This window comes from Deinococcus radiotolerans (assembly GCF_014647435.1).
Lineage (GTDB): Bacteria > Deinococcota > Deinococci > Deinococcales > Deinococcaceae > Deinococcus > Deinococcus radiotolerans.
Genome location: NZ_BMPE01000002.1, coordinates 336,459 through 447,712, shown reverse-complemented (window position 1 = coordinate 447,712; position 111,254 = coordinate 336,459). Strand labels below are relative to the sequence as shown.

General features: G+C 70.6%; 109 protein-coding genes and 1 riboswitch (2 of these 110 cut by a window edge). Of the genes, 40 read left to right on the top strand and 69 right to left on the bottom strand.

Going from position 1 to position 111,254, the window contains the following annotated elements:
- Positions 1–1,557, top strand: partial view of a hypothetical protein gene (locus IEY63_RS08095; protein ID WP_189068460.1) — the 3' portion only. The gene continues 201 nt to the left of window position 1, outside the view; only the last 1,557 of its 1,758 coding nucleotides appear in the window; its start codon lies beyond the left edge, outside the window; its stop codon occupies positions 1,555–1,557.
- Positions 1,558–1,590: 33 nt separating this feature from the next.
- On the opposite strand, the gene IEY63_RS08090 is transcribed toward IEY63_RS08095, so the two are convergent.
- Both IEY63_RS08090 and IEY63_RS08085 read right to left on the bottom strand, forming a co-directional pair.
- A complete protein-coding gene (locus tag IEY63_RS08090) occupies positions 1,591–3,183 on the bottom strand; it encodes a solute symporter family protein (RefSeq protein WP_189068459.1) in 1,593 nt (530 codons plus the stop codon).
- Positions 3,180–3,470 carry a DUF485 domain-containing protein gene (locus IEY63_RS08085; RefSeq protein WP_189068458.1) on the bottom strand — a complete coding sequence of 97 codons (291 nt, stop codon included), beginning with the start codon at positions 3,468–3,470 and terminating at the stop codon, positions 3,180–3,182. Before IEY63_RS08085 ends, IEY63_RS08090 begins: the two co-directional genes overlap by 4 nt.
- Before the next feature lie 219 nt (positions 3,471–3,689).
- Here IEY63_RS08085 and moaA point away from each other — a divergent pair, with 219 nt between their 5' ends.
- On the top strand, positions 3,690–4,694 hold the full coding sequence (moaA, locus tag IEY63_RS08080) for a GTP 3',8-cyclase MoaA (RefSeq protein WP_229784566.1): 1,005 nt from the start codon (positions 3,690–3,692) through the stop codon (positions 4,692–4,694).
- A gap of 151 nt (positions 4,695–4,845) precedes the next feature.
- On the top strand, positions 4,846–5,538 hold the full coding sequence (locus IEY63_RS08075) for a GntR family transcriptional regulator (RefSeq protein WP_189068456.1): 693 nt from the start codon (positions 4,846–4,848) through the stop codon (positions 5,536–5,538).
- A 105-nt stretch (positions 5,539–5,643) separates the two neighbouring features.
- Here the strand turns inward: IEY63_RS08075 and rplT are convergent, their stop codons facing one another.
- From rplT to IEY63_RS08055, 4 genes are all read right to left on the bottom strand, one after another.
- Positions 5,644–5,997, bottom strand: a complete 354-nt coding sequence (rplT, locus tag IEY63_RS08070; RefSeq protein ID WP_189068455.1) for a 50S ribosomal protein L20 — start codon at positions 5,995–5,997, stop codon at positions 5,644–5,646.
- 5 nt (positions 5,998–6,002) lie between these two features.
- Positions 6,003–6,203, bottom strand: coding sequence for a 50S ribosomal protein L35 (gene rpmI, locus IEY63_RS08065; RefSeq protein ID WP_046843284.1), 201 nt, complete (start codon positions 6,201–6,203; stop codon positions 6,003–6,005).
- A gap of 405 nt (positions 6,204–6,608) precedes the next feature.
- Positions 6,609–6,872, bottom strand: coding sequence for a hypothetical protein (locus IEY63_RS08060; protein WP_189068454.1), 264 nt, complete (start codon positions 6,870–6,872; stop codon positions 6,609–6,611).
- Between the two features lie 8 nt (positions 6,873–6,880).
- Entirely contained in the window at positions 6,881–7,333 is a 453-nt protein-coding gene (locus tag IEY63_RS08055; protein WP_229784565.1) for a DinB family protein, read from the bottom strand.
- A gap of 118 nt (positions 7,334–7,451) precedes the next feature.
- On the opposite strand from IEY63_RS08055, the gene IEY63_RS08050 reads away from it, so the two are divergent.
- Positions 7,452–8,042: a FlgD immunoglobulin-like domain containing protein gene (locus IEY63_RS08050; protein WP_189068453.1), complete on the top strand. Its 591-nt coding sequence runs from the start codon at positions 7,452–7,454 to the stop codon at positions 8,040–8,042.
- A gap of 53 nt (positions 8,043–8,095) precedes the next feature.
- On the opposite strand, the gene IEY63_RS08045 is transcribed toward IEY63_RS08050, so the two are convergent.
- Positions 8,096–8,626, bottom strand: coding sequence for a GNAT family N-acetyltransferase (locus IEY63_RS08045; RefSeq protein ID WP_189068452.1), 531 nt, complete (start codon positions 8,624–8,626; stop codon positions 8,096–8,098).
- A 246-nt stretch (positions 8,627–8,872) separates the two neighbouring features.
- Here IEY63_RS08045 and IEY63_RS08040 point away from each other — a divergent pair, with 246 nt between their 5' ends.
- The 4 genes from IEY63_RS08040 (at position 8,873) to IEY63_RS08025 (ending at position 13,038) form a co-directional block, all read left to right on the top strand.
- Complete coding sequence (locus IEY63_RS08040; protein ID WP_229784564.1) at positions 8,873–10,057, top strand: erythromycin esterase family protein; 1,185 nt, start codon at positions 8,873–8,875, stop codon at positions 10,055–10,057.
- 78 nt (positions 10,058–10,135) lie between these two features.
- The gene (locus IEY63_RS08035; RefSeq protein WP_189068451.1) at positions 10,136–11,356 is read left to right on the top strand and encodes a toxic anion resistance protein; all 1,221 of its coding nucleotides are present in this window, start codon (positions 10,136–10,138) and stop codon (positions 11,354–11,356) included.
- A gap of 151 nt (positions 11,357–11,507) precedes the next feature.
- Positions 11,508–12,191, top strand: a complete 684-nt coding sequence (locus IEY63_RS08030) for a nucleoside/nucleotide kinase family protein (RefSeq protein ID WP_229784563.1) — start codon at positions 11,508–11,510, stop codon at positions 12,189–12,191.
- Complete coding sequence (locus IEY63_RS08025) at positions 12,181–13,038, top strand: phosphotransferase (RefSeq protein ID WP_189068450.1); 858 nt, start codon at positions 12,181–12,183, stop codon at positions 13,036–13,038. Before IEY63_RS08030 ends, IEY63_RS08025 begins: the two co-directional genes overlap by 11 nt.
- Before the next feature lie 113 nt (positions 13,039–13,151).
- Here IEY63_RS08025 and IEY63_RS08020 read toward each other — a convergent pair whose 3' ends face one another.
- The 3 genes from IEY63_RS08020 to IEY63_RS08010 all read right to left on the bottom strand — a co-directional run bounded on the left by IEY63_RS08020 (position 13,152) and on the right by IEY63_RS08010 (position 16,038).
- Complete coding sequence (locus tag IEY63_RS08020; protein WP_189068449.1) at positions 13,152–13,337, bottom strand: DUF1540 domain-containing protein; 186 nt, start codon at positions 13,335–13,337, stop codon at positions 13,152–13,154.
- A 198-nt stretch (positions 13,338–13,535) separates the two neighbouring features.
- Positions 13,536–14,045 (bottom strand): hypothetical protein, encoded by a 510-nt coding sequence (locus tag IEY63_RS08015; RefSeq protein ID WP_189068448.1) that lies wholly within the window; start codon positions 14,043–14,045, stop codon positions 13,536–13,538.
- A gap of 100 nt (positions 14,046–14,145) precedes the next feature.
- Complete coding sequence (locus IEY63_RS08010) at positions 14,146–16,038, bottom strand: ABC-F family ATP-binding cassette domain-containing protein (RefSeq protein WP_189068447.1); 1,893 nt, start codon at positions 16,036–16,038, stop codon at positions 14,146–14,148.
- A 179-nt stretch (positions 16,039–16,217) separates the two neighbouring features.
- On the opposite strand from IEY63_RS08010, the gene IEY63_RS08005 reads away from it, so the two are divergent.
- Positions 16,218–17,681, top strand: coding sequence for a sensor domain-containing diguanylate cyclase (locus IEY63_RS08005; RefSeq protein WP_189068446.1), 1,464 nt, complete (start codon positions 16,218–16,220; stop codon positions 17,679–17,681).
- 87 nt (positions 17,682–17,768) lie between these two features.
- On the opposite strand, the gene IEY63_RS08000 is transcribed toward IEY63_RS08005, so the two are convergent.
- From IEY63_RS08000 to IEY63_RS07935, 14 genes are all read right to left on the bottom strand, one after another.
- Positions 17,769–19,217: an NADH-quinone oxidoreductase subunit N gene (locus IEY63_RS08000; protein WP_189068445.1), complete on the bottom strand. Its 1,449-nt coding sequence runs from the start codon at positions 19,215–19,217 to the stop codon at positions 17,769–17,771.
- A 1-nt stretch (position 19,218) separates the two neighbouring features.
- A complete protein-coding gene (locus IEY63_RS07995) occupies positions 19,219–20,664 on the bottom strand; it encodes an NADH-quinone oxidoreductase subunit M (protein WP_189068444.1) in 1,446 nt (481 codons plus the stop codon).
- On the bottom strand, positions 20,661–22,583 hold the full coding sequence (gene nuoL / locus IEY63_RS07990) for an NADH-quinone oxidoreductase subunit L (RefSeq protein WP_268239648.1): 1,923 nt from the start codon (positions 22,581–22,583) through the stop codon (positions 20,661–20,663). The genes IEY63_RS07995 and nuoL overlap by 4 nt, the downstream gene beginning before the upstream one ends.
- 10 nt (positions 22,584–22,593) lie before the next feature.
- A complete protein-coding gene (gene nuoK, locus IEY63_RS07985) occupies positions 22,594–22,896 on the bottom strand; it encodes an NADH-quinone oxidoreductase subunit NuoK (protein WP_062159180.1) in 303 nt (100 codons plus the stop codon).
- Entirely contained in the window at positions 22,896–23,531 is a 636-nt protein-coding gene (locus IEY63_RS07980) for an NADH-quinone oxidoreductase subunit J (protein ID WP_189068443.1), read from the bottom strand. Before IEY63_RS07980 ends, nuoK begins: the two co-directional genes overlap by 1 nt.
- A 115-nt stretch (positions 23,532–23,646) precedes the next feature.
- Positions 23,647–24,186: an NADH-quinone oxidoreductase subunit NuoI gene (nuoI, locus tag IEY63_RS07975; RefSeq protein WP_189068442.1), complete on the bottom strand. Its 540-nt coding sequence runs from the start codon at positions 24,184–24,186 to the stop codon at positions 23,647–23,649.
- 36 nt (positions 24,187–24,222) lie between these two features.
- Positions 24,223–25,380, bottom strand: a complete 1,158-nt coding sequence (gene nuoH / locus IEY63_RS07970; protein ID WP_189068441.1) for an NADH-quinone oxidoreductase subunit NuoH — start codon at positions 25,378–25,380, stop codon at positions 24,223–24,225.
- A complete protein-coding gene (nuoG, locus tag IEY63_RS07965; RefSeq protein ID WP_189068440.1) occupies positions 25,380–27,551 on the bottom strand; it encodes an NADH-quinone oxidoreductase subunit NuoG in 2,172 nt (723 codons plus the stop codon). The genes nuoH and nuoG overlap by 1 nt, the downstream gene beginning before the upstream one ends.
- Before the next feature lie 37 nt (positions 27,552–27,588).
- Positions 27,589–28,932, bottom strand: coding sequence for an NADH-quinone oxidoreductase subunit NuoF (gene nuoF / locus IEY63_RS07960; protein ID WP_189068439.1), 1,344 nt, complete (start codon positions 28,930–28,932; stop codon positions 27,589–27,591).
- A complete protein-coding gene (nuoE, locus tag IEY63_RS07955) occupies positions 28,929–29,552 on the bottom strand; it encodes an NADH-quinone oxidoreductase subunit NuoE (protein WP_189068438.1) in 624 nt (207 codons plus the stop codon). Before nuoE ends, nuoF begins: the two co-directional genes overlap by 4 nt.
- Positions 29,553–29,599: 47 nt before the next feature.
- Positions 29,600–30,769 carry an NADH dehydrogenase (quinone) subunit D gene (nuoD, locus tag IEY63_RS07950; RefSeq protein ID WP_229784575.1) on the bottom strand — a complete coding sequence of 390 codons (1,170 nt, stop codon included), beginning with the start codon at positions 30,767–30,769 and terminating at the stop codon, positions 29,600–29,602.
- A gap of 170 nt (positions 30,770–30,939) precedes the next feature.
- Positions 30,940–31,647, bottom strand: a complete 708-nt coding sequence (locus IEY63_RS07945; RefSeq protein WP_308425222.1) for an NADH-quinone oxidoreductase subunit C — start codon at positions 31,645–31,647, stop codon at positions 30,940–30,942.
- Positions 31,635–32,171, bottom strand: a complete 537-nt coding sequence (locus IEY63_RS07940) for a NuoB/complex I 20 kDa subunit family protein (RefSeq protein WP_046843307.1) — start codon at positions 32,169–32,171, stop codon at positions 31,635–31,637. The genes IEY63_RS07945 and IEY63_RS07940 overlap by 13 nt, the downstream gene beginning before the upstream one ends.
- 100 nt (positions 32,172–32,271) lie before the next feature.
- Entirely contained in the window at positions 32,272–32,607 is a 336-nt protein-coding gene (locus IEY63_RS07935) for an NADH-quinone oxidoreductase subunit A (RefSeq protein WP_062159186.1), read from the bottom strand.
- Between the two features lie 312 nt (positions 32,608–32,919).
- On the opposite strand from IEY63_RS07935, the gene IEY63_RS07930 reads away from it, so the two are divergent.
- Positions 32,920–33,354 carry a hypothetical protein gene (locus tag IEY63_RS07930; RefSeq protein WP_189068437.1) on the top strand — a complete coding sequence of 145 codons (435 nt, stop codon included), beginning with the start codon at positions 32,920–32,922 and terminating at the stop codon, positions 33,352–33,354.
- A gap of 2 nt (positions 33,355–33,356) precedes the next feature.
- Here IEY63_RS07930 and IEY63_RS07925 read toward each other — a convergent pair whose 3' ends face one another.
- The 6 genes from IEY63_RS07925 to IEY63_RS07900 all read right to left on the bottom strand — a co-directional run bounded on the left by IEY63_RS07925 (position 33,357) and on the right by IEY63_RS07900 (position 40,206).
- On the bottom strand, positions 33,357–36,200 hold the full coding sequence (locus IEY63_RS07925) for an ATP-binding protein (protein WP_189068436.1): 2,844 nt from the start codon (positions 36,198–36,200) through the stop codon (positions 33,357–33,359).
- The gene (locus tag IEY63_RS07920) at positions 36,193–36,807 is read right to left on the bottom strand and encodes an IMPACT family protein (RefSeq protein WP_189068435.1); all 615 of its coding nucleotides are present in this window, start codon (positions 36,805–36,807) and stop codon (positions 36,193–36,195) included. The genes IEY63_RS07925 and IEY63_RS07920 overlap by 8 nt, the downstream gene beginning before the upstream one ends.
- Before the next feature lie 2 nt (positions 36,808–36,809).
- Complete coding sequence (locus IEY63_RS07915) at positions 36,810–37,394, bottom strand: NUDIX domain-containing protein (RefSeq protein WP_189068434.1); 585 nt, start codon at positions 37,392–37,394, stop codon at positions 36,810–36,812.
- Between the two features lie 22 nt (positions 37,395–37,416).
- Positions 37,417–38,277 carry a hypothetical protein gene (locus tag IEY63_RS07910; protein WP_229784562.1) on the bottom strand — a complete coding sequence of 287 codons (861 nt, stop codon included), beginning with the start codon at positions 38,275–38,277 and terminating at the stop codon, positions 37,417–37,419.
- Positions 38,262–38,777, bottom strand: a complete 516-nt coding sequence (locus IEY63_RS07905; RefSeq protein WP_189068433.1) for a DinB family protein — start codon at positions 38,775–38,777, stop codon at positions 38,262–38,264. Before IEY63_RS07905 ends, IEY63_RS07910 begins: the two co-directional genes overlap by 16 nt.
- A gap of 73 nt (positions 38,778–38,850) precedes the next feature.
- Positions 38,851–40,206, bottom strand: coding sequence for an FAD-binding domain-containing protein (locus IEY63_RS07900; protein ID WP_189068432.1), 1,356 nt, complete (start codon positions 40,204–40,206; stop codon positions 38,851–38,853).
- 264 nt (positions 40,207–40,470) lie between these two features.
- On the opposite strand from IEY63_RS07900, the gene IEY63_RS07895 reads away from it, so the two are divergent.
- Genes IEY63_RS07895 through lepB form a run of 3 tightly spaced genes read left to right on the top strand, consistent with a single transcriptional unit; the run spans position 40,471 to position 41,836 of the window.
- A complete protein-coding gene (locus IEY63_RS07895; RefSeq protein WP_189068431.1) occupies positions 40,471–40,788 on the top strand; it encodes a PadR family transcriptional regulator in 318 nt (105 codons plus the stop codon).
- Entirely contained in the window at positions 40,785–41,126 is a 342-nt protein-coding gene (locus IEY63_RS07890) for a hypothetical protein (RefSeq protein ID WP_189068430.1), read from the top strand. Before IEY63_RS07895 ends, IEY63_RS07890 begins: the two co-directional genes overlap by 4 nt.
- A complete protein-coding gene (gene lepB, locus IEY63_RS07885; RefSeq protein ID WP_189068429.1) occupies positions 41,123–41,836 on the top strand; it encodes a signal peptidase I in 714 nt (237 codons plus the stop codon). Before IEY63_RS07890 ends, lepB begins: the two co-directional genes overlap by 4 nt.
- Here lepB and IEY63_RS07880 read toward each other — a convergent pair.
- The 5 genes from IEY63_RS07880 to IEY63_RS07860 form a co-directional block, all read right to left on the bottom strand.
- Positions 41,819–42,670 (bottom strand): isocitrate lyase/PEP mutase family protein, encoded by an 852-nt coding sequence (locus IEY63_RS07880; RefSeq protein WP_189068428.1) that lies wholly within the window; start codon positions 42,668–42,670, stop codon positions 41,819–41,821. The two genes, lepB and IEY63_RS07880, sit on opposite strands and share 18 nt — an antisense overlap.
- Before the next feature lie 71 nt (positions 42,671–42,741).
- Positions 42,742–44,199: a DNA-3-methyladenine glycosylase 2 gene (locus tag IEY63_RS07875; RefSeq protein ID WP_189068427.1), complete on the bottom strand. Its 1,458-nt coding sequence runs from the start codon at positions 44,197–44,199 to the stop codon at positions 42,742–42,744.
- 69 nt (positions 44,200–44,268) lie between these two features.
- On the bottom strand, positions 44,269–44,691 hold the full coding sequence (locus IEY63_RS07870) for a hypothetical protein (protein ID WP_189068426.1): 423 nt from the start codon (positions 44,689–44,691) through the stop codon (positions 44,269–44,271).
- Between the two features lie 127 nt (positions 44,692–44,818).
- Complete coding sequence (locus tag IEY63_RS07865) at positions 44,819–46,084, bottom strand: alpha/beta hydrolase family protein (protein ID WP_229784561.1); 1,266 nt, start codon at positions 46,082–46,084, stop codon at positions 44,819–44,821.
- 399 nt (positions 46,085–46,483) lie between these two features.
- Complete coding sequence (locus IEY63_RS07860; protein WP_189068424.1) at positions 46,484–47,347, bottom strand: sulfurtransferase; 864 nt, start codon at positions 47,345–47,347, stop codon at positions 46,484–46,486.
- Between the two features lie 132 nt (positions 47,348–47,479).
- Between IEY63_RS07860 and IEY63_RS07855 the strand changes: the two genes are divergently transcribed.
- Entirely contained in the window at positions 47,480–47,926 is a 447-nt protein-coding gene (locus IEY63_RS07855; RefSeq protein ID WP_189068423.1) for a SufE family protein, read from the top strand.
- A gap of 65 nt (positions 47,927–47,991) precedes the next feature.
- Here IEY63_RS07855 and IEY63_RS07850 read toward each other — a convergent pair whose 3' ends face one another.
- From IEY63_RS07850 to IEY63_RS07815, 8 genes are all read right to left on the bottom strand, one after another.
- Entirely contained in the window at positions 47,992–48,534 is a 543-nt protein-coding gene (locus IEY63_RS07850; protein WP_189068422.1) for a hypothetical protein, read from the bottom strand.
- Between the two features lie 137 nt (positions 48,535–48,671).
- Positions 48,672–49,271: an RdgB/HAM1 family non-canonical purine NTP pyrophosphatase gene (gene rdgB, locus IEY63_RS07845; protein WP_189068502.1), complete on the bottom strand. Its 600-nt coding sequence runs from the start codon at positions 49,269–49,271 to the stop codon at positions 48,672–48,674.
- Between the two features lie 121 nt (positions 49,272–49,392).
- On the bottom strand, positions 49,393–50,778 hold the full coding sequence (locus IEY63_RS07840; protein ID WP_189068421.1) for a D-alanyl-D-alanine carboxypeptidase/D-alanyl-D-alanine-endopeptidase: 1,386 nt from the start codon (positions 50,776–50,778) through the stop codon (positions 49,393–49,395).
- 67 nt (positions 50,779–50,845) lie between these two features.
- Positions 50,846–51,796 (bottom strand): DUF5984 family protein, encoded by a 951-nt coding sequence (locus IEY63_RS07835; RefSeq protein WP_189068420.1) that lies wholly within the window; start codon positions 51,794–51,796, stop codon positions 50,846–50,848.
- A gap of 4 nt (positions 51,797–51,800) precedes the next feature.
- On the bottom strand, positions 51,801–52,535 hold the full coding sequence (locus tag IEY63_RS07830; protein WP_189068419.1) for a metallophosphoesterase family protein: 735 nt from the start codon (positions 52,533–52,535) through the stop codon (positions 51,801–51,803).
- Between the two features lie 73 nt (positions 52,536–52,608).
- Positions 52,609–52,878 carry a hypothetical protein gene (locus IEY63_RS07825; RefSeq protein WP_189068418.1) on the bottom strand — a complete coding sequence of 90 codons (270 nt, stop codon included), beginning with the start codon at positions 52,876–52,878 and terminating at the stop codon, positions 52,609–52,611.
- A 49-nt stretch (positions 52,879–52,927) separates the two neighbouring features.
- Positions 52,928–53,407: a flavin reductase family protein gene (locus IEY63_RS07820; protein ID WP_189068417.1), complete on the bottom strand. Its 480-nt coding sequence runs from the start codon at positions 53,405–53,407 to the stop codon at positions 52,928–52,930.
- 86 nt (positions 53,408–53,493) lie between these two features.
- On the bottom strand, positions 53,494–55,116 hold the full coding sequence (locus IEY63_RS07815; protein ID WP_229784560.1) for a glycoside hydrolase family 10-like protein: 1,623 nt from the start codon (positions 55,114–55,116) through the stop codon (positions 53,494–53,496).
- Between the two features lie 105 nt (positions 55,117–55,221).
- On the opposite strand from IEY63_RS07815, the gene gnd reads away from it, so the two are divergent.
- The 3 genes from gnd (at position 55,222) to IEY63_RS07800 (ending at position 58,425) form a co-directional block, all read left to right on the top strand.
- Positions 55,222–56,688 carry a decarboxylating NADP(+)-dependent phosphogluconate dehydrogenase gene (gene gnd / locus IEY63_RS07810; RefSeq protein ID WP_189068416.1) on the top strand — a complete coding sequence of 489 codons (1,467 nt, stop codon included), beginning with the start codon at positions 55,222–55,224 and terminating at the stop codon, positions 56,686–56,688.
- 118 nt (positions 56,689–56,806) lie between these two features.
- Positions 56,807–57,106: a DNA-directed RNA polymerase subunit omega gene (gene rpoZ, locus IEY63_RS07805; protein WP_062157325.1), complete on the top strand. Its 300-nt coding sequence runs from the start codon at positions 56,807–56,809 to the stop codon at positions 57,104–57,106.
- A gap of 65 nt (positions 57,107–57,171) precedes the next feature.
- Entirely contained in the window at positions 57,172–58,425 is a 1,254-nt protein-coding gene (locus tag IEY63_RS07800; RefSeq protein ID WP_189068415.1) for a cation:proton antiporter, read from the top strand.
- A 75-nt stretch (positions 58,426–58,500) separates the two neighbouring features.
- Here the strand turns inward: IEY63_RS07800 and IEY63_RS07795 are convergent, their stop codons facing one another.
- Both IEY63_RS07795 and xpt read right to left on the bottom strand, forming a co-directional pair.
- Positions 58,501–59,067: a peptidylprolyl isomerase gene (locus IEY63_RS07795; RefSeq protein WP_373290900.1), complete on the bottom strand. Its 567-nt coding sequence runs from the start codon at positions 59,065–59,067 to the stop codon at positions 58,501–58,503.
- Between the two features lie 48 nt (positions 59,068–59,115).
- The gene (gene xpt / locus IEY63_RS07790; RefSeq protein ID WP_189068413.1) at positions 59,116–59,697 is read right to left on the bottom strand and encodes a xanthine phosphoribosyltransferase; all 582 of its coding nucleotides are present in this window, start codon (positions 59,695–59,697) and stop codon (positions 59,116–59,118) included.
- A 65-nt stretch (positions 59,698–59,762) separates the two neighbouring features.
- On the opposite strand from xpt, the gene IEY63_RS07785 reads away from it, so the two are divergent.
- A complete protein-coding gene (locus tag IEY63_RS07785) occupies positions 59,763–60,698 on the top strand; it encodes a phosphotransferase family protein (protein ID WP_189068412.1) in 936 nt (311 codons plus the stop codon).
- 12 nt (positions 60,699–60,710) lie between these two features.
- On the opposite strand, the gene IEY63_RS07780 is transcribed toward IEY63_RS07785, so the two are convergent.
- From IEY63_RS07780 to IEY63_RS07770, 3 genes are all read right to left on the bottom strand, one after another.
- Complete coding sequence (locus tag IEY63_RS07780) at positions 60,711–61,646, bottom strand: DUF8754 domain-containing protein (RefSeq protein ID WP_189068411.1); 936 nt, start codon at positions 61,644–61,646, stop codon at positions 60,711–60,713.
- A 38-nt stretch (positions 61,647–61,684) separates the two neighbouring features.
- Positions 61,685–62,677, bottom strand: coding sequence for a Gfo/Idh/MocA family protein (locus IEY63_RS07775; protein ID WP_189068410.1), 993 nt, complete (start codon positions 62,675–62,677; stop codon positions 61,685–61,687).
- Between the two features lie 87 nt (positions 62,678–62,764).
- Positions 62,765–63,838, bottom strand: coding sequence for a methyltransferase domain-containing protein (locus IEY63_RS07770; RefSeq protein WP_189068409.1), 1,074 nt, complete (start codon positions 63,836–63,838; stop codon positions 62,765–62,767).
- A gap of 61 nt (positions 63,839–63,899) precedes the next feature.
- Here IEY63_RS07770 and IEY63_RS07765 point away from each other — a divergent pair, with 61 nt between their 5' ends.
- Positions 63,900–65,309, top strand: a complete 1,410-nt coding sequence (locus tag IEY63_RS07765) for a TrkH family potassium uptake protein (protein ID WP_229784559.1) — start codon at positions 63,900–63,902, stop codon at positions 65,307–65,309.
- On the top strand, positions 65,306–66,652 hold the full coding sequence (locus IEY63_RS07760; protein ID WP_189068407.1) for a TrkH family potassium uptake protein: 1,347 nt from the start codon (positions 65,306–65,308) through the stop codon (positions 66,650–66,652). Before IEY63_RS07765 ends, IEY63_RS07760 begins: the two co-directional genes overlap by 4 nt.
- A 24-nt stretch (positions 66,653–66,676) precedes the next feature.
- Here the strand turns inward: IEY63_RS07760 and IEY63_RS07755 are convergent, their stop codons facing one another.
- Complete coding sequence (locus IEY63_RS07755) at positions 66,677–66,961, bottom strand: DUF427 domain-containing protein (protein ID WP_155298309.1); 285 nt, start codon at positions 66,959–66,961, stop codon at positions 66,677–66,679.
- A 111-nt stretch (positions 66,962–67,072) separates the two neighbouring features.
- On the opposite strand from IEY63_RS07755, the gene IEY63_RS07750 reads away from it, so the two are divergent.
- The 3 genes from IEY63_RS07750 to IEY63_RS07740 all read left to right on the top strand — a co-directional run bounded on the left by IEY63_RS07750 (position 67,073) and on the right by IEY63_RS07740 (position 71,895).
- Complete coding sequence (locus IEY63_RS07750) at positions 67,073–70,135, top strand: alpha-amylase family glycosyl hydrolase (RefSeq protein ID WP_189068406.1); 3,063 nt, start codon at positions 67,073–67,075, stop codon at positions 70,133–70,135.
- Between the two features lie 116 nt (positions 70,136–70,251).
- The gene (locus IEY63_RS07745; protein WP_189068405.1) at positions 70,252–70,890 is read left to right on the top strand and encodes a DUF47 domain-containing protein; all 639 of its coding nucleotides are present in this window, start codon (positions 70,252–70,254) and stop codon (positions 70,888–70,890) included.
- Between the two features lie 9 nt (positions 70,891–70,899).
- A complete protein-coding gene (locus IEY63_RS07740) occupies positions 70,900–71,895 on the top strand; it encodes an inorganic phosphate transporter (protein ID WP_189068404.1) in 996 nt (331 codons plus the stop codon).
- Between the two features lie 59 nt (positions 71,896–71,954).
- On the opposite strand, the gene IEY63_RS07735 is transcribed toward IEY63_RS07740, so the two are convergent.
- Entirely contained in the window at positions 71,955–72,143 is a 189-nt protein-coding gene (locus IEY63_RS07735) for a hypothetical protein (RefSeq protein ID WP_189068403.1), read from the bottom strand.
- A gap of 22 nt (positions 72,144–72,165) precedes the next feature.
- Complete coding sequence (locus tag IEY63_RS07730; protein ID WP_189068402.1) at positions 72,166–72,603, bottom strand: response regulator; 438 nt, start codon at positions 72,601–72,603, stop codon at positions 72,166–72,168.
- Between the two features lie 83 nt (positions 72,604–72,686).
- On the opposite strand from IEY63_RS07730, the gene IEY63_RS07725 reads away from it, so the two are divergent.
- On the top strand, positions 72,687–73,964 hold the full coding sequence (locus tag IEY63_RS07725; protein ID WP_229784558.1) for a sensor histidine kinase: 1,278 nt from the start codon (positions 72,687–72,689) through the stop codon (positions 73,962–73,964).
- Here the strand turns inward: IEY63_RS07725 and IEY63_RS07720 are convergent.
- From IEY63_RS07720 to IEY63_RS07710, 3 genes are all read right to left on the bottom strand, one after another.
- Positions 73,951–75,882: an alpha-amylase family protein gene (locus IEY63_RS07720; RefSeq protein WP_229784557.1), complete on the bottom strand. Its 1,932-nt coding sequence runs from the start codon at positions 75,880–75,882 to the stop codon at positions 73,951–73,953. The two genes, IEY63_RS07725 and IEY63_RS07720, sit on opposite strands and share 14 nt — an antisense overlap.
- A 115-nt stretch (positions 75,883–75,997) precedes the next feature.
- Positions 75,998–76,834, bottom strand: coding sequence for an alpha/beta fold hydrolase (locus IEY63_RS07715; protein ID WP_189068401.1), 837 nt, complete (start codon positions 76,832–76,834; stop codon positions 75,998–76,000).
- A 203-nt stretch (positions 76,835–77,037) separates the two neighbouring features.
- Complete coding sequence (locus tag IEY63_RS07710; RefSeq protein WP_189068400.1) at positions 77,038–77,301, bottom strand: DUF2171 domain-containing protein; 264 nt, start codon at positions 77,299–77,301, stop codon at positions 77,038–77,040.
- Between the two features lie 150 nt (positions 77,302–77,451).
- On the opposite strand from IEY63_RS07710, the gene IEY63_RS07705 reads away from it, so the two are divergent.
- From IEY63_RS07705 to IEY63_RS07695, 3 genes are all read left to right on the top strand, one after another.
- Positions 77,452–77,907, top strand: coding sequence for a hypothetical protein (locus IEY63_RS07705; RefSeq protein ID WP_189068399.1), 456 nt, complete (start codon positions 77,452–77,454; stop codon positions 77,905–77,907).
- Positions 77,908–77,953: 46 nt separating this feature from the next.
- Entirely contained in the window at positions 77,954–79,438 is a 1,485-nt protein-coding gene (gene proS / locus IEY63_RS07700) for a proline--tRNA ligase (RefSeq protein ID WP_189068398.1), read from the top strand.
- Between the two features lie 72 nt (positions 79,439–79,510).
- The gene (locus IEY63_RS07695; RefSeq protein WP_189068397.1) at positions 79,511–80,005 is read left to right on the top strand and encodes a DinB family protein; all 495 of its coding nucleotides are present in this window, start codon (positions 79,511–79,513) and stop codon (positions 80,003–80,005) included.
- 154 nt (positions 80,006–80,159) lie between these two features.
- Here the strand turns inward: IEY63_RS07695 and IEY63_RS07690 are convergent, their stop codons facing one another.
- From IEY63_RS07690 to IEY63_RS07670, 5 genes are all read right to left on the bottom strand, one after another.
- Positions 80,160–80,885: an ABC transporter ATP-binding protein gene (locus tag IEY63_RS07690; protein ID WP_229784556.1), complete on the bottom strand. Its 726-nt coding sequence runs from the start codon at positions 80,883–80,885 to the stop codon at positions 80,160–80,162.
- Positions 80,882–81,709 (bottom strand): ABC transporter permease subunit, encoded by an 828-nt coding sequence (locus IEY63_RS07685; protein ID WP_189068396.1) that lies wholly within the window; start codon positions 81,707–81,709, stop codon positions 80,882–80,884. The genes IEY63_RS07690 and IEY63_RS07685 overlap by 4 nt, the downstream gene beginning before the upstream one ends.
- Positions 81,706–82,692: an aliphatic sulfonate ABC transporter substrate-binding protein gene (locus tag IEY63_RS07680; RefSeq protein ID WP_189068395.1), complete on the bottom strand. Its 987-nt coding sequence runs from the start codon at positions 82,690–82,692 to the stop codon at positions 81,706–81,708. The genes IEY63_RS07685 and IEY63_RS07680 overlap by 4 nt, the downstream gene beginning before the upstream one ends.
- Before the next feature lie 82 nt (positions 82,693–82,774).
- Complete coding sequence (locus IEY63_RS07675; protein WP_189068394.1) at positions 82,775–84,010, bottom strand: LLM class flavin-dependent oxidoreductase; 1,236 nt, start codon at positions 84,008–84,010, stop codon at positions 82,775–82,777.
- 69 nt (positions 84,011–84,079) lie between these two features.
- Entirely contained in the window at positions 84,080–84,280 is a 201-nt protein-coding gene (locus tag IEY63_RS07670) for a hypothetical protein (RefSeq protein ID WP_189068393.1), read from the bottom strand.
- 208 nt (positions 84,281–84,488) lie between these two features.
- A riboswitch (SAM riboswitch) is annotated at positions 84,489–84,665 on the bottom strand.
- A gap of 226 nt (positions 84,666–84,891) precedes the next feature.
- Here IEY63_RS07670 and IEY63_RS07665 point away from each other — a divergent pair.
- The 3 genes from IEY63_RS07665 (at position 84,892) to glgX (ending at position 89,115) form a co-directional block, all read left to right on the top strand.
- A complete protein-coding gene (locus IEY63_RS07665; protein ID WP_189068392.1) occupies positions 84,892–85,863 on the top strand; it encodes an ABC transporter substrate-binding protein in 972 nt (323 codons plus the stop codon).
- 82 nt (positions 85,864–85,945) lie between these two features.
- A complete protein-coding gene (locus tag IEY63_RS07660; protein WP_189068391.1) occupies positions 85,946–86,746 on the top strand; it encodes a hypothetical protein in 801 nt (266 codons plus the stop codon).
- A gap of 251 nt (positions 86,747–86,997) precedes the next feature.
- Complete coding sequence (gene glgX / locus IEY63_RS07655) at positions 86,998–89,115, top strand: glycogen debranching protein GlgX (RefSeq protein WP_189068390.1); 2,118 nt, start codon at positions 86,998–87,000, stop codon at positions 89,113–89,115.
- 85 nt (positions 89,116–89,200) lie between these two features.
- On the opposite strand, the gene IEY63_RS07650 is transcribed toward glgX, so the two are convergent.
- The 3 genes from IEY63_RS07650 to IEY63_RS07640 form a co-directional block, all read right to left on the bottom strand.
- Positions 89,201–90,289: an App1 family protein phosphatidate phosphatase gene (locus IEY63_RS07650; protein WP_229784555.1), complete on the bottom strand. Its 1,089-nt coding sequence runs from the start codon at positions 90,287–90,289 to the stop codon at positions 89,201–89,203.
- Between the two features lie 69 nt (positions 90,290–90,358).
- Positions 90,359–91,309, bottom strand: a complete 951-nt coding sequence (locus IEY63_RS07645) for an SDR family oxidoreductase (RefSeq protein WP_229784554.1) — start codon at positions 91,307–91,309, stop codon at positions 90,359–90,361.
- A 92-nt stretch (positions 91,310–91,401) separates the two neighbouring features.
- A complete protein-coding gene (locus IEY63_RS07640) occupies positions 91,402–92,238 on the bottom strand; it encodes a MerR family transcriptional regulator (protein WP_189068389.1) in 837 nt (278 codons plus the stop codon).
- A 112-nt stretch (positions 92,239–92,350) separates the two neighbouring features.
- Between IEY63_RS07640 and IEY63_RS07635 the strand changes: the two genes are divergently transcribed.
- Positions 92,351–93,022, top strand: coding sequence for a glycerophosphodiester phosphodiesterase (locus tag IEY63_RS07635; protein ID WP_189068388.1), 672 nt, complete (start codon positions 92,351–92,353; stop codon positions 93,020–93,022).
- A gap of 30 nt (positions 93,023–93,052) precedes the next feature.
- Here IEY63_RS07635 and IEY63_RS07630 read toward each other — a convergent pair whose 3' ends face one another.
- From IEY63_RS07630 to lptB, 3 genes are all read right to left on the bottom strand, one after another.
- Positions 93,053–94,249 (bottom strand): ABC transporter substrate-binding protein, encoded by a 1,197-nt coding sequence (locus tag IEY63_RS07630; protein ID WP_189068387.1) that lies wholly within the window; start codon positions 94,247–94,249, stop codon positions 93,053–93,055.
- A 61-nt stretch (positions 94,250–94,310) separates the two neighbouring features.
- Positions 94,311–95,969, bottom strand: coding sequence for a DUF3084 domain-containing protein (locus tag IEY63_RS07625; RefSeq protein ID WP_189068386.1), 1,659 nt, complete (start codon positions 95,967–95,969; stop codon positions 94,311–94,313).
- Between the two features lie 18 nt (positions 95,970–95,987).
- Entirely contained in the window at positions 95,988–96,761 is a 774-nt protein-coding gene (lptB, locus tag IEY63_RS07620; protein WP_189068385.1) for an LPS export ABC transporter ATP-binding protein, read from the bottom strand.
- Between the two features lie 314 nt (positions 96,762–97,075).
- On the opposite strand from lptB, the gene IEY63_RS07615 reads away from it, so the two are divergent.
- The 6 genes from IEY63_RS07615 to IEY63_RS07590 all read left to right on the top strand — a co-directional run bounded on the left by IEY63_RS07615 (position 97,076) and on the right by IEY63_RS07590 (position 104,174).
- Complete coding sequence (locus IEY63_RS07615) at positions 97,076–99,406, top strand: DUF11 domain-containing protein (protein WP_189068384.1); 2,331 nt, start codon at positions 97,076–97,078, stop codon at positions 99,404–99,406.
- Positions 99,407–99,454: 48 nt separating this feature from the next.
- On the top strand, positions 99,455–100,630 hold the full coding sequence (locus tag IEY63_RS07610; protein WP_189068383.1) for a phosphopentomutase: 1,176 nt from the start codon (positions 99,455–99,457) through the stop codon (positions 100,628–100,630).
- Between the two features lie 17 nt (positions 100,631–100,647).
- Entirely contained in the window at positions 100,648–101,247 is a 600-nt protein-coding gene (locus IEY63_RS07605) for a hypothetical protein (protein ID WP_229784573.1), read from the top strand.
- 139 nt (positions 101,248–101,386) lie between these two features.
- Entirely contained in the window at positions 101,387–102,694 is a 1,308-nt protein-coding gene (hisD, locus tag IEY63_RS07600) for a histidinol dehydrogenase (protein ID WP_189068382.1), read from the top strand.
- 2 nt (positions 102,695–102,696) lie between these two features.
- Positions 102,697–103,590 (top strand): drug/metabolite exporter YedA, encoded by an 894-nt coding sequence (yedA, locus tag IEY63_RS07595; RefSeq protein WP_229784553.1) that lies wholly within the window; start codon positions 102,697–102,699, stop codon positions 103,588–103,590.
- Positions 103,587–104,174, top strand: a complete 588-nt coding sequence (locus IEY63_RS07590) for an antibiotic biosynthesis monooxygenase (protein ID WP_229784552.1) — start codon at positions 103,587–103,589, stop codon at positions 104,172–104,174. Before yedA ends, IEY63_RS07590 begins: the two co-directional genes overlap by 4 nt.
- Before the next feature lie 71 nt (positions 104,175–104,245).
- Here IEY63_RS07590 and IEY63_RS07585 read toward each other — a convergent pair whose 3' ends face one another.
- From IEY63_RS07585 to IEY63_RS07570, 4 genes are all read right to left on the bottom strand, one after another.
- Complete coding sequence (locus IEY63_RS07585) at positions 104,246–105,394, bottom strand: VanW family protein (RefSeq protein ID WP_189068380.1); 1,149 nt, start codon at positions 105,392–105,394, stop codon at positions 104,246–104,248.
- A 78-nt stretch (positions 105,395–105,472) separates the two neighbouring features.
- Positions 105,473–106,621: a 5-(carboxyamino)imidazole ribonucleotide synthase gene (purK, locus tag IEY63_RS07580; RefSeq protein WP_189068379.1), complete on the bottom strand. Its 1,149-nt coding sequence runs from the start codon at positions 106,619–106,621 to the stop codon at positions 105,473–105,475.
- Positions 106,618–107,115 (bottom strand): 5-(carboxyamino)imidazole ribonucleotide mutase, encoded by a 498-nt coding sequence (gene purE, locus IEY63_RS07575; RefSeq protein ID WP_268239650.1) that lies wholly within the window; start codon positions 107,113–107,115, stop codon positions 106,618–106,620. Before purE ends, purK begins: the two co-directional genes overlap by 4 nt.
- Positions 107,116–107,263: 148 nt before the next feature.
- Positions 107,264–107,521: a hypothetical protein gene (locus tag IEY63_RS07570; RefSeq protein ID WP_189068378.1), complete on the bottom strand. Its 258-nt coding sequence runs from the start codon at positions 107,519–107,521 to the stop codon at positions 107,264–107,266.
- Between the two features lie 163 nt (positions 107,522–107,684).
- Here IEY63_RS07570 and IEY63_RS07565 point away from each other — a divergent pair, with 163 nt between their 5' ends.
- The 3 genes from IEY63_RS07565 to IEY63_RS07555 all read left to right on the top strand — a co-directional run.
- Positions 107,685–108,701, top strand: coding sequence for a hypothetical protein (locus IEY63_RS07565; protein WP_189068377.1), 1,017 nt, complete (start codon positions 107,685–107,687; stop codon positions 108,699–108,701).
- Positions 108,694–109,794, top strand: a complete 1,101-nt coding sequence (locus IEY63_RS07560) for a [LysW]-lysine hydrolase (RefSeq protein ID WP_229784551.1) — start codon at positions 108,694–108,696, stop codon at positions 109,792–109,794. Before IEY63_RS07565 ends, IEY63_RS07560 begins: the two co-directional genes overlap by 8 nt.
- Before the next feature lie 100 nt (positions 109,795–109,894).
- A protein-coding gene (locus tag IEY63_RS07555; protein ID WP_189068376.1) for an SLC13 family permease crosses the window boundary here: on the top strand, positions 109,895–111,254 show its 5' portion. Its footprint extends 377 nt past the window's final position; only the first 1,360 of its 1,737 coding nucleotides appear in the window; its start codon is at positions 109,895–109,897; its stop codon lies off the right edge, out of view.

The window sequence follows — 111,254 nt, the reverse complement described above, 5'->3', positions numbered from 1 at the left end:
CTCCTGCAGGAGGGTCCGGAGGCGCTGGCGCTGGTGCGGGCCGCCGCGGCGCGCTTCGAGCAGCTGGGGGACGTCCCGCAGGAACTCGCGTGCGCCGCCCGGGAGGCCGAGCTGCTGAGCGACCCGCTGGAGCAGCTCGTGGCGGTGCTGCGCGCCGCTGCCCTGGCCGAGGAGACCGGCCAGCCGGCGCAGGAGCAGGCGCTGCGCACCCGGGCGGGGCTGCTCCTGCGTGGGCTGCACAGTCCGGGCCGGGCGCATGAAGCCTTCACGCGGGCCCTGGACCTCGCGGACCGGCATGACGGGCGCGCGCAGGTCGCGCCGGCGCTGCTGGCCCTGGGAGAACTGGCGCTGGAGGCCGGGCAGCCCGCCGCGGCGCTGGAACACCTGCGGGCCGCGGGACACCTCACGCACGGTGAGGGCAGCGCCGAGCAGGCCCGCTCGCTGGGGGGCCTGGGCCGCGCCTACGCCGCCAGCGGCGATCCGGGGCGCGCCGCCCGCTTCCTGGACGCCGCGCTGACCCTGACCGAGCGGCTGGACCGGCCGGACCTGCACGCGGCGCTGCTGGACGCCCGCGCTGCCGTGCACGACGCGCAGGGGGACGCGCCCGCGGCGCACGCCCTGCTGCGCCGCAGCCTGCCCCTAACGGAGGACGACTGGCCCGACCAGCACGGCGAGACGCTCCTGCGGCTGGCCGCGCACGCCGCCGCGCAGGGCCGGGCGCAGGAGGCCCGGGAGCACCTGACGTGGGCGCTGCGGTCCGGTCTGGACCGGCAGCGGCCCGCGCTGGTCGCCCGCGCCCACCTGGCCCTGGCCGACCTGGCCGAAGCGCAGCGCGACCCGGAGGAGACGGCCGCGCAGCTGCGTGCCTGGGCGGACGCCGCGCAGCGTCAGCAGGACGCGCAGGCACGCCAGGACCGGCTCGTGGAGGGCGCCCTGCGGGACGCGCAGGAGGCGCTGGCCAGTCGCCGCGCGCGGCGGGACACGCAGCGCCTGCTGGAGCACGCCGTGCAGGACGCCACCACGCGGCTGGCCGCCACGCAGCTCCTGGCGGAGCGCTGGCGGAACAGCGGCATGCGGGACGCCGAGAGTGGCGCGCACTCCCGTGAGTTCGGGCTGGAGATCCTGAACCTGCACTACACCCGCTGCGCGCGCCTGAAGACGCCGCTGTCGGTGGCCATGGTGGGGGTGGAGGTCAGCGCCCCGCCCCGCGAGGGCGCGGCCGACCTGTTCCTGAACAACGTGATGAGTGCCGTGGCGCGCGTGCTGGAGGGCCAGGTGCGCAGCATGGACACGGTGGCCCGCTTCGACCGGTTCAAGTTCCTGGTGGTCTTCCCGGATACGCCGCCGCAGGAAGCCCGGCATCCGCTGGACCGACTGATCGAGCAGATCGGCGCGTATGACTGGGGCGTGGCAGAGTTACGGGGAGCGGTGACAGTCGCGGCGGGCCTGGTGGGCCGCGGGTTCATTCAGGGACCCAATCTGCTGGTGGACGCCGCGGACGCCGAGCAGTACCGGGCGCGGCGGCAGGGGCCGAACACACTGACCGTCACGCTGTAGCTCGCGTGACGGTCAGTGTGGTGGCGTGCGGGTTCAATCGTGCGCGGCGACGGTGCCGTCCACGCCGGCGCCGGTGTACGCGCGGAACTGCATGTCCTCGAAGATGCGGTCGTCTTCGGGGGTGTGGCGGCGGGCGCCGATCAGGGTGCCCAGGTACGCGAACAGGAATCCGGCGGGAATGCTGATGATGCCGGGGTTTTCCAGCGGGAAGATCGCGTTGGCCTGGATCAGGTGGCGGCCGGTGGTCAGCGTGTCGGGGTCGATCTTCATGATGTTGGGGCTGATGGCGATGAGCAGCAGCGTGAACAGGATGCCGCCCACGATGCCCCACATGGCGCCGGTGGCGTTGAAGCGGCGCCAGAACAGCGTGAACAGGATGACCGGCAGGTTGGCACTGGCGGCCAGCGCGAAGGCCAGCGCGACCAGGAAGGCGACGTTCTGGGTTTTCGCGGCGAGGCCCAGCAGGATCGCGGCGATGCCCACGGCGACGGTGGCGAGGCGGGCGACGCGGAACTGGTCCTTCTCGCTGGCCTGTCCGCCTTTCAGGACACCGTTGTAGATGTCGTGCGTGAAGCTTGTGGACGCGCTGATGGTGAGGCCCGCGACGACCGCGAGGATGGTGGCGAAGGCCACGGCGGTCACGAAGGCCAGGCCGAACTCGCCGCCCAGGGTGCCCGCCCCACCGAAGAGGTTCTCGGCGAGCAGGGGGGCGGCCATGTTTCCGGCGGCGTTGGCGGCCACGATGGCGTCCTTGCCGAGCAGGGCGTTGGCGGCGTTGCCCATGAAGGCGGTCATGACGTAGAACGCGCCGATGAGCACCATGGCCCACACGACGCTCTTGCGGGCGTCCTGCGCGGTGGGCACGGTGAAAAAGCGCACCAGGATGTGCGGCAGCCCGGCGGTGCCGAGCACCAGGGCCAGGCACAGGCTGATCAGGTCGATGGGGTTTTTGTACTTCACGCCCGCGCCCAGGAATTCCGCGCCGTTCTTGGCTTCCACCTGCCCCAGCAGGGTGCTGAAGCTGAAGCCGAACCGGCTGAGGATCAGGATGGTCATGACGATGGTGGCGAACATCAGCAGCATGGCCTTGATGATCTGCACCCAGGTCGTGGCGAGCATGCCGCCCACCACGACGTAGATGATCATCAGCACGCCGACGAGCGGAATGGCGAGGTCGGCGCTGATGGCGCCCTTGGAGAGCAGGCTGATCAGGGAACCGGCACCGACGACCTGCGCGATCATGTAGAAGGTGCTGATCACGATGGTGCTCACGGCGGCGTAGGTGCGCACGCGGGGGTCTTTCAGGCGGTACACGAGCATGTCGGCCAGGGTGTACTTGCCGAGGTTGCGCAGCGGTTCAGCCACGATGAACAGCACGGTCAGGTACGCGATGAACCACCCGACGGAGTACATGAACCCGTCGTAGCCGTTCAGGGCGATGAGTCCGGTAATACCCAGGAATGACGCGGCGCTCATGTAGTCCCCGGCGATGGCGATGCCGTTCTGGGTGGCGCTGATGCGGCCGCCCGCGACGTAGAAGTCCCCGGCGCTGGTGTTGCGCTTGCTGGCCCAGAAGGTCACGGCCAGCGTGATGGCCACGATGATCGCGGCGAGCAGGAAGGTCACGCGCGGGCCTCCTGCGCCAGCCGGTCGAAGGTGCGGGCCTTGACCACGTAGATGTACGCCATGACCCAGCCCATCACGAATTCCGCGAAGGCCAGGACGTACCCGAAGGTGACGTTCCCGAAGACCTTCTGCGCCATCAGGGGCTTGTTGTACCCGGCCAGGACGGGCAGCAGGAAGTACAGCACCAGGAACGTCAGCGTCATGGTGAGGGTAAAGGCGTTGCGCTGCGCGACCAGTTGCTGGTACGCGGCGTTGCGCGGGGCGGGTGGAGCGCTGGATACCGTCATAACGACCTCCGGGGGAAGGGTGTGAAGCGGTGGGCAAACGAGCGGTTCGTTTGAGGCGCGAAAAAATTGTGGCTGTTGCGTTCAGCGTATCCGCAGGACGGCCCCAGCTCAATGCACCCGGTGCACGTTTCGCGTTCCCGCGCGCGGTACAGGGCGGCGGCCCATGAATTGCGAAGCGTCCCGCCAAGTTCCCACCCGGCGCCCGCTATCCTGCGGGGAATGCTCGACCTGCTGGGAAGGCCCCTGCGCGACCTGCGCATCAGCGTCACGGACCGCTGCAACCTACGCTGCACGTACTGCATGCCGGCGGACGTGTTCGGGCCGGATTACGCCTTCCTACCGCGCGCTGAGCTGCTGAGTTTCGAGGAGATCGAGCGGCTGGCCCGCGCGTTCGTGACGCTGGGCGTGCGCAAGCTGCGGGTCACAGGCGGCGAGCCGACCCTGCGGCGTGACCTGCCGACCCTGATTGCGGCGCTGGCGGCCATTCCGGACGTGGAGGACTTGGCGATGACCACGAACGGCCTGCTGCTGCCGCGGGTGGCGGCAGACCTGAAGGCGGCGGGCCTGCGGCGCGTGACGGTCAGCATCGACAGCCTCGACCCGGAGGTGTTCGGGCGCATGAACGGCCTGGGCACGCACCCGCAGAAGGTCATGGACGGAATCGAGGCGGCCCTGACGGCGGGGCTGGGCGTGAAGGTGAACACGGTGGTGCAGCGCGGCGTGAACGACGCGGGGCTGCGTGAGCTGTGGCTGGCGCTGCGCGACCTGGCCCCGGTGCGCTTCATCGAGTTCATGGATGTCGGGAACCACAACGGCTGGAATCTGGACAGCGTGGTGCCCAGCCGGGAGGTCCTGGCGCGGTTGGGCGGCGAGGCGGGGGCCGGTCACTTCCAGCCGGTGCGCGCGGAGTGCCGGGGCGAGGTGGCGTCCCGCTACGCCGATCCCGAGGGCCGCGAGGTGGGATTGATCAGTTCGGTCACAGCCCCCTTCTGCGGGGACTGTTCGCGGGCGCGGATCTCGGCGGTGGGGGTGCTGTACACCTGTCTGTTCGCGTCGGGCGGGACGGACCTGCGCGCGGCGCTGCGGGGCGGCGCCTCGGACGCGGCGCTGCGGGAGCTGATTGCGGGCGTGTGGGGCGGCCGCCAGGACCGCTACAGTGAGGAGCGTGGGGAGGCCACGGCGGCCCTGCGGCCGAAGGTCGAAATGTCGCATATTGGGGGCTGATTACCTGCAATTTGATAGGTTGGGTGGCCCCTCAGCGTGCCTAACGCTCGTTGTCCCGACCCGTGTGACAGCTAGACAAGCTTGTGTACTCTGGACACTAACCTTAAGATGAACAAGGCACCGCCCGCCAGCGGAACGCCCGGAGGGATGCATGGCGAAGTACCCGCTCATCAAGACGACCCTGAAAGACCGCCTGCTCGGCGGCCATTACGCCGAGGGGCTCCCCCTCCCCAGCGAACCGCAACTCGCCCGGGAATTTGAAGTCTCGCGCATGACCGCCCGCCGCGCCATTGACGAACTTGAACGCGAAGGCTACGTGTACCGCGTGCAGGGCGCCGGCACCTTCCCCACCGGCAAACGCTTCCGCCAGGGCATGTTCCGCGTGCGCCCCTTCAAGGAATGGGCCCGCCACCCCGACCACCGCACCACCGTGCTGCGCGCCATGCAGATCGAGGCCACCCCGGAGATCGCCATCGTCCTCCAGATCCAGCCCGGTGACCCCGTCATCTTCGTGCATCGCCTGCGCACCGCCGGGGATGAAGCGCTCGTCATCGAGAAACGCTACATCAACGGCAACCTCGTGCCGAACCTGCTCGATCACAACCTCGGTGCCGAGAGCATCCACGAGATCATGATCAGCCTGGGCGTGCCGCTGCAACGCGTCGAGCAGAACCTTGAGGCCGTCAATCTCCGCCAGGAGGAAGCGGACCTGCTGCGCGTGCCGCTGGGCACCGCCGCGTTCCTGCTGCGCCGCACCACCTACAGCGGCCAGAAACGCGCCAGCTACGTGAACTACTGGGTGCGCGGCGACCGCTACGCCTTCCAGGACACCTTCGAACCCTGAACCGACGGGGCAACGGTTACGGGCCAGGATCTGACTCCTGGCCCGTAACCGTTTCAGACCTAAAGAACGCCGCGCTCACGGGGAGCGCGGGCGTTCAGGTCCTTCTTACTTGCCGTTCTTGGCGGCGTCCACGAGGGCCTTGAAGGCCTCGGGTTCGCGCGCGGCGATGTCGGCCAGCACCTTACGGTTCAGGTCGATGTTCGCCTTTTTCAGGCCACCGATGAAGGTGCTGTAGTTCATGCCGTGCAGGCGGGCGCCGGCGTTGATACGCTGGATCCACAGGCGGCGGAAGTCACGCTTCTTGTTGCGGCGGTCGCGGTACTCGTAGGTCGCGGCGTTCAGCAGGGTCTGGAACGCGTTACGGTACTGCTTGCTGCGGGAGCCCCAGAAGCCCTTGGCGCGCTTCAGGACCTTCTTGTGACGGCGGCGACGGATGATACCGGTTTTGGCGCGAGGCATCTACTTCACTTCCCCTTCGGCAGCATGAGTTTCATGCGGGCCCATTCACTCTTGGCGAGGACGAAGCCCTTGCCTTTACCGCGGATCTCGTTGCCGCTCTTGCCGGTGTTCTGGTGACGCTTGCCACTCTTGAACGCCATGACCTTGCCGGTCCCGGTGATCTTCACCCGGCGGCTGGCCGCTTTCAGTGTCTTCATCTTGGGCATGTGCATGCCTCCTTCGTAGTCCGGTCGCTCGTCTGAGACGGCTTCCGTCTGGGGTTCGGGCCGCCTGGGCGGGCACTCACGCGCCGCTTGTGGCTGTTGGTCGCCCTGCCCCGCTTGACCAAGAGAGCATTCTACGCGGGCGTGCCGGGGGTGGTCAAGGCGCCGGCCGCGCTGAAGTCCAGGGTCGTGGACACCCGACCCGCAGGTCCGGGAACGCGCCGCGGGTGACGCTGCCGCCCGGACTGCCCTGGATCAGCGCCGGTCACGTCTCCTTGCGGGAATCCTGTTCTTCGGACCCACGGGCGCCCACAGGGGCAGGCGCTGGGCCTGAAAGTAAGGAATGAAGGGCCGCAGCGGGCGGCCTGTAGCAGACGCCTCCTGCCAGCTGCACCCTCGGCAGGAGGGTCAGCGGCTGCGGTCGCGGACGTACTCGTCGCGTACCCGGCGCAGCAATTCGGCGCGGCTGGCCTGCGGGTGCTGACGGCGCTGCGCGGTCACGCCCCGCTCGATGGCACCCCGGTTGCCCCGCGTCAGGCGCAGCAGTTCCTCCTCCAGCGCCCGCTCGGCCCGCCGCCCTTCCCCCTGGTCCGGTCGGCGCAGGTTCCGCGTGAAGTGCAGCAGCGCCCAGACGAAGCCGCACATCAGCAGGGTCAGCAGTAGCGCGTCCACGCGCCGCCTCAGCCCATCTTGATGAACATGGGGGGCTTCACGCCGATCATGCGGGCCATCAGCCACACCTGCCCCTTGTGGTGCGCCTCGTGCGTGATGATCGTGTCGATCAGCGCCGCGACCGGCATCTCGCGGCCCCCGAAGGCCGGAACGCGGCGCGACAGGTCCTCATCCGACAGGGCGCTGATGGATGCCAGGGCCCGCTCCTGCGAGTCCCACAGGCGGCCGCGCGCCTCGGTCAGCGTGGCGCTGGGTGCGGGCGCTGCCCCGGGCGCCTGGCCCTGCAGCATGTTCAGGAAGCGGTCCGCGCTGGCTGACAGGTGGTCGGACAGTCCGATGAAGCTCATGCCGCCGTCCCACGCGGCGAACGTGCCCTGCTCCTCGGGCAGCTGCTCGAGCAGGTCAAGCAGGGCGGAGCGGTGGGCCTGGAAGGTGCGGGCAAGGACGGCGCTGCGGTTCATGCCCGGCAGCATACCCAGTTGGGCCTGGGACCGGTCCATGCGGCGTGGGCGGGTGAATCCTCACGTTTCCTTCAGCGGGCCTCACGCAGCGTCAGGTGCCGTGACGAACAGTAGGAGCATGACCCTGCGTACTCTGCTGACTGCCGCTGTCCTGTCGTCCTCGCTGGCCCAGGCGCAGACGACGATCTTCAACATTCCGGCCCTGCCGCCCAAGAGCAGCGCGCCCAGCACCCCGGCCCCCATCACGCCTGCGCCGACCACCCCGGCGCCCACCACACCCGCCGCCCCGGCCGCGGGCGCCAGCACGCTGCCAATGACGAATCCCGTCCTGAGCGCCCCTCACAGCGCCAACCTGAGCGGCCCGGGCAGCCTGCGGGTGGGTCAGGCGACCACCTGGACGTTCACGCTGACGAACCAGGGTGAGCAGGCGATCAAGTTGCAGCACGGGGCGTGCGACGTGCGCTTCGAGGTGCTGGACACGAGCGGCAAGGTCGTGCGGGCCAACCCCACGGACACCGTGTGCACCATGCAGCTGGTGATCACGGACGTAGCGCCGGGCGAGACGATGGACGTGCAGGACATCCGCTGGGACGGCCGAGACAGCGCTGGGAAGGCCCTGCCCGCCGGGGAATACACCATCCGCGCGGTGTTCAGCGGCGCGGGCGTGCGCGTCATGGCGGAGGACTTCCCAGTCACCATCGAGAACTGATTCCAGTTCAGCAGGGGGGCGCGGCAGACCAACGCCGCGCCCCCCTGCCCGGTTCACTCCCCGCGCAGCTGGGCGAGTTTCACGCTGTCCCAGCGCCGGCCTGCCCACGCGCGCGCCTGCGGGATGCGCGCGCATTCCCGGAAGCCTACCCGGGCCGCCGCGCGGATCAGGCGTTCGTTGCCACTCCAGGTGGTCAGGGTCAGTACGTGCGCGTCTGTCTGGGCGAAGGTCGCCTCGGCCCACAGCCGCAGCGCCTGCGTGCCCAGCCCGCCGCCCCAGTGTCCGGGATCGAAGATCAGGACCCCCAGATCCCACCAGCCGCCGCCCGCCGGGGCCTCCTCGGCGCGGCTGACCTGCCCGATAGCAGCGCCGTCCAGCGCCACCACGCGCAGGTGCGGGCTGTCCGGGCGGCTGAGCATCTGCTCACGGTAGGCCTCGAAGGGCAGGGGCTCCTTCTGCGGCCGCCCGGCGTGGAAGTAAGGAGCGTCCCAGCGCTGCCACTCGGGGTCGCGCTCTGCGTGCAGCCAGCGGTGGAAGGTCGGCAGGTCGTCCGGCTGGAGGGCCCGCAGGGTCAGGGTCGGCATGCCGGTCAGCGTAGCGGGCGGGTGGCCCCGGGTGGGCCGCAGCTGACCACGCGGCCCGGGGGATGGACTGGGCCTTGAGCCGGCCGTCATGCGCGGCCCACCCGGGCAGGGTGAACTGAAAAGCATAACCGGTTCCTTCCCCCCAGTCACGCCCAGGGGCCTGCCGGCGCGGCCCTGTCGCCGGTTGACCTGAACGAGCCGGGCAGTCTGGACGCGCTGCTGGAGCGGATCGGATCTGCGCGGTTCGTGCTGATCGGCGAGGCGTCCCACGGCACGGAGGAGTTCTACCGGTGGCGCGCGCAGCTGACGCAGCGGTTGATCGAGCAGGGCGGCGTCGCCGCAGTGGCCGTGGAGGCCGACTGGCCCGACGCGTACCGCGTGAACCGCTTCGTACGCGGGCAGGGCGATGACCGCAGCGCACGTGAGGCGCTGGGGGACTTTCAGCGGTTTCCCCGCTGGATGTGGCGCAACACGGCGGTCGAGGCGTTCGTGACGTGGCTGCGGGCGCACAACGCCCGGCACCCGCAGGCGCAGACGGGCCTGTACGGGCTGGACCTGTACAGCCTGCACCGCAGCATGCACGCCGTGGTGGCGTACCTGGAGGAGACCGATCCGGCGGCGGCGGCGCGTGCGCGGGACCGCTACGGGTGCTTTGAGCTGTTCGGCCCGGACCCGCAGGCGTGCGGGTACGTGACGGGCCTGGGCGCGGCGGAACCGTGCGAGCAGCAGGCGGCGCAGCAGCTGGTGGAATTGCAGGGCCGCGGCCTGGACGGTGACCTGCTGGCCGAGGATGAGCACTTCTACGCCGAGCAGAACGCGCGGCTGGCGCGGAACGCCGAGCGGTACTACCGGGCGATGTTCCGGGGGCGGGAGTCGTGGAACATCCGTGATCAGCACATGGCCGAGACGCTGGAGGCGCTGGACGGGCATCTGGGGGGCGCGCGCACGGTGGTGTGGGCGCACAACTCGCACCTGGGGGACGCGCGGGGCAGCGCGATGGGCATCCAGCACGGCGAACTGAACCTGGGCCAGCTGACGCGGGAGCGCTGGCCGCGCGAGACGTTCATCGTGGGCCAGACGACGTACGCAGGGACGGTGTTTGCCGCGCACGACTGGGATCAGCCGGGGCAGGTCCGGGTGGTGCGTCCGGCCCTGCCGGGCAGCCTGGAAGCGCAGGTGCAGGCCGCCGGGCTGCCTGCCTGCTGGCTGGACCTGCGCGGCGCCGCGTGGCCGGAACAGTTGCAGCGGTTCATCGGGGTGGTGTACCGGCCGGACACCGAGCGGCACAGTCATTACCTGACCACGCGCCCGGCCGAGATGTACGACGCGCTGGTGCACTTCGCGCAGACCCGCGCCCTGACGCCACTGGATGACGGGGCCGGCGCCGTGCCGGACGGCGAGCTGCCGGACACGGCGCCCAGCGGCCTGTAGGGCAGTACTGGGGCGCCCCGGGCCGGATGCGCCTTTTGCCGGATGCAACCTCACGCGCCGGGGGCGCGTAATGGGGGCATGAGTGATGGAACTCCCGGCCCGCTGACGCCGCCCGATTCAATGCTGAAAGCGCCGGAGGCGGTGCCCAGCGTGCAGGCCCAGCAGGCACCCGAGATGGTGCCCCTCTCGCCCGAGGACCGCGCGCGGCTGGAGGCGATGGCGCAGGCCTTCGCGCAGGACGTGCTGAGTGCAGGCGCGCACAGCCCGGAATTCAAACGCAAGCTGGACGCCGTGCACGAGCTGGGCCTGCCCGAACAGCGCGCCGCGGCGCAGAGCAGCAACCGCATGCTGGACCGCCCGCTGCGGGCCACGCGGGCCGGGGCGCTCGCGGAGGGCAGTGACATCCTGCGCGGCCTGACGGACCTGCGCCGCACCGTGGAGGACCTAGACCCCAGCCGCGCGCCCACGCCGCGGCGCCTGTTCGGGAAACTCCCCGGCGGGAAGAAGGTGCAGAACCACCTCGACCGCTACCAGAGTGCGCAGTCGCACCTGAACGGCATTCTGGAGGCCCTGTACCGCGGGCAGGATGAGCTGCGCCGCGACAACGCCACCATCGAGACGGAGAAGGTGCACCTGTGGGACACCATGCAGAAGCTCCGGCAGTACGCGCACGTCGGCAAGGCCGTGGACGAGGCCCTGACCCGCCGCCTGACCGAGTTGCAGGGCACCGATCCGGAGAAGGCCCGGATGGTCAGCGAGGAGCTGCTGTTCGCGGTGCGCCAGCGCGTCACGGACCTCCTGACGCAGCTGGCGGTCAGCATCCAGGGGTACCTGGCACTGGACCTCGTGCGGCGCAACAACATGGAACTCATCAAGGGCGTGGACCGCGCCACGACCACCACCGTCAGCGCCCTGAAAACCGCGCTGATGGTCTCGCAGGCGCTCGGCACGCAGCAGGCGGTGCTGGGGCAGGTCACGGCGCTGAACGACACGACCGGGCGCATGATCAGCTCGACCGCGCAGCTGCTGAAGCAGCAGAGCACCGAGATCCAGCGGCAGGCGGGCAGCGCCACCGTGGACCCGCAGATCATCCAGGCGGCTTTCCGGGACGTGTACGGCGCGCTGGACGCCATCAGCGCGTACCGCACGCAGGCCCTGGACCGCTTCCGCGAGACCATGACCGTGCTGGACAAGGAGGTCGCGCAGGCGCAGACGTACCTGGACCGCGAACGCCAGAACGCCGCGCGCGAGGTCGCGCAGGGCCTGAACGTCACCGAGAAAGGCGACCTGAAACTCTGACCGGGATCAGAGCCGTCGCGGGCGGCCGTTCCGGCACCGGCCTGAACCGGGCCCGCCCGCATAGGTGCCCCGCCGGGAGATCCCATGACGGGCAGCGGCCATGAGTGAACTGGACCGGGACAGTGCGCGCCGGCCGGCGGAGCTGGACCCCGTGAGCCCGCCGGATCCACAGGACCGGGACGCTGTTCTGGGGTGGCTCGCGGCCCGCTGGGCGGCCCTCCCAGCCCACCCGGTCGTGCGGGTGGCGGTGGACGGTGTGGACGGGGCGGGCAAGACCACCCTGGCGGACGAACTGGCCCGCCGGGTGCAGGCGCTGGGCCGGCCGGTGATCCGGGTCAGCGTGGACGGCTTCCATCAGCCCCGCGCGGCCCGGTACGCGCGGGGGCGCACGTCGCCAGAGGGTTTCTACCGCGATTCGTACGATCTGGCGGCGCTGGAGCGCGAGGTGCTCGCTCCCCTCTCGCCGGGCGGGCACAAGCGGTACCGCGCGCAGGTGTTCGACGTGACCCGCGATGAACCCGTGACGGCGCCCGCACAGGAGGCCACGCCGGGCAGCGTCCTGATCGTGGACGGCCTATTCCTGCACCGCCCCGAACTGCGCGGTTGGTGGCATGACTCGGTGTTCCTGCGGGTGCCGTTCGGGGTGTCGGTGCCGAGGGGCGCGGCGCGCGGTCCGGGCTTCGGGTCCCCTGACCCCGCAGCGGACAGCAACCACCGGTACGTGGAAGGGAACCGCCTGTACTTCCGCGAGGCGACCCCGGAGGCCCAGGCGGGCGTGGTATTGGACTATGCGGACCTCCTGGCCCCCCGGGTGGTGGCGGCCCGTGAGCGCTGACCTGAACGTGGCGCGGGAGGTGCTGGGGCCGGGGGCGCGGTTCCTGGCGCGCGGCGCGACCTGCGTGGTCTTCACGGACGGGCTGCGGGTGCTGCGCGCCGCGCTCAGCGGTGAGGCGCGGCTGATCATGCAGGCCGAGGTACAGCGGGCCCTGGGGAGTCCGGCCGCGCCGGTGCGGGGTCAGGGCGTCACGCCGGATGGCCGGACCTGGGTGCTGGAGCCTCACCTGCGCGGGGATGACATCCCACCGGCCCCAGCCGGGTGGGCCGACCTGGGCCGCGCGCTGGCCGCGCTGCACGCCCTGCCCGGTGCAGGCTGGGGGCGCCTGATGGACCGGCCTGGACCTCTGCGGGGTGAGGCCGCCACGCCGGAGGACGGGGTGCGTTCACGGCTGCCGGACGTGTGGCCGCTGGGGCCGACGGCTCTGGCTGATCAGGCGCTGATCCGGGCCGCCCCGGGACTTCTCGGGCCTGTTCAGGGGCAGCGGGACGCGGTCCGGGCGGCGGTACGCGGTCCAGTCGGGGCGCTGCACACGGACCTGCATGGTGGGCAGCTGCTGTGGCGTGGGGGGCGGCTGCTGGCGCTGCTGGACTTCGGGGACGCGGCGCGCGGTCCGCTCGCGTGGGATCTGGCCAGCGCCGCGTTCTTCCACGGCTGGGCCGCAGCGGCGCACGTCACCGCCGCGGCAGGCGAAGTCCGGAGCGAAGACGTGGCGGCCTTCGGGCTGCTGCTGGCCCAGCACCGGGCAGCCCGCGTCCGGCACGCTCAGGCGCTGGAGCGGGCCGTGACCTTCGCGCGCGACTGCCTGCGCCGCCTGCCACCGGGCGATCTGGTGCCCCTGGCGTGACCGGTGCGGGACCTCCGGGCGGGCAGGACCGAGAGGCGCGGGCTCCGGTTCAAGTTCACAGAGGTGCAGAGGCGGACTGTTCGGCGTGAACAGGCCGCCCCTGCGCGTGCGGTTCAGTGGTTGTCAGCGCTGACGCTCTGGGTGTCGCTCATGGACTCAGTGGGCGCGAAGGTGAGGCAGTGCGCGGTCTGGCCACTCAGGCTGACCTCAATCTGCCCGGCGGTGCAGTTCATGTCGTCATTGAAGCGGCAGGTGGTGGCGTCGCAGCGGCTGACCATGCTCTGGCTGTCATTGTCCATGTGAACCTCCGTGAAGCTCAGCCTGCGCCGACCGGGCGGCCTGGACCGTGAGGCACGCTGCAAGGTGAAGAGAGGCTTCAAAACCGGAGTGTGCCACTCCACTTAGGGGAGAACACACGCCGCAGCCGGTGCCACTGGGCTTTCAGTGAGCGGCCGCCGCGGCTGAACCGGACACACGCTTCAGGTGGCGCTCACGGTTTAGTTCAGCAGTGTGGCGCGGATGCCCTGGGCGCAGGCGACGCGCCACGCGACCTGCGCGGCGTCCAGTTCACCGTGTTCGCGCAGGCCAGCAGCGACAACCTGCACCTCACTCCAGGCGCGGCGCAGCCGCGCGCGGGCGCGGCCCCGCAGGACGCTCAGGTACGCGTCGAGGGTCTCGCGCTCGTCCGGGTCGGTCAGGGCGCTGTCGAGCAGCAGGCGGGCGTCGCGGCCGGCGGTGGGGGCGGGCGTGCCGGTCAGTGCGGCGGCCTCCCCGGCGGCCAGGGCGACCATGACGACCTCCTCGGCCAGCGCGCGGTTCAGGCGCAGCGCGGCGGGGTCGGGCGCGCAGGCGTACGTGACGCCGCCCAGCGTGACCCGGTCCAGGCGCAGCGGGGCGCGGGGGTGGGCGTGGGCCAGGACTGCCTCGGCGGCCCAGGTCAGGGCGGCGGCCGCGGGATCGGGCGTGAGGGCGTCGGGCGCGTGGGGGGTGGGGTGGGGGCTGGTCATAATCCTGACTTCCGGACTCAGGATAGGGCTGGACGCGTGAGACGCATGACCCTCTGTCCAGAGAAGCGAGACCGTGCCCCCGCCAGTACAGCCGCCAGGGTCAGCCGCCTTTTGCTTCCACCTCGGCCTGCTTGGCGCCCCAGGCCTCCATCTTCGCCTCCAGCTGCACTTCCAGGTCGTGCGCGGCCTGACCCAGCGCCACGAAATCCGCGTCGGCGGGTGCAGCGCTCAGCGCGGCCTGCGCGGCCTCCAGTTCTCCCTCCAGGCGGGCGATGTCGGCCTCGATGGCCTCCACCTCGCGCTTGAGGTGCCACAGGCCCTTGCCCTTTGGTGCCGCGGGTTTCGCGCTGACTTTCGGCGCAGCGGCCAGCGCCTCAGCCTCCAGTTCGGCGGCGGTGCGGTGCTTGGCCTTGTAGTCCTCCCAGCCGGGGTACTCGTAGAACTGCCCGTCCTCGATCAGCCAGATGCGGTCGGCGAGACCCTCGATGAACGCGCGGTCGTGACTGACCATCACCAGCGTGCCCGAGAAGTCGTCCAGCGCGGCTTCCAGCGCCTCGACCATCTCCATGTCGAGGTGGTTGGTCGGCTCGTCCATGATCAGGAGGTTGTGGTCCTCCTGCGCGAGTTTCAGCAGCGCCAGCCGCGCCCGCTCGCCGCCGGAGAGGATGCGCGCCTGCTTGTCGTGCTGGTCGTACGGGAACATGAAGGTGCCCAGCAGATCGTGCGCCTCCGGGTCCTTCTGGGTGTAGGCGCGGGCCACGTCGTACAGCGTCTCGCTGGGTTCCACGCCGCGCAGCGCCTGATCGTAGTACCCCACCGTGACGCGCGCCCCGGTCAGGATGCGGGTGCGCGGGTCGTCACCCGGTTCCAGGCCCAGCAGGGTGCGCAGGAAGGTGGTCTTGCCCGCGCCGTTGCGGCCGATGATCGCCACGCGCTCGCCCTGGCGGATCTGCACGTTCACGTCCCGGAACAGCTGCCGCCCGCCGGGCAGCACCCGCGTGACGTGCCGGGCGTCCAGCACGACCTCGCCACTCTCGGGCGCGTGGAAGGTGATGCGGGTGGTGCGCTGCTCGGGCGGCGGGGCGCTCGTCGCGCGGGCCTGCATGCGGTCCACGCGAGCCTGCATGGCCTTGGCCCGCCGGGCGAGCTTGCTCATGCCCAGGCCCCAGATCTTCATGCGGTCGGCGCTGGCCTGCAGGGAGGCGATCTGGCGGCTTTCCACCGCGAAGCGCGCTGCCTGCTGTTCCAGTTCGGCGGCCAGCGTCTCACGGAAGGTCGTGTAGTTCCCGGCGTAGACCTTCATGGTGCCGCCGCGCAGGTACGCGGTCTCGCGGGTGACGGTATCCAGGAACGCGCGGTCGTGGCTGATCACCAGCACCGCGCCCGGGTAGCGGCCCAGGAAGCCCTCCAGCCACTCGACCATCACGATGTCCAGGTGGTTGGTCGGCTCGTCCAGCAGCAGCACGTCCGGGTTCTCGACGAGCAGCGCCGCTAGGCCCAGCCGGGTGCGCTCACCGCCGCTGAGGCTGGCGGCCAGGTCGGTCTCGCGGCCCCGGAAACCGAACGCGAGGGTCACGGCGTCCTTGCGGCTGCGCCGCTCAAAGCCACCGCGCCGCTGGTAGTGCTCCAGCACTTCCTCATGGTGCAGGATGCTCTCGGGCGTGCCGCTGCTCATGGCCTCGGCCGCCGCGTTCAGTTCCGCCTCCAGCTGATCCAGGTCATGGAAGGCCGCGTCCAGCACGCTGTCCACCGTCGCGCCCGGCGGGAACACCGGATCCTGCTGCAGGGAGCGCACCCGCACGCCCGGCGCGCGCTTCACGGCGCCCCCGTCGGGGTGAAGCTGCCCGGTCAGGAGTTTCAGCAGCGTGCTCTTCCCCGCCCCGTTGCGCCCGACGAGGCCCACCCGGTCGCCGGGCTGCACGGCGAAGGTCACGTCCTGCAGGACGGTCAGCGGTCCATATTCCTTACTGGCGTCCACGGCGGCAACAAGCACGCCCCGCAGTATAGGGCGGTCCACATGCGCCGCGGCGGCGCGCCCGGGCACGACAGAGGAAAACTGTCAGATTTCCCTTTTACACTGTGAAGCGATGACGCGGCGCGCAGCTTCACCCCACTCCGGACTCACGGTGAGCCCGGACCGCCCGGGCGCCGCGAGGAACGGACGCGGCCCGCATGGCACGCTCCGCTGAACGCTCGCTGGCCCTGATCACCGCGCCGGTCGCGGCCAGCCTCGCCGCGCTGCTCGCGCTCGCCGCGCCGCAGAACCCCAGGTTGCAGGACGCTCTGAACCGCGCCCTGCCCGCCGCGACGGACCGGCGGGTCGTGCTGGTCGGCATTGATGACGCGTCCCTGCGGGACTACGGAAACGTGAGCAGCTGGCCTCCGGACCTGTACCGTCAGGCGCTCGGCACGCTGGAGCAGGCGGGCGCGGCGGCCATCGGCGTGGACCTGCTCCCCCCATCCACGCCGGACCGCGCGCCGCTGAACGGCACGGCGCAGGCCTCCAACGTCGTGCTGGCCACCCAGCCGGGCGAGGCAGCCCCGCCGCAGACACCTGGGCGGCGCGCCACGACCGGAATCAGCGCCCTGAACGTCAGCCCGGACGGCGTCGTGCGCAGTTACCAGACGGCGTACCCCGGCCCGGACGGCACGCTCACGCCCAGCTTCGCGTGGCAGCTGGCCGCCGCCGCGGGCCGCCGGGTGGACCTGAGCACGCAGCCGCGCCCGCTGCGGTACGCCGCGCCCGACCCGGACCGCCTGCCGGTCATTCCCTTCCGGGACGTCGTGAACGGCAACGTCCGCTACGGCGACATTCAGGGCCGGGTGGTGCTGATCGGTCTGACCGCCAGCGGCGCGGGCGGTCAGACCGTGCGGGACGTGAGCGGCCAGCCCGTGATGGGCGCCGAGGTGCAGGTGCGCGCCGTCTCCAGCCTCCTGAGCACGCCCATCACGGTCCTGCCCACCTGGCTGACCGCGCTGCTAAGCATCCTGATGGCGGTCGGAGCGGTCTTCGCGCGGGGCCTGTGGGGGTTCGCGCTGGCCACCGTGGCCCTGCTGGCCGCCGCGCCGCTGTGGCTGCTGAGTGTCCTGCTGCCCGGCGTGACCCTGTCCCTGGCCGCGATCATCGGGACGGCCCTGGTCGCCCTGGAACGCTGGTGGAACCTGCGCAGCCTCGCGCTGCGTGATCCCCTCACGGGGTTCGGGAACCGCCTGGCGTTCACACGCGCCCTGGAGCAGCGCTGGGCGACCCGGCACGCCCGGCCGCTGGGGCTGCTGCTGGTCGACCTGAGCGGCTTCCGGAAGGTGAATGAACTGTACGGCGCGCACGCCGGTGACGAGCTGCTGCGTGACCTGTCCGGGCGCGTCCTGAGGCAGAAGCGCCGCGGGGACCTGTTCTTCCGCTGGGGCCCGGACGAGTTCGCGGTGCTGCTGGATCAGGCGAGCGCGCAGGAGATTGCGGAACTCGCGCAGCGCGTCCAGGACTCCCTGGATCAGCTGCAGTACCGTGACCTGCCCCTGCGCGCCAGCGTCGGGGCGGCCCGCACGGGCGACGACGTTCACACGCCCACGGATCTGGTCGAGGCGGCCAGCCGCAGCCGTTACCGCGTGAAGTACCAGCGCGAACAGCGGGGCTAGAGGGGTAGGCCACCCGGACCGGCCAGAAGAAGCCCGCCGCGCAGTCCTGCACGGCGGGCTTCTTCTGCTCAGAGGATATGGGCTGCCCTACCGCCCGGCGAGCATGCCCCAGATGTCCGGGTGGGCCACGAAGGCGTACCACAGGTTCGGCAGCAGGCCCAGCACGGTGACGCCCGCCACGCCCAGCGCGACGGCCAGGGTGGTGGGGACGCGCTGTCCGAGGCCGTACTCGCGGGCGGGGGTGCGGTCGGGCATGAACATGAGCATGCCGGGGCGCAGGTAGTACACGAGTGCGGCGACGCTGGTGAGCGCGGCGAGGATGCTCAGCCACGCGTAGCCGTTCTGGAAGGCCGCCTGGAACACCAGGTACTTCCCGAAGAAGCCCGCGAAGGGCGGCAGGCCCGCCAGGGACGCGAGGCAGACGGCCAGCGCGACGGCGTACCCGGGGTGGCGGTAGTACAGGCCGCGCATGTCGTTGACGCTGAAGCCGTCCTCACTGCGTTGCAGGGCGGCCACGATGGCCAGCGCAGCGGCGGTCATCAGGGTGTACACGAGGAGGTAGTACGCCAGGGCCGCGCCGCCCGCCGCCGGGGTACCCAGCAGCGCCATACCCAGGAAGCCGGTGTGCGCGACCGCGGAGTACGCCAGCATGCGTTTGAAGTTGGTCTGGCGCAGCGCGGCGAGGTTCCCAATGATCAGGGTCGCGGCGATCAGGACGGCCAGGACGGAGTGCCAGCCTGGGGCGTTCTCCAGCGCGCCGGAGAACACACGCAGCATCCCGGCGAACGCGGCGACCTTCACGACGGTGCTCAGGAACAGGCTGACGCTGGTGGGCGCGCCGCCGTACACGTCGGGCGTCCACTGGTGGAAGGGCGCCAGGGCGACCTTGAAGCCGAAGCCGCACAGCATCAGTAGCGCGCCGCCGACCAGAATGCCGGTGTTCTCGGGGTTCAGGGTGCTGGTCTTCTCGGCGATGGCGGCGTAGTTCAGGCTGCCGGTCGCGCCGTACACGAACGCCAGGCCGTAGATCAGCACGGCGCTCCCGGCGGCGCCGAGCAGGAAGTACTTCAGGCCGCTTTCCTCCGCGCGGCGTGAGCCCTGCAGGGTGGCGAGGACGTAGGAGCTGAGGCTCATGATTTCCAGGCCGATCAGCATGACGATCAGGTCGCCACTGAACGCGATCAGCAGGCAGCCGGTCACGGCGTACATGAGCATCGCGTCGAATTCGGGGAAGGACACGCGGGCGCGCCACGCGGTGTCCAGTGTGACGAGGAGCGTCATCAGGGTCCCGGCGAGGATCACGAAACCCAGCAGCAGCGCGGCGTGGTCAGCGCGCAGGCCGCCGCCGAAGGAGGACAGGTCGCGGTTCCACAGCCAGCCGACGCTCACGGCGGACGCGACCACAGCACCGATGTTGATGAGCGTCAGGGTGCGGCGGCTGAGCCAGAAGCCCAGCAGGGTGCTGCTGATCGCCCCAGCCAGGACGAGCAGGATGGGCAGCAGAGGCGTGAGGGACGCTTCGGGGACTTGCAGCATGTCAGTTGCCTCCCAGGGCGCTCAGGACGGCGCGCACGGCGGGCTGCATGAGGTTCAGGGCTGGGGTGGAGTACACGCCGAACAGCACCAGCAGGCCCAGCGGGACCGCCAGGATCAGCCATTCGGTGTGCACGAGGTCACGTACGCGCACAGCCCCGGCGGGGCGGGCCTGCCAGAACGTGTGCTGGAAGGCGGTCAGGGCGTACGCGGCGGCGGCGATGGTCGTGATGCCCGCGATGAAGGTCAGCCAGGGCGAGACCTGATACGCGCCGAGCAGGATGCTGAACTCGCCGATGAAGCCCGCCAGTCCGGGCACAGCGATGCTGGCGAACCACAGGGCCATGGTCAGGCCACTCAGAGCGCCCGCCTGGGTCATGACGCCGCCCACGCGGGTCTCCAGGCTGCCGATGCGTTCCTGAAGCATCCCCACCGAGAGGAACAGCGCACCGGTGTAGAGGTTCTGGAAGGCAAGCAGGTACATCGCGCCGATCACGGCTGTCTCGTTCAGGGAGAACACGCCCAGCGCCACGAAGCCCATGTGGCTGAGGCCCGCGTAGGCGAGCAGGCGTTTCCAGTTCGTCTGCCGGAACGCGATCCACGCGGCGTACAGCGCGGTGAACGCGGCCAGGCCCATCAGGAGGGGGCGCAGGTCCAGGCTGGCGTCCGGGAACAGCGGGATGGCGAAGGTGAAGATGCCGTACCCGCCGACCTTGTACAGGGTGCCCATGACGTCCGGCACGCCGCTGTCGTGGTTCTGCTCGTGGAAGTCCGGCAGCCACGCGTGCAGCGGCCACAGCGGCAGCTTGACGGCCATGGCGGTCAGGAAGCCCAGGTACAGCCACGTCTGCGCGCTGCCGGTCACGAGGTGCTGTTTCAGGTCGGTCATGGCGAAGCTGGGGCTGCCGCCCAGGTACCGCACGCCGATGATGCTGACCAGCATCAGCAGGCTGCCGAACAGCGTGTAGGCCGCGAATTTCACCAGGGCGGCCATGCGCCCATCCTTGCCGTACATCGCCAGCATCAGGAGGGCCGGGATCAGCGCGTCCTCGAAGAACACGTAGAACAGCATCAGGTCCTGCGCGGCGAAGATGCCGATCAGGCCGGTCTCCATCGCCAGGATCAGCGAGAGCATCGGCCCGGGGTTGGGGATGCGGCGCGCGGCGTACAGGATCGCGATGAACGACATCAGCGCCGTGACCAGCGCCAGGGCGAGGCTCACGCCGCCCAGCTGCACGGAGTACGTGATGCCCAGCGGGGGAATCCAGTCCCAGCGGAACAGCTCCGAGCCGCCGCTACGCCAGATGGCGAGGCCCGCGCCGAGCGTCAGGGCGGCCATGAAGCCCGCGACCTCGTCCCGGAAGGTTTTCGGCGTGACGAGCAGCAGCAGGCTGCCCGCAAGGGGCAGGAAGATCATGAGGGTGGGGAGCCAGTCGGTGAAGGAGTTCATGCGCCGCTCCCGATGGTCTTGAGGGCCCAGTAGCCGATGATGACGGCCGTGCCGAGCAGCATGCTGACCGCGTAGGCGCGCACGAAGCCGCTCTGCCACAGCGTGAACAGCCCGCCGGGGCCGCTGGCGTTGCGGGCGATGCCGTTCAGGGCGTCATCGGTGCCGCGGTCCACGGTGTCCAGTGCGCCCGCGATGGCGCGGCTGGGGGCGGACACGACGTTGTCGTACAGCGCGTCAAGGTACAGGCTGTTGCGGCTGAGTTCACCCAGCGGCCCGGTCGTCAGGGCGCTACGGCGGTGCCCCAGGAACGCCCAGCCCAGCCCGATCACGCCCGCGAGGACGGCGAAGACGGTCAGCAGCCACTCGGTCGCGACGGGAATCTCGTGTGCGTGCAGCGGGATCGCCCGGCCCAGGTACGTGTCGAAGGCGTGTCCGCCACCCAGGAAGGTGGGGATGTTCAGGAACCCGGCCAGGGTCGCCAGCGCGGCCAGCACGCCCAGCGGGATCTTCGTGAGGGCATCCGCCTCGTGCGGATGGCCGTGACCGCGGTACGCGCCGCGCCACACCAGGAAGTACCAGCGGCCCATGTAGAACGCGGTGAGCAGCGCCACGCCCAGCCCGATCAGGTACAGGGGCAGGCTCTGCTCGTACGCGGCGGCCAGGATCGCGTCCTTGCTGAAGAAGCCGCTCCAGATGGGAATTCCGGCGATCGCCAGCACGCCCGCCACGGACACGAGGTGCGTGAACGGCATGAATTTGTGCAGGCCGCCCATCTTCCGCACGTCCTGCTCCTCGTGCAGCGCGTGGATCACGGCGCCCGCCGCGAGGAAGAGCAGCGCCTTGAAGAACGCGTGCGTCAGCAGGTGGAACACGCCCGCCGAGTACGCGTGCAGGCCCACCGCGAGGAACATGTAGCCCAGCTGCGACACGGTGGAGTACGCCAGGATCTTCTTGATGTCCGACTGGTTCAGCGCGGACAGCGCGCCGTACAGCGCGGTCAGGCCGCCCACCCACGCGACCCACAGGCTGGCGTTCGGGGCGAGGTCGTACAGGAAGTGGCTGCGCGCCACGAGGTACACGCCGGCCGTGACCATGGTCGCCGCGTGGATCAGCGCGGAGACGGGCGTGGGGCCCGCCATGGCGTCCGGCAGCCAGGTCGTCAGGGGCAGCTGGCCGCTCTTGCCGACCGCGCCGACGAGCAGGAACAGACAGGCGAGTTCGATGCCCGCCTGCGCCACCTGCGCGCCCTCGACCCGCTCGGCCAGTTCGGGGATCGACAGGGTGCCGTACAGCTTGAACAGCAGGAACATGCCCAGCATAAAGCCCAGGTCCCCGATGCGGTTCATGATGAACGCCTTGCGCGCCGCGTTGGAGTTGCTGACGGCCTCGGCGTCGCTGGCGGCGCGGACCTGCGCGTCACTGGCTTCGCTGTTGCGGCCGTTGAACCAGAAGCCGATCAGCAGGTACGACGCCATGCCCACGCCCTCCCAGCCAACGAACATCAGTGGGTAGGAGTCGGCCAGCACCAGGATCAGCATCATCGCTACGAAGAAGTTCAGGAACGCGAAGAAGCGCGTGAACTTCGGGTCGTGCCCCATGTACGAGATCGAGTACAGGTGAATCAGGAAGCCCACGCCCGTGATGATCAGCGCCATCAGCGCAGAGAGCTGGTCGAGCCAGAAGCCCACCGACAGGTTGGCGTTCAGGGCCATGTTCGGCAGCCACGCCCACAGCACCTCATGGGCGGGCGCGCCCTGGTTCAGGTAGCGGATGACGGCCACGACGAACGCCGCGCCGACCATCCCGGTTGCCAGCCAGCCCCCCGTCTTGCCGGGGAACAGGCGCGGCAGCACCATCAGGGCCGTGAAGCCCAGCAGCGGCAACAGGGGCAGCAGGTACAGAGCAGGAAGACTATCCACAGGTTGCCACTCAGCCTTTCAACGCGGCGAGATCGTCCACGTTCGTGGTCTCGCGTTTACGGAAGATCGCGACGATGATCGCCAGCCCGATCGCCACCTCGGCGGCGGCCAGCGTCATCACGATGAACACGGCCGTCTGCCCGGTCGGGTCGCCCCACGACCGCGCGAACGCCACCAGCGCGAGGTTCGCGGCGTTCAGCATCAGCTCCACCGACAGGAACACCATGATGGCCGTGCGGCGGGTCAGCACGCCGATCATGCCCAGCGCGAACAGAATCCCGGACAGGGCCAGGTAGGAGGTGGTGGGCACCATCAGGCACGCACCTCCCCGTCCTGGGCGCCGCGGGTCTGCATCAGGGCCGGGGCGGCCCCGCGCGGCACCTGCCGCCGCTCCTGCTGGGGCGCGCCCACCGGTTCCTCCAGCTCGTCCGGCACGCCGTCCGGCTGCGCGGCCGGGCGCTGCACGAGCGCCACCGCGCCCACGATCGCCACGAGCAGCAGGATGCTCACCGCCTCGAAGGGCAGCAGGAAGCGGGTCAGGAGGGTCTCCCCCATCACCAGCGCGGACCCGCCACGCAGCGCCTCGGCCCCCTCGGCCAGCGGGCGTGGGTCCCTGTACGTGAAGGCCAGCACCACGAACGCCCCGGCCAGCAGCGTCCCGCCGATCCCGGCGAGTTCCCGCACGTACGGCACCGGGTCGCGTTCCGTGACCGGCTGGTTCGCGTTCAGGAGCATGATCACGAACAGGAACAGCACCATCACCGCGCCCGCGTACACGATCACCTGGGTCGCGGCCAGGAACGACGCGTTCAACGTGGCGAACAGGCCCGCCACGCACAGCAGCGTCCCCACCAGCCCCAGCGACGCATGCACCGCGTTCTTTGCGGCAATGGTGATCACGCCGCCCACGATCGCCAGCGCGCCCAGCAGGATGAACGCCAGCATCATGGGCGGTCTCCGGCCACGGGGAGTGGGGTGTGGGCAGTGGGCAGTGGGAGGGACGCCGTGCGCGGGGCGCGGGACGCAGGACAACCATCAACTTTCAACCATCGACCATCGACCCTCACTGGTACTTCACCCCTTCCAGTTCCGCGCGGGGCTGCCCGCCGTCGAGTTGGAAGCCCAGGCGGACGGGTTTGCCTCTGCGCTCGGCCTCGCGGCGCTGCGGGACGCTGCCGGTCACGCCGACGAGCATGTCCTCCTTGGCGTACACGAAGTCGCGGTAGCGGTAGTCGGCCATCTCGAACTCGTTGCCCAGTACGACCGCGCCGGTCGGGCAGGCTTCCTCGCACATGCCGCAGAAGATGCAGCGCAGCATGTTGATCTCGTATACCTTCGCGTACCGCTCGCCAGGCGACACGGGCGCGGCCGGGTCGTTCTCGGCGGCCTCCACGTAGATGGCGTAGGCGGGGCACGCGGCGGCGCACAGCGAGCAGCCGATGCACTTTTCCAGATTCGTGCCGGGGTGGCGGGTCAAGATGTGCCGCCCGCGGAAGCGGGGTTGCAGCGTGGCGCGCTGTTCGGGGTAACTGACGGTCACGGGTTTCTGGAACAGTTTCCCCAGCGTGACGCCCATGCCCTTGGCTATTTCAAGAACGCCCATGGTTGGCTCCTGTGGTGGGGTGAGGGGAGGCGCGCATCAGTCGCCTCCGGCGCGGACGATGTCCCCTTCGGGGCGGATGCTGGGCTGGTTCCACAGGGTGCGGACGCGGTCGCTCAGGACGAGCAGCGCGAGCACGCCCGCGAAGCTGAGGACGCCCAGGAACCACAGGCCGCCGGAGCCGCGGAAGGCGAGGAACGCGGCGGTCAGCATGGTGTTGGCCAGCGCCAGGGGCAGCACGAGTTTCCAGCCGAAGCGCATCAGCTGGTCGTAGCGCAGCCGCGGGAGGGTGGCGCGCACCCAGATGAACAGGAACAGGAAGAACGCAATCTTCACGATCAGCCAGATCAGCGGCCAGTCGGAAATCCCGGGGATCAGGCCGTTGAGGAACTGCGGGCCCTTCCAGCCGCCGAAGAAGAGGGTGCTCATGACGGCGGACGCGGTGATCATGTTCACGTACTCGGCCATCTGGAACAGCGCCCACTTGATCGCGCTGTACTCCGTGAGGTACCCGGCGACGATCTCCTGCTCGGCTTCCGGCAGGTCGAAGGGCGTGCGGTTCGTTTCCGCGAAGGACGAGATCAGGAACAGCACGAAGCCCAGCGACTGGAAGAGGATCATCGGGCCGTTCTGCGCCTGCCAGCCCACGATGCCGTGGAAGGAGGTGGTGCCCACGATCATCAGCAGGCCCAGCAGGCTCAGGCCCATGCCGAGTTCGTAGCTGATCATCTGCGCGCTTGACCGCAGGCCGCCCAGGATCGGGTATTTGCTGCCGGACGCCCAGCCGCCCAGGAAGATGCCATACACGCCCATGCTGGTCAGCGCGAGCAGCGCCAGGATGCCGGTGTCGAGGTTGTACACCCAGGGGTTCTCGCCGAACAGGCTCCCGGCGGGCCCGGCGGGCAGGCCCCCGAACGCGGTCAGGGCCATGCCGATGGCGACGATGGGCGCCAGGGTGTACACGAGCTTGTCGGCCAGGGTGACGGTGAGGTCCTCCTTGAAGATGCTCTTGATGGCGTCCGCGGCGGGTTGCAGCAGGCCCATGGGGCCCACGCGGTTCGGGCCGGGGCGCAGCTGCATGCGGCCCAGCAGGCGCCGCTCGATCAGGGTCATGTACGCGAAGGTGGTCAGCAGGCCCAGGACGACCAGCACGGCCTTGAGCAGCGAGATCAGGAGTGTGGCGAGCCAGTCGGGCATCAGTCGTCCCCTCCGGGTTGAGGTGCCGCGGGCGCGACCGGCAGCGTCCAGCCGCCCTCCACGAGGTCGTGGATGCGTTCGGCCCAGTCGCGGTCACGGGAGCGCATGCGCTCGGTCCAGAGTTTCGGCGTGTGCGGCGCGGCGGGCGCCACGTACGTGCGGGCGAAGCTGTGCAGCGCGCCGCCCGCCTGGATCCCGGCGGTGTTCACGCCGACCCGCTCGGTCAGCAGGGTCTGCGCGCCGCGCTGACCGCGGGCGGGGGCCTTCACACCCAGCGCCTCGGCCAGCGCGGTCAGGGTGCGGATCAGGTCGGCGGCCTCGCCGCTCTGGATGGCAGCGGGGTTCAGGGGCAGCAGACGCCCCTCGAGGTTCTGGACGGTGCCGCGCTTCTCGTAGTTCGTGACGGCGGGCAGGACCACGTCGGCCAGCTGGGCGGTGGCGGTCAGGTGCGTGTCGTGCACAACCGTGAAGCCCGCCGCGCGCATGCCAGGATCGAGGCGGCTGATGAACGCGGCGGGGACCTCGCCCAGGCGGTCGACACCCAGGCCGCCGGTGCGGGGCACGAGGTTCAGCGCGGCCAGCCCGTTGCTGTTCGGCCCGGCGGGAATCGCGATGACCTTCGCCCCGGTGCGCGAGGCGAGGTCGGCCAGCAGTGAGGCCGCGGAGCCGCTCGCGCCGCGCAGGGCGTCCGCGCCCAGGATCAGCACGGGCCGCTCGGCGCTGTCCAGCAGGGCCCGCACGGCCTTCAGGTCGTCGGTGTCCGGGTGGGCGAGGCGGGTCAGGGCATTCTCACCGTTCGCGCTGACGCGGTGCCCGGCGTGCCCCCACAGGCGCGACTCGCCGCCGATCACGGCCAGCCGCTCGGGGCGGCGGGCGGGGCGTTCCACGAGGCGCAGGTCGGCGATGGCGGTGCCGTGCGCGAACTCGGCGGGCAGCAGGCCGCCGCGCAGCATCTCCAGGATGCGCAGTTCCAGCACCGGCGCTTCCTCGCCCAGGTCGGCGCCCAGCACGACGACGGCGTCGGCGGTCGCCACGTCCGTCAGCGTGGCGGTCGGCGCGATGAACACCGAGTGACGCGGGAAGTGATCCACGTGCCGGGCGTTGAGCGCGTCCGCCAGGGCTGACAGCGCCGCGCCCTCCTCCAGCGTGGCGCCCGAGCCCACGAACAGGCCCAGGTCCGCCAGCGGCAGCCCCAGCAGGCCGCGGTTGATCGCGGTGATGGCCTCGTCCCAGGTGGCGGGGACCAGCGCCCCGTCCTCATCCCGGATGAGGGGGGTAGTCAGGCGCTCCTCGCTGGCGAAGGGGTGACCGAAGCGGCCCGCGTCGCAGATCCACGCCTCGTTCACGTCGCGGTTCTCGCCCGCCACGATGCGCTCGAGGCGGCCGTTACGGGCGTCCACCGTGATGGAGCACCCGACTGGGCACAGCGTGCAGGTGGTGGGCGTGTGGTCGTACTCCCAGTTGCGGCCCCGGAAGCGCGCCACGTTGTCCAGCAGCGCCCCCACCGGGCAGATGTCCGTGATGTTCCCCGAAAAGCCCGTGGGCAGCCCGCCCTCCTCGGTATCGATGAAGGTGTGCCCGCCGCGCTCGATGAAGTCCAGCACCTCCTGGCCCGGCACCTCCTCGAAGTACCGCACGCAGCGCTTGCAGTGAATGCAGCGCTCCTGATCCAGAATCACGAAGTCCGACAGCGGGTAGTGCTTCTCCGCGTGGCGGCGGTCGAAGCCGAAGCGGCTCGCGCCATACCCGTACTCGAACGCGCGGTCCTGCAACTCGCACGCGCCGCCCTTGTCGCAGGTGGGGCAGTCCAGCGGGTGGTTCAGCAGCGTGAACTCCATCATGCCCGCCTGCGCCTTCGCCACGACCTCGCTCGTTTTCGCAGTGCGGATGTGCATGCCCTCGGTGGCCTGCATGGTGCAGGACGCCATCGGCTTGGGGAACCAGAAGATCTTCGGCGTGGCCGCGTCCCCCTCTCCTTCCATCACGAACGATCCGTCCGGGTTCTTGCGGGGCGAGCCCGATTCCACGAGGCACATCCGGCACGCGCCCACCGGCGAGAGGTACTTGTGCGCGCAGAAGTACGGCACGTCCCCACCCGACTGGAACACCGCGTCAATGGCGCTGGTGCCGGCCGGGAGTTCCACTTCAATTCCGTCCACGTGAACTTTCATGTCCGCACCTCACGGCGGGTCCGGCCCGGCACGCGCCTCACGCGTCCCTCCAGCGTTTGCGCGCGGGGTACAGGGGCTGCTGGGTGGTGGCCAGGGCGTCGTATTCCTCGCGGAAGTGTTTGATGCTGCTCAGGACCGGGCCCAGGCAGGCGTCGGCCAGCGCGCAGAAGCTGCGGCCGCCGATGTTGTCACTCATGTCCAAGATGAGCTGCACGTCGCCGGGCTGGCCGCGGCCGGTCACGAGTTTCTGGTACATGCGGGTCATCCAGGAGCTGATGCCCTCGCGGCACGGCGTGCACTTCCCGCAGCTCTCGTGGCCGTAGAAGCGCACGAGGTTCCAGGTGGCGTTCACGATGCAGTCCGCCTTCGGGATCAGCGTGACGCCGCCGGTGCCCAGCATGCTGCCGGCGGCCGCGACGGCCTCGTAGTCCATGGGCGTGTCGAGAATCGCGTCCGTCCAGGGCAGCATGGGGCAGCTGCTTCCGCCGGGAATGATGGCCTTCATCTCCTCCAGGGGGCCGCCCGCCCAGTCGTAGATGAGTTCGCGGAAGGTGGTGCCCAGCGGCAGTTCGTACACGCCGGGCCGCGCGACCGGGCCACTGATCTGGAAGAGTTTCATGCCTTTGCTCTTCTCAGTGCCCATGCCCGCGTGCCAGTCCGCGCCGTAGCGCAGGATCTGCGTGGCGGCGCAGAAGGTCTCGACGTTGTTGATGGTGGTGGGCAGCCCGTACAGGCCCGCCGCGGCCGGGAAGGGGGGCTTCAGGCGCGGGTTGGCGCGCAGGCCCTCCAGCGAGTTCATGAGTGCGGTTTCCTCGCCGCAGATGTACGCTCCGGCGCCGCGGTGCACGAACAGCTGGAAGTCGAAGCCGCTGCCCAGGATGTTCTGGCCCAGCAGCCCCGCCGCGCGCGCCTCGTGAATGGCGGCCCAGATGCGCTCGGCGGCGTGCACGTACTCCCCTCGGATGTAGATGTACCCCACGCTGGCGCGCATGGCGTAGCCCGCGATGATCATCCCCTCGATCAGCTGGTGCGGGTCCTCCGAGAGCAGGTAGCGGTCCTTGAAGCTGCCGGGTTCGGACTCGTCCGCGTTGCAGATGATGTAGTGCGGCTTGCCGTCCTTCAGCGGCATGAACGACCACTTCAGGCCCGTCGCGAAGCCCGCCCCGCCGCGCCCGCGCAGGCCGGACTTTTTCACTTCCTCGATCACGGCGTCCGGGCCCATCGCGAACGCGCGCTTCACCGGCTCGTACCCACCGTTCCGGCGGTAGTAAGCAAGAGTCCAGCTCTCCGGCTGCCCCACGTGCGCGTACAGCGTCGGCGCGAAGCGCGGGTCCTTCGCGCTCGTGATCGGTTTCGGGGGGGTGGGGGCCGTGGCGGTCACGCCTCACCCCCGGCCTGTTCCGGCAGGCGGTGCAGGCCCGTCACGCTCGACCCGATCGCCTGCCCGGTCGCCAGCACCTGCCGCCCGTCGGCGCCCACCGTCACCGGCACCGGATTGTCCGGCAGCGGCTGCAGGTCGCTCCGCAGTGACTCCAGAATCCGCGCGCACTTGCTGGGGCCCACGTTCTCGTAGTACCCGTCATTGTTGATCTGCATCATGGGCGCGGTGCCGCACGAGCCCAGGCACTCGACCTTCTGCACGCTGAAGCGCCCGTCCGCGCTCACCTCGCCCGGCTGCACGTCCAGCGTCTCCACGAGGTGATCCCACAGTTCGTCCGACCCGGCCAGCGCGCACATCAGCGTGCTGCACACCTGCAGGTGATATTTGCCTGTGGGGAGCGTGTGGTACGTGGAGTAGAAGCTCATCACCGAGCGCACCTCGGTCGCCGTCGTGCCGCACAGCGCGGCGATCTCGGCCATGCGGGCCTCGGACACGAAGCCCTCGGCGTCCTGCACCTCACGCAGCAGCGGCATCAGTGCGCTGCGCCGCCCCTGCGGTGAATCCGGGTAACGGCTGAAGATATCCGCCACCAGTGGTTGTTTCTCAGCGAAGTAACTCAAATTGGCTGCACTCCTTGATTGAGAGAACGTCCGGGGTCCGCCGGTAATCAGCGGTCCACGTCGCCCAGCACGGGGTCGATGGTGGCGAGAATCGTGATGAGGTCCGCGAACTGCGCGCCGACGCAGGCGTACTCCAGCGCCTGGAGGTTCACGAAGCTGGGCGCGCGGATCTTCACGCGGTACGGCATGCTGCCGCCGTCACTGACGATGTAGTACCCGACCTCGCCGCGCGCACTCTCGACCGGGACGTACACCTCGCCGGTGGGCGGGTGGAAGCCCTCGGTGACGAGTTTGAAGTGGTGGATGACCGCTTCCATGCTCGTCTCGAGTTCGTGGCGGGGCGGGAGGCTGATCTTGCGGTTGGGGTCCTTGACCGGGCCGGGTTTCAGGCGCCTGAGGGCCTGCCGGACGATCTTGATGCTCTCGCCGAATTCGAGGAGGCGCATGTTGAAGCGCGCCAGGGAATCCCCGTCGGTGCTGGTGATGACGTTGAAGTCGTAGCTCTCGTAGCCGCAGTAGGGGTTGTCCTTGCGGTGGTCGAGGGGCACGCCGCTGGCGCGCAGGTTGGGTCCGGTGAGGCCCAGGTCGATGGCGACCTCGGGCGGGATGACGCCCACCCCTTTAGCGCGGTCGAGGAAGATGGGGTTCTGCGCGAACAGGGTGCTGTACTCGGTGACGCCGCGTTCCATCTGGTCGAGGAACTTCTCCACGCGGGGCGCCCAGTCGCCCGGGATGTCGCGGTACAGGCCGCCCACGCGGAAGTACCCCTGGTTCATGCGGTACCCGCACACCGCCTCGAACAGGTCCTGGAGGGCTTCTTTCTCGCGGAAGGCGTAGAAGAACGGGGTCAGGGCGCCCAGGTCGAGCAGGCCGGTGCCGACGAACACGAGGTGGCTGTGGATGCGTCCGAGTTCGTGCAGGATGACGCGCACGGTGGTGGCCCGTTCGGGCACGTCCGCCTGCAGGAGTTTCTCGACGCTCAGGACGTACGCGAGTTCATGGCCGAACGAGTGCAGGTAGTCGGTGCGGGGCGCGTAGGTCACGCCCTGCTGGTACGTGCGATTCTCGAAGGTCTTCTCGAAGCCGGTGTGCAGGTACCCCATGTGCGGGGTGACCTTCACGACGTACTCGCCGTCCATGTCCACCACGAGCCGCAGCACGCCGTGCGTACTGGGGTGCTGCGGCCCGACGTTCAGGCTCATGATCTGCGTGTGCATCTGCCCTTCGGTCTGCCCGTGCAGGCGCTCGGCGCTCGTGGATTCCTGATGGTCGGGCTGCATCTGCTCGGGGGCCAGCGTCCCGCCGGGGGCCTGCGCGCCGTGCGTGGGGGCCGGACGGCTGGGCTGAGCGGCGCCCTGCTGACCAGTGCCGGGCTTGTCGGTCGTGGTCACTTGGGCCCTCCTTCCGGCATGACGGGCGGCAGGCGGTCCTCGCCCCGGCCCCGGCGCAGTTCGCCGCGGTATCCGGTGAGTCCCGCGTCGCGCCCGGTGAGGCCCGCGCGGAACGCCGCTGGGTCGAGGTGACGGCCCTCGCGGAACAGGGTGGGCGTCTCGCCCAGCGGGAAGTCCTTGCGCAGCGGGTGACCTTCGAGGTCGTCGGGCGTGAGGACCTTGCGCAGGTCGGGGTGACCGGTGAAGGTGACGCCCATCAGGTCGTACACCTCGCGTTCCAGGTAGTTCGCGGCGCGCCAGATCGGGTACAGGCTGGGCAGGGTCTCGCCGTCGTCCAGCCACACGCGCAGGAAGAGGCGGCGGTGGTCGCGCGGGTGGTAGATGTTGTGCAGCACCGCGAAGCGCTTCGGGCGGGCCTCGGTGTAGGTGCTGTAGTCGATGCCGACGGTGTCCATGAGCATGAACCCGTGATCTTTGAGGGCCTGCGCGGCGCGGTGCAGATCGCCGGGCGTGACCAGGGCGGTGGGTTCGGCGGCGTGATCCTCGGTCAGGCCCAGTTCGGCGATCAGGCCGGTCACGTCGCGGCTGGGCGCAGCCGGAATCACCGGGACCGGGGACGGGACGACCGGCGCGGCGCTGGTGCTGGACTGCGCGACGCCCTCGCGGCCCATGGGTTTCGCGTCTGCGGGTTTCAGCGGGTCCATGCGTCCACCATGGGCAGCTGCTGCCCCAGCCCGTCGAACGCCTCGCCGCGCACCTTCTTCTGGAGCTGCATCACGGCGTAGATCAGCGCCTCGGGGCGGGGGGGGCAGCCGGGCACGAAGATGTCCACCGGCACGACGCTGTCCACGTTCTGCACAATCGCGTAGTTGTTGAACATGCCGCCGCTGCTGGCGCACGCGCCCATGCTGATCACCCACTTCGGGTCGGGCATCTGGTCGTACACGCGGCGCATGACCGGCGCCATCTTCTTGCTCAGGCGCCCCGCGACGATCATCACGTCCGCCTGCCGGGGCGACGCGCGAAACACCTCACTCCCGAAGCGCGCCAGGTCGTTGCGGCCGTCGGTGGAGCTCATCATCTCAATGGCGCAGCACGCCAGCCCGAACGTCGCGGGCCACAGGCTGTTACTCCGCCCCCACGCGACTAGCTTCTCCAGGCTGGAAAACAGGATCCCCTCGGACTCCAGTTCCTGCCAGTCCTTCTCGAACAGTTCCTTCAGTGGCATGGGCGCACCTCCACGGTGTGGCCTGCTGAGCGTCCGGTGGCCCCAGGCTCAGGGGCGGCCCTTCGCCTCTCTTGATTCGCCGACGCAGGAGTAAGCGCTCTTAGGCCCATTCCAGCACCTTCTTTTTCAGGATGTACACGTACCCGACGAGCAGCAGGAGCACGAAGGTGACGGCCTCGAAGAAGGCAAAGGGGATGAGTTTCTGGTACGCGACGGCCAGGGGGTAGAAGAAGGCGGTTTCGATGTCGAAGATGATGAACAGCATGGCCACGAGGTAGAAATGCACGGGGAAGCGCTGGCCGGTGCCGACACCGCCGCGTTCGGGGTCGTTCCCGCTCTCGTAGGCCATGAGTTTGGTTCGACTGGCCTTCTTGGGGCCGAGGAGGGCGCTAGCAAGCACAGCAATGATGCCGATGCCGAGCGCGACGAGCAGCATGATGACGAAGTTGGCGTATTCGATGGTCGGTCTCCTTTCTGCGTCTGCGCCGCCCCTCACCCCATACTGCTCGTGAAAAACGGCACTAGGATCTGGAAAAAAGAGAAGTCCTAAAAACGAACTGCACTTCCATAAAACTGTTGGTACACCCCAGTTTTATCACGGTTCACACGACACGCAGCGAAATGCAACCACCTCACAGCGCAAGGTCCGCACCAGCCCGACCACGCACCCACCCGCACACACTCATGACCCGGAACTCAACACCAATGACCTACAATGCAGCGCACACCACACTTCAACGGAGGTTCCATGACGCAAACCGAGACGTTCGACGGCATCACAGTCAAGGGCGGGCAGCTCTACGCCACCCGCAAGGGCAAGGACTACGCCCTGTTCATCTACACCCCACTGCACCAGGCTTACAGCGGCCGGTACGAAGTACCCTTCGGCGACACCTGGCCCCAGTACAACAGCAGCTTCGTCCGCCAGTACGTCCCCATGCCCGTCGTCACCAGCCTGCCCAGCGGCCCCACCTTCACCACCCAGGAGCGCACCGGGGACAACTGGTACGGCTACGCGCAGATGCTCTGCAACGGCTGGCCCCTGTACTACGTCGAAAACCTGAACCAGGGCAACAAGACTACCCAGCCCGCCATGTTCGAACCCGCTACGCCAAACATGCCCTCTCCAAGCGGCACCGATGAACCAGACGTAACGTGGCCGCCGCCTGTTCTCGGTCCCTGAGTTCAACTGCCATCTAAGTGTTCAGTTAGCCATAAACGGAGAGCTGGAAATGCTAGGTCAGCTCCCTGCTCTGCAGGTTGCTGGCCGTACATCTCATAGAGTGCCTGTTTCATATGGGCACGTTGTTGACTGTGGATGTTCGGAGCAGCAGCAGCTTGCTGCACCCAAACCAAGAGCCGTTCCGGGTCACAGGCATGCAAATCACGAGCAGTGAGTTTTAATAGCTCTAAAAGTATCCAGGGATTTCCAGTCCGCTCCGCACCACGGAGCGCCAATAAGGCACTGCGGCGACCTTGTCTTGCTCGCCCGCGGGCATAGTGCAATTCAGATTCAATCAGGAACAGACTGGGCTGGTCTATGACGTCCCCCGAAGCGATTAGGTGAGCTCGCCATGCCTTCAGCCAATCTTCTGCCTGGCGCCAGCGCCGTAAAAGAAGGGCAAGACGGGTTCTTCCTTCGTGCCCTTCAGACTCTAGCGCCTGAATGTGCAGAGTTCGACCCGCAATAACTAGCGCCTCAGCTTCCGCCAAGAGCCTCTCACGATCGTCATCTGTACCAGGCAGATGCAAGCGGACTCCCAGCGCAGCTTGCCGCACCTGCCACGCAGTCGCTTCTGGTAACTGCGGTAACTGCGCCTCCAAAGTAGTTAGCAGCTGCTGAAGTTCTGCCGCGTTACCCAGGAAGGTCAGGTAAGTCAGAAGGTTCAACCGGTAATACAATTCCCGCGTGCGATCACCCAGACGCTCAGACAGCGTCACAGCTTGTTCCAGCAAATCGACTGCGGACTGTATTTTGCCCTGCACGCCCCGAACTGCTGACAATGTGTTGAGAACTTTCATGCGGCTAGCAGGATTGGCGGCCAGTGGTCCTGCCAAGAAGTGCCCAGCGAGAGTTTGCGCATCCAATAGGCGGTTGGCCCGGAAGGCGAGCCACATGCTGGCGATCTGCGCGGCGGCCTGCACGCTTTCGGGGGCGCGGGCGTCCTCGGCGGCGTCGGCCAGGGCGGCGAAGGTGTCGGTGCCGCTGCTGTGCAGGCCGCGCCGGTCGTGGTGCGCCAGGAAGTGATCGATCTGAGCGGCGGTGGCTTCGCCGCGCTCCAGGGCGGCGTGCAGGGCGGCGGTGATGTTGTCGCGTTCGGCGTCCACCTGGGGCGCTTCGGGGGCCTGGGCGGTGAACCACGTCAGGTAGTGGCGGGCGTGGTCGGCGCGCGCCTGCGCGATCAGCCCCGGATGCGCGGCGGCCTGCTCAGTCAGCAGGCCGCGCAGCGCGGGGTACAGGCGCAGGCGTTCCGTGCCGGGCTGGTGCGCTTCCAGGAAGTTGTGCGTGAGCAGCTCGTCGATGAGGTGTGCGGGGACGCCCAGGTGGGGGGCATCGGCGGGGTCGAGGTCGGTGGGGACGGTCAGGCGCAGCGCCGCGTGTTGCTGGTCCGGGGTGAGGAGGTCCCAGGAGCGGCGGGCGACGGCGTTCAGGCCGCGCCGTCCGTCGCTGCCGCCGCCTTCCGGGGTGAGCTGGGCGGCTTCGGTCAGTACGCGGGTGTACACGGCGTCGAGGGTCTCGACGCGCAGCCATGAGGCGGCCAGGGCCAGGGCGAGGGGGTGGCCCTGGAGGCGGCGGGTGAGGCCGGCGATCAGGGCGGCGTTCCCGGCAGTGAGGGTGAGGTCGCGGCGGGTGCGGGCGGCTTCGCGCAGGAAGAGTTGCGTGGCGCTGCTCGCGGCGATCTGGGCGAGGTCCGCTTCCGGTGGGGCCTGCGGGAGGCCCGCGAGGGGCAGGAGGAGGTCGCCGGGCGTCAGGAGTCCAGGGGGGCTGCGGCGGCTGCTGATCACCCAGTGCACGCCGGGCAGGTCGCGGCGCAGGCTGCTGAGGAGGTCTGGTAGTTCCGGGAGGGCGTCCGCACCGTCGAGCAGGACCGTTGAGCGCGGGGGGATGCGGGCGGCGAGGGCGGCCAGGGTGGGCGGGGCGGCCTCCCCGGGCGTGAGGGCGGCGGCGATGCGGGCGCTGAGTTCAGCGGGGCTGGAGGCGCCCTCGGCGTCGACCAGGGTGACGGGGCGGTCCAGGCGCGTGAGTTCCCGCAGGAGTTCGCGGGTGAGGGTGGACTTGCCGATGCCGCCGGGCCCAGTGATGAGGGCCACGCCGCCCGGCTGTTCGGGGGTCGGGGTGAGGGTCCGGGCGAGCAGCGCGGCGAGTTCTGCCTCGCGGCCCAGCATGCGCGCACCTGAGCGGGGCGTGGAGGCTGGGGTGGGTGCGGCGGCTTCGACTTCGCTCAGTTCGGCGCGCACCTCGGCTTCCAGGGGCGAGCCGGGCAGCGTGAGGGGCAGCAGGCGGCGCAGCAGGTCCGGTTCGGGGGGTGGGGCGGCGGGGGTGCGGTAGGCGCGTTCGGCCCAGGTGGCGGCGCGGCCAGGTTCGGCCGTCTCGGCGGCCCGCAGCGCCTCTTCCTGCACGTGCCGCGCGAGGCGTTCGCGCTGCGACTCGACCCATTCCTCGAACTCGGCGGACACGCCACTCAGGGGCACGCCGTGCAGGAACGGGCCGGGGTAGGCGGCCCAGGCGGCCTCGCCGCGCAGGGTCAGGAGCTGGACCGCGTCGCTGGTCACAGGAGTGGTCAGGCGGTCCTCGCCGCCCAGCGCGTCCGGGTGCACCTCGCGCAGGGCGTGCAGGGCGACGCGCAGGCTCCCTTCCGGTCGGGCGGCGCCCGGCCACAGCAGGGTCGCCAGGGTGCGGCGCGGCGTGGGGCCTTCGAATGCGACGTACACGAGCAGCAGCAGGGATTTGACCTTGCGGAAGCCGCGCAGGTTCAGGCCGCCCAGCGTGGTCAGCGCGGGCGTGGGCCGGGGGGGCGCGTCAGTCAAGGTCGGTCACCGCCGCGCCACGCGTCGCGTCCCGCAGGGCCGCCGCGAAGGCGTCCGTGTCCTCGGGGTACAGGTGCACGTCGAGTTCCACGCCGCCCGCCGTGTACGCCTCCTCGCCGCGCGTGACGTCCCAGGTGCCCAGCAAGTGGTACAGCCCGCCGACCGCGTCGAACGGCACGGCGACGCGGACGGTGCGGCGCGGGCGGACCTGGAGACGCGCGGCGGTGCGCAGGCACTCGGCGGCGCTGCCCCCGTACGCGCGGACCAGCCCGCCGGTGCCCAGTTTCACGCCGCCGTAGAAGCGGACGACGATGACCATCACGTGATCCACACCCTGGCCCTCGATGGCCCGCAGGATCGGGGCGCCGGCCGTGCCGCCCGGCTCGCCGTCATCACCAAAGCGGTACGCCGCCCCAATGCGGTACGCCCAGCAGTGATGCGTGGCGACCGGGTAGCGCGCCCGGAGTGCCGCCAGCTGCGCCAGGGCATCGCCGGGCGTGTCGGCGCGGTCCGCGAAGGCCAAGAACTCGCTGTTCTCGATGACCGCGTCAAACCGGTGCGGTCCGGCCAGGGTCGTGAATGGCGCGGGCAGATCCGGGACAGCCACGGTCAGAGGAGGCCCCGCCCGGCCAGCACGGCGCGCGCGTGCCACAGGGTCAGGCTGCTGGGGCCATCCAGGATCTCCCCGGCATCCAGGCGGCGGTACGCCTCGGCCAGGGGCAAGGTCACGCGCTCGATGGTCTCGGTGTCCTCGTGGTGCATGTCACCCAGCGTGACGCCCAGCGCCAGGAACGGGTAGAAGATCACGCCGCTGATGCTCGGCTGCGGGTAGAACCCGGGCAGCGCCACCCACTCGGCGGCCGCGCCGCCCACCTCCTCCAGCAGTTCCCGCTGGGCCGCCCCGAGCAGCTCCTCGCCGCGTTCCACGCCGCCCGCGACAACCTCGGTGACGGTGGCGCGCAGCGGGTACCGGTACTGGCGGATCATCACCGCCTCACCCTGCGGGGTGACAGGCAGCACGAACACCGCGCGCGGCCCGCGCGGGCGGTACTGGTAGGTGGTCTCCACACCGCTGGGCAGGCGCACGCGGTCCTCGAACACGGTGCGGAACCCCGACACAAGCTGACGTGAATCCAGGGTCTCCCACGGCTGCGTGTCGTCCTCGGTCAGCGCCGCCCAGTTCGGGTGAGTCATGCCCGCAGGCTACCAGAGCCGCTCAGGCCAGCAGGTGACGGCGTGAGAGCCGCCAGCCCGCCGAGCGGCTCACGCGGATCAGGGTGGCGGTGGGCAGCACCACGCGCGGCGTCCACCACGTCTGCGCGGCCTTGTGCAGCGCCCAGCCGCCGCCCAGCGTCACAGCGGCATGCTGCGCCAGCCCATTGCTGGATCGCCACAGCAGCACCGTACCCGGCTGATCGTCCCGCCCGCCGGGCCGGGTGCGGGCGTGCAGGAAGGCCTCGAACGGCTCGCGCTGCATCCACTCGGCCGCCGCGCCCCTGGTCCCCGCCGCGCCCATCACGGTCCCAAAGCAGTTCCCCGCGCTGCCCTGCGGGAACGAACCTGCCAGCGCCCGCGCGCCCGGCAGCACCTCCTGCGCCGCGCGCCACACCTCCAGCGGGACCTCCAAGCGCTGGCAGGGCACGCCAGGCGCCGCGACGACCCGCGCCAGCACCCCGGCGGTCAGCTGCTCGGGCCGCCACAGAAACCGGCCCGGCGGCAGGCCCAGCTCCGGGAAGGCGCGGCCCAATGGGACGTTGCCCCGCCCGTGGCGCACCTGCGCGCGCAGCAGTGCCCGGCGGGACCCGGGCGGCAGGGCGTCCACGTCCGCCAGGGTCAGCCACGCCACCCGGTCCGCCAGCGCAGAGATGGTCCACTCGGTGATGGTGTCGCGTTCCTCGGGGGTCAGGGTCAGCCCGGCGCGCGGCACCGTGTCCAGCCCCAGCGCCTCCAGGCCCAGCGCGTCCGCTTCAGCCCCGGTCAGGTAGAACGGCTGCCGCGCCGGGGCCAGCCAGCCGCACCACGCCGCCAGCAGCGCGGGGTCCACCGGGATGTTCAGGACGTTCAAGAACTCAGCCACGCCGCCGCTTCCTCCGGCAGGCCCAGGTCCGTGTCCGGCCCCGCCGGGTACGGGAAGCCCAGCACGCGCCCCATCGTCAGGAGCTGGCCCTTGTGATGGAACTCGTGCGTCAGGGGATGCATGAAAAGCCAGCGGCCCGTGACCTCCAGCTCCCGGTCCCCGAAGGGCACGCGGCGCGGCTCGTCCGGCTGCGTGAAGGCGTTCAGCGCCCGGTCCACCAGGGCGTCCACGTCCGCGTAGACGGCACGCAGGGCCGCCACGTCCGGCAACGCGCCCGGGTCGAGCCGCACGACGGTCTCGCCCAGACCACGCGCCGCAAGCCACACGCGGTAGCAGTCCGCGACGTGCACCTGCACGTTCCGCAGGCTGCCGAACGCGAAGTCCGGACGTTCCAGGGTGTACACGCCCCCGGGCAGGGATTCCAGCCACGTCAGCAGGCGCTCGCGGCCCACGCGGGCCCAGGCGTACGTGGCGCGCAGATCGGCATTCGGTACGGTCATGCAGGCAGTCTCCCCCACCCCGGCGGGCGGGCGCATCCGCCAGATGAACACCCGGCCCCAGGACCGGGGTGGGTCAGCGGTGGCCGCGCTGGGGGGCGTCCGGGCTGGGGGCGCTCTGCAGGACCTCGCGTTCCACCTTCTTCCAGAAGCCGAAGAAGCGCCGCACCGGCCCGTCGTACGACGTCAGGCGTTCGGGATCGTGCACGACCAGCCGCAGGTCCGGGTGCGCGGCGCGCACGCCCGCGAGGATGCGCGTGAATTCCGGCGTGAAGTTCCGCGTGACGTGCAGTTCCCCCGCCCCGTAAGCGCGCGCGAACGCCGCGAGCTCCCCGGCGACCGCGCCCACCCGCGCGTGCGTGGGCGCCCGGCGCGCGGCGGCGAGGTCCCGCACGCCCTGGTACATGAACGCCAGCCGGGGAAACGCGATGGGCGTCCCGGACAGGAACGGCCGGTCGAACACGAACAGCGCCGGGGCGTCCGGGCAGGCGCTCAGGGCCGCGTCCGTCACGGACAGGCCGTCCCCGTGCACCCACACCACGCGCGGGGAGGTCGGCCCGGTCGGCTGGATCGGCGCGGCCGCCACCTCTGCTGCTGGCGCGGCACGGCGGGGGTCCCCGGCGTCATCGGGCGTCGGGGCCTCCTCGGTCAGGCGGCCGCTGAACAGGCGCGCCTCCAGCTCCTCGTAGCTACCCCGGAACGGGCAATCCGCGGTGCAGTCCCGGCACCAGCGGCCCCCGCTGAAGCGCTCGATGTTCTCCTGATTCATGACGTGCGGCTTGTTGCTGAAGGTGCTCGCCACCCACTGCCACGACAGGGCGTTGCTGGCAATGTCCCCGTCGAGCAGATGCTCGCGGAAGAAGGCGTACCCAGCCCGCCAGTGCACCCCGCGCCAGTGGATCAGGTACGCCGCGAACCACAGCCGCTCATGATTGTGCAGCCAGCCGTCCCGGATCAGATGCGTGACCCAGGCGTCCACGCAGGGCAGGTCCGTGCGCGCCACGCGGACGTCGTCCGGCAGCGCGTCCGTCCAGCGGGCGGGGTACTTGGGTTCTTCCAAGTTGTCCAGCACGCGCGCGCCCTCCTGCCGCAGCACCAGTCGGAAGAACTCCCCCCAGGTCAGCTGCCGCAGGAACTCGTCCCGCTCGCGGCCCCGCAGGACGTGGCGGGCGTGCGCGGCGACCTCGCGGATGCCGATCATGCCGTGCCGCAGGTACATGCTCAGGCGCGACACGTTCCCCGACAGGTGGTTGCGCTCGCGGTACCCGGCGCCGGTCCAGGCGTGCAGCGCCGCCAGTCCCGCCGCGCGCCCACCGGGCCGGGCGGGCAGGCGCGGCTCGCCGGTGTACAGGCCCGCCAGGGCGGCGCCGAGCACGCCGGGCAGCTGCGCGTCCGGGAGGTCCAGGGGCAGGTCGGCGGGCGGGGCGGTCATGCGGTCAGCATGGCAGGGGGCCGCCCGGTCAGACCGTACGGTCGCGTGCAGAGGCGACAGCAGCATTCAGGAGTATGGAAGGTACCTTCCATACTCCTGAACGAGCGGATTCGAAGAGCTGCGCCGCAGAGCGAGCGCCTGACAACACCAGCGGTTGGAAGTGGAATTGAAGGGCGTGGTGTTGGCCCTTCAATGGAACTGGAAACCGCTGTGAGAGGCCAGCGGCTCACCGGCATCACATGCTGATATCGGACTCTGATACCCGTGGATCCGAACCTCTTCAAGGGCAACCTCGACCTGATCCTCCTGAGCGTCCTCGAACGCGAGGGCGGCTACGGGCAGGACATCGCCGCGCGCGTCCAGAGCGGCACGGACGGGCACATCCGCCTGAACGCGGGAAGTCTGTACCCCGCGCTGCACCGCCTGGAACGCGCCGGGTTCCTGCGCGCCCAGGAGGCCAGCCCCGCGCGCGGCGGCCCCCCGGTGCGGACGTACACCCTGACGGACGCGGGCCGCGAGGAACTCGCCCGGCGCCGCGAGCGCTACCACGCGTTCGACCGGGCGCTGAGGGGCCTCTGGTGAGCGGCACCCCCCCGCGCGAGGTGCGCGCCTACCTGCGCCGCGTGACCTGCCTGATCCCCCCGCGCGCCGCGCGGGTCGTGCAGGCCGAATTGCTGGGGCACCTGCACCTGGACATGCTGAACGCCCGCCTGCGCGGCCTGGACGAGGCGCAGGCCTGGACACAGGCCGTGCGGGACGCGGGCCCCGCTCCCCTGACCGCGCTGCGCTTCGCGCGGACGTACACGCTGGGGCTGGCGCTGCGCTGGCTGCTCGCGGCGGGTCTGCTGGGCGGCGCGGCGTACGCGCTGGGCACCCACACCCCGCCCGCCCCTGCACCCGCCGCGCAGGTGGGCCGGTGACCCCGCCGCAGGGCCGCCCGGGCCGCTGGCGTACCCTCTGGCAGGAGTGGGGATCGCCCGTCCTGGTCGCGTTGCTCGTCACGCAGTTCGGCGCGACCGCCGTGCGCGTGGACGGCGCGAGCATGCTGCCTGGCCTGCGCCACGGCGAACAGCTGGTCGTCCCGAAGGTCGAGGGCTGGGCGCACCGCGCCGGGCTGGGCACGTACGCGCGCGGTGACGTGGTCGTGTTCAAACCGCCCCGCAGCGCCGCCGCCGAGTGGACGCGCGAGTACCGGGGCGTGGCCCTTCCCTGGGCGTACCGCCCGTACCTCGTCAAGCGCGTCGTGGGACTGCCCGGCGACACCGTTCAGGTGCGCGGCGGCACCGTCCTCGTGAACGGCCAGCCGCTCCCTGAGGCGCGCACGCAGGGGTACTGGGCCGCCAGCTGCCATGACACCGCCAGCCCTCTGGCGAACACGCCCGCCGTTACCGTGCCCGCCGGGGCGTACTTCGTGATGGGCGACAACCGCAGCGAGGGCGGCAGCCTCGACAGCCGCGTGTTCGGGCCAGTAGATACCGCCGACATCGCCGGGCGGGCCGTCGCCAGCGTGTGGCCCCTGACCGTCCCCGAGCACGCGCAGGCCCCCTGCGACGGGCAGGCGCACCCCGAGCGGCGCGTGCAGCTCAGCGGCCCGGCTCACTGGAATCCGCGCCTACTGCTGAGCGAGTGACGGACCCGCACTGAACCATTCCTGCACCTGCGCGTAGTCGGGGCCGGGCGTGGCAGGCGGCGTGCCGGGGCCCAGCAGGTCGTGGGTGAGGCTCAGGGTGTGCCCCAGTGCGGCGAGCATCAGGGCGGGGCCGGTGCTGACACGGCTGGCCCCGGCGCGCAGCAGGGTGTGGGCGTCCGGACCGCTGGGCAGGAGCATCACGCTGACCGGGCCGCCCAGCGCGGCGCGCAGGTCGCGCAGGGTGGCGGGGTCGGTCAGGCCGGGCACGAACACGCTGTCCGCCCCGGCGTGCAGGTACGCCCGGCCGCGCCGGACGGTCTCCGCGAAACGTTCGGCGGGGGTGGCCCCGAAGCCGGCGAGGTACGTGTCGGTGCGGGCATTCAGGTAGGCCAGCACGCCCAGCCGGTCAGCGGCGTGCCGGGCGGCACGCAGCCGCAGAACCTGCTCCTGCACAGGGCGCAGTGGGTCGGTGGGCGTGCCGGTGGCGTCCTCCAGATTCAGGCCCGCCACGCCCAGCCGCAGCGCGCGGGTCACAGTCGCCGCGACGCCCTCTGGGTCAGGGGCGTACCCGCCTTCCAGGTCAGCGGTGACGGGCCGGGCGGTGGCCCGCACGATGCGCGCCAGGGCGTCCAGCAGTAACCCGACGGGCGCGATCTGTCCGTCCGGGTAGCCCAGCGCGAAGGCGATTCCGGCGCTGGTCGTGCCGATGGCGGGGGCGCCTGCGTGCTCCAGCGTGCGGGCGCTGGCGGCGTCCCAGGCGTTCGGGAGGATCAGGCCGCCACCAGCGGGGGCGTGCAGGTCGTGGAGGGTGCGGGCGTGGTCGGGTCGGATCATCGTTGGGCTCCTTGCGGCATGGGGAAGGACGTCCGGTGCCTCTGCGGGCCGGACTGGAGGCGGGGCACGTCTTACGTGCGGTCGAGAGCGGCGTGCCAAGCGCGCAGCACGGCCTGGCTGCGGCGCGGCGCGTGCGGGAGGAGCAGGGCCTGCACCTGCGCGGGCGTGGGTTTCGTGGGCAGGGCGTGGGTGCGGCGCAGGCTGGCGGCCAGGGCAGCGTCACCGTCGGGCACGATGTCGGGGAAGCCCAGGACGCGCAGCAGCACGTACTCGGCCGTCCAGGGGCCGATGCCGGGCACGGCCAGCAGGGTGCGGCGGGCGGCGCTGACCGTGCCGCGGGCCAGGGCGTCCAAGTTCAGTTCATGCCGCGCGGCCCGGCCCGCGAGGCGGCGCATCAGGGCCGCTCGCGCGTCGGTCAGTCCGGCGGCGCGCAGGTCGGCGTCGTTCAGCGCGCTCAGCTGCGCGGCGGTGGGCGGCGCGATCAGGTCACCTGCGACGGGCGTGCCGTGCCGTTCCGTCAGTGTGCGGCGAACGCGGCAGGCCTGCGCGAAGGTCACCTGCTGCGCCGCAACTGCCCAGATCAGGCCATCGAAGGGCTGCGGGGCCAGCGGTACCGGCCACCCGCGGCCCGTCTGCGGGGTGTGCAGGCCCAGCGCGCGGACGGTCAGGGCGTGCAGCGCCTCCCAGTCAGGACTGCTCAGGCGGTCCGGTTCGTCCGGGTGAACCTCGACCTTCCCAGCGGTGACGTGCAGCGCGACCCGCTGCGGCCCGGTGGGGAGGGTCCAGGCGAAGGTCAGGCGCCCCGCGGGCGCGTCCACCCGCTGCGTGACACTGCGGGGGTCGCGGCTCAGGTCGCGCCACACGACCGCCAGCGGGACGCCCGCCGGGAGGGTCAGGGTCAGGCCGCCGTTGCGCCCGGCGACCCTCCACGCCTGTGGGGTCAGGTGCATCACCCGGCGGAACTGCGCGCCGAACGCGGACAGGCTGCCAAAACCCACCCCGAACGCGATGGCCGCGGCGCGCTCCCCGGTGTCCCGCAGGGCCCGCGCGGCGAGCCGCACGCGTTCGCGGGCCAGCCACTCGCCGGGCGTCACCTGGAACAGTGCGCGCCAGTGCGCGTGCAGGGCGCTCTCGCCGAGGTGCAGCGCGGCGGCCAGGGCGCGCACGTCCGGCACGTCGGGCACGTGCACGCTGCCCAGCGCGGCCATCAGGGCCGCCTCGTGCGGGGGCACGCCCCGGTAGGCGTCGGGGTGGCAGCGGCGGCAGGCGCGCAGGCCCGCCGCGCGCGCCTCAAGGGGCGTCGCGTGGAACTGCACGTGCTCCGCGCGGGGTTTGCGGGCCCGGCAGGACGGCAGGCAGTAGATGCCGGTGCTGGTCACGCCGGTGTAGAACAGTCCGTCGAAGGCGGCGTCGGCCGCGAACATGCGGCCCAGCATGAAGTCCCGGGCGTAGGGGAGGCTCACGGGCGCGTCTGCGGCGCCGGTCGGGGGGGGCCGACTGGCTGGGGCGTTCCGGTCGTTGCGGTTCATGGCGGCCATTGTGCGGCGCGGGTCGGGGCGGGCTCTACCGGATCCCTCCGGAGCAATTCGCGGGGCGGGTCAGGGGGTGGGGACGTCCTTGGGGTCGGGGGCGCTGCCCAGGTTCCAGAGGTCCAGGCTGTCGAGGGCGCCGCCCAGACCCTGGAGTTCCTGCCGCTGCTCCTCGGTGACGGGCGCGTGGCTGGTCAGGTCCTCCTGCCCGATGGCGCGCGCCATGACGTCACCTGGGACGGCCGCCATCAGGTGGCGCAGCTGTTCAGGGCTGATGTCAGCCAGCATCTCGGCCTGCGCGTCGTCCAGCAGCGCGGCGCTCTCTCCGGGCATAACCAGGGTAGGGGCCGTGGGCCGCACGTCCTGCGAGGGCAGCGGCGGGATGATCTCCGGGGTGGGGGCAGGGGTGGGCGGCGCGGCGCGGCGCGTGAACCGCCACGCGAGCGGCGCGGCGATCAGAAGTGCCAGCAGGAGGATCAGAAGGCCCAGCATCCCGCGCAGCGTAGCGCGGGGCGGGCGGGGTCCGGTATCCCCGCTTCGGGCGCGTCGCTGTGGCCTTCTTCACCCGCCACTCACGCAGCGGGTGTGGTGCGGGCCGCGCGCCCGGGCGGGTGCAGGGTCAGCGGGGGCGGAGGTGGTACAGCTCCAGGCCGAGCATGGTGCGGGGCGCGAAGCCCTTCCAGGCGTTCGTGCCGGTCGCGTTGGCGGCGACGGGCGTGGGGACGTTCAGGTACGCGGCGGCGCCCGCCTCGCCCTTGAGGGTCAGGTTCAGGAACGCGGTGACGAAGTGCTGGTTGAGGTTGTTCAGGCGGGCGCTGTCCCATACGGGGTCGGCGTAGTGCTCGTGGTCGGCGAAGCTCAGGCCCGGCAGGCTGGGCGCGGGGTTCGGGGCGATGTTGTGCCGGGCGTTCTGGTACACCAGCAGGTAGCGGTCGGCGTTCACGGCGTGCTCGAACAGGGGTTTGACGCCCTCCTCGAAGCCCGACACGTCGTCATGGTCGCCCACGACGAACAGCGTGGGGACCTTCAGGCCCTCCAGCCCCTTGGCGTCCCAGAAGCCGTACTCCCCGGTAGGCACACCCAGGCCGCGCGCGGCGCTGGGCCCGCCCCAGGGTGCGAAAGCAACGGCGGCGCGGATGCGCGGGTCGGGCGTGAACGCGCCGGTCTGGCGGGGCGTCAGGGTGCCGCCGGGCAGCAGCGCGGCGACCTTGGGGGCGTACCCGGCTCCGGCGGCGTTCAGCACGCCGTAGCCGCCCATGGAGTACCCGATCAGGGCGGTGCGGCTGGCGTTGACCACGCCGCTCAGCGGGGAGCCGCTGCCGGGCGCGCCGAGTTTCGCCAGCTGATCGAGCGTGAAGTTGATGTCCGGCGCGCGGTTCACCAGGGTGCTGTTGAACGGCCCGCGGTTGTCGTGGGTGCTGTCGGTGTGGTCGATGGCGGCCACGACGTACCCCTTGCTGGCGAGGTTCTCGGTGAGGTGCGTCAGGAGGTAGCGGCTGCCGGTGTACCCGTGCGACACGATGACCAGCGGGAACGCCTGCCCGCTCAGGGGTTTGGCGTCCCGGGCCGCGCGGCCGTCGAAGGTGAAGGCCTTGCCGCTCGTGAGGGTGTCGGTGTACGTGACGGCTTCTTTCGCGCCGGTGGCTGTGGGGTACCAGACTTCCACGGTCAGGCGGCGGTCGGCGCGGGGGACGGGGCCGCTCTGGGGCGCGCGGGCCAGGTCCGGCTGGCTCGGGTTGACCAGCGTGACGGTGCGCACGCCGACGGCGAACGTGCCGCGCGCGGCGAGTTCCGGGGCGTCCGGGCGGGCGTCGCCGGGCAGGAACGGCGCGCTGGTCTGCGGCGCGGCGGGGGTGGTCTGGGCGGTGGCGGCAGTGGCGGTCATCAGGGTCAAGCTAAGGCACAGGGCGAGGCGGCGCATCGGGTGTTCCTCCGGTGGTGGCGGTCTGAACGTCCGCGGTCAGACCGGGCATTCAGGGGGGAAGGGGTGCTGTGGAACCTGAATCAGTTGGTGAAACGAAGCGCAGCATAGCCCTGGAGTGGATGGGGTGCACGCCGATCTGACATGGGGTCCAGCGGCCTTCCCGCGCGCACCCAGCACTGGCCGGCGCGCGCGGGGACCGGGCCACCCGGTTGCGCCTGCCGCCGCAGGACCACAGCTGGCCGAGCGGACGGCGGACAGGCCGGCCCGGGCAGCAGCCTGCCGGACTGTCACGCCACCTGGGCTGAATACAGAAGTAAACCCCCGGCCTGTGGTGGACGGGGGCGCGGTGCAGGGGGGCGGTTACGCCTCGCTGTAGCTCTTCTCGATGGGGAGGCCCACGGCGTTGCCCCATTCGGTCCAGCTGCCGTCGTAGTTGCGGACCTTGGGGTAGCCCAGCAGTTCGCGCAGCACGAACCAGCTGTGGCTGCTGCGCTCGGCGATGCGGCAGTACGCGATGACGTCCTTGTCGGCGGTGACGCCTTCACCCTCGTACAGGGCTTTCAGTTCGTCGGCCGACTTGAAGGTGCCGTCCTCGTTCGTGGCCTTGGCCCAGGGGATGCTGCGCGCGCCGGGAATGTGGCCGCCGCGCAGCACGCCTTCCTGTGGGTAGTTGGGCATATGCGTGACCTTGCCGCTGAATTCGTCGGGGCTGCGAACGTCCACCAGCGCGCCGGTGCCGCCCTTGACGCTCTCCAGATGGGCCTTGACCTCGTCGCGGTAGGCGCGCAGGCTGTCATCGCGGGTCAGGGCGGGGTAGGTCGTGGCCTCGACGCTGGGGGCGTCGGTGGTGGTGGGGCGGCCCTCGGCAATCCACTTCTGGCGGCCACCGTTCATGAGTTTCAGGGGGTTCTTCACGCCGCTGTAGGACAGGAACCAGTAGGCGTACGCGGCCCACCAGTTGCTCTTGTCGCCGTACAGGACGATGGTGTCGTCTGCCTGGATGCCCAGGCGGCCCAGCAGTTCGCTGACCTGCTCGGGGGTGATGAAGTCACGCTCGACGGGGTGCCACAGGTCGACCTGCCAGTCGAGTTTCACGGCGCCGGGGGCGTGCCCGGTGTCGTAGAGGAGGATGTCTTCATCCACTTCGATCAGGCGAATGCCGGGCGTGTTCAGGTTCTGTTCGACCCAGTCAGTGCTGACGAGAACGTCTTTCGCGTAGTCCATGGTGGTGCCTCCTGAGGGGAAATAGGGCGCTGTTGCCCCAGGATTGTACCCTGATCGGGAACTTATTGACAAAAGAGGTCAACTGGACAGGCCCACCCAATCCCGCCCGGGGCCCGGCGGTACACTCCCCGCATGACCGACGCCGTGCCCGCCCTGCCGGAGAAACTCCAGACCATCGTCACGATGTTCCGCAGCGCCCCCAAACCCCTGCGCCTTCAGGCCCTGCTGGAGTACAGCAAGAAACTCCCCGGCCTGCCCGAGAAGTACCTCGAGCACCCCGAGTTCCTCCAGCCGGTGCCCGAATGCACCAGCCCCTTCTTCCTGGTCACCGAGCAGGACGAGCAGGGCGGCATGCACCTGTACTTCAAGGTCCCCGAGGAGGCCCCCACCGTGCGCGGCTACGCCGGCATCCTGCACGAGGCGCTCGACGGCGCGCAGCCCGAGGAGATCCTGAGCATCCCCGACCAGTTCTACATGGACATGGGCCTGACCGAACTGATCACCCCCATGCGCCTGCGCGGCATGGGCGCCATCCTGATGCGCCTGAAGAACGACGTGCGCGACCACGCCAAAGCGTAAGCACCCGCAGTGAAACGGGCCGCTCTCCCCTGTCCGGGAGGCGGCCCGCCTCAGTTCTTCCCGGTTCAGTCCTCAGGCAGCAGCGCGCCCAGCAGCAGGGCCGTCACGCCCAGCGCCAGCCCGTAGGACAGGTGCGCCCCCAGGCGGTTCGCGTGGCCCTTCGCGGGCGTTCCGGCCGGGCCGTCCTGAAGGCCCAGCAGCGGCACGATGCCCTCGTCCACCAGCGCCCAGAGGCCCACGCCGAACGCCGCGCCCTTGAGCGGATTGCCGCGCCCGGCCAGCGCACCGTACAGCGCGCCGCTGCCGACGCCCATACCCCAGTGGACAGCCTCACTGAGCGCCGCGCGGGTCTGCCGGCCAGGGGCGTGCCCCTCGGCCTTCTCGTACGCGACCCGGCCGATCGCGGCGGTGCTGCTCTCGCCCGGCTGGTGCTGCTGCCCGATCACCGAGATGGAATGCTTGTCCTCCTTCGGCTGCTCGCTGGCCCCACCACCGCTGCCACTGTCGCCCTCGAGAAGCGGCGCCACCCGCGTCCAGTACTGCCCCATCGCCAAGGTGCCCACGGCCCCCCCGATCAACCCTGCCAGCACGTTCCGGTACACACTCATGCCCTCACCGTACGGAGCGCGCGGGGGCCGCAACTGAAACGCAGCGCCCAGGGTGAAGGCCACCTGCACGGGCCGTCAGGGAAGCATGAATGCGGGGCCACCCCAGACGAGGTGACCCCACGCGGGTGCGCCGCGCTTCAGATGATCGGGGTAATCTCCCGCTCGGGCAGGCCGCTGCGGTGCGCGTCTTGCAGGGCGGCCAGCGCGCGCCCCCGGTGGCTGATGGCGCGCTTCTCCGCGACCGTCAGTTCCGCCAGCGTGCGGGTCTCGCCGTCCGGCACGAACAGCGGGTCGTACCCGAAGCCGTTCGCGCCGCGCGGTCCTTCCAGCAGCGTGCCGTGCAGTTCACCCCGGTACGTTTCCAGGTGGCCGTCCGGGTAGGCCAGAATCACGACGGAGACGAACTTGGCGCGGCGGTTTTTCTGCCCGCGCAGTTTTTCCAGCAGGTACACGTTGCGTTCCATGTCGCTGTCGCGGTTCCCGTACCGGGCGGAGTACACGCCCGGTTCCCCCTGCAGCGCCTCGACCTCCAGTCCACTGTCGTCCGCCAGGGCGGGCCGCTGGGACACGAGGGCCGCCGCGCAGGCCTTCAGGGCGGCGTTCTCCTCGTAGGTGGCGCCGGTCTCCTCCGGCAGCGGCACACCGCCGAGCGGGCTGAGGGTCCAGCCAGTGCCCTGCAGGGCCTCCTCGATCTCCCTGACTTTCCCGGCGTTGCTGGTCGCCACCACCACATTCATTCCCGCTTCAGTCGTCACGCCCCGCAGTTTATTGGATCGGGTTCATTCCCTGCATGAAACTGGGGCTCATCCGCCCTCCACCACCGTCAGGGGGGATCAGCGTCCACGCCCCCGGCCGCGGTCAGTGTGCGGCGGCCACCGCCTGCACCACCCGGTCCTGCGCGGCCCGCAGGTCCAGGATCGGCGTGGATTCCGGGCCGTTCATGATCACCGCGAACGCCAGCACGTGGCCGCTGCGGCCCGTGACGTACCCGGCCAGGGCGCTCACGCCGGGCAGGGTACCGGTCTTGGCGCGCACGTCCAGGCCCGCGCCGCGCAGCCGCAGCGCCATCGTCCCGCCGCGCCCGTCGTGTTCCGGGACGTTCTCGCCCGTTCCCGCCTCCGGGAGGGCCTCAGCAAATGCGTTGCCGCGCGCCCCGTACAGCGCTGCGGGCAGACCCGTCTTTCCCGGCAGGGGCGCAGGCAGGTCGAACTGCTCGCGCAGCACGGCCACCAGAACGCGCGGACTCAGGCGGTTCTCACGGCTCAGGCCGCTGCCGTCATGCAGTTCCACCTCGCTCAGGTCCGCACCAAGGCGGCGCAGGTACGCCCGCTCCCGCGCCAGCGCCCCGCGTAGCGTGCCGTTCGCGCCGTGCGCCAGGGTGCCCAGCAGTTCCTCGGCGCGCAGGTTGTCACTGGGCCGCAGCGTGGCCGCCAGCACCTGGAACGGCGAGGCGCTGCGCACGCTGGCGATGCCCTGCTCCGGCCGGGCCGCCACGGGCGTCACCGGATCGGGCGGCAGCGCCTGCCCCTGGTCATCCGTCCGGGCGGGCGGCACCCACGCCTGCCACGGCGCCGCGCGTGCAGGCGCGTCCCGCGCGACCCGCACGCCCGCCGCGCGCAGCTGCGCGGTCAGCGCGGCGCCCAGCCGCTCCCGCGCCGCCTGCGCGGACGCGGGCGGATCGTCGTGCCACTCCGCGAGGCGCAGCGCCGTCATGGGCGCGCCCAGCGGCACCGCCCACGCCGCCGCGTCGAACCCTAGGTCGTCCACGCGCACCTCACCCACCTCGCGCAGCCCGTGCGCGTACGCCTGCCGCGCCAGCGCCCGCAGGCTGTACGCGCCGTCGGCCACGCTCAACGTCAGGTCGCCACTGCCGCGTAGCGTCACCGCCTTCACCGATGCCTGGCCCACCTGCGCCGCCGGCACCGTCAGTTCCGCACTCCACCACCCTCCCGCTCCGCCCCGCTCGTCCAGCACGCTGGCCGCCGTCACCAGCTTCGTCGTACTCGCCGGAATCAGCGCCCGGTCCGGCTGCCGCGCCTCCAGCACCGCCCGCGTCCGCAGGTCCTGCACGAGCACCACCGTCTCCACATTCCCGGGCAGGCCCCGCAGGGCCGCGCGCACGCCCGCGCTGAGGCCCGGCTCGCGCGACAGGTGCAGCGTCACCGGCTCCCCCGCGGTGGGCGTGGCCACCTGCGCCGCCCCGGTCAGACCCAGCAGGACGGCAATCAGGAAGGCGCGGCGCATGCCGCCCAGGATAAGGGCAGAACGTGAGGGCATGACGACCACTCAGGGTGACCCGCCCTCTGTCCCGTCAGCAGTCCTCGACGCGCACCCCGAAGGTGGCTTCCATCCAGCGGACGCGGGCCAGCACGGCGGCCGGTTCCAGTGGTGCAGCCACCTCGACCGGCCCGAGGTCGCGGTTCAATATGTGCTTCCCGGGGGCCGCCTCGCTGAACGTCACGGCCCCCTGCCCGGCCAGGGTCAGCAGTCGCGCCTCCATCTCCAGCCGCACCGCGTCACGGAAGGCCCGCACCTGCGCGTGGAACTCGTCGGCGGGCAGGATCAGCTGCCCGGTCTGAGGCAACCAGGACCGCCACGAATCATCGTCCGGTTCATCCGGGGGATGCCACGAGACCTGTACGTCAGACCCTACTCGCCGGAAGCGCAGGAAGTAGGTGTTGCTCACGTTGTCACGCGCGTATCCGATCTCGACTCGGGCCGGTTCGACCCACCAGTCCAGTTCCTCGATCAGCCGCTTCCTGGCCTGCCGCTCCGCCGGACCGACTTCGTCAGTCGCCTCAACCCGTCGGCGCAGCTCCGCCATCCAGCGCGCCCAGCGCCCGGAGGCCATCCATTCCTCTAGCGGGGCGGGCAGGGCCCTCAGGAGCAGACCTGCCGCGCCGCACAGCTCCTCGGTGAAGTTCAGCACGCTGTCCTGCGCCATTCGCCGTTCACGGTCCTGTTTCCAATGAACCTCCAACACCGCCGGATGGGCTGGGGCATCGTGAGGTTGTCTTCCCAGTTGCGACAGCGCGGCGGCCTTCCCCCACGCCTCCCACTGCCGATGCACGAAGGCTGCCCGGAACGCGGGATCTTCTTCTGGGAAGATGCCGCCCGGCGTGTTCAGGTGGTACGTGCCCCAACCCAAGACGTGCAACAGCGTCTCGACGCGCACCTCAGGAAAATCTATCGGAATGCACGCCTCCCAGCCATCCCGCACGGCCCCAAGGTCCTGAAGTTGGAACTCGAACAGGGGCCGCACGCCGCTACTCGCCAGTGCGGGCGCGGCGTTTCTGGTACGCGCCAGTCAGGAGTTCCGCGATGTACTCGCGGGTAAACGGCATGCCGCTGGCCTCGGCGGCGCTGATCTCCTCGTCGCGGTCGTAGGTCAGTCGGACGTACGTGGCGCTGTGGGACGGGCCGTGCGGGTCGAATTCCAGTACCAGGTAGCACGGCAGCGTGGAGTCCAGTGGGTTGCCGACGCTGCCGCAGTTGATCAGGGGTCGGCCCTCGACGTCCAGCATGAGCGCCTCGTGCATGTCGGCGTACACCAGCGCGTCCGCGTGGGCTTTCAGGCCGAACTGCGCGTTGGGCGCGAACGCCTCCAGCTGGTCGTGCAGGCTGCTGTGCGGGTACAGGCGGTGAAAGAGGCCGCGGCTGCTGGCGTGCACGAAGCGCCACCACGCGCCGCCGAACTGTTCCTCGATGCCGTACGGGAGGGCGCCGAGGTACGCGAGCTGTTCCGGGCTGAGTTTGCTGCGCGGCCAGAGGTCCTGCGGGCGGTGCGTGGCGCCGGCGACGCGGGCGTCCCAGTTGCCCTGGATGACGCGGGTGGCGTGCGCCTGCGTCCAGTCCAGCACTTCACGCGGGCGTGGTCCCTTGCCGACCAGGTCGCCCAGCACCCAGATGTCCGTCAGGCCGCGCCGCTGAATGTCTGCGTGGACCGCGAGGGTGGCCGCCAGGTTGGCGTGCAGGTCCGCGAGAATGGCGAGGCGAATCATGCCCCGGAGTCTAGCCCAGCGCTGGGGCGCGCCCCGCACAAACCCGGCACGCGCGGCAGGTTTGTGCGGGGCGTCAGGAGCGGGGCGTGAGGGCCGCGACCATCGCGAAGGTGATCAGGCCCGCCATGACGAGGCCCGCAGCCACGAACCACGCCGGGGCGCGGCCGCCGCCCGAGGCATTCGCGCCCGTCCACGCGAGGCGCAGGTTCACGAGGGCCAGCATCATCAGCACGGCGTCCAGGGCGTCCACCACGCCGCCCCCCACGGTCAGGGGGTACGCGACGAGGCGGGTGACGCCGACGAGGACGAGCGCGATCAGCAGTTGCAGCGCGTAGGGGGGCACGGGGCCATTATGGGCGGCGGGCCAGGGCTGTCGGGGTGCACCCTGGCCCTTACCCCAGTTCGTGGTACTGGCCGCGGAAGTACACCAGCGGGTCGTCGTCGGTGTAGCGGCTGTACTCGACGAAGCCCAGGAACAGGGTGTGGTCCCCGGCCTCAATGACGCGGTCCTTGCGGCACACGAGTTGCGCGACGCTGCCGCCGATGAGGGGCAGGCCCTCGTGCTCGAACCACGACACCTGATCCTCGGGGCCGGGGCGGCCCGCGAAGTGGTCGCTGAGGTGGCGCTGCGTGGCGGACAGGACGTTCACGCCGAAGTGCGTCACGTCGTCCTGAAGGAGCAGGGCGTGCATGTGGGCGCGCGTGTCCACGCTGACGAGGATCAGGGGCGGCTGGAGGCTGACGGACACGAAGGCGCTGGCGGTCATGCCGCGCCGCTCGCCTGCGTGCCCGGCGGTGATGATGGTCACGCCGCTCGCGAAGCGGCCCAGCGTCTGACGGAATTCCTGCGGGGAGAGGCCGGTGTCGGTCATGCCGGGAGTGTACCCGGCGGGCCTGCTGGGCGGTCCGTCTGCCCCGGACATCAGGCCCGGTTGAAGCTCAGCAGACCCGCCTGCTTTCAGGGTTTGGCGGGCGGCAGGCTGGGGATGATCTGCACGGCCCGCACGAGCAGGTCCGGCAGGCGGACCACGCCGCGTTCGGGCACGCGGTCCAGCCAGCGCTGCCCGCTGACCCGCACCTCGACCGCGCCGGGCGTCAGGGTGGCGAAGCCGTAGTACCCCAGCGCGTCGGTCTGCGCCTGCGCGATCAGCCTGCCGTCGCGCAGGACCTGCACGGTCTGCCCGCCGGGCGTGCCCGCGCCGGTGATACGGCCCAGCAGGCCGCGCGTGGTGACGGGGGATTCCGTCCAGGGGCGCGGGGTGTTCAGGACGCCGCCGGGGGCGGTCAGGGCGGCCTGCACGGCGCCCAGTCCGGCGGGCGTGTCCTGCCGCTGGCCGTACACGTCGGCGGTGGGGGTGCGGTAGGAGTACCCGACCCAGCCGAGGCCCGCTCTGACGCTGCGGGCGGCCTGCGCGGCGGTGACCTTCGGGGCGTTGAGGTACATGGCGGTGCCCGACGCGAGCGCCACGCGCTGCCCATCACTGCGGGTCTGCACGAGCTGCGCGAAGGTGTTCCAGCGGTCGAACCACGCGCCCTGGGGTGGGGCGGCGTCGCGCTTGTAGTTCATCAGGACGTTCAGGTCGAGCAGGCCGGTCTGCATCCAGGTGGGCCAGTCCTGCATCACGTCGGTGTACGTGCGGGTCTTGCGGAAGCCGCCCAGGTCGGCGGGCGCGTCGTTGTACGTGATGGTGGCGGCGCTGATCCAGGCGTCCGGGCGGGCGGCCTTGACCTCCAGCGCGATGCGCCGCACGAGGTTGGTGATCTGCTCTCGTTTCCAGGCCTGCCACGTGGGGTCGCTGGCGGCGGGTGTGCCGGGGCGGCCGCTCTCGGCGCGGTAGCGGGCGAGGACCTTGGGGTCGTAGCCCCACGCGCCGCCGTCCGGGTAGCGGATCCGGTCAAGCTGGATGCCGTCCACGGGGTAGTTCCGCACGAGGCTCACGGCGGCCTGGGTCATGTACTCGGCGGCGTCGGGAATGGCGGCGTCCAGCCAGGCGTCCTTGCCTTCCAGCCAGCTACCGTCGGGGCGGCGGGCCAGCCAGGACGCGCGGCCCGCGTCGGGTCCGTGGGCGCGCATGAGGTGATCGGGGCTGGCGTTGGGCACGCTGGTGTTGGCCACGCCGGTCACGCTGAGCCACGCGATGACTTTCATGCCCCGGGCGTGCGCCTGCGCGGTAATGGCGTCCAGCGGGTCGAAGCCGGGGGTCAGGTCGGCGTCGGTGATGGCGGGCACGCTGGCCTTCAGGCACAGGCAGTCGGCGCGGCGGATGGCCTGCACGAACAGGGTGTTCACGCCCAGGCGCGCGGCGTCCTGCACGGTCTGTTTCACCTGCGCGGGCGTTTTCAGGCCGGGGCCGAACGCATCGATCCACAGGCCGCGCAGCGCCGAGCCGGGCTGGGCCTCCGGGGCCGGGGCAGCAGTGGTCGGTGCGGTCGGTGCGTTCGCTGTGGACGCAGGGGCCGGAGCAGGCGCAGCTGGTGCTGGTGTAGCGGGTGCCTGTGTGGCTGGGGCGGCACTTTGGGCCATGGCGGGAACGCCCAGCAGGAGGGGCAGGAGCAGGGCGCGCAGCGGGGGGCGGGACATGGGTGCCGGGAGGCTAGCGCACCCCGCCGCCCGAAGGGTGAGGGGCGGGCCGCTGTGCGGACATGCGTCGCCGCCGCCCTTTTGTGTCCGCCGTACACTTCCGGCATGACTCTGGACGTGCAGGCAGGGGCGGATATCGGCGTGATCGGGCTGGCCGTGATGGGCGAGAACCTGATCCTCAACATGGCCAGCCGGGGGTTCACGGTCGCGGCCTTCAACCGCACGGTGAGCAAGGTGACGGCCTTCACCGGGGGCCGCGCCAGGGGCAAGCGCATCCTGGGCGCGGACAGCCTGGAGCACCTCGTAGCGCTACTGAAACCGCCGCGCCGCGTGATGCTGATGGTCAAGGCGGGCGCGGCGGTGGACGAGTTCATCGGGCACCTCGCGCCGCTACTCAGCCCGGGGGACATCATCATTGACGGCGGGAACAGCCACCCGGCGGACTCCACGCGCCGCACCCGCGAACTGGCAGAGCGGGGCCTGCTGTTCATCGGCACCGGCGTCTCCGGCGGCGAGGAGGGTGCGCTGACTGGCCCGAGCATCATGCCCGGCGGGAACGAGCAAGCGTGGGAGGCCGTGAAACCCATCTTCCAGGGGATCGCGGCGCGCGTGGCGGACGGCACGCCCTGCTGCGACTGGGTCGGCCCGGACGGCGCAGGGCACTTCGTGAAGATGGTGCACAACGGCATCGAGTACGCCGACATGCAGATGATCGCCGAGAGCTACCAGCTCCTGCGCGCCGCAGGCCTCAGCGCCCCCGAGGCCGGGGAGGTCTTTGCCCGCTGGAACGAGGGCGAACTGAACAGTTACCTGATCGAGATCACGGCCGACATCCTGCGCAAGACGGACGACGTGACCGGGCAGCCGCTGGTGGACGTGATCCTGGACGCGGCCGGGCAGAAGGGCACCGGGAAGTGGACGTCGGTGGCGGCGCTGGACGCCGGGAGTCCCGCGGCGACCATCACGGAGGCGGTGTACGCGCGGGCCATGAGCGCCCTGAAGGCCGAGCGCGTGGCGGCAAGTGCGGTCCTGAGCGGCCCGGCCTTCCCGGTGCCCGCCGACCGGGAGGCGTTCGTGGAGGGCGTCCGGCAGGCGCTGTACGCGAGCAAGATCGCCGCGTACGCGCAGGGCTTCCAGCTGCTGCACCTGAGCGCGAAGGACGCCGGGTGGACGCTGGACTACGGGCGGATCGCGCAGATGTGGCGGGGCGGGTGCATCATCCGCGCGGCGTTCCTGGACCGCATCAAGGAGGCGTACGACGCGCAGCCGGGGCTGGCGAACCTGCTGGTCGCCCCGTACTTCTGCGACGCGGTGCGGGGCGCGCAGGGCGCGTGGCGGGAGACCGTGGCGGCCGCCGTGCGTGGGGGCGTGCCGGTCCCGGCGTTCAGCAGCGCCCTGGCGTACTTCGACGGGTACCGCTCGGCGGTGCTGCCCGCGAACCTCCTTCAGGCGCAGCGGGATTACTTCGGGGCGCACACCTACGAACGCACGGACCGCCCGCGCGGCGAGTTCTTCCACACGAACTGGACCGGGCGTGGCGGCGACACGGCCAGCACGACGTACACCGCCTGACGCCCCGGCCCCAGCGCGCAACTGTGCAGCTGGGGGTTGGCCGGGGCGCGCCGCGTGGGCTAGAGTGGGGGGCTGATACCGGAGCAGGGTCCGGTGGCTTCCAGGGAGGTTGTGCATCATGGCAGAACGAGATATTGACAAGCTGCTGTCACTGACCGACAGCAAGTACCGACTGAGCGTCGTGACCGCCAAGCGGGCGCTGCAGCTGCGCAGCGGCGCGCCGAGCGTGCTGCCGGTCGAGCAGCGCGTCCGCACGCGGAATCTGGTCACGCAGGCGATGCGGGAACTGGCGACCGGGAAACTCACGGTCGGCACGAACATGATCGACGAGCAGCGCTTCCATCAGGATTACGTGCGTCAGCGTCAGGCTCAGATTCAGGCTCAGCTGAACGCCGAGCGCGAACGCGAACGGGACTGAATCCGGTCCGCCCAGACGCCCCGCACGGGGCGTTTTTTCGTGTCCTGCGGCGGTATGGTGGGGGGATGCTGAGTGCTTTTGCTGTGCTGCTGTGCGTGACCGCGCTGCTGGCGTACCTGAACGAGCGGTTCCTGCACCTCCCCACGACGGTGGGGGTCACGCTGGCGGGGGCGCTGGCGAGCATTCTGCTGATCATGCTGGACGCGCTGGGCCTGCCGGGCCTGCGGGGCTGGGCGTCGGGGGTGCTTCAGACGCTGAACTTCACGGAGTTCGTGCTGAACGGGATTCTCAGCGTGCTGCTGTTCGCGGGCGCGCTGAGCCTGAACGCCCGGCAGATGCTACGGCAGCGGCGCAGCATCCTGCTGCTGGCGTTCCTGAGCACGCTGATCAGCACCGCCCTGATCGGCTTCGCGGCGTACGGCGTGTTCGCGCTGGTGGGCCTGAACGTGCCGCTGATGTGGGCGCTGCTGTTCGGCGCGCTGATCAGCCCGACGGATCCGGTGGCGGTGCTGGACCTCCTCAAGCGCGCGCGGGTGCCCGTGAAGATCGAAACGCTGATCGCCGGGGAAAGCCTCTTCAACGACGGGGTGGGCGTGGTGATCTTCCTGGCGCTGGCCGGCGCGGCGGGCCTGGGCGGGCACGGCGGGGAGGTCAACGCGGCGGGCGTGGCGGGCCTGTTCGCGCGGGAGGCGCTGGGCGGCCTGGCGTTCGGGGCGCTGCTGGGCGGCCTGGGGTACGTCACGCTGCTGGGCGTGAAGGAACACGCCGTGGAGATCCTGCTGACCCTGGCGCTGGTGGTGGGCGGGTACGTGGCGGCCGCGGCGCTGGGCGTGAGCGGCCCGCTGGCGATGGTCGTGGCGGGCCTGGTGATCTCCGCGTACAAGCACACGCTGTTCACGCCGGACACTCAGGAACTCGTGGAGGGCTTCTGGGAGACCATCGATCAGGTGCTGAACATCGTCCTGTTCGCCTTCATCGGCCTGGACGTACTCTTGACCGAGACGACCGGCGCGCAGATCCTCGCGAGCGTCCTGCTGATCGGCGTGGCCCTCGCCGCCCGCTGGATCAGCGTGGCCGTACCGTTCGCCCTCGTGCGCGCCCGCGAGGGCTACGGGGCGTACACGGTGCGCCTGCTGACCTGGGGCGGCCTGCGCGGCGGGATCGCCATCAGCCTCGCGCTGGGCCTGCCGGACAGCCCGTACCGCACGCACCTCGTGACGGTCACGTACGCCATCGTGCTGTTCACCATCGCCGTGCAGGGCCTCACGATCATGCCCATCGTACGCCGCGCCGTGGCGGCCACCCCGGACGAGGGTTGATAGTCGAAAGTTGATGGTTGATGGATCGGGGCACCCCCCAGTCCATCAACCATCAACTGTTGACCTTCTACTTCTTTACTTCTCGACGAGGTATGCGGTTTCGATCACGTCGGCGGTGCCCATGCGGCCCGGCTCGATGCGGGTGAGGCGGTCGAGCACGTCGAGGCCCTCGACGACCTTGCCGAAGACGGTGTGGCGGCCGTCGAGGTGGGGGGTGTCCACGAAGGTGATGAAGAACTGGCTGCCGTTGGTGTTCGGGCCGCGGTTGGCCATGCTCAGGATGCCCTTGCCGCGGTGGCGGTGGTCGTTGGGTTCGTCCTCGAAGTCGTAGCCGGGGCCGCCCGCGCCGGTGCCGGTGGGGTCACCGGCCTGCGCCATGAAGCCGTCGATCACGCGGTGGAACTTGATGCCGTCGTAGTAGTGGTGGCGCAGCAGGTACGCGAAGCTGTTGACCGTGACGGGCGCGTCGTCCGCGAAGAGTTCGACGACGATGCGGCCCTTGCTGGTTTCCAGCACGGCGCGGTAGGTCTTGCCGGGCTCGATGCCGTCCCCGAGTTCAGGGGCAGCCTTGAAGCTGGTCTGACGCTCGGCGCTCAGTTCGGGGGTGACGGTGAAGCCATCCTGCTGGTAGTGGTCACTCATGGGGGGCATTGTACCGCCCGCCTCCCACGGCGTCCCCTGCGGCCACCTTCACCGTCCGGCTTCGACCTCGATCCCTGCGGCCTCGCTCATGCGGACGATGTTCGCCAGCGTGTGGATGGGAACGTTCAGGTCGGCGAGTTTCTCGCGGCCCGCCTCGAACTGCTTTTCCACCACGCAGCCGATCCCCAGCAGCTGCGCGCCGCTGACGCCGATCATGCCCGCCAGGGCGCGCAGCGTGCCGCCCGACGCGAGGAAGTCGTCGATCACGACCACGCGGTCGTCCGCGCCCAGGAACTCGCTGCTGACGTACAGGTCCACCACGCCGCCCTTGGTGCGGCTGACGGACTGCGCGGTGAACGCGGGTTCCTTCATGGTCACGGGTTTCTTCTTGCGGGCGTACACCATGGGCACGCCCAGCACCATGGCCGTGGCAATGGCGGGCGCGATGCCGCTGACCTCGATGGTCACGATCTTGCTGGGGTTCAGCGGCGCGAAGTGCCGCGCGAAGGTCTCCCCCATCTCGCGCGTCAGGTGCGGGAGGAGCTGGTGGTTGACGAGTCCATCCACCTTGAGAATGCCGCCGGGGAGAATCTCCCCCTGCTGCCGAATGGCGTCCACGAGTGCCTGCATGCCCCGGAGTGTACCCGCCACCTGACGGATGCCCGGCGGGTCGCCTACGCGGCATGCTGGGGCCCGTGCCTGCCCTGCCTGACCTGACCCCCACCGAACTGTCGGCCTTCGCGCAGCAGTTCAGCCTGGAGGGGCCGCTGACGCGCCTGCCCAGCGTGGGCATCGTCAACCGCGTGTACTGCGCCCGCCGCGCCGGGCGGGACGTGGTGCTGCGCGTGCCCCTGCCCGGCGACACCGATGACGCCCTGACCGAGAGTGTCGCCGTGCCCGCAGCGGTGCGGGCCGGGATTCCGACCCCGGAGTTACTGGTATTCGACGATTCCCGCGCGGTGCTCGACGCGCCGGTCAGCGTGTACGCCTTCGCGCCGGGCCGCAGCCTGGACAGCCTGGGCTGGGCGCACGGCGACCCGCGCCTGTCCCGCGCGTGGCGCGAGGCGGGCCGCGCCCTGGCCGCCCTGCACGCGGGCGTGAAAGGCGCACCCGACCCGCACGGGCACCTGAAGGCCATCACGCCCCCCGACCCGGCCCGCACCCGCGCCCGCGTCCTGACCGGCGAGCGGCTGGGCACCGCCGAGACCGACTGGGCGACCGGCCTGACCGCCCGCCTCCTGAGCGAGAACCCGCCGCCCGCGCAGCCCGCCTTCCTGCACAACGACCTGCACGCCGGGAACCTGATGGTCAACGGGGACGGTGCGGTGAGCGCCCTGATCGACTGGGGCGACGCCGGGTGGAGCGACCCGGCCCTGGACCTCAGTTACTCCGGGCCACTCGCCGTGCCGGACCTGCTCGCCGGGTACCACGAGGCCAGCGGGCACGCCGACGACGCGCTGACCCTGCGGGTCCTGGCGTATACCCTGGACAACGCCACCCGCTACCTCACCCGGCAGCCGGAGGCGCACGAGAACGGCGACCTGTGGTACACCCGCCCCGCCACTGCCCTGATGGGACTCCTGCGGGTCAGCCCGCGCGTGCCCCAGTGGCTGGAGGTGCTGGGGCGCTGAGCCCCCCGTCCGTTACAGCTCGTTGACCTCGGGTTTGAAGCCCACCTGCCGGATGTACTCCAGGTACTCGGGGCCGGTCAGGGCCTCGCGTTTGCCGCTCAGGGCGACGAACATGGCTTCCAGAACGTTCGTGGCGAAGTTGCGGCTGCCCATGCGGGGCGTGGTGGTGATCAGGCGCTTCACGCCGCGCTGCTTCATCCAGTCGCGGTCGGCGGCGGTGATGGTCTGTGTGAGGATTGTCTTCCCGGTGAGGTCCTGCGGGGCGTAGCGTTTGGCGTAGTGGGTGTCCCCGGCGATCACGTCCGCCCAGGCGTAGTACTTCGTGCCGCTGCCCTGCACGCTGCTCTCCTGCTTGGCGCCGGTGGGGTAGAACCAGTCCTGCGGGAGCTGCGTGATGACGGGCAGCACAAGCTTGGCGACGCGGCGCAGTGAGGTGATGCTGCGCAGGGGCCGGTCGAGGTTCAGCCCGAACACGATGTCCCCGAAGACGATGTCCGCGTGGTGCTGCGCGAGGGCCTCGGCCATGCCGAAGCGGTCCACGGCGGAGACCATCAGGACCTTCTGCGTGCGCCAGTTCAGGATGGGATCAAGCTGCACGATGGCGTCGCGTTCCAGGGTGTTCTTCAGGCCCGAGCCGTCCAGGACGGGGGTCTTGACGGCGTTCTTGACCAGGGCGCGGACGTTGCGGAAGGTGTAGCGTCTGTCGTCCGCGATGACGTACAGGTCCGCGCCGCCCAGTCCGAAGGCGTCGACCTTACCGTCGAGCGCCTGGAACAGCGCGGCCATCTTCTTCGGATCGCCGTCGGTGCCGAGGCGTTCGATGATGAACGGCTGGCCGAGCACAGTGACGTCTTCGCGAGCGTTGCGGGCGCTGCTGCCCAGGCTGACGCTCACGACGTGCTTGTGCCCGGCGGGCGCGGGCTGCCAGCCCTGGAGGATGTCGGTCATGAGCGGCATTCTACGGGCCGCGCCGGGCCTGCCCCTTTTCAGGGGGTGAGAGGCACGCGCTGACCGGTGTGGGCGGCCTGCAGCAGCGCGTCGAGGACGCGGGCCTGCGCGACCGCGTCGTCCGGCGTGAAGCGCAGCGCCTCCTGACCGCGCGCGGCGCGCTGGAAGTGCGCGACCATCCGCGCGTAGCCGTTGCCGGGCCCGGCCTGCTCGGTGCGGGCCTGCCCCTCGACCTCCACGCGCAGGGTGGTGGGCTCCTGGGTGTGGCTGTGGAACACGCCGTCCACGTCCAGCACGCCGCGCGTGCCGATCACGGTCAGGCGCTGGGCGCTGCGGTCGTGCAGCCAGTCCACGGCGCAGTCCACGCTGGCCAGCGCGTGCGGGTACTCCAGGGTGCCGCTCAGGCCCAGGTCCACCCCGCCGGGCGTCCAGCGGGCCTGGGCGGTCACGGCGGCGGGTTCGCCCAGCAGCAGCCGGATGAGGTTCACGGGGTACGTGCCGACGTCCAGCAGCGCCCCGCCGCCCTGGTCGGCGTTCCAGCGGAAGTCGTCGGGGTTGGTCATGTGGAACCCGAACATGCCCCGCACCGCGCGGATCTCCCCGAGTTCCTGCGCGGCGATCTCGCGCACGCGGTCCACGTGCGGCTGGAAGCGGTACGCGAAGGCTTCGAGGTGCAGCTGTCCGGTCTCGCGCGCGGCGTCCGCGATGGCCTGCGCCTGCGCGGCGTTCAGCGCGACGGGCTTCTCGGTCAGGGCGTGCTTGCCCGCGCGCATGGCCGCCACGCTCCAGGGCAGGTGCGCGTCGTTCGGCAGGGGGTTGTACACGGCGTCCACGTCCGCGGCGATGACGTCCTCGTAGGTGCCGAGCACTGGCACGTCCCACTGCTCGGCGAAGGCCTGTACCCGCGCCGAGTGCGGGTCACGCGCGCCGAAGCCTGCGACCTCGCCGCCCGCCTCGCGGATCGCGGGAATGAGGGCCTGGGCTATGCGGGCGGCGCCCAGCAGCCCCCAGCGGAACGGTCGGTCGGTCATGCGAGCAGCGTACCGGGTCGCCGGGTGCGGGGTGGCCGGGGTGTGCAGGGGGGTGGGACCGCGGCGGTCACCTCGCCCCGCCGCCCCTCAGCCTTTGCTGAGCAGGTACGCCTTGGGGTGGTGGCCGCCGCTGGCGACCTGGAAGAGTTCGTGCGCGTGCCATTTCTGCTGGTTCTGGAGGACGCGTTCGAACAGGCGGATCTCGTGGGTGATGACGCACAGCCGCCCGCGCTGGCTGGTGAGGCGGTGCATCTCGGTCAGGAAGGCGGGGTACAGGGTCTCGTTCGCGCCGTGGGTGCTGATCGCGTCGCCCCAGGGGAGGTCGGCCATGATCAGGTCGAAGGAGCGGGCGGGGAGGTCGGTGTGCAGGGCGTCGCGCTGCGCGACCTCGATCTGGCGTTTGGCGGCGCGGATGTTCTCCTGCGCGCACCGCACGGCCTCGGGATTGATGTCCACGCCGACCAGGGCGGCACTGGGCCCCATCAGGTCGCGTTCGATCAGGAGGGTGCCGCTGCCACTCATGGGGTTGAAGATGCGGTCGTTGTCGCGCTGCCCGGCGAGTTTGTGCGCGGCGTAGGCGATGGTGGCGTTCAGGCCGCCCGCCATGTTGCACACCCGCCACGGGCGGGCGCTGAGCGGCCTGGGGGTGATGCGGGCCAGGACGTCCCAGCCCTGCCCGTCGTCGCTGGGACGCAGGCGGATCAGGAGTTCACCCGCTTCGGGGTCGTGCGGGAGCCCCAGAGTGCCCTGGAGCTCCTCCGCGAGGCGCTGCATGACGGGGCTGTCCTTCCCGGCGGCCCCGAAACGGAACGAGCGGTGCCCGCCGACCTCGATGACCTCGCGCAGGTACGCGGTGAGTTCGGAGAGCTGCTGGTTGCCCAGCAGGCCGCGCGGGCGGGGCACGTCCCAGGTCTGGATGCGGTACACGGCGACGACGCTGCGCAGGCGGGTCAGGCGTTCGGGGCTCCCGGGGAACCAGAAGCGCAGGCCGCGCACGTCGCGGGCCAGGGGCACGCCGGCCAGTTCGGTCGCGGCGACGTCTTCCAGTCCGGCCAGGACGTCCAGTTCATACTCGCGGGCGGGCTGGCGGGTGCGGTGATCGACTTTGGGGCGGGGGCGGCCCTTGGGCGCGTTTCGGTCGGGGCGGGCGGGGCGCGGCATAGCAGATCAGTATACGGGCTGCGCGGCGGGGCGTAGAATCCGGGCCGCCCTTATGAGCAGCGTGCCCCCCCCTCCCCCCACGCTGGACCCGGGTCGCGCCAGCCGCCGCAAGGGCCTCCTGGCCCGCCTGAGCCCCCCGCAGCTGATCGCGCTGTCGTTCGCTCTGGCCATTCTGCTGGGCGGACTGATCCTGACCCTGCCGGGGCTGCACGGCATGAATGGGGACGGCACACGCCGCAGCGTGAACTTCCTGCAGGCGCTGTTCACGTCCACGAGCGCGCTGTGCGTGACGGGCCTGAACGTCATCGACCCCAGCCGGGACTTCAACCGGGCGGGGCAGCTGGTGATCATGCTGCTCATCCAGCTGGGGGGTCTGGGGATCATCACGTTCGGGACGTCGTTCGCGCTGCTGTCGCGCCGCCGCGTGAACTTCACCGAGCGCCTGCGGGTGGCGCAGCAGGTGGGCGCGCTGAACGCCGGGGGCGTGCTGGGCCTGATCCGCAGCATCTTCCTGTACACCTTCGTGATCGAACTGGTTGGTGCGGCACTCCTGGCGTTCCGGTTCGTGCCGCTGGAGGGCTGGGGCCGGGGCATCTTCTACGCGCTGTTCCACTCGGTGAGTGCCTTCAACAACGCGGGTTTTGCGCTGTACAGCGACAACCTGATGGGCTTCGTGGACGACCCGCTGGTGAGCCTGGTGATCGCGTTGCTGATCATCCTGGGCGGCACGGGCTTCCTGGTGCAGCTGAACGTGGTCGCGCACCTGCTCAGCCCGCGCCGCAATCGCCTGATGGTGCACAGCAAGCTGGTGCTGACCATGATGGCGGCCCTGCTGGTGGTGGGCACGCTGGTGTACCTCGTGTTCGAGTGGAGCAACCCGAAGACGCTGGCGCCGCTGGGATTCGGGGGGAAGCTGCTGGCGAGCTTCTTCCAGAGCGTCACGCTGCGCACGGCGGGTTTCAACACGCTGGATTACGGCGCGATGCACCTCTCGACGCTGTTCGTGTCGATCATCCTGATGTTCATTGGCGCGAACCCTGGTGGGACGGGCGGCGGCATCAAGACCAGCACCTTCTACGTGATGATGGCGTCCGCCTGGAGCATGGTGCGCGGGCGGCGCGACACGACGCTGTTCCGGCGGCGCATCGACACGGACACGATCCTGCGGGCCATGACGGTCGGCCTGCTGAGCATCGGGCTGGTGAACGGGATGTTCCTGCTGCTGCTGGTGTTCAACACGCGCGGGGACGTGCTGTTCGTGAACCTGTTCTTTGAGGCGGTCAGTGCGTTCGGCACGGTGGGCCTGAGCATGAACACCACGCCGCTGCTGAACCCGGACCAGCACGTGGTTCTGATCCTGCTGATGTTCCTGGGCCGCATCGGGCCGCTGACGTTCGCGGTGGCGTTCAACCGCCCGGACAGCCGCGCGCTCATCCGCTACCCCGCCGACAAGGACATCCTGATCGGATGAGCCGGCGACTGCGGCGGCGACGCCTGAATCCCCCGCAGCTGATCGCGCTGGTGTACCTGCTGGGCGTCGCGGTGGGCGCGGCGGCGCTACACCTGCCGGGCATGACCCGCCCGGGCGTCACCCTGAGCAGCGTGGAGCTGCTGTTCACCGCGACGAGCGCCACCTGCATCACGGGGCTGGTCGTGGCCGATACCGGCGAGACGTTCACCCGGCTGGGGCAGGTCGTCATCCTGCTGCTGGCGCAGGTGGGGGGCCTGGGGATCATCACGTTCGGGACGCTGTTCGCGCTGCTGACCGGCCGGCGCGTGAACTTCAGCGAGCGGCAGCAGCTGGCGCAGCAGGTGAACGCCCTGGACGTGGGCGGCGTGCTGGGGCTGGTGCGGATCATCTTCGTATACACCTTCGCGGCGCAGGGCGTGGGCACGCTGCTGCTCTCGGCGCGCTTCGTGCCGCAGTTCGGGCTGGGCGAGGGCCTGTACCAGGCGGCCTTCCACGCGGTCAGCGCGTACAACAACGCGGGCTTCGTGGTGCTGCCCGGTGGGATGGCGCCCTACGTGCAGGACCCCCTGGTCAGCGGGGTGATCGCGCTGCTGATCGTGCTGGGTGGGCTGGGCTTCCTGGTGCAGCTGAACGTCCTGACTCATCTGGCCAATCCGCGCTGCAACCGCCTGATGGTCTACAGCCGCCTGACCCTGGTGACGACCGGGGCGCTGCTGGTGCTGGGCGCCGCCGTGCTGCTCGCGCTGGAGTGGAGCGGGGCCCTGAAGGGGCTGGGCACGGGCGGCAAGCTGCTGGCCGCCGTGTTCCAGAGCGTGACACCGCGCTCGGGGGGCTTCGCCACGGTGGACATGACGGCCCTGGCGCCGGGCAGCGTCTTTGTGATGATCGCGCTGATGTTCATCGGCGCGAACAGCGGTTCCACGGGCGGCGGGATCAAGACGAGCACCTTCGCGATCCTGCTGGTCAGCGCCTGGAACCTGATCCGGGGCCGCACGGAACTGATCGCGTTCGGGCGGCAGATCGTGCCCGAGAACGTGGTGCGCGCCGGGACGATCACGACCATCTACACGCTGCTGGTGTTCACGGGTTTCTTCCTGATGCTGGTCACGAACCCCACGCTGGGGTTCACGCCGCTGCTGTTCGAGACGGTGAGCGCCGCCGCGACGGTGGGCCTGAGCCTGGACGTGACGCACCGCCTGAACGACGCGGGCCTGATCGTCCTGTGCGCGCTGATGTACCTGGGCCGGATCGGACCCGTGACGTTCGCGCTGGCGCTGAACCTGCGCGAGACGTCCCGCGGGGTGATCAAGTACCCGCCGGAGCGCGACATCCTGGTGGGCTGACCCGGCCGGACCTGCGAGGGGCGCTCAGTCCTGGGTGACCTGCACGCCCTTCCAGAAGGCGACGCGGCCCGCGATCTGCCGCGCGGCGTCCTTGGGCGTGGGGTAGTACCACGCGGCGTCGGGGTTCTCCTGCCCGTTCACGTGGAGGCTGTGGTAGCTGGCCTCGCCCTTCCAGGGGCAGGTGGTGTGGGTGGTGCTGGGGCGCAGGTACTCGGGGTTCACGCTGCCTGCGGGGAAGTAGTGGTTGCCCTCGACGACCACGGTGTCGTCGGACTGGGCGATGGTCACGCCGTTCCAGGTGGCTTTCATGGGGTCAGCGTAGGGGCGGGGACCGGCGGGGAACTGTCAGCGTCCTTGCGTCGTGAGCGAACGGTGAAGATTGACTTTCGGAAGCGCTTCCCATTTGAATATAGACCTAACATGAAACGCTTCCATATGGTCGGGCGCGCGGGCGCCCTGGCAGCCCTGACGCTGTCTCTGTCGGCCTGTAGCCTGTACAAAGCCCCCACCCCCGGCGCGGCGCGCGCCTGGCAGGACGAGGTCATCTACTTCGCGATGACCGATCGCTTCGCCAACGGCAGCGCCGCCAACGACAACGGCCTCAACCGTGACGCGGGCGACCGCGCCGACCGCACCAACCCCCTGGCATGGCACGGCGGGGACTTCGCGGGCCTGAAAGCCAAGATCGACGAGGGGTACTTCAAGCGCATGGGCTTCACGGCCATCTGGGTCAGCCCGGTCGTGCTGCAGGTCCCCGCGATCAACACCGGCAGCGGCCCCAGCCTGGGCAAACCGTTCGCGGGGTACCACGGCTACTGGGCCGAGGACTTCAAGAAGGTCGATCCGCACTTCGGGACCCTGGACGAGTACAAGGCCCTGATCGACACGGCGCACAGGAACGGCATCAAGGTCATCCAGGACATCGTGGTGAACCACGCCGGGTACGGCGCGACCCTCACGAAGACGAACCCCGACTGGTTCCACACGAAAGCCGACTGCGACGCGTCCACGAACAAGACCACCGACTGCGATCTGGCGGGCCTGCCGGACTTCAAGCAGGAACTCCCGGCCGTCACCGCGTACCTGAACGACTTCGTGACGTACTGGCGCGGCGCGACCGGCATCGACGGGCTGCGTATCGACACCATGAAGCACGTGCCCGACGCGTACTGGACGCAGTTCTTCAAGGCGGGCGGCGCGGGCGACCCGGCCAAGATCTGGTCGGTGGGTGAGGTGTTCGACGGCAACCCCGCGTACCTCGCGCGCTTCATGAACGACCTGGGCGCGCCCAGCGTGTTCGACTTCGCGCTGTACTACGCCTTCAAGGATCAGATGAGCAGCACGGGCGGCAACCTCGACCGCATGGCGGACGTGTTCGCGCAGGACGGCGTGTACCGTGACCCCACCCGCCTGACGACCTTCGTGGACAACCACGACGTGCGCCGCTTCGTCAGCGAGGTGACCGAGCGGGGTGGCAGCGCCGCGCAGGCCGCCGAGCGCCTCGACCTGGCGCTGTCCACCATGTACTTCTCGCGTGGGACACCCAGCGTCTGGCAGGGCACCGAGTACGCGCAGGCCGGCAAGGGTGATCCCTACGACTACCCGCTGGGAGAGGGCAACCGCGAGGACATGGACTTCACGCGCCTGGGGAGCAGCACGCTGGACGAGCGCCTGGGAGCCCTGGCCGCCGCCCGCGCGAAGTACCGCGCGCTGACGCGCGGCGCGCAGCAGGAACTCTGGCGCCCGAACGGTGGCGCGCCCGTCCTGGCCTACCGGCGCGTGATCAGCGGTGTGCAGGGCGTGGCCGGGCAGCCGGTGGTGTTCGTCGTGAACAACGGCGACACGGACCTGGACCTGGGCAGCCTGAGTGGCAGCGGGATTCCGCTGCTGGGCACCTTCTCCGGCACCACGCTGACCGAGGTGACGGGCCGCGTCATGACCCTGAGCGTCAGCGGCGGCAAACTGGTCGGCCGCGTGCCCGCCCGCAGCGTGCTGGCCGTCACCGCCCCCGGCGGCTCCGGCGCGGCAGGCACCGTGAACCCGGCGCTGCCCGAAGTCGCGGGGCTGACCGTGAAGGCTGGGGACAGCGCCGCGCAGCTCATCTGGACGCCGGGCACGGACGCGAAGGTCGCCGGGTACCGCGTGTACGTGACGCCCGCTGGCGGCACCGAGCGCCTCGTGAACTTTGCGCCCATTCCCGCCACGCAGGGCAGCTTCCTGGTGCGCGGCCTGACGAACGACGTCAACACCACCTTCCGCGTGGTCACCGTGGACAGCGCCGGGGCCGAGAGCAGGGGCGTGACGGTCACGGGCACGCCGAGCAGCAAGAACACCGCGAAGGTGACGTTCACCGTAGACGCCCGCACGCAGGGCAACGGGCCCATCGAACTGCGCCGCTTCGACACCGGTAGCCAGATCGAGTACCCCATGACCCAGGACACGCCGGGCGTGTGGAAGACCAGCATCGACCTGCCGCTGTTCCGTGAGGTGAAGTTCAAGTTCGGGAACGACAGCGCCAGCGCGAAGAACGGCGGCTACGAGGCCCCGGGTCAGGGCGACCGCGCCTACGTGGTCGGCACGAACGGCAACGCCTACAGCGGCACGTACGACTTCACCGAGCAGCCCGTCCCGGCCGCCACGATCACCGGGCGTGTCACGGGCAGCGGGCAGAACCTGGGCGGGGCCCTGGTGGAAGCCACGAGCGCCAACTCCGACCTGAACTACGCGGTCACCTTCCCGGACGGCACGTACACCCTGCGCGTGCCCGCCGGAGCGCAGACCCTGAAGGCCAGCGCGGGCGGCTACCTGGACGGCACCCTGAACGTCACGGCGCCCGCGCAGAACGCCAACATTGACCTGGCGCGCGACATCCGCACGAAGTACACCATCGACGGCAACCTGAGCGACTGGACCGCCCCCGCCGTCAGCGCGCAGAGTCCCGCCGAGGGGACCTTCGGCGCGAACAACAACTGGTTGACCCTGCGGGCCGACAGTGACGCCCAGTACCTGTACCTCGCGTACACGTACCGGGTGGACGGCAACAGCGCGATCCTGTACCTAGACACCGCGCCCGGCGGCGCGAAACAGGCCGATCAGTTCGAGGCCTGGAAGCGCGCCGCGACCTTCAGCGGCCAGGTGGACGGCGTGAACGCCTTCATCGCCCGCTACGGCACAGAGAAGGCCCAGCTGCGCCTGGTGCAGAGTGATACGGCCACGCCCGAGGTGAACGCCGCCGACTACCTGCAGGCCAGCAGTGGCACGGCCCCCGAGCAGACCGTGGAACTCGCGATTCCCTGGACGGCGCTGGGCCTGAGCGGCAAGCCCGCCGCCGGGATCGGCCTGATGGGCGGCATTTTCGGCGGGGACGGCTACGGCGCGGGCGACATCATCCCCAGCGCGGGCAGCACGCCGGCGGGGGCCAACAGCACGGACTGCGCCAACCAGTGCCGCGCGACGTTCACGGAACCCCTCAAGCTGCCCTGAACCCAGTACACTGAAGCTTCAACGGCGGGAGGCGACCAGACGGGCCCTCCCGCCCAACCTTGACCGCCCGGGCTGACATTCCCATGACATTCGGGTGGAGAATCGGGAGGATTGTCATGGTTCTGTCAAAATTCATGCCCAGCAACCCCAAGTTCAGTGAAAAGTTCGCCGCCGCTGCGCGCAACGCGCACGCGACCGCGCAGGCCCTCGTGGACCTGCTGGAGAACTACACCGATGTCGACACGAAAGTCCAGCGCGTCCGTGACCTGGAGCACGAGGGGGACCGCCTGAGCGCCGAGGTGACCAGCCTGCTGGCCGAGTCGTTCATCGTGCCCTTTGACCGCGAGGACATCATCGCGCTGAACGACGAACTCGACGACCTCGTGGACGACATGGAGGACGCCGCGCGCAAACTCAGCCTGTACGGCGTGGAGGCCCCGCTGCCCGCCATGGCGCGCCTGGCCCGCGTGGTCGAGCAGCAGTGCGCGCTGCTCGCGCAGGGCATGCCCATGATCGAGCAGAGCGGCAAGATAGGCGAGCTGACCCGCATCGCCAAGGAGATCCGCGCGCTGGAGGACCAGGGCGACACGATCAGCGACGAGGTGCAGCGTACCCTGTACCACGGCGTGAACGACGTGCAGGGCATGATCCGCGCCATGCGCGGCGGCGAGATCGTGGCGCTCATCGAGAACGCCAGCGATCAGGCGCAGCGCGTGGCGAAGACCGTTGAAAGCATCCTCCTGAAGAACGCCTGAGGCCCGGCTGTGGACACTGCACTTCTCAGCCTGATCGTCATCGTGGCGCTGGCGCTGATCTTTGACTTCATCAACGGCTTTCACGACACCGCCAACGCGATTGCCACGTCGGTGGCCACCAAGGTCCTGACGCCCGCGCAGGCGATCGCCATGAGCGCCGTCCTGAACGTCGTGGGCGCCCTGGCGGGCACGGCGGTCGCCAAGACCATCAGCAAAGACATCATTCCGCAGGATTACGCCACGCTGCACCTCGTGGGGGCCACGCTGGTCAGCGCCATCGCCTGGAACCTCTTCACGTGGTGGAAGGGCCTGCCCAGCAGCAGCAGTCACGCGCTGGTGTTCAGCATGGTGGGCGCGGGCGTCGCGGTGGGCGGCTGGGGCATCATCATCCCGAAAGGCGTGAAGAAGACCCTGATGGGCCTGGTGTACTCCCCGGCGCTGGGGTTCATCATTCCGATCCTGCTGTTCCTGCTGATCTCGTGGCTGGTGCTACGCTGGATGAAGCCGCGCGTCGTGACCCGCACGTTCCGCTCGCTGCAGATCCTGAGCGCGGCGTTCATGGCCTTCTCGCACGGCGGGAACGACGCGCAGAAGACCATGGGGATCATCACGTTCGCGCTGGCGGCGTACACGAACACCAAGATCGAGATCGTGCCGCTGTGGGTGATTCTGGCCGCCGCGACCGCGATGGGCGCCGGGACCGCCGTGGGCGGCTGGCGGATCATCAAGACGATGGGCTTCAAGGTTGTGGATCTCAAGCCCGTGGACGGCTTCATTGCCGAGACGAGCGCGGCGCTGATCATTGACGGCGCGAGTCGCCTGGGCATCCCGGTCAGCACGACGCACACGATCAGCACGGCGATCATGGGCGTGGGCACCACCAAGGGCTTCAAGAAGGTCAAGTGGCAGGTGGCCGGACGGATCGTGCAGGCGTGGATCTACACCATTCCGGTGTGCATTGCGCTGGGCTGGCTGGTCCACAAGCTGCTGCTGGCGCTGCTGTAAGCCGCGCGGTCAGACAGAGGGAGAGGCCAGTGTCGCCTCTCCTTCTTGTGCTGTGGCGCTCAGGGGCGCCGGGGCGGGTGGCCCGCGCGGCGGACCGAGGCGAGCAGTTTCGCGACGCTGCGGGCCACCTCGGCGGCGTCGCGGCGCACCTCGGGGTCACGGCTGAGGTGAGACAGGCGCTCGGCGGCGCTGCGGGCGGCGCGCAGCAGGGTCTCGGTGGGAATCAGGGTGCGGCGGGGGGCGGGCATGGCGACCTCCGGGTGGGGGCGGTCAGGTCCCCGTGAGTTCCTCCACGCTGGGCAGCTTGACCAGACCGCGCCAGTACGCCTGGATGGTGGAGAGCACCTGCGTGTACTCCTGGTACGTGCCGGGCTTCAGGACATACCCGCTGGCCTGACCGTCATACGCCCGGTGGATGTCCTCCGGGTGGTCGGACGTGGACAGGACCAGCACGGGAATGCCGCGCAGCGCGGGGATGGTCTTGGCCTGCGCGAGGAAGTCGTGGCCGTTCATGACGGGCATGTTCAGGTCCAGCACGATCAGGTCCGGGCGGCCCGGCTGGGTGCGCGTGAGGTGGTCCAGGGCGGCCTGGCCGTGCTCGACGTGCGTGACCTGAATGTCGGGGGCCACTTCCACGAGCATGTCCTGGAACAGTTCGGCGTCAGCCAGTTCATCCTCGACGAGGAGCAGCGTGAAGGGTCGGGACATCACCTCACCTTACTGCACCCATCCGGTGGGGTCTGTGGGCCGGACCCCCGGATGGGGGGATGGGGGCGCGCCTGCTAGGCTGAATGCATGACGCCCTGCGGACCTCACCTGACCGCGACCGGTGGGCCCGCCCGGTCACCGGTCAGGCGGGCAGCATGAGCGCCGCGCCGCCCGTGCGGTTCGTGGCGTCCGCGTTTGATGCGCTGGCGGCCAGTGTCGCCATCCTGGATGACCGGGGCGTGATCGTGCTGGTGAACGAGGCGTGGCGCCGGTTTGCGCAGGCGAACGGCGGTGACAGCGGCGAGGGCGTCAATTACCTGGAGATCTGTGACGCCACGGTCGGCCCGGACCTGGAGGACGCCCATCAGATTGCCCGTGGGATCCGCGCCGTGCTGGCCGGCGAGGAGACCCTGTTCGAACTGGAGTACCCCTGCCACTCTCCGACGGAGGACCGCTACTTCATGGCGCGCGTGACGCCGTTCATGCAGGACAGCGCGCGGTACGCGGTGGTGGCGCACGAGAACATCACGCGGCGCAAACTCGCCGAGTTGGAGGTCCTGCGCCTGGCCCGCACGCTGGAAGAACGGGTGGAGGAACGCACGCAGGAACTGGAGGACAGTCAGGCGATCTTGGCGCGGCGTAACGCGGAACTGGAGGACCGCAACCAGGCGCTGGCGCAGTTCGCGTACGTGGCCAGCCACGACCTGCAGGAGCCGCTGCGGACGCTAGGCGCGTACGCGGACATCCTGCGGCACCGGTACGCCGGGAAGGCGCTGGATGAACGGGCGGACACGTACCTGCTGCGCATCACGGAGCAGGTCACGCGGGCGCGGCAGCTGGTGCGGGACATCCTGACCCTGTCGAACGTGGCGGCGCAGCCGCCCATGCAGCCGCTGGACCTGGGGAACCTGTGGGACGAGGCGGTGCGGGGCCTGCCGTGGCCGCCGCACGCGCAGGTGACGCGCGGCACGCTGCCCCGCGTGGAGGCCAACGCGCCGCAGGCGCGGCAGCTGCTGCAGAACCTGCTGGGCAACGCCCTGAAGTTCCGCGCGGCGCGGCCCCTGCGGGTGCACCTGTCCGGTGAGGTCACGGCGGACGGCACGCAGGTGCAGTTCACGCTCCGTGACAACGGCATCGGGATTGCGCCGCAGCATGTGGAGCGGGTGTTCGTGATGTTCCAGCGGCTGCACAGCCGCGCGGTGACCGGCGGAAACGGCATCGGGCTGGCGGTGTGCCGCAAGGTCGTGGAGCGGCACGGGGGGCGGATCTGGCTGGAACCTCAGGAGGAGGGGCTGCTGGTGCAGTTCACGCTACCCGCCGAGGGGCACCTGCCGCGCGTGATGCCCCTCACGTCCTCGTGAGCCACAGCGCGCGGTAGGGGTCCAGCGTGACGGGATGCGCCCCGAACGTGAAGGCACTCCCGGCCACGTGATCCACGGCGTGCTCGCCCAGCACGTCCCGCAGGACGTGGGCGGGGAAGTGGATGGTGTGCTCGCTGAAGTTGTACACGCCCAGGAACGTGCCCTGCGGGTGGTCGCGGCGCAGCAGCAGCACGCACGGGTCGGGGCTGGGCAGGGCGCGGCTCTCGATGCTGGCGTGCAGGTGCGGCAGCGCCCGCCGCGCGTGGATCAGGTGGCGCAGTCCGGCGTTCACGCGGCCGTGCGGGGTGCCCGCGTCGCGGGCGGCGTCCTGCGCGCGGGTCCAGTCCATGCGGGGGCGGTGCACCCAGCGGTTGTCGGCGGCGTGCTCGGGCGTGTCGCCAAAGGCGTGGTCGTTCAGGAGGGCCAGTTCGTCGCCCATGTACAGCAGCGGCACGCCCCCGAATGCCAGGATCACGGCGTGCAGCAGCAGGATGCGCCGCACGGCGTGATCCACGGCCTGCGGCTGGCCGCCGTGCAGCGCGGCCTCCAGTCCGGCGAGACTTGCGAGCGTGCCACTGATGCGGCGGTCCCCGGTCTGCGGGTTGAACTGGAAGACCAGCCCACGCGCGAAGGTCCCCGGATACTCGCCGCTGTAGAAGTCCGACAGGAAGTGCCGGTGCCCGGGCCCGCTGAGGCCCACGGCGTTCGTATCCGCGTCGCTGATCGCCCAGCCGATGTCGTCGTGGCAGCGGACGTACACGCCCCAGGTGGTGTTCGTGGGTTTGGGCGGGAAGGCGGACAGGGCCTGCGTGAACAGGCGGGTATCGCGGCTGGCGAGACTGCTCCAGAGCTGCACCATCAGCGAGTTGTGGTACGCCATGTCACTGACCTTCCCGTGGTGGTCCCGGGTGCCCAGGTAGTGGATCAGGTCGGCGGGCGCGACGATCGCCTCGGCCTTGAAGGCCACGGCGGGCGCCACGATGCGGGCGCAGGCGCGCAGCGCGCGGGTCAGGTGGTGCACCTCGGGCTGGTTCTGGCAGTCGGTGCCCAGGCGTTTCCACAGGAACGCGATGGCGTCCAGCCGGAAGACCTCCACGCCGCGGTTGGCGAGGTGCAGGATGATGTCCACGAACTCGCGCAGCACGTCGGGGTTTGACCAGTTCAGGTCCCACTGGTACGTGTTGAAGGTCGTCCACACCCAGCCCTGCGCCGCGTCATCCCAGGTGAAGTTCCCGGGCGCGAAATCCGGGAAGACCTCGGGCAGGGTGCGCTCGTAGGCGTCGGGCTCGGTGCGGTCCGGGTAGATGTGGAAGTACGCGCGGTGGGTGGGATCGCCCGCGCGGGCCCGGCGCGCCCACTCGTGTTCCTGTGCCACGTGGTTCAGCACCAGGTCGAGCACGAGGCTCACGCCGCGTGCCCGGAGGTCGGCGGCCAGCGCCGACAGGTCGTCCATGCTGCCCAGGTCGTCCCGCACGGCGCGGTAATCCATCACAGCGTACCCGCCGTCGTTCTCACCGGGCCGGGGTTTCAGCAGGGGCATCAGATGCAGGTACGTGACCCCCAGGTCCTCCAGGTACGGGAGGTGACCCTGCACACCCTTCAGGGTGCCCGCGAAGCGGTCGGTGTACGCCACGTACCCCACCGTGTCCGGCCGCTGGAGCCAGTCGGGGGTCAGCAGCCGGGCCTCGTCCAGCCGTTTCAGGTCGGCGGGGCGGGTGTGGTAGGCGTGCAGCATGACCTCCAGCAGCTGCGCCAGCAGGGGCTCGGCCTGCTCGCCGTAGGCGGCCTGGAGGCTGGCGAGCAGTTCCGGGCCGTAGCGGTCCAGGCGCAGCGCGAAGGTGTCGGCGTCGCGGTCGTCGTCGAAGGCGGCGCGCAGCGCCCCGGTCATCAGCGTCCGGGAAAGGGCAGGTTGAGGCATGGCTCCCCCAGCATACCCAGATTTTGGAACTGTTTCCAAGATGGGGCTTCCCTCTCCCCCACCAAGGGCAGGGGCAGCCCGGCACCCGGCCAGACCGCCCCAGTTCAATCGTGACTCAGCGGGCCACGAAGTCCAGCAGGATCTTATTGAACTCGTCGTTGTGCGTGGCGTTCAGGCCGTGCGGCGCACCCGTCATCACGTGCAGTTCGGCGTTCGGCGCGTACTGCGGCACGCGCTGCCCGCTCGCCTCCAGCGGCACGATCTGGTCCTTGTCGCCGTGCACAACGAGCGTCGGCACACTCAGCTTCGCCAGATCGGCGCGGAAGTCCGTCTCGCCGAAGGCGCGCACGCACTCCTGCGTGGCCACGGGGGACGCCTGCATGTACATCATGGCCGCGAAATCCAGGAACTCGTCACCCAGCTTGGTGCCGTTCTCGTCCCAGTTCAGGAACTTCTTCGTGAATCCGGCCAGGAACTGCGGGCGGTTCTGCGCCACCTGCTTCACCATGCCCTCGATGTCCTCCACGCTCATGCCGCCGTCCGGGTTGTCCGCGGTCTTGAGCAGGTACGGCGCGACGGACGCCACCAGCATCGCGCTGCGCACGCGGTCCGTGCCGTACAGCCCGGCGTAGCGGCTGACCTCGCCCCCGCCCATGCTGAAGCCCACCAGCGTCACGTCGGTCAGGTTCAATTCCTCCAGCAGGTCCTTCAGGTCACTGGCGAACACGTCGTAGGTGTAGCCGGTCGCGGTCTTGCCGCTCTCGCCAAAGCCGCGGCGATCATACGACACGACCTGATACCCGGCGTGGCGCAGCGCGTCGATCTGCCCTTCCCACATGCGGCCCGACAGCGGCCAGCCGTGGATGAGCACGACCGGACGGCCCTGGCCGTAGGTTTCGTAGTACAACTCGGTCTGCGGGGCGTGCGCGTGCTTGGTCTGAATAGTAGGCATGAAGAGCTCCAGATGGACTGTACGAATGAAGTCGTATGACGTTAAACCGTTCCGCTCATCACCCTAGGCGCCCACCCCAGCCCCTCCCTGAGGCGCACCTTCACGCGCCCTCAGGAACACTTGAGGCCACCTGAACGTTCCGGACGGGCACAAAAAAGCGGCGTGACCTGCTCGCCACGCCGCCAGGGGTTCAACCAGAGGGATTACGCGATGGCGCTGCGCTCCACGTTCAGGTACACCGCCACGTCATCCACGCTCTCCACCTGATCTAGGCTCAGGTAATGATGCTGTCCGTCCGCGCTGTCCGTCTTCGTCAGCTTCACGCGGTCGCCGTCCATATGATCCACGGTGCCCACGTGCTCGCCGTTCACGTCCTTCACCTGAAGGTGCTCGCCACCCTGCTCCAGGCGGGTCTTCACGGTCTGCGCGATGTGCTCACTGATCTCGCCGGCATTCATCTTCGTCATGCGAGCAGTGTCGCCCTGCCAGATGGCCACCCCATGACAGGATCATTCAGGCCAGCCTGACCCGACCTTGAGGCAACCGTCATCCGACGTCAGCTCCGCCACAGCGAATCTGAGCAAGGGAGATGCACGCACTTGACCTAGCATGGTCGGATGCGCCGTCCTCTGCTGCCGATGTTCCTAGCCTCTCTGCTCTGCGGCACCGTATCTGCGGCGTCCGCCCCCACCGTCCAGAGTGTCCTCAGGGCCGGGCAACGCTGGCAGGTGACGGTCGAGAAGAACCAGATCGCTCCCGTTACCCTCGAGTTAAAGGAATCCATGACCATTCCGGGGATCGGCCTGCTGCTCCAGACGAGCAACCGGCAGCAGGGCGTGCTCTACAGCATTGGTAACGTGAAGTCGAGCCCCACCGTACCGGAACACCTGCGAGTGGAATGGATGGGCGGCGCCACGCCATATCAGCTCTGTGTGATTCTCAAACCGTCTGAACAGACGACTCTGAAGATCTTCACCGGCTTCGCGTTCCATACATTGAACGACGCGAACACCTACCTGTCACGCAGCACACCCGGCGACGCACCGCGCTGCACCCTCAAGCGCATGAAATGACCTTCACGCCCTGATCGTCACCCGGCGCCCGGTATCATGGGGGGCGATGACGAAAGACGGCGGCAAACAGGACAAGAAGGCGCAGCAGTACGGCGTGACGCCCCAGAGCGTGGATTTCAACGACTGGTACAACGAGGTCGTGAAAAAGGCCGATCTGGCCGACAACTCCCCCGTGGCGGGCGCGATGGTCGTGCGGCCCTATGGGAGCTCGCTGTGGGAGAACATTCAGCGCTGGCTGGATGACCGTTTCAAGGCGACCGGGCACGAGTCCCTGATCTTCCCCACCTTGATTCCCATGGGCTTTATCACCAAGGAAGCGGATCACGTGGAGGGCTTCGCGCCGGAGCTGTTCACGGTGAACAAGATCGGCACGGAGGAGCTGGCCGAGCCGTACGTGATGCGCCCCACCAGTGAGACGATCATCGGGCACATGTGGAGCGGCTGGCTGAACAGCTACCGCGACCTGCCCTTCCTGCATTACCAGTGGGGCAGCGTGTTCCGCGCGGAGCTGCGCACGAAGGCGTTCCTGCGCACAAGCGAGTTCTTCTGGCACGAGGGCCACACCGCGCACGCGGACGAAAGCGAGGCGCGCGGCGAGGTGAGGCAGATGCTGGACATCTACCACGAGTTCTGCCGGGACGTGCTGGCGCTGCCCGTCGTGCGCGGCGAGAAAACCGCCAGCGAGCGCTTCGCCGGGGCGGTTGCCACATACTCCATCGAGGGCATGATGCGCGACGGGAAGGCCCTCCAGAGCGGCACGTCACACTACCTGGGGCAGAACTTCAGCAAAGCGTTCGACGTGAAGTTCCAGACGCGCGAGCAGCGTGAGGAGTTCGCGCACACGACCTCCTGGGCGATCTCCAGCCGCATCATCGGGGCGATCATCATGACGCACGGGGACGATTTCGGGCTGATCATGCCGCCCCGCATCGCGCCCATTCAGGTGGTCGTGATTCCCGTGGGCCGCAAGGACAACTTCGACCAGATGGTGGAAGAAGGCGAGAAGCTGGCCGCCGAACTGCGCGCCCAAGGCGTCCGCGTGAAAGTCGACAAGCGTGACGGCGTGACGAACGGCTTCAAGTACAACGACTGGGAACTCAAGGGCGTGCCCGTCCGCATCGAACTGGGCCCCCGCGACCTGGAGAGCGGCGTTGTCGTCGTGAAAAACCGCAACGGCGACGAGAAGGAAACCCTGCCCCGCGCCGAGGCCGTGACTGGCATGACCGCGCGCCTGGACAGCATTCACGACTGGCTACTGGAGCGCGCCACGAGCTTCATGCTGGAGCACACCATCCCCGTGGACGACTTCGAGACCTTCACCGCGAAGATTGAGGAGGGCAACTGGGTGCGCGCGTACCACTGCGGCGACGCCGACTGCGAGAAGAGCATCAAGGAGACCACCAAGGCCACCACCCGCAACGTCCCGCTGGACGACGCAGAGTTCTTCAACGACCACGGCGAAGGCCAGTGCGTGAAGTGCGGCAAACCCAGCGCGTACGGCAAACGCGTGATCTTCGGCCGTCAGTACTGACCGACCGGACCACCGGCAGAGAACCTCCCCGCAGCGGGAGGTTTTTTCATCCGGTGGGGCGTACGGTGGGGCATGACGACCGGACTGACCCCCGAAGCGGACGCGGCCCTGCGCGCCCACGTGCGCGCGCTGCTGACCCAGGCCCAGGCGCACATCACGCTGGACGAGGTGCTGGACGACTTCCCGACCGCCCGTGCGGGCGAGCGCCTTCCCGGTCTGCCCTACTCGGCGTCGGAGGTGCTATGGCACCTGCGGTTCACGCAGCGCGACATCCTGAACTTCATCCGGGATGACCACTACGCGGAGGTTCGCTGGCCTCAGGGGTACTGGCCGCACGACCCGGCGGGCGCGGCGCGGGACTGGGCGGCGCAGGTGGCCGCGTACCGGGAGGACCTGCGCGCCCTGCTGACCCTACTGGACGACCCGGCAACCGACCTGCTGGCCGTCGTCCCGAACGGCGTGAACGCGGGTGGGCAGACGTGGCTGCGGGAATTCCTGCTGGTGGCGGATCACACCGCGTACCACGTGGGGCAGCTGGCCCTGCTGGGCCGTCTGCTGCGCGCCTGACCGGAACGCTGGCCCTTCCCTGCCTTATGAACTGAGGCGCGGGGCCTGACCCGACGGCAGCGCCGCTAGCCCTGAACCACAAGCTGCGGCGCTGCTGTGTGAAGGTGGCCTCAGCACGTCCCGGACGGCGCCCTAATCCGGCACTCCGGGGGCATCAGTGCAGCTGCGTTTCCAGGTGGGCGCGCAGCGGCTCGGTGTCCAGGCGGCGGCGGGGCCGGGCCAGCGGCACCGGGAGGTCCAGCGCGACCTGCCCGGCGCGCAGCAGCAGCACGCGGTCCGTGAGTTTCAGGGCTTCGTCGAGGTCGTGCGTGACGAGCAGGGTGGTGGCGCCCGTGTCGGTCAGCAGCGTGTCCAGCAGGTCGTGCATGTCGGCGCGGGTCAGGGCGTCGAGCGCGCCGAAGGGTTCGTCGAGCAGCAGCAGGTCCGGGCGGTGAGCGAGCGCGCGGGCCAGGGCCACGCGCTGCCGCTGGCCGCCGCTGAGTTCGTGCGGGTACGCGCGTTCCCGCCCGGCGAGCCCCACGTCCCGCAGGGCGCGCACGGCGCGCAGGCGGTCCGGGCGGGGCAGGCCCAGGGCGACGTTGTCCAGCGCGCCCAGCCAGGGCAGCAGGCGGTCTTCCTGGAACATGACGCGCGTGCGGACCGTCTCGCCCGTGCCGATGCGCAGGGTGCCCTGCGTGGGGATCAGGCCGGCCAGGGCGCGCAGCAGGGTGGTCTTGCCGCCGCCGCTCGCGCCGACCAGCGCGACGCGCTCCCCGGGGGTGACGCTCAAGGTCAGGTCGCGTAGGATGACGTGCTCGCCGTACGCGGCGCTCAGGCCGCGCAGGTCGATGGGCACGCCGGTGGAGGTGGGGGCGCTGGTCAGGACGGGCACGGCGGTCACGCGCTCACCTGCCAGGGCAGCAGGCGGCGTTCCAGGGCGCGCACCAGGACGTCGGCCGCCTTGCCGATCAGGGCGTAGATCAGAATGGCCAGCACGATGACGTCGGTGCGGAAGAACTCGCGGGCGTCCATGGCCAGGAAGCCGATGCCGCTGCTGGCGCCAAAGGACTCGCTGACGACCAGGGCCAGCCAGGAGATGCCCAGCGCGTAGCGCACGCCGACCAGCACGCCGGGCAGCGCGCCGGGCAGCGTGACGCGGCGGAAGGTGTCCAGCGGGGAGAGGCCGTACACGCGGGCCATCTCGGTCAGGCGCGGGTCAATGCCGGTCACGCCGTGCAGGGTGTTCAGGTACACCGGGAAGAAGGTGGCCAGGGCGATCAGGAACACCTTGCCGCTCTCGCCGATACCGAACCACAGGATCACCAGCGGGATCAGCGCGAGGTTCGGGACGGTGCGGATCATCTGGAAGGTCGTGTCGAGCAGCAGGTTCACGGCGCGGAACGTGCCGGTCAGGATGCCGAACGTAAAGCCCAGCCCGCCGCCGATCAGGATGCCCAGCCCGGCGCGCTGCAGGCTGATCAGGAAGTGGCGGCCCAGTTCGCCGCTGCGCGCCAGGTCCCACGCGGCGCTCACAACGGCGCTGGGGGCCGGGAGGACGCGCGGGTTGAGCCAGCCGGTGCTGGCGGCCAGCTGCCAGCCCAGCACGATCAGCAGCGGCACCAGCCAGCGCACCCACTCGCCCTGCCAGATCTGCCCGGCGCGGCGGCCCGGGCGGGGCGCGGCTGGGACCGCCGCCTGGGCCCTGGAGCGTGCGCCGACCGTCACTTGAGCCCCAGGGTGGGCAGCGCGGCGCGGAACGCCGGGAGGGTCACGTACGTCTGCGGGCCGAAGGGCACGTCGCGCGGCAGGACGCCCGCCTCACGGAACGCGACCGAGAGGGCCTGGAGGGGTTTCAGGTCCGACGCGCGGAAGGGCCGGATGTTGAAGGGCACGCTCTTGGGCACGGTGACGGCCAGCACGCTCCTGGGAATGCCCAGCTCGTCACTGAACTGGCTGATGACGGTCTGGCGGTTCACGTTCGCCCAGTTCGCGGCGCTTTCCAGTTCGGCCAGCAGGACCTGCAGGGCGCGTTTCTTCTCGGGGTTCTGGAGGACGCTGCCCGGCACGAGGTGGTAACTGTCGCCGCGCCCGAGGCCCGCGTGGTCGCGCAGGACGCGCCCGCCGCTGCCCTGCAGGGCGGTGGTCAGGAACGGGTCCCAGATGGCCCAGGCGTCAATGCTGCCGTTCTCGAAGGCGGGGCGCGCGTCGGGGGGCAGCAGCGGCACGACCGTCACGTCCTTGAAGGTCAGGCCCGCGCTGCGCAGCACGCCGTACAGGAACGCGTGGGCGCTGCTGCCGCGGGCCACACCGATGCGTTTACCCTTCAGGTCGCTGACCTTCTGAAGGCCTGAGTTCCTGGGGACGATCACGGCCTCGGTGGTGTCGTTGTGGTTGACGGTCACGCCCACATATTTCAGGTTGGCGCCACCCGCCAGGGCGAACACGCCCGGGGCGTTGCCGACACTGCCGAAGTCCACCGCGCCGGCGTTGGCCGCTTCCAGCAGGGGAGGTCCGGCGGTGAACAGCACCCAGCGAAAGTCGATGCCCTGCGCGGCGTACTTGTCCAGCGTGCCGCGCGCCTTGAGGATGTTCGGCAGGCCACCCTTCTGGTAGCCGATGGTGAAGGTCACCGCCTGCGCGGCCGGCAGGGTGCCCAGGGCGAGAGCGGCGAGGGTCAGGGTGGCAGCAGAACGCAGTCGGGTGGTCATGGGGCTCTCCGGGGGTTGGGAGTGGAGGGGGCGGGGATGAGGGCCCCCTCCCGTGGATGGGTCTGGGTGGGCTGGGCGGCGCTCAGATGCTGCGGAAGCGGCCCAGTTCGGCGGGCGCGGCGTCGGTCAGGACGGGCTCGCTGGCGCGCAGGGCGGGCGCGTGGGTGCTGGGGCCATGCACGCTGGGCGTGCTGGTGTGCGTCAGAGGCTGCCCGTCGCGGGGCGTGAAGACGGGACTGGTGCGGCCCAGCGCGGGGAACAGAAGTTCGGCCACGCGGTACGCCTCTTCCAGGTGCGGGTAGCCGCTGAGGATGAAGGTCTCGACCCCGAGTGCTTGGTACTCGCGCAGCGCGGCGGCGACGTTCTCGGGGCTGCCGACGAAGGCGGTGCCGGCGCCGCCGCGCACGAGGCCCACGCCCGCCCAGAGGTTCTTCCCGACGCGCAGGCTGTCGCGCGTGCCGCCGTTGAGTTCACTCTGGCGGCGCTGCCCCTCGGAGGCGCTCTGGAGGAAGGCCTGGTGGGCCTGCGCGATCTGCTCGTCGCTGACGCCCTCGATCAGGCGCTCGGCGGCGGCCCAGGCTTCGTCCTCGGTGGGGCGCACGATGATGTGGGCGCGCAGGCCGAAGCGGACCTGGCGGCCGTGCCGGGCGGCCTCGGCGCGCACCTGCTCGAATTTCTGGGCCAGCTGTTCGGGCCGCTCGCCCCAGCTGAGGTACACGTCCACGTGCTCCCCGGCGACCTCCAGGGCGGGCTGGCTGCTGCCCCCGAAGTAGATGGGCGGGTAGGGGCGCTGCACGCTGGGCAGCAACGCGCGGGCGCCTTCCAGCTGCACGTGCTCGCCGCGTACGCTCACGGTCTCCCCGCGCAGCAGGGCGCGGAACGCGCCGAGCCACTCGCCGGTCAGAGCGTAGCGCTGCGCCTGGGTGAGGTTCAGGCCCTCGAAGTCGAAGTTGCCGCTGCCGGAGACGATGTTCAGGTTCACGCGGCCGCCGCTAATCCGGTCGAGCGAGGCAGTGAGGCGCGCGGCCAGCACGGGTGAGAGCAGCCCGGGGCGCAGCGCCACCAGGAAGCGCAGCTGCCGGGTGAGGCTCGACAGGGCGCTGGCGACCACCAGGGTGTCCTCGTTGGTGCCGCCGGTGGGGAGCAGCGCGCCGTCGAAGCCCAGCACGTCGGCAGCCTGCGCGACCTGCGAGAGGTAACTGAAGTGCGCCGGGCGGCTGGGCTGGCCCAGCTGGCGGCCGTCCCCGCCGGAAGGAATGAACCAGTACAGCGAGGGGGGGCTGGGGAGGGTGTGGGCGGGCAGGTCGGCGTGCGTCATGGGGGCTCCTGGGGGTGGGGGCGGTGACCTGACCCGGTCAGGGGGTCAGTCACGGGGGGCGGGGTCAGGTCAGGCGGCGGTGGCGCTCAGGGCGGGGTGGGCGGCGCGCTGCACCTGGGTGCGCCCGGTGAGGTACAGGGCGGCCAGGGGCGCGCGGCCGTACACGCGTTCGAAGATCAGGACGTTCCATTCGAGCGTGCCGTGCGGTGAGGTGACGAGCAGGGTGTCGAGCGTGCCGGGTTTCCAGCGCACGTGCAGGGTTTCGGTCATGGCCGGGGGCTCCTGTGACAGTGGTGGGGGTTATGGCCGTGTGGGCCGCGGAGCCGGGCGCCCCTGGCGGCAGGGGGCCGGGCGGCGATCGGCCCGGCTGGGGCGCGCTGCTGGGGACGGTCGGGTGGGCCTGCGCGGCGGGGGCCGCGCCTCAGGTCTGGCGACATCGCGTCATGGGTTGTCCTTCAGGGGAGCGCGTGGGCGCTCGCCGCTATCGTTCCCGGTTCGGGCAGGCGTGAAGCACCGTGGGGCGTGAAGTCAGGTCAACAACAGTGGGCGCGGCCCTGGGGGCGGCGGTGGGCTGGTTGTGATTTGACCTGGTTCATGTGGCTCCTGGTTGCTGCGGCGTCGTCGGGCCTGTTCCCTCGGCCGCTCTGGATAGTGACCCTGGTGTGGGGTGAGGGCACCTTAAAACAGATTACAAATCATGTCAACTATTCGTGACCTGTCGGATGGTGACCCTCTCTCCCCTGCGCAGACGACTCATCCAGTCCTGGGCTTCCATCCGGTCCAGCCGCACCGCAGCGTGTCCCCTGCACCCCCACTCAGACCCCCACCTGAATCCAGACCAGTTGACAAAATGAGTCATCTGGTCTGCTATCCTGACCAGGATGAAGCGAGCCCTCCCCCTCCTCACCCTGACCCTGATCGCCAGCGCTAGCGCGCAGCAGGCGAAAGAACTGCGCCTGGGCGTCTTCCCCAACGTCACCCACGCCGCCGGACTGGTCGGCGTGCAGCGCGGCCTGATCCAGCAGAACCTCCCGGGCGGCGTGAAACTGGTCGTCAAGGAATTCGCCAACGGCAGCCAGATCAACGAGGCCTTCGCCGCTGGCGCCATTGACGCCGCGTACGTCGGCCCCGGCCCCGCCATGAACGCCTTCATGCGCGGCGTGCCCATCCAGGTGTACGCCGGCGCCGCGAACGCCGGCGCGGTGCTGGTCGCCCGCAAGGACAGCGGCGTGCGCATCGTGAAGAACCTCAGCGGCAAGAAAGTCGCCGTGCCCACGCGCGGCAGCACGCAGGATATCAGCCTGCGCCACCTGCTGCACGAGAACGGCCTGAAAGCCACCGACGAGGGCGGCACCGTCACCATCGTGCCCATCGACCCGGCCAACATGCCCGCCGCGTTTGCGGCCAAACAGGTGGACGCCGCGCTGGTGCAGGAACCCTGGGGCGCCGTCATGGAAACGCAGGGCGCCAAACTCGTCGTGAACGAGAAGGGCATCTGGGCGGGCGGGAACTACACCACCACCGTACTGACCGTGAACACCAAGTACGCCGCCGCCAACCCCGACGCGGTCAGGGGCCTGCTGAAAGGCCACCTCGCGGCCATCACGTACATCAAGGGCAGCAACGCGGGCGCGCAGAAATCCATTGCCGAGCAGATCTACACCTTCACCGGCAAGAAACCCAACGCCGCTGAGCTGTTCAAGGCCCTGGCCCGCACGCGCGTCACGTGGGACATCAACCTGAACACCCTGGCCGAGTACGCGCAGCTGAACAAGGAAGCGGGGTTCGCGCGTGACGTGCCCGACCTGAACAAGTTCGTGAACCTCGACCTGATCCGCAGTCTCGCGAAGTAAGCGACCTCCGAACGCCGGGCCCCTGTCACGCAGCGGCCCGGCGTTCGCCCTTTCTGCGGTGGGTGCACTACACTGGGACGCTATGACGGGGCCAAAGAAAGGTTCACGGGGCCGAGCCCCTAAACGAAACACCGCGCAGGGCCGGGGCGGCGCCACGCGCGAGACGACCCGCCCGGCGCGCGAACGCACCGAGGGGAGTCGGGACTCGCGCGGCGGTGAGGGCCGTCCCGTGCGCACCGAGCTGAGCGGCACCAGCGGGCCGCGCCGCGGCCCCTCGAAAGCAGGCGGCACCCAGAGCGGCGCGAAATTCGGCGGGGGCAGGAGCGGCGGCGCCGGGAACAGCGGCGCGCGCGGCGGCACGAACCCCGCCCGCCGCAAACCCGGCGAGGCCACCCAGGGCAGCGGTGAAGGCCGCACCTCGGAGGGCCGCGCGGGCGGTCGCCCCGGGAGCGGGCCGCGCCGCGCCGCGCCGCCCAAGGTGAAGAAGGCCCTGCCGGAACTCAAGCGCGTGCAGCTGGACGCGCCCGCCCCGGACACGGTCTTCAAGGACCGGGACGGCGAGAAGATGACCTTCCCGGACAGCAACCTCAAGCGCGTGGCGGCGAAGATCCTGACGGAGAAGAACAAGGCGTGGCGCTACCGGCCGTTCTCATTCCCGCTGTTCACGGACCGCGGCGGCGAGCAGACGTTCCACTTCGACTTCTACATCTACGACTACGAGGACAGCGTGATCCGCCTGATTCTGGTCGTGCCGTTCGAGTCGCGTGAAGTGTGGGACCGGGTGGGACGGTTCAAGCGGCAGTACCCGATGTACACCTACGAGCTGTGGACGCCGGAGAAACTGCACCGCCTGAGTGGCCCGCGCGGGCGCCTGGACTTCTGACCGCGGCGGCCTTCAGGGCCTGCTGACGCGACTTTCATCTGAGGGGCTCCCGGCGTGCGTCCGGGAGCCTTTCCGCTGCGGAATGAGCGTGTGGCACGCCAGTTCCCGGACGTGAGCTGCATGAGAGGCGTCTTGGCCTTCGCTTGGGTTTGTGCCCGCCGCCGTGGTCTGCGCGGGGGCGTCTGGTACCGTTTCCACGTTCCGGGAGGGCGCCCAGCGCCTGCCCCGCCACGAAAGGAGAGCGCAGCCTGATGACCACCACACCCATCCTCCGCCCCGGCCGACCCTACCCCTTGGGAGCCACCTGGGACGGTCAAGGCACCAACTTCGCCCTGTACTCCGAGAACGCCACCGGCATCGAACTGTGCCTGTTCGACGAGCAGGGCCAGGAAACCCGCGTGCCGCTGCGCGAACAGACCGCTTTCGTGTGGCACGCCTACCTACCCAGCGTGCAGCCGGGACAGCGCTACGGCTACCGCGTGCACGGCGAGTACGCCCCCGAACGCGGCCTGCGCTTCAACCCGAATGTGGTGCTGCTCGACCCCTACGCCAAGGCGCTGGACGGCACCGAACGCTTCGATGAGGGCGTGTTCGGCTACGTGCCCGGCGGGGACGACAGCGTCATGCAGGACAAGGAGCAGCGCGGCGCGCCCCTGGGCATCGTCGTGGACCCCAGCTTCGACTGGGGTGACAGCCGCAAACCTGACGTGCCCTTCCACCAGTCCGTGATCTACGAGGCGCACGTCAAGGGCCTCACCATGACCCACCCCGACGTCCCGGACGAGCTGCGCGGCACGTACGCCGGGATCGCCACTGAACCGATCCTCTTCTACCTGCGCGAACTGGGCATCACGAGTATCGAACTGATGCCCGTGCACCAGCACGTAGACGATCCCTTCCTGCTCGACAAGGGGCTCACGAACTACTGGGGCTACAGCACCCTGTCGTTCTTCGCGCCGGACGTCCGCTACAGCGCCGAGGCCCGCAAGGGCAACCCCGCCGGGGCCGTGGATGAGTTCAAGCAGATGGTCAAGGCGCTGCACGCCAGCGGCATCGAGGTCATCCTGGACGTGGTGTACAACCACACCGCGGAGGGCAACCACATGGGCCCCACCATGTCCTTCAAGGGCATCGACAACCCCACGTACTACCGCCTCGTCGCCGAGGACCCCCGCTTCTACTTCGACTACACCGGCACCGGCAACAGCCTGAACGTCCGCCACCCGCAGACCCTGCAACTGATCATGGACAGCCTGCGCTACTGGGTGACCGACATGCACGTCGACGGCTTCCGCTTCGACCTGGCCAGCACGCTGGCACGCGGCCTGCACGAGGTGGATCAGCTGTCCGGCTTCTTCACGATCATTCACCAGGACCCGATCATCGGGCAGGTCAAGCTGATCGCCGAGCCCTGGGACGTCGGCGAGGGCGGCTATCAGGTCGGGAACTTCCCCGTGAACTGGGCCGAGTGGAACGGCATCTACCGCGACGACATGCGCGCCTTCTGGAAGGGCGACGGCGGACTGGCCTCCGAGATCGGCTACCGCCTGACCGGCAGCAGCGACCTGTACCAGAACGACGGGCGCAAACCCTACGCGAGCATCAACTTCGTCACCGCCCACGACGGCTTCACGCTGCGCGACACCGTCACGTACGAGGGCAAGCACAACGACGCCAACCAGGAAGGCAACAACGACGGCCACAACCACAACATCACCTGGAACTGCGGCGCGGAAGGCGAGACGGACGACCCCGCCATCAACGCCCTGAGGCGGCAGCAGCAGCGCAACTTCCTGGCCACCCTGCTCCTGGGTCAGGGCACGCCGATGCTGCTGGGCGGCGACGAGATCGGCCGCACCCAGGGCGGCAACAACAACGCCTACTGTCAGGACAACGAGATCAGCTGGTACGACTGGGCGAACCTCGACGAGGACCTTCTGGCCTTCACGAAGAAGGTCATCGCGCTGCGCAAATCCCACCCATCCCTGCACCGCCGCAAGTTCTTCGGTGGCCGCACCATCCGCGGTGAGGACGTGCGCGACATCGTATGGCTGCGCTTCGACGGCGCCGAGATGAGCGACGAGGACTGGAACAACCCCCAGACGCAGAGCATGGGTATCTTCCTGGACGGCAACGGCCTGGACGACGTGGATGGGCGCGGCGAGCCGCTGCTGGACGACCACCTGCTGCTGCTGCTGAACGCCTCGCACGTGGACCTGCCCTTCCGCCTGCCGGACCTGGCTGGGTGCGGCACGTGGGAGCTGCAACTCGACACCACCGACGACCACGCCACCGGCGCCGTAAAGGCCGGCGAGGAGACCAACCTCGCGGCGCGCAGCGTCAAGCTGTACCGCTGCCCCCGCCAGTAACGCAGAACAGAGGAGAGGCGGCCCCAGTGTGCGGGCCGCCTCTCCTCTGTTCCTGCTCCCTCCTACTGACTGCCCACTCCCCTCCTCAGGTCTCGTAGCTGCGGGCCACGCTGGTCAGGACGCTGCGGTACTCGCCGGGCGTGATCAGGCCCATGGCCATGGCGTGACTCGCGGCGTTCAGGCTGTCCGCGGCCAGCACGAGGTCCACGCCCGCCTTGCGGACCTCCGCGCGGAGTTTCAGGACCCCCTCGTCGCGGTGCGCCTCGGTCACGTCGCGGATGTACACGGCCAGCACGCGGCCCGGGTGGCGGTGCACGACCTCGGCGTAGATTTCCGGGTCCTTCTCGCCGCTGTCACCGACCAGCACGAACTTCAGGTCCGGGAAGCGCTGGAAGATCTGCTCGATCACGCCGTGCTTGTACCCGCCGTGCCCGCCCATCAGGTCCATGCCCCAGTTGCGCAGGAACAGCGGGCCCAGCGGAATGCGGCGGTAATCCAGGAACTGCCACAGCAGATCGAAGAAATTCCAGGGGCTGCTGGACACGTAGAAGATCGGGTTGCGGGCCTCGCCGTCGCGGGTCAGGGCGCGGTACAGGGCACCCACACCCGGGAAGGGCAGGCGGGTGCGGGCGTTGCCGGTCAGGACGGTGCTGAGCATGCGCGGCACGCTGGTCACGTCCGACTGGATGACCGTGTCGTCCAGGTCGCTGATCACGCCGAAGCGGGCGTCCGCGACGACCTGCACGCGCGCGCTGGCCTGCACCTCGCGCCCGTCGAGTTGCAGCGGCACCTGATGCCACCCGCCGGGCAGCGGGCTGGGCGGCGTGAACGCCAGCGTGAAGTACCCGTCACTGTCACTGACCGCCGCGGCCCGCTGGCCATTCAGGACGCCGCTGACGGTCACGCCGCCCACCTCGCGGGAGAACAGGCGCCGCAGGACGTTCTGCGCGTTGCGCAGCCGGGGGTCCGTGCGCCGGGCGGGCGCGACCGTGCGGGGCAGCAGCACGCGGCCCATCAGTTCTACGCGGCCCGGCGTGCCCCAGCCCACGTACGGCTGGAGCAGCAGCTTGCCCCGCGCGCGGCGGGGCTGTACGTACCCGCTGAAGGCGCGGTCGGCCGCCAGTGCGCTCCGCTCCAGTACGGGCAGCAGGGCCTTGAAGACAGTCTTGAGCACCTGACCAGTGTAAGCGGACCCCCGGGCCCCGGGGCGAGGGGGTCCTTTCCGATTCGCTGACGTTCCCGCCTAGAACAGCACCTGCCCGCCGGTTGCGCCGAAGGTGCCGCCGCTGCTGTAACTGCTCTCCTGCGACGCCAGGAACACGTAAAGCGGGGCGAGTTCCGCCGGTTGCCCCGGGCGGCCCAGCGGGGTGGACGCCCCGAACTCCTGCACCTTCTCCTGCGGCTGCCCGCCGCTGGGTTGCAGCGGCGTCCAGAAGGGGCCGGGCGCGACGGCGTTCACGCGGATGCCGCGCGGCCCGAGCTGCTGCGCGAGCGCCTGCGTGAACGCCACGATGGCCGCCTTCGTGCTGGCGTAGTCCAGCAGGTTCGGACTGGGCCGGTACGCCTGGATGCTGCTGGTGTTGATGATGCTTGCCCCGGGCCCCAGGTGCTGAACTGCCTCCTGCGTGATCCAGAACATGGCGTACACGTTCGTGCGGAACGTCTGGTCGAACTGTTCGGTGGTGATGTCCTCGATGCTCTCCTGGCTGACCTGCTTCCCGGCGTTGTTCACCAGGATATCCAGCCCGCCCAGTTCCTGCACGGCGCGCTTCACGAGGTCCCGGCAGAACGCCTCGTCCTTCAGGTCCCCGGGGATGGCTACGGCGCGCTGGCCCGCCGCCTCGATCAGCGCCACGACCTCCTGGGCGTCCTGTTCCTCGTCGGGCAGGTAGTTCAGGGCCACGTCCGCGCCCTCGCGGGCAAAGGCGATGGCCGCGGCGCGCCCGATCCCAGAATCGGCACCTGTGATCAGGGCCCGGCGGCCCTTCAGGCGACCGAACCCCACGTAGCTCTCCTCACCGTGGTCCGGGCGGGGCTGCATGGCGCCCACCAATCCCGGGGCCTCCTGCGGCTGGCGCGGGAAGGGCGGCGCGGGGTACTGCGCGCGGGGGTCCTGCTTGCCGAACTGGTTGGCGCTGGGCGAGATCGGCCCGGACTGCCGTGGCTGCTGGTCGCTGGACTTCTGGTCGCTCATGCCCTCCAGCGTCCCCCACGCGCCTCAGCGCGGCGTGACAGGGACGTGAAGGGCACTTGCGGTGTGAACCAGCGCCTCGCTCTGGGCGCGGGTCAGGACGGGACCATCACCGGTTCGTACGGCCACGCGACATCCCCGACCGGGTCGCCGGGCGCGGCGCCGTCCCAGTCATACGCGTAGACCTCGCGGGGGCGCAGCGTGCAGGTGCCGTGGGCCGCCGCGGCCGCGCAGGTGGCGTCGTACGCGACCAGGATCGCCGGGAACTCGAACTGTTCGCGGGTCAGGGCCAGGAAGGCCTCGTGATGGGCGGGCTCGACGCGCAGGGTCACGTCTCCGCCGGGCGTCAGTGGGCCGCGGTACGGCACGCAGATCTCGATGGGGCCGTCGCTGTCGGCGTTCACGTCGCCGTGGTAGATGACGAACGGGGCGCCGCCGAACATCCCACCCTGCGCGTTCACGAGGTCGATCAGGGCCTGCATGCCGCTCTGGATGGCGCCCGGGAGGTCTGCGACGAACACGTGGCGGGTAAGGGCGGCGACGGACTGCTCAGGCTGGAAGCGGGTCTGGACGGGGGGCAGGGTCATGGGGGTCTCTCCTTGCAGGCGGGCGATGAGGTACAGGGTCAGGTCGCGCCGCTCGCGGTGCAGGCGGTCCAGCCGGGCGAGGTGGGCGCGCAGCGCGGCAGGCCGATCGGGGGCGGGGGCGCCCAGCAGGGCCTGAATGTCGGTCAGGGGCAGGTCGGCGCGGCGCAGCAGGCCGATCAGGCGCGCGTCCTCCAGCTGCGCCGGGTCGTAGCGGCGGTACCCGCTCCCGGCGTCCACCTGCGCGGGGCGCAGCAGGCCCAGGTCGTCGTACAGGCGCAGCGCCTTGGGGCTCAGGCGGGCCGCCTGGGCGAACGCGCCGATGGTCATCAGGGGGGTGGGGGTCATGGGCGGGCGTACCTCCGGAGGTACCCACAGCCTGAGGCCTGCCCCTGGGGCAAGGTCAAGAGGTGCCCCGGACGACACGCCGCCCTGACGGCCGCGCGCTAGCGTGGCGGGGATGACGCCTCTCCTGCTGGGCCACCGGGGCACGCCTGCCCTGCACCGCGAGAACACCCTGATGGGCTTCCAGGCCGCGCTGGACGCCGGACTGGACGGCGTGGAACTGGACGTCCGCCGCCTGGGCGACGGCACCCTGGTGGTGCACCACGACGTGCAGCTGGAGGACGGGCGGACGCTGCCCACGCTGCGCGCCGCGGAGTTGCCGGCCTTCATTCCGACGCTGGACGCGGCGCTGGCCTGGGCGGCAGACACCGGGGCGTTCGTGAACGTGGAACTCAAGCACGAGGCGGCCCGGCCGGACGACCGGGTGGGCCGCACGCTGGACGCCATCCGCGCGCACGGCGTCTCGCGGCGCGTGATCGTCAGTTCGTTCATGCCGACCCTGCTGCACGCGGCGCGAGACGCGGCGCCCGACATTGAGCGTGGCCTGCTGACGCACAAACCTTACCCGCCGCTGCTGGTGCGCGCCGTGATGGCCTGGACGGGCAGCGCCGCCCTACACCCGCACCACGCTCTGATCGACGGGGCCCTGATGGGTGGCGCGCGGCGCCACGGCTGGCAGGTGAACGCCTGGACCGTGAACGACCCCGCCGAGGTCACGCGCCTGAGCGCCCTGGGCGTGCACGCCCTGATCGGCGATCACCCGGCCGCGCTGCTCACCGCCCGCTGACCGGGGCCACCGCCGCCCGCACCCCGTCGGTCAGCGTTCGGCGCGGGTCTGCGCGGCGTCCAGCGCGGCCTTCGCGCTGAGTTTGCCGGTGGTGGCCTGGGTGATGGCGTCCTCGATCAGCGCGGTCCACGCGGCGTACTCGGGCGTGGTAGGGCGGGGCACGGCCCGCGCGATTTGGGCGTGCGCCGTGCGGATCTGCGGGTTCTTCGCGTACCAGTCTTCCAGCAGCGGCGCGGCCGCGCGGCGCGGGGGGACGTACGCGGTGGTCTTCACCCAGTCGGCCAGCCGCGCGGGCTGCATCAGGTACTGCCAGAAGGCCAGGGCGCCGGCCTGCTCGGCGCTGGGGGTGCCTTTCGGGATGGCCAGGGTCGCGCCGCCCAGCGGTACCGTGCAGGCGCCGTCCTTCTCGCAGGGGAAGGAAGCGATGCCCAGGTTGAAGAACGGCAGTTTGCGCGCGTCGGTCCAGTTCGCGACACTGGCGAGCACGAACACGTTCTGCCCGCGGGCGAAGTCGAACGCGGCGCGCGTGGCCTCGTTCAGGGTGCGGGGCTGCGCCTGCGCGGCGGCACTCATGCGGGCCAGTTGCGTCAGGGCCTCCACGGCGTCCGGGCTGTCCAGGCGGGGCCTGTCGCCGCTGGTCAGGGCGCCACCGCGCGAGAGGACGTTCGCCTCGAAGGTCCAGGCGTCCGCGGTGGCCAGCAGGGGGCGCCGGCCCCCGGTGGCGAGCGCGCGGCTGACCGCTTCCAGCTGCGTCCAGGTGCCCGGGGTGCTCAGGCCTGCCTTCTTCAGCGTGCCCGCGTTGTACATCAGGACGGGCACACTGACGTTCCAGGGCAGGCCGTACGTGCGGGCGCCCAGCTGACCGGTCTTCCACACGGCGGGGTAGATGTCGTCCCGCAGAGCGCCCGGCAGGTCGTCCACGCGGGCACTCAGTTCGGTGAGCTGCCCGGCCTGCGCCAGGGCGGGGAACTGCGTGAATTCCAGCTGCGCCAGCGCGGGCGCTGAGCCGCTTTTCAGGGCGGCCTGCAGTTTGGGCAGCAGCTCTCGGTAGTTGCCCTGGTTGACGGGCACGATCTCGTAGGTGCTCTGGCTGGCGTTGAAGTCGCGGGCGTAGGCCTGCACGGTGCCCTGCACGCCGCCCATGGCGTGCCAGAACTCCACGCGGACGGGGGCTGCCTGAACGGTCGAGGCAGCGGCGAGCAGCAGGGTCAGGGGCAGGGCGCGCATCACGGTTCAGGATAGCGGCCGGGCCTGACGGGATTCTTCAGGCCCGGCTGGCGCGGGCGACTCAGGGCAGCACGGGGTACAGGTCGACGCGGCTGCCGGGGCGCACGTCGGCACGCGCGGCAATGCCGACGACGGCAACGCCGCCGCTGCGGTCATTCAGGCGCGTGATCAGCGGGACCAGCTCGCCGACGTCCAGGCCCTGCACGTACTCGCTGGGCACGCCGCGGGACGTGAGGTCCAGCGTGGCGTCCTGCACGAGTTCCCCGATCTGGTCCTGCATCCGGCGCAGGTCGCCCAGCGTGACGGTCGCGCGGCGGATGACCTGATCGGCGCGGTACAGCACGGCGTTGGGGCGCGCGTCGCAGCTGAGGTCCACCGGGAAGCCCACCGCGGCGTTCTGCGCGGCGCGGCACTGCACGAAGGTGCTGACGTTCAGGCCGCGCAGTTTGGTTTCCAGGGCGCTGCGGGCCGCGGGGTTCAGGCGCGCCGGGGGGGTGCCTCTGGCGCCGCGGGTGGCGGCGCTGCGGGCGACATCCAGGAAGAACTGGTCGAGGTTGCGCACGCCGGGCACCACGGCGGCGTACACCAGATCGTTTTTCGGGTAGGCGAGGTCGGTGTTACGGGTGGCGCTGAGTTCAGCGCGGCTGCTGGAGTACTCGTCCTGTAGGCGCCCCAGCGTGGCGCGCAGGGCGTCGTTGCTGGCGCGCAGCTGCTGCTGCTGCGTCTGGAGGGCGTTCAGGTCGTCGCGGACCCGGTCACGGTCGCGGGCGGCCTGGTCGCGGGCGCTGGTCAGCGCAGCGCGTTCACTGGTCAGGCGGTCGCGTTCGGTGCGCAGCTGATCGCGGGCCTGCTGCGCGGCGCGCTGCTGCGTCTGCGCGGCCGTCAGGGCCTGCTGCGCCGAGCGGAGGTTCTGCTGCGCGCCGCGCAGGGCGGCGTCCGCCTGCGCGCGCGAGGCGGTCAGCGCGCCGATCTGATCGCGGGCCTGCTGCGCCTGTCCCTGCGCCTGCCGGACCTGTGCCTGCGCCTGCTGCGCCTGGGCCAGCGCGGCCTGCGTGCGCGTCTGGGCAGCTTCAGCGGCCTGCTGGGCGGCGCGGGCGCGGTCCTGGGCGGTGCGGGTTTCCTGTTCGGACAGGGCGATGCGCGCGCCGAGGTCCACGACCTGCGCGTCGAGGTTCTGCGCGCGCGCCTGACTGGCTTTCAGGGACGCTTCCGCCGTCTGGAGTTTCGCGCGGGTCTGCGCGGCGCGCGTTTCCAGGGCCTGCTGCGCCGCGGTCAGTTCCTGCACGCGCGTTTCCAGGGTGCGGGCCTGCGCCTGCACGCGCGTCTGCGCCGCCTGCGCGTCACTCAGGGCGGTCTGCGCGGCCTTCAGGGCGGTCTGCGCGGCGGTCTGCTGCTCGCGCAGGCGCGCGGCCTCCTGCTGAGCACGGTCGCGGTCGGCCTGCGCGGCACGGATGTCCCCCCGCAGGGCCTCCAGCTGGGGCCGCAGCTGGTCGGCCTGCGCGATGGTGTTCACGGCGCTGCTGTTCAGCGCCAGGAATGCCGCGAGGCTGGCGGCGCTGATGCCCATGCCGGACAGGACCGCCACGACCAGCGCGGTGGTCTTGGGGCGCATGCCGAACCAGCGCAGGTGCTTACGGCCCGCCTTACGGGCAATGGTGTCCGCGGCGTAGGCGACCACGCCGGACAGCAGCACCACGAAGGGCAGGAACAGCCACAGCATCGCGTCAGGTCTCCGGGGTCACAGTTCGAAGTCGTCGCCCAGGTAGTGGGTGCGGGCGTCCTGGTCCTGAGCGAACTGCGCGGGGGTGCCCTCGAACTTCACCTCGCCGTCGTACATCAGGTACACGCGGTCGGTCAGGGCGATGGTCTCGCGGACGTTGTGATCGGTGATGAACACGCCCAGGCCCCGGCGGTCGCGCAGGTCCCGGATCAGGCGCTGGATCTCACGGATGCTCTTGGGGTCCACGCCCGTGAACGGCTCGTCGAGCAGCAGGTAGTCGGGATCGGTGGTCAGCGCGCGGGCGAGTTCCAGGCGGCGGCGCTCCCCGCCGGACAGCTGGTACGCGAAGCTGCCGGCCAGGTGCGTCAGACCGAACTCGTCGAGCAGCGCGTCAGCGCGGGCTTCCTGCTCGGCGCGGGGCAGGCCCTGGTATTCCAGGATGGCCAGCAGGTTGTCCCGCGCGGTCAGCTTGCGAAAAGCGCTGGGTTCCTGCGGCAGGTAGCCCAGGCCCAGGCGGGCGCGTTCGTGCATGGGCAGGCGGGTCAGGTCACGTCCGCCCAGGGCGATGCGGCCCGCACCGGGGCGAATGAACCCCACCAGCATGTAGAAGGTGGTGGTCTTGCCCGCGCCGTTCGGGCCGAACAGGGCGACGATCTCGCCGGGCTGCACGCGCAGGTTCACGTTCCGCACGACCTGACGCCGGCCGTAGGTCTTGCCCAGCCCCTCGGCGTGCAGGTCCGGGCGGGGGGACGTGACAGCCGGGTCAGGCAGCGGAGAGGTGGTCGCGGTCACGTCCGGCAGCGTATCACCCCGGGCCCGCGCAGCCCGTGAGGGAAGTGTGATTTCTGCGCCGCGGCCCTGGCCCCTGGCGGCCGCAGCCCAGCGCGCGACTCCAGCCGCCTGGAGGCCGTCGTCAGCGCGCTTCCCGTCGGTCCAGGCGTCCCGGACCACGGCGCTGCGGTTGGCTTACGGCGCGCCCGGACCGGCGCGCTGGAAGGGTCGACAGGCCCCGCAGGTGTCAGAGCGGCGTGACAAATTCGACATTAGCGTGGTGGCCGGTCGGCGCGCCCTCAGGCGCCGCACCCCCGACCATCCGGAGACTGCTGATGAAACGCGTGCTACTGACCACCCTGCTTCTGTCTGCCACCCTGTCGGCCGCCGCTCAGTCTGTCTGCGCGTCGCCCGCCACCGCCGGGAACGTGACCGGCCTGACCGGCACGGTCAACACCTACTACCCCTCGCCCAGCGCCGACACCACCCTGGCCGCCGGGTCGACCACCGTCACCTTCGGCACGGCGCGGCGCGGCGCGGCTCAGGACATCGTCGTGGGCGACCTGCTGCTCGTCATGCAGATGCAGGGCGCGGACATCGACTCGACCAATACGGACAAGTACGGGGACGGCGTGGCCGGCGGTCCCGGCAGCGGTCAGCTGAGCACCAACCTGTACGCCGGACGCTACGAGTTCGTGACGGTCACCAGCGTGATCAGCAGTGGCAGTGTCACGGTGCGCGGTCAGGGAACGGGTGGCGGCCTCGTGAACACCTACGTGAGTCGCGCCGCGACCACCTCGGCAGGTCAGGCGCGGTATCAGGTGATCCGCGTGCCCCAGTACGGGAATCTGTCGCTGGGCAGCGCGCCCGTCACCGCCGCTGCCTGGGACGGCGCGGTTGGGGGTGTGGTCGTGCTGGACGTGACCGGCACCCTGAACTGGAATGGAGGCAGCGTGAACGCCACCGGCCTGGGGTTTCGGGGCGGCGGCGCGCAGCAGCTGGGCGGGGTGGGGACGACCACCACCTACGCCAACTCCGACCAGCGGACTGCCACCTCAGCGGCGGTCAACGGCGGCAAGGGCGAGGGTCTGGCTGGCACGCCGCGCTTCGTCCTTGACCCCCTGACGAACGCCCTGGTGGATAACGTCACCGAAGGCTACCCGAGCGGCAGCCGCGCGCGCGGCGCGCCCGGCAACGCGGGCGGCGGCGGCACCGACGGCAACCCCGCGGGCAACGATCAGAACTCCGGCGGCGGGGGCGGCGGGAACGGTGGCGCGGGCGGTCAGGGCGGCAACACCTGGAGCAGCAACCTGGCCACCGGTGGCTACGGCGGCAAGGTCACGCCGAACAGCCTGAGCGCCCTGTTCATGGGCGGCGGCGGCGGCGCCGGCGCCCGCAACAACGGTAGCGGCGTGCAGAGCAGCGGCGGCGCCGGCGGCGGCGTCGTGATCATCCGCGCGGGACAGAGCAGCGGGACCGGCGCGGTCAGCGCGGACGGCGCCCCTGGCCTGGGCGCCGACAACGACGGCGCGGGCGGCGGGGGTGCGGGCGGCACCGTCATCGTCATGACCGGCGCGGGCACCCTGACCGGCGTGAGTCTCAGCGCGAACGGCGGGGGCGGCGGGAACGCCTGGCCCACGCAGGCGGCCGGAACGAACAATGTGAACGCCCACGGCCCGGGCGGCGGTGGGGGCGGCGGCATCGTGTACACGAACGTGACCGGGGCCAGCATGACCGCCACGAATGGCGTGAACGGCACGACCACCACCAGCGGCCTGGCGTTCGGCGCGCAGCCGGGCGCAACCGGCACCCTTCCCAGCGGCACGCTGACGGGCCTGAAGGGCACCCGAGAGGGCGCGGCCTGCCCGGTCCTGCAGGTCAGCAAGGCCACCAGCACGCCGGCGGTGTGGCGGGGGGCGAAGGCCACGTACAGCATCACGGTCAGGAATGCGGGTGGGGCGGCCAGCAGCGTGCGCGTGCAGGACACCCTCCCGTCAGGTCTGACCCTGAGTGGCACGCCCACCGTCACGCCATCCTCGGCGCGCGTGAGCAGCGCGGACGCCAGCACGGCCGCCGCGCTGGACCTGAAGACCTTCAAGCTGGCGTACGGGGAGAGCCTCACCGTGACCTTCGACGCCCTGACGCCCACCGACCCGGCGCTGCGCGGCACGGTGTACCAGAACAGCGCGTCGGCCAGCACCACCGACGCCGCGGGGAACGCCGTCAGCGGCTCGTACGTGGGGAGCAGCAGTACCGCCGAGGACGTGCGCCTGCTGTTCCCGAGTCTGAAGGTCACCAAACAGGTGAGGAACGTCACGCAGGACGAGAAGAAAAATCCCCCAGTCCAGAATTTCGGCACGACCGCCAGCGGATACCCGGGGGACCGGCTGGAGTACTGCGTGACGTACCAGAACGACGGGGACGGCCCGCTGGTCGGCGCGGCGCTGACCGACTCGATTCCGGTGAACACGTCCGTGCTGCCCGACGCGTACGGAACGGGCCGGGGCGTGCAGTACACGCCCGCATCCGGCACGGCCGTCACGTACACCAGCGCTGCCGACACGGACGCCGGGCAGATCAGTCAGGCGGGCGGCCTGAGCGTGACGTTGGGCACCGTGGCCCAGAACGCGTCGGGCACCGCGTGCTTCCAGGTGAGCATCCGCTGAAGACACCTGCGCCCCCGGCCCGGTTCCGTTTGAGCCTAGACTGGGGGCATGTTGCTGACGATTGTCGTGCTGGATTCCGTGGGCGCGGGTGAACTGCCGGACGCCGCGAGCTTCGGGGACGCCGGGGCGCATACCCTGAACCACACCCTGAAGGCCGCGCCCGAGCGCCTGACGAACCTGGCGGCGCTGGGCCTCGCCCAGGTGCCCACCATCGAGACCGGGGACGCGACCGTGCCCGCCGGACCGGCCGCCGGTGCGTTCGGCCGCCTGCGCGAGGTCAGCCCCGGCAAGGACACGAGCACCGGCCACTGGGAATTCATGGGCATCCAGCTGGAGCACGCCTTCCAGGTGTTCCCCGACGGCTTCCCGCCCGCCGTGATGGACCGCTTCGACGCGGCCACCGGGCGGGGGCACCTGTGCAACAGGCCCTATAGCGGCACGGACGTGATCCGGGACTTCGGCCCGGAGCACATGAAGACCGGCGCGCCCATTGTGTACACGAGCGCGGACAGCGTGTTCCAGATCGCCGCGCATGAGGATGTGGTGCCGCTGGAGACGCTGTACGCGTGGTGCCGCGCGGCCCGCGAGATCCTGCAGGGCGAGTTCGCCGTGGCGCGCGTGATCGCCCGGCCGTTCCGGGGCGAGTTCCCGTTCGAGCGGGCCAACGAGCACCGCAAGGACTTCAGTCTCGTGCCGCCCGCGACCGTGCTGGACGCCGTGAAGGCCACCGGACAGGCCGTGGTGGGCATCGGGAAGATCCCGGACATCTACGCGAATCAGGGCTTCACCGAGGAGATCCACACGGACGACAACGCTGACGGGATCGCCAAGACCCTGGCCCGCATGCGCCGAGCCGCGCAGGAGGGCACCTCGGGGCTGATCTTCACGAACCTCGTGGATTTCGACAGCAAGTTCGGGCACCGCCGCGACCCGGCGGGGTACAGCGCGTGCCTCGCGGCGTTCGACGCGGCGCTGCCCGAGCTGATCGCGGCCGTGCCCGAGGACGGCGCGCTGATCGTGATCAGTGACCACGGGAATGACCCCACCTGGAAGGGCTCGGATCACACCCGCGAGCACGGCCTGCTGCTGGTACACAAGGCCGGGGCGGCCGGCGTGAGCCTGGGCGACCGCGCCACCTTCGCGGATGTGGGCGCCACGGTCGCCGAGGCGCTGGGCGCGGCGTGGGACGGGCCGGGTGAGAGCTTCTGGACACAACTGACCTGACCCCCGAGGCGTTCAGCCTGACCCTGTCGCTGGGCGGGCGGTACGCGGGCGAGCAGCAGTGGGCGCTGCACGGCGAGCGCAGCGCCCTGGTGGCCCGCGTGCAGACCGACTTTGGCGGGGTGCTGCCCGGCGTGCGGCGCGTGCAGATGAGCCGCATGCACCCCCGGCTGCTGACCAGCCTCGGGTACGCCGAGGGCGACGGCCGCGGCCGGCCCGGCTTCGAGGTGAGCTTTGACCGCCGCGTGGGCCTGATCACGCTGCGCCAGGGCCGCGACGAGGCGACGCAGCCGCTGACCACCGAGTACCACGATCCCGTGAGCCTGCTGCTGTGGCTGCGGCAGCTGACCGCGCAGGACGGCGGCGGCCCCGAGCGGACGCACGCGCAGCTGACCGGCGGGCGCGTGCTGATCCAGCGCCTCGCGGACGCCGAGGTGGACGGCGCGGCGTGCAGCGGGTACTTCCTGCGGCCCGGCAACGCCTACGTGTACGTGGAGCAGGCCGCGCCGCACCGCCTGATGCGGCTGATCCAGCCGACCGATTTCGGTCCGGTCGAGGCGAACGCGCAGCCTGCCGGGCGCCGCACCGTGCAGGGCCGCGAACGGCGCCGCCGGGTCTGAGCCCCTCTGGCCCCGTCCGGCCTGCCCAGACCTGCGGGTGGGGCGGGTGGGGCGCGAGGTGCCACGATGAGGTCCGGCGCGCCCCGCATGCGGGCGCCGGTGTTCCCACCCTCCTCTCCCCTGCTTCCCTGGAGTGACGATGCAAGTGCTGCAAGGCCCTGAGGCCCGGTCCGCCCTGACGCGGACATTCAATGAGATTCCTGTTCCTGACGCCGTCCTGGCCCGCATCGAGGCGACCTTCGGTGAGCCGCTGAGCCCCGCGCAGGTCGTCGAGCGCATCCTGGCGGACGTCCGCGAACGTGGCGACGACGCCCTGCGCGACTGGACCGAGCGGCTGGATGGCCACCGCCCCGATGAGCTGCGCGTGCCCGAGGCGGAACTGGCGGCAGCCGAGGTCGCCCCGGAGCTGCACGACGCGATCCTCACAGCGATCACGCGCGTGCGGGCCTTCTACGACCAACAGCCCGCGCACGGTTTCCTGACGCACGGCCCGGACGGGGCGCTGGGGCAGCTGGTGCGGCCGCTGGGGCGGGTGGGCGTGTACGTGCCGGGCGGACTGGCCCCGCTGATCAGCACGCTGATCCACACGGCGGTGCCCGCTCAGGTGGCGGGCGTGCCCGAGATCGTGGTCACGACGCCCCCCGCCCGGGACGGCTCGGTGCACCCGGCGATTCTGGTCGCGGCGCGCGAGCTGGGGATCACGCAGGTGTACCGGGTGGGCGGCGCGCAGGCCATCGCGGCCCTGGCGTACGGCACGGCCAGCATCGGCGCGGTGGACAAGGTCGCGGGCCCCGGGAACCTGTTCGTGGTGATCGCCAAGCGTCTCGTGTACGGCCAGACCGGCATTGAGAGCCTGCCCGGCCCGACCGAGACCCTCGTGGTGGCCGATGACAGCGCCGATCCGCGCTTCGTGGCCGCCGATCTGCTGGCGCAGGCCGAGCACAACGGCGCGGAACCCGTGCTGGTCTCCACCAGCCGCGCGCTGCTGATCCAGGTGCAGGCGGAACTGAATGGGCAGCTTGAGGCCCTGCCGGAGCCGAACCGGGGCTGGGCGCGCGACAGCGTGCAGGCACGCATGAAGGTCATCCTGGCCGGCACGCTGGAGGAAGCGCTGGACCTGGCGAACCTGTACGCCCCCGAACACCTGTGCCTCCTGACCCGCGATCCGTGGAGCCTGCTGGGCCTCGTGCAGCGCGCCGGGGGCGTGTTTGTGGGCGAGGCGAGCATGGAGGCGCTGGGCGACTACGTGGCGGGCCCCAGTCACGTCATGCCGACCGGCGGCACGGCGCGCTTCATGAGCCCGGTGAACGTGCGGGACTTCCAGAACATCATCTCGGTGGTGGGCCTGAACGAGGGCGCGCTGCGCCGCATCGGCCCGGCCGGGGCGACCCTGGCCCGCGCCGAGGGCCTCGAAGCGCACGCCCGCGCCATCGAAAGCCGCCTGTGAGCGTGACGGCGCCCACCACGGCCGCGCGGCTGACGCCGCTGGTGCTGCTGTGCCTGGGACTGGTGTACGTCGTGTGGGGCAGCACGTACTTCGGCATCAAGGTGGCCATCGAGACGCTGCCGCCGCTGGGCATGCTCGCGGCGCGCTTCGTGCTGGCGGGCGCGCTGCTGCTGCTCGTCCTGCGACTCCGGGGGGCGGCGCTGCCCACCGCGCGCGAGTGGGGGTCCAGCGCCATCGTGGGCACCCTGCTGCTCGGGGGCGGCACCGGGCTGGTCACGTTGGCCGAGCGGGACGCGAGCAGCAGCGTGGCAGCCATGGTGATCGCGGTGTCGCCGCTGTTCGCGGCGCTGTTCGCGCGGCTGTGGGGCGAGCGGACCGGTGGGCGCGAGTGGCTGGGCATCGGCGTGGGCCTGATCGGGATTGCACTGCTGAACGTCGGGGAGCTGCACGCCACGCCGCTGGCCGCGCTGCTGCTGATCCTCGCCCCGCTGTGCTGGACGTTCGGCAGCCAGTGGTCCCGCCACCTCCCCCTCCCGCAGGGCCTGATGGGCTCGGCGGCCGAGATGCTCACCGGGGGCGGCATCCTCCTGCTCCTGAGCGTCCTGATGGGTGAGCGGTGGGGCACGCCCAGCGCCGCGAGCCTGTGGGCGCTGGCGTACCTGACGGTGTTCGGGAGTCTCGTGGCGTACAGCGCGTACATGTACCTCGTGGCGCACACCCGCCCGGCCCTGGCGACCAGCTACGCGTACGTGAACCCGGTCGTGGCGGTGCTGCTGGGCGTGGGTTTCGGCGGCGAGCACCTGGGCCCGCTGGGCTGGGCGGCGCTGGCGGTGATCCTCACGGGCGTCGCGCTGGTCGCGTGGCCGCGCCGCGTGCCGGACCCGGAAGTCGCGTGAGCGAACAGCTTCAGTTCGAGGGGCATCAGCCCAGCGATCCGGTCAGTCTGGTCGTCCGGCGCCGCATCCGCCCCGGGCAGGAGGCCACGTACGAGGCGCTGCTCGCCGAGGCGAATGCGCTGCTGGCCCGCCTGCCCGGCCACCGGGGGACGGGCGTGATCCGCCCCGCGCCGGGTGAGCAGGAGTACACCCTGCTGGCGCGCTTCGATTCCCTGACCAGCGCGGCCGCGTGGGAGTTGTCCCCGGAGCGGGCCGCGTGGCTGGACCGGATTGCGCCGCTGGTGGACGAGCACGTGAGTTTCGAGAAGCAGCCGGGCCTGGACTTCTGGTTCACGCCGCCCGCCGCCGCGACCCTGCGCCAGCCGCCCCGCTGGAAGATGGCGCTGCTGACCCTAGCGGCGCTGTACCCGGTGAGCGTCAGCACGTCCTGGCTGTTCGGCGAGGCGCTGAAACCCTGGCTGGGTCACCTCGTGATGCCGATCCGCGCCATTCCGCAGATGATCGTGGTCGTGCTGCTCATGACCTATCTGGTGATGCCGGCCGTGACGCGCTGGGCAACCCCCTGGCTGCGCGGAGAGAAGTAAGCCCGCCCGACCCAGAAGGGGCCCGCATCACGCGGGCCCCGTTCGTCCTGACGCCTCTGCACCGGCCGCCCTCACTTCAGGCGCTTGTCCTTGGGGTTCACGCCGTACACCGCGCCCCAGGGCTGGTAGACGCTCTTGAGGGTGTCCTTGCTGATCACCTTCCCCTTGGCCTTGATGGTGCGGGTCAGGACGCTGGTCATGCCCTGCATGGGCGTGTCGAGCAGGCGGCGGCCGCCGGGCGCCACGCGGTCGTCTGGGGTGTAGCTGGGGTTGGCGGGGGCCTTGAAGTTGGTGATGACGGGCTTGCTGATGTTCACGGTGCGGCCGGTGTTCGCGCCAAACACGTCGAAGCGCAGAGTTTTGGCGCGGGTGTCCCAGGCGGCCTGGATGAACAGGTGCTTGCCGGTGTCGTTCTTCATGCGCAGGTTCTTGCTGGGGGCGTACACGGTGGCCTCGAACCCGACGGGGTCGTAGTACTTCACACGGTGGCTGTGTTCGTGCCGTTCGGTGATGGGCAGGCCCGCCTGGTACAGCGCGCGGAAGATGGTGGTGCTGACCTGGCAGATGCCGCCGCCGTCCTCCTTGCTCAGGGTGCCGCCGCTGATCACGAAGCCCTTCACGAAGCCGGTGCTGGCGTCGATCTGCCCGATCTCCTCGTTGAAGTTGAATTCGTGGCCGGGCGCGATGAAGAAGTTATCCAGTTTGCTCGCGCCGACCAGGATGTTCTTCTCGCGGAAGTCGGGGCTGCCCGCGTAGTTGCTGCTGCCTGCCGCGACGTGCCATAGGACGCCCCGCTGAGCGAGGAGTTTCACGCTGCGGGAGGGCACGGCGCGCTTGACCTCAACCTGCGCGGTGTCCTTGCCCGCCAGGATGGCTTTCAGGAGGTTTGCCTTGGTGGCGGCGCGGTCCAGCGTCCAGCCGGTCTGGTCGGTGGCGACCCAGCTGCCGCTGACGTTGCGGAACACGGCGGGTCTGGGTGTGCGGGCGTTGATGGTTTTCTCCATCCGGTCGAGGATGGGCGTGATGGTGGTGCTCAGGCGCTTCACCTTGCGGGTCGCCTTCACGCCTGCGGCGGTCACCACCCAGGATTTCACGATGGGCGTGGTCTTCAGTTCGCCCTTGCGGATGACGCTGGACTCATCCTTTAGGATCAGTTTGAACTCGGCCGCGTGGGCCGAGGCGACCAGGGCGAGGGTCAGGGTGGTCAGGAGCCGCTTCACGTTTCTCAGCGTAGGCGGGGCCGCCTGACGGGCTGTGAGGCGAGGTTACGCGAATCCTGACCTGCCTTTACGGCGGGCTTAGGGAACCAGGGGTTCCAGGCTGGCCAGTCTGGCGCGCAGGGTTTCATGGTCCGGCGCGACGAGGTTGACGTGACCCACCTTGCGCCCGTGCCGGTGGGCCTTGTGGTACAGGTGCACGCGCGTGCCGCCCAGCCCGTCGATGGCGGCCCAGTCTGGTTTGAGAGGCTGCCCATCCGGGCCGTCCACGCCCACGACGTTCAGCATGGCGGTGGGATGCAGCGGCGCCCAGTCGCTCAGCGGCAGGTCGAGCACGGCGCGCACCTGCGCCTCGAACTGGCTGAGGCCGCCGCCGTCCTGCGTGAGGTGCCCGCTGTTGTGCACGCGCGGCGCGACCTCGTTCACCAGCAGGTCCCCGCCGGGCAGCTGGAAGAACTCCAGGGTGATCAGGCCTTCCAGCGCCCAGGCGTCCGCGACGGCGCGGGCCAGTTCGCGGGCGCGGGCCTCGGTGCCGTCCGGGACGTGGGCGGGGTACACGCTGGTGCGCAGGATGCCGTCCCGGTGCACGTTCTCCACGAGCGGCCCGAAGGCCACCTGCCCGGAGGGCGTGCGCGCCACGGCGAGGCTCACCTCGCGCTCGAAGGTCACGAAGCCCTCCAGCACGCAGGGCACGCGGCCCAGATCGGCCCACGCGGCGTGCAGCTCGGCGTCCGTGTTTACGCGCGCCTGTCCCTTGCCGTCGTACCCGAGTTCGCTGGTCTTCAGGATGCCGCGCCCACCCACGCGCGCCAGGACGCCGTCCAGGTCCCCCTCGGTCTCGATGATCTCGAAAGGGGCGGTGGTGGCCCCGGCGTCACGCAGGGCCTGCTTCTCGCGGGCGCGGTGCTTGCTGCGGGCCAGCAGCGACCCCGCCGGGCGCACGGGGACGCGGCCCTCCAGCGCGGCCAGCGCCTCGACGGGAATGTTCTCAAATTCCAGCGTGACCGCGTCGCACGCGGCCAGTTCGTCCAGCCCGGCGAGGTCGGTGTACGGGGCGTGCAGGTGCCGGGCGCACAGGCGCGCGGGGGCCTGCACGTCGGGTTCCAAAACGGTCACGCGCACGCCCAGCGGCAGCGCGGCGAGTGCGAGCATCTGCGCCAGCTGCCCGCCGCCCAGAATGCCCAGCGTCAGGTCGCGGCCCAGCGTGGTGCCGGATGTAGGCGGGGTCATGCCTCGCCCGCCTGGGGGTGCCCGTCGAAGAACGGGGCGTTCAGCACGCTCTGCGTCTGCGCGGCGCGGAAGGCGTCCAGGCGGGCGCGTACCGCCTCGTCGGTTGTGGCGAGCATGGCGGCGGCGAACAGCGCGGCGTTCTTTGCGCCGGCCGCGCCGATCGCGAAGGTCGCGACCGGGACCCCGGCGGGCATCTGCACGATGCTCAGCAGGCTGTCCTGCCCCGACAGGGCGCGGGACTGCACGGGCACGCCCAGCACCGGCACGCGCGTGAACGCCGCCAGCATGCCCGGCAGGTGCGCCGCGCCGCCCGCCCCCGCGATGATGCACGCAAAATTCAGCCGCTCGGCGCGCGCGCCGTAGGTGGGCAGCAGCGCCGGGGTGCGGTGCGCGGACAGCACCCGCACCTCGTAGGCCACGCCCATGTCACGCAGGACGTCCAGTGCGCCCCCCATGGTCTCGAAATCGCTGCGGCTGCCCATCACCACGCCCACCCGGGGGGCGGCGGTGGTCACGGGGGTCGGGTCGGCGGCACTCGTCACGCCCCGCAGCTTAGCGGGGTGCCCGGCCGCGCCGGGTGGGGCCGTCCAGAAAAGCGGCGCGGCCCGGACCTTGTCCTGGGCCGCGCTGGCAGGAACGGCTTCAGCTCTCTTCGCTGGCGTCGCGGTTCTCGCGGGCGCGGCCATCGTCGGCGTTATCACCGGACTCGATGAGCGCGTCGGGACGCACGGCAGCGATCACGCCGCTGCCCGTTCCGGTGACCAGGGCGGGCACTACGGGCGCCTCCTCGGCGCGCCGGGCCTCGCCCTGGACGGGGCTGTTCACGACGTTGCCGCTCTCCTGCTCGATCTCCTCGACGCTTTTGCCCAGGGGGGCGTCCCCGTACCTGTTGTCGGTCATGCGGTTCAGTGTGGGCCGCGGCGCGGACGGCGGGGGTGAGAGGCGCGCCCGTCGTCCCTTCATGGTGCGCCGCGCCGGTCCGCGCGGGCCACTGGCGCCCGCTATGCTGTGACGCAGTGAGGCGCGCGGGACGGTCCCGGCCGCGCCGAGGAAGGAGCCGATCATGACGCAACGCCCCAGTGACCGCGCCGCGCAGACCCTGCGTGACCTTGGACTGACCGCCGCCCCCCTGAGCGCCCTGGAGCGCGAGGACGCCCTGTTCATCCTGACGCCAGAGACGCTGCTGTACCAGGATGCCGGCGGTACGCGCCGCGTGACCCTGCGGGACCTGACCCGCATTCACAGTGATCAGGAGGGCACGCTGCGCGTCGAGACGCCCGCAGGGACGGCCCTGAGTGCCAGCCTGCTGGGTTTCGATCCCGGCGCGGTGCAGACCTTCTTCGGCGGCGTGCGGGACGCGACCGCCCGCGCCAAGGAGCAGCCGGCCTCGCCGCTGCCGCAGTCGGGCGCGCCGAAGACCTTCGCTCCGCCCGCCTCGGCGCCGGCCACGGCAGCCCGGCCGGCACCCGTCTCTTCTACTCCAGCTGCGCCCACGCCCGAGCGGGCCGCCCCGGAGCCCGAGCCGCAGGTCCTTCAGTCACCGGTGCACGTGGAGCCGCCCGCCCCGGCCGTGCAGGAGCGGCCGGCGCCCACCCCGGTCGTGATCTCCTCGTCAGCGTTCTCGCCCACGCGGCCCGCCGAGCCGAAGGGCCCCGAGGTGCAGCGACCCGCTGAGCTGCGTCCGGCCGCTGCGGCGCCCGTGGGGACGGCCGCTGCACCGGCGCCGGTGGCCCTATCATCGGCTGCACCCACGCTGTCCACCCCAGCCCCCGCGGCGCCAGCGCCCTCTGTTCCGGCCCTGCGCGGCTCGGCGGGTGCAGCGGCGGCGCTGGCGCGGCAGGCGGACCTGGCCGCGGGGCTGCCCGGGCGCCTGCGGGTGCTGGGCGTGGTGCTGTTCCTGGGCGCGGTGATCCTGGCGATCTTCCAGTTCACGGGCGGCGAGCGGCTGGCGGGCCTGTGGACGCTGTTGGCGGGCGGCGTGGGTACGGTCGCGCTGGTGGGTCTGGCGGATATCGCGCGGCTGCTGATCAGCCTGGCCCTCGCTGCGGGCGAGGGCTCCGGAGTGATGGACGTTGACTGATCCCGCAGTGAAGGCCGTGCAGGACGCCCGGGATCTGCTGATTGGCGCGGTCGGGATTCCCTCGCTGTCCGGGCAGGAGGGTGAGGTCGCGGCGTTCCTGCGGGACTGGATGGCTGCGCGCGGTTTCGAGGCCCGCGTGGACGAGGCCGGGAACGCGGTGGGCGAGCGGGGGCAGGGGCCGCTGACGGTGGCGCTGCTGGGCCACATGGACACCGTGCCGGGCGAGATTCCCGTGCACGTGGACGACGCGGGCGTGCTGCATGGGCGCGGCAGCGTGGACGCCAAGGGGCCGCTGTGCGCGTTCATGGCGGCCGTGGCGACCCTGCCCGACGAGGCGCTGGCGGCGGCGCGCTTCGTGGTGATCGGCGCGACCGAGGAGGAGGCGCCCAGCAGCCGGGGCGCGCGGCACATCCGCACCGCCGTGCAGCCGGACGTGGTCCTGATCGGCGAGCCGAGCGCCTGGGAGGGCCTGACCCTGGGGTACAAGGGGCGGCTGGTCGTGAAGGCGCAGGCGGTGAAGGAGAATTTCCATACCGCCGGGGACGGCAGCAGCGCCGGGGACGACCTGACCGAGGCGTGGTTCCGCGTGCGCGCCTGGGCGGCGGGGGCCGGGGAGCCGGGCGGCGTGTTCGGTGGCGTGCAGGCCACCATTCAGGACCTGGGGGCGGGCACGGACGGGCTGCACCAGCGGGCGTGGGGGACGTTCGGGCTGCGCCTCCCGGTCAGTGTGAGTCCAGCGCAGGCCGAAGCCGAGATCCGCGCGGCACTGGCCGATCTGGCGGGTGTGGAGCTGACCTTCGTGGGGCACGAGACGGCGGTACGGCACCCGAAAGACAACGCGCTGACGCGGGCCTTCCGCGTGGCGATCCGCGAGCAGGGCGGGAGTCCAGTGTTCAAGGTGAAGACCGGCACGAGCGACATGAACGTGGTCGCCGCCCACTGGCCTGTCCCGACCCTGGCATACGGCCCGGGCGACAGCGCGCTGGATCACACGCCCGAGGAGCGGCTGGATCTGGCCGAGTACGACCGCGCGGTGGCGGTCCTGCGGGGCGCGCTGACGCGGCTGGCGCTGGGCGCGGCCAAGGCGGATTAAAGAGACCTTCACGCGGGTCACCCGCAGTGGCCCGCATGATCGGGGCCAATGACTCCTCTGCCCTGTCCGCCCCGCCCGTCCCGCCTGCGGGGGCGCTGACGTGGATCCCGTCACGCTGATCCTGATTCTGTTCGTCGTCGCGCTCGTCCTGTTCGCCACCGAGTGGCTGCCGGTGGACGTCACGGCGCTGGGCCTGCTCTCGGCGCTGCTGCTCTTCGGACTGCTGAAGCCCAAGGAAGCCTTCGCGGGCTTCGGCAGTGACACGGTACTGACGCTGGCGTCGCTGTTCATCCTGACGCGGGTGCTGCTGCGCGCCGGGGTGATCGAGTGGATCGGCGCGGCGCTGGCCCGCCGCTCGCGCAGCGCGACGGGTACCCTGCGGGCGCTGCTGGGCACCGTGGCGGGCGTCAGCGCTTTCACGAGCAACACCGCCACCACCGCCGTGTTCCTGCCGGTCGTGGCGGGCATGGCGCGGCGCGCGGGCATTCCCGCCAGCCGCGCGCTGATGCCCCTGGCCTTTGCGAGCATCCTGGGCGGCACGATCACCCTGATCGGCACGAGCACGAACCTCGTGGTGTCCGGCGCGCTGCCCGCCACGGGCCAGAAGCCGCTGGGCTTCTTCGAACTGGCCTGGGTGGGCGTCCCGGTGGCGATCGTGGGGCTGGCGTACCTGTTCTTCGTCGCGCCGCGCCTGCTGCCCGCGCGGGACGCGCAACTGGAGGACTCGCTGCGCGCGTACCTCGCCGACCTGACGGTCGCGCCCGGCAGCACGCTGGAGGGCGTCACGCTGCGCGAGAGCGGGCTGGGCCGCGATCACGGCCTGACCGTCGTGGCGGTGCGCCGCGGCGAGGACACCGTGTACGCCCCGCCCGCCAGCTTCCGCCTGCTGGAGGGCGACACCCTGACCGTCGAGGGGCCCACCGAGCGCATCCTGGCCGGGAAGAACACGCTGGGCATCGTCAGCAAGAGCGAGCAGAAACTCCAGACCGGCGGGGACGTGCGGCTGGTCGAGGTGGTCGTGATGCCCGGCTCGCCGCTGCTGGGCCGCACGCTGCGCGAGGCGCGCTTCCGCGAGCGGTACGGGGCGTCCGTGCTGGCCCTGCACCGCCGAGCGCGGCAGGTCGAGCGGCTGGGCCGCCTGCGGGTGCAGGTGGGTGACGTGCTGCTCGTGCAGGGCGGCGCCGAGCGCATCGACGCGCTGGGCGACCATCTGGTCGTGCTGGGCGACCTGACCGAACGCCAGAGCGACCTGAAGCGCGCCCCGCTGGCCGTGCTGCTGTTCGCAGGCGCGGTGCTGCTGGGCGGCCTGGGCGTCGTGCCGCTGGGCGTGGCGGTCGTGGTCGCCGTGGCCCTGAGTCTCGCGCTGCGCCTGATCACCCCCGAGGAGGCGTACGGGGCGGTCGAGTGGCCGGTGATCGTGCTGGTGGCCTGCATGCTGGCCTTCGGCACGGCGTTCGAGG

Bases quoted from the DNA above. Each gene is read 5' to 3' on its own strand.
- IEY63_RS07570 (WP_189068378.1), bottom strand. From the start codon at position 107,521: ATGACCGACAACAGGTACGGGGACGCCCCCCTGGGCAAAAGCGTCGAG.
- IEY63_RS07615 (WP_189068384.1), top strand. From the start codon at position 97,076: ATGAAACGCGTGCTACTGACCACCCTGCTTCTGTCTGCCACCCTGTCG.
- IEY63_RS07630 (WP_189068387.1), bottom strand. From the start codon at position 94,249: ATGCGCGCCCTGCCCCTGACCCTGCTGCTCGCCGCTGCCTCGACCGTT.
- IEY63_RS07660 (WP_189068391.1), top strand. From the start codon at position 85,946: ATGACGGGGCCAAAGAAAGGTTCACGGGGCCGAGCCCCTAAACGAAAC.
- IEY63_RS08035 (WP_189068451.1), top strand. From the start codon at position 10,136: ATGAGTGATGGAACTCCCGGCCCGCTGACGCCGCCCGATTCAATGCTG.
- IEY63_RS07730 (WP_189068402.1), bottom strand. From the start codon at position 72,603: ATGTCCCGACCCTTCACGCTGCTCCTCGTCGAGGATGAACTGGCTGAC.
- glgX (WP_189068390.1), top strand. From the start codon at position 86,998: ATGACCACCACACCCATCCTCCGCCCCGGCCGACCCTACCCCTTGGGA.
- IEY63_RS07775 (WP_189068410.1), bottom strand. From the start codon at position 62,677: ATGACCGACCGACCGTTCCGCTGGGGGCTGCTGGGCGCCGCCCGCATA.
- IEY63_RS07675 (WP_189068394.1), bottom strand. From the start codon at position 84,010: ATGACGCACGCCGACCTGCCCGCCCACACCCTCCCCAGCCCCCCCTCG.
- IEY63_RS08005 (WP_189068446.1), top strand. From the start codon at position 16,218: ATGGCACGCTCCGCTGAACGCTCGCTGGCCCTGATCACCGCGCCGGTC.
- IEY63_RS07820 (WP_189068417.1), bottom strand. From the start codon at position 53,407: ATGACCGACACCGGCCTCTCCCCGCAGGAATTCCGTCAGACGCTGGGC.
- moaA (WP_229784566.1), top strand. From the start codon at position 3,690: ATGCTCGACCTGCTGGGAAGGCCCCTGCGCGACCTGCGCATCAGCGTC.
- proS (WP_189068398.1), top strand. From the start codon at position 77,954: ATGACGAAAGACGGCGGCAAACAGGACAAGAAGGCGCAGCAGTACGGC.
- IEY63_RS08075 (WP_189068456.1), top strand. From the start codon at position 4,846: ATGGCGAAGTACCCGCTCATCAAGACGACCCTGAAAGACCGCCTGCTC.
- IEY63_RS07995 (WP_189068444.1), bottom strand. From the start codon at position 20,664: ATGAACTCCTTCACCGACTGGCTCCCCACCCTCATGATCTTCCTGCCC.
- IEY63_RS08015 (WP_189068448.1), bottom strand. From the start codon at position 14,045: ATGACCAGCCCCCACCCCACCCCCCACGCGCCCGACGCCCTCACGCCC.
- IEY63_RS07815 (WP_229784560.1), bottom strand. From the start codon at position 55,116: ATGTCCCGCCCCCCGCTGCGCGCCCTGCTCCTGCCCCTCCTGCTGGGC.
- IEY63_RS07860 (WP_189068424.1), bottom strand. From the start codon at position 47,347: ATGGACTACGCGAAAGACGTTCTCGTCAGCACTGACTGGGTCGAACAG.
- purK (WP_189068379.1), bottom strand. From the start codon at position 106,621: ATGACCCCGCCTACATCCGGCACCACGCTGGGCCGCGACCTGACGCTG.
- IEY63_RS07720 (WP_229784557.1), bottom strand. From the start codon at position 75,882: ATGCCTCAACCTGCCCTTTCCCGGACGCTGATGACCGGGGCGCTGCGC.
- IEY63_RS07715 (WP_189068401.1), bottom strand. From the start codon at position 76,834: ATGCCTACTATTCAGACCAAGCACGCGCACGCCCCGCAGACCGAGTTG.
- IEY63_RS07755 (WP_155298309.1), bottom strand. From the start codon at position 66,961: ATGAAAGCCACCTGGAACGGCGTGACCATCGCCCAGTCCGACGACACC.
- rpmI (WP_046843284.1), bottom strand. From the start codon at position 6,203: ATGCCCAAGATGAAGACACTGAAAGCGGCCAGCCGCCGGGTGAAGATC.
- IEY63_RS07635 (WP_189068388.1), top strand. From the start codon at position 92,351: ATGACGCCTCTCCTGCTGGGCCACCGGGGCACGCCTGCCCTGCACCGC.
- IEY63_RS08085 (WP_189068458.1), bottom strand. From the start codon at position 3,470: ATGACGGTATCCAGCGCTCCACCCGCCCCGCGCAACGCCGCGTACCAG.
- IEY63_RS07780 (WP_189068411.1), bottom strand. From the start codon at position 61,646: ATGACCGACATCCTCCAGGGCTGGCAGCCCGCGCCCGCCGGGCACAAG.
- IEY63_RS07670 (WP_189068393.1), bottom strand. From the start codon at position 84,280: ATGACCGAAACCCTGCACGTGCGCTGGAAACCCGGCACGCTCGACACC.
- rdgB (WP_189068502.1), bottom strand. From the start codon at position 49,271: ATGAATGTGGTGGTGGCGACCAGCAACGCCGGGAAAGTCAGGGAGATC.
- IEY63_RS07830 (WP_189068419.1), bottom strand. From the start codon at position 52,535: ATGATTCGCCTCGCCATTCTCGCGGACCTGCACGCCAACCTGGCGGCC.
- IEY63_RS07800 (WP_189068415.1), top strand. From the start codon at position 57,172: ATGCTGAGTGCTTTTGCTGTGCTGCTGTGCGTGACCGCGCTGCTGGCG.
- nuoH (WP_189068441.1), bottom strand. From the start codon at position 25,380: ATGCCCGACTGGCTCGCCACACTCCTGATCTCGCTGCTCAAGGCCGTG.
- IEY63_RS07645 (WP_229784554.1), bottom strand. From the start codon at position 91,309: ATGAGCGACCAGAAGTCCAGCGACCAGCAGCCACGGCAGTCCGGGCCG.
- IEY63_RS07770 (WP_189068409.1), bottom strand. From the start codon at position 63,838: ATGCCGCGCCCCGCCCGCCCCGACCGAAACGCGCCCAAGGGCCGCCCC.
- IEY63_RS07915 (WP_189068434.1), bottom strand. From the start codon at position 37,394: ATGACTCACCCGAACTGGGCGGCGCTGACCGAGGACGACACGCAGCCG.
- IEY63_RS07725 (WP_229784558.1), top strand. From the start codon at position 72,687: ATGCATGACGCCCTGCGGACCTCACCTGACCGCGACCGGTGGGCCCGC.
- hisD (WP_189068382.1), top strand. From the start codon at position 101,387: ATGCAAGTGCTGCAAGGCCCTGAGGCCCGGTCCGCCCTGACGCGGACA.
- IEY63_RS07865 (WP_229784561.1), bottom strand. From the start codon at position 46,084: ATGACCGCCACTGCCGCCACCGCCCAGACCACCCCCGCCGCGCCGCAG.
- IEY63_RS08050 (WP_189068453.1), top strand. From the start codon at position 7,452: ATGACCCTGCGTACTCTGCTGACTGCCGCTGTCCTGTCGTCCTCGCTG.
- IEY63_RS07710 (WP_189068400.1), bottom strand. From the start codon at position 77,301: ATGACGAAGATGAATGCCGGCGAGATCAGTGAGCACATCGCGCAGACC.
- IEY63_RS07705 (WP_189068399.1), top strand. From the start codon at position 77,452: ATGCGCCGTCCTCTGCTGCCGATGTTCCTAGCCTCTCTGCTCTGCGGC.
- IEY63_RS07935 (WP_062159186.1), bottom strand. From the start codon at position 32,607: ATGCTGCTCGTCGCGCTCGGCATCGGCATCATTGCTGTGCTTGCTAGC.
- IEY63_RS08000 (WP_189068445.1), bottom strand. From the start codon at position 19,217: ATGCTGCAAGTCCCCGAAGCGTCCCTCACGCCTCTGCTGCCCATCCTG.
- IEY63_RS07905 (WP_189068433.1), bottom strand. From the start codon at position 38,777: ATGACCGTACCGAATGCCGATCTGCGCGCCACGTACGCCTGGGCCCGC.
- IEY63_RS07735 (WP_189068403.1), bottom strand. From the start codon at position 72,143: ATGCCCGCCCCCCGCCGCACCCTGATTCCCACCGAGACCCTGCTGCGC.
- IEY63_RS07695 (WP_189068397.1), top strand. From the start codon at position 79,511: ATGACGACCGGACTGACCCCCGAAGCGGACGCGGCCCTGCGCGCCCAC.
- IEY63_RS07760 (WP_189068407.1), top strand. From the start codon at position 65,306: ATGAGCCGGCGACTGCGGCGGCGACGCCTGAATCCCCCGCAGCTGATC.
- gnd (WP_189068416.1), top strand. From the start codon at position 55,222: ATGACTCTGGACGTGCAGGCAGGGGCGGATATCGGCGTGATCGGGCTG.
- IEY63_RS07930 (WP_189068437.1), top strand. From the start codon at position 32,920: ATGACGCAAACCGAGACGTTCGACGGCATCACAGTCAAGGGCGGGCAG.
- xpt (WP_189068413.1), bottom strand. From the start codon at position 59,697: ATGCAGGCACTCGTGGACGCCATTCGGCAGCAGGGGGAGATTCTCCCC.
- IEY63_RS07565 (WP_189068377.1), top strand. From the start codon at position 107,685: ATGACGCAACGCCCCAGTGACCGCGCCGCGCAGACCCTGCGTGACCTT.
- IEY63_RS07875 (WP_189068427.1), bottom strand. From the start codon at position 44,199: ATGAACCGCAACGACCGGAACGCCCCAGCCAGTCGGCCCCCCCCGACC.
- IEY63_RS07625 (WP_189068386.1), bottom strand. From the start codon at position 95,969: ATGCTGTGGCTGTTCCTGCCCTTCGTGGTGCTGCTGTCCGGCGTGGTC.
- IEY63_RS07665 (WP_189068392.1), top strand. From the start codon at position 84,892: ATGAAGCGAGCCCTCCCCCTCCTCACCCTGACCCTGATCGCCAGCGCT.
- IEY63_RS08020 (WP_189068449.1), bottom strand. From the start codon at position 13,337: ATGGACAATGACAGCCAGAGCATGGTCAGCCGCTGCGACGCCACCACC.
- IEY63_RS08055 (WP_229784565.1), bottom strand. From the start codon at position 7,333: ATGAACCGCAGCGCCGTCCTTGCCCGCACCTTCCAGGCCCACCGCTCC.
- IEY63_RS07680 (WP_189068395.1), bottom strand. From the start codon at position 82,692: ATGACCACCCGACTGCGTTCTGCTGCCACCCTGACCCTCGCCGCTCTC.
- IEY63_RS07840 (WP_189068421.1), bottom strand. From the start codon at position 50,778: ATGCGCCGCGCCTTCCTGATTGCCGTCCTGCTGGGTCTGACCGGGGCG.
- IEY63_RS07880 (WP_189068428.1), bottom strand. From the start codon at position 42,670: ATGATCCGACCCGACCACGCCCGCACCCTCCACGACCTGCACGCCCCC.
- IEY63_RS07750 (WP_189068406.1), top strand. From the start codon at position 67,073: ATGAAACGCTTCCATATGGTCGGGCGCGCGGGCGCCCTGGCAGCCCTG.
- rpoZ (WP_062157325.1), top strand. From the start codon at position 56,807: ATGGCAGAACGAGATATTGACAAGCTGCTGTCACTGACCGACAGCAAG.
- nuoI (WP_189068442.1), bottom strand. From the start codon at position 24,186: ATGGGCGTTCTTGAAATAGCCAAGGGCATGGGCGTCACGCTGGGGAAA.
- IEY63_RS07850 (WP_189068422.1), bottom strand. From the start codon at position 48,534: ATGAGTGTGTACCGGAACGTGCTGGCAGGGTTGATCGGGGGGGCCGTG.
- nuoK (WP_062159180.1), bottom strand. From the start codon at position 22,896: ATGGTGCCCACCACCTCCTACCTGGCCCTGTCCGGGATTCTGTTCGCG.
- IEY63_RS07900 (WP_189068432.1), bottom strand. From the start codon at position 40,206: ATGACCGCCCCGCCCGCCGACCTGCCCCTGGACCTCCCGGACGCGCAG.
- rplT (WP_189068455.1), bottom strand. From the start codon at position 5,997: ATGCCTCGCGCCAAAACCGGTATCATCCGTCGCCGCCGTCACAAGAAG.
- IEY63_RS07745 (WP_189068405.1), top strand. From the start codon at position 70,252: ATGGTTCTGTCAAAATTCATGCCCAGCAACCCCAAGTTCAGTGAAAAG.
- IEY63_RS07610 (WP_189068383.1), top strand. From the start codon at position 99,455: ATGTTGCTGACGATTGTCGTGCTGGATTCCGTGGGCGCGGGTGAACTG.
- IEY63_RS07795 (WP_373290900.1), bottom strand. From the start codon at position 59,067: ATGAGTGACCACTACCAGCAGGATGGCTTCACCGTCACCCCCGAACTG.
- IEY63_RS07980 (WP_189068443.1), bottom strand. From the start codon at position 23,531: ATGATGCTGGCGTTCATCCTGCTGGGCGCGCTGGCGATCGTGGGCGGC.
- nuoG (WP_189068440.1), bottom strand. From the start codon at position 27,551: ATGAAAGTTCACGTGGACGGAATTGAAGTGGAACTCCCGGCCGGCACC.
- nuoD (WP_229784575.1), bottom strand. From the start codon at position 30,769: ATGCACACGCAGATCATGAGCCTGAACGTCGGGCCGCAGCACCCCAGT.
- IEY63_RS07945 (WP_308425222.1), bottom strand. From the start codon at position 31,647: ATGGACCCGCTGAAACCCGCAGACGCGAAACCCATGGGCCGCGAGGGC.
- IEY63_RS07640 (WP_189068389.1), bottom strand. From the start codon at position 92,238: ATGACCCCCACCCCCCTGATGACCATCGGCGCGTTCGCCCAGGCGGCC.
- IEY63_RS07855 (WP_189068423.1), top strand. From the start codon at position 47,480: ATGACCGACGCCGTGCCCGCCCTGCCGGAGAAACTCCAGACCATCGTC.
- IEY63_RS08045 (WP_189068452.1), bottom strand. From the start codon at position 8,626: ATGCCGACCCTGACCCTGCGGGCCCTCCAGCCGGACGACCTGCCGACC.
- IEY63_RS07870 (WP_189068426.1), bottom strand. From the start codon at position 44,691: ATGCTGGGCCTTCTGATCCTCCTGCTGGCACTTCTGATCGCCGCGCCG.
- IEY63_RS07940 (WP_046843307.1), bottom strand. From the start codon at position 32,171: ATGCCACTGAAGGAACTGTTCGAGAAGGACTGGCAGGAACTGGAGTCC.